The organism is Myxococcus sp. NMCA1 (assembly GCF_026810205.1).
Classification (GTDB): domain Bacteria; phylum Myxococcota; class Myxococcia; order Myxococcales; family Myxococcaceae; genus Myxococcus; species Myxococcus xanthus_A.
In genome coordinates, this window is sequence record NZ_CP113950.1 from 352,501 (window position 1) to 464,041 (window position 111,541).

At 67.9% G+C, this 111,541-nt stretch carries 98 protein-coding genes, 3 tRNA genes, 2 rRNA genes and 2 pseudogenes (2 of these 105 running past the window's edge); 58 read left to right on the plus strand and 47 right to left on the minus strand.

What is annotated here, in order from left to right; genetic code table 11:
- Positions 1-1,713 (plus strand): 23S ribosomal RNA (locus tag OZ403_RS01525); it begins 1,250 nt to the left of the window's first position.
- A 160-nt stretch (positions 1,714-1,873) separates the two neighbouring features.
- Positions 1,874-1,990 (plus strand): 5S ribosomal RNA (gene rrf, locus OZ403_RS01530).
- 76 nt (positions 1,991-2,066) lie between these two features.
- Here the strand turns inward: rrf and OZ403_RS01535 are convergent.
- The 3 genes from OZ403_RS01535 to OZ403_RS01545 all read right to left on the minus strand — a co-directional run bounded on the left by OZ403_RS01535 (position 2,067) and on the right by OZ403_RS01545 (position 4,522).
- Positions 2,067-2,681 carry a DedA family protein gene (locus OZ403_RS01535; RefSeq protein WP_268783300.1) on the minus strand — a complete coding sequence of 205 codons (615 nt, stop codon included), beginning with the start codon at positions 2,679-2,681 and terminating at the stop codon, positions 2,067-2,069.
- Between the two features lie 20 nt (positions 2,682-2,701).
- Complete coding sequence (locus OZ403_RS01540; protein WP_140796991.1) at positions 2,702-3,862, minus strand: AI-2E family transporter; 1,161 nt, start codon at positions 3,860-3,862, stop codon at positions 2,702-2,704.
- A gap of 135 nt (positions 3,863-3,997) precedes the next feature.
- Positions 3,998-4,522: a phage tail protein gene (locus tag OZ403_RS01545; RefSeq protein WP_140786770.1), complete on the minus strand. Its 525-nt coding sequence runs from the start codon at positions 4,520-4,522 to the stop codon at positions 3,998-4,000.
- Positions 4,523-4,928: 406 nt separating this feature from the next.
- Between OZ403_RS01545 and OZ403_RS01550 the strand changes: the two genes are divergently transcribed.
- Positions 4,929-6,776 carry a collagen-like protein gene (locus OZ403_RS01550; RefSeq protein ID WP_261344755.1) on the plus strand — a complete coding sequence of 616 codons (1,848 nt, stop codon included), beginning with the start codon at positions 4,929-4,931 and terminating at the stop codon, positions 6,774-6,776.
- An 86-nt stretch (positions 6,777-6,862) separates the two neighbouring features.
- Here the strand turns inward: OZ403_RS01550 and OZ403_RS01555 are convergent, their stop codons facing one another.
- A complete protein-coding gene (locus OZ403_RS01555; protein ID WP_140873026.1) occupies positions 6,863-7,372 on the minus strand; it encodes a GNAT family N-acetyltransferase in 510 nt (169 codons plus the stop codon).
- A gap of 165 nt (positions 7,373-7,537) precedes the next feature.
- Between OZ403_RS01555 and OZ403_RS01560 the strand changes: the two genes are divergently transcribed.
- Entirely contained in the window at positions 7,538-8,056 is a 519-nt protein-coding gene (locus OZ403_RS01560; RefSeq protein WP_174258602.1) for a hypothetical protein, read from the plus strand.
- Between the two features lie 415 nt (positions 8,057-8,471).
- Entirely contained in the window at positions 8,472-9,227 is a 756-nt protein-coding gene (locus OZ403_RS01565; protein WP_140852866.1) for a DUF1338 domain-containing protein, read from the plus strand.
- 7 nt (positions 9,228-9,234) lie between these two features.
- Here OZ403_RS01565 and OZ403_RS01570 read toward each other — a convergent pair whose 3' ends face one another.
- From OZ403_RS01570 to OZ403_RS01580, 3 genes are read right to left on the minus strand one after another with little or no spacing between them, the layout of a single operon-like run.
- Positions 9,235-9,825, minus strand: a complete 591-nt coding sequence (locus OZ403_RS01570; RefSeq protein ID WP_140786773.1) for a GNAT family N-acetyltransferase — start codon at positions 9,823-9,825, stop codon at positions 9,235-9,237.
- A gap of 23 nt (positions 9,826-9,848) precedes the next feature.
- A complete protein-coding gene (locus tag OZ403_RS01575; protein ID WP_268783301.1) occupies positions 9,849-11,078 on the minus strand; it encodes an OmpA family protein in 1,230 nt (409 codons plus the stop codon).
- A 28-nt stretch (positions 11,079-11,106) separates the two neighbouring features.
- Positions 11,107-11,466: a DUF4398 domain-containing protein gene (locus OZ403_RS01580; protein ID WP_140786775.1), complete on the minus strand. Its 360-nt coding sequence runs from the start codon at positions 11,464-11,466 to the stop codon at positions 11,107-11,109.
- A gap of 219 nt (positions 11,467-11,685) precedes the next feature.
- Here OZ403_RS01580 and OZ403_RS01585 point away from each other — a divergent pair, with 219 nt between their 5' ends.
- Positions 11,686-12,570, plus strand: coding sequence for a 5'-3' exonuclease (locus OZ403_RS01585; protein WP_268783302.1), 885 nt, complete (start codon positions 11,686-11,688; stop codon positions 12,568-12,570).
- 4 nt (positions 12,571-12,574) lie between these two features.
- On the opposite strand, the gene OZ403_RS01590 is transcribed toward OZ403_RS01585, so the two are convergent.
- Positions 12,575-14,641: a hybrid sensor histidine kinase/response regulator gene (locus OZ403_RS01590; protein ID WP_268783303.1), complete on the minus strand. Its 2,067-nt coding sequence runs from the start codon at positions 14,639-14,641 to the stop codon at positions 12,575-12,577.
- Between the two features lie 163 nt (positions 14,642-14,804).
- Here OZ403_RS01590 and OZ403_RS01595 point away from each other — a divergent pair, with 163 nt between their 5' ends.
- The gene (locus tag OZ403_RS01595; RefSeq protein ID WP_140786778.1) at positions 14,805-15,245 is read left to right on the plus strand and encodes a group II truncated hemoglobin; all 441 of its coding nucleotides are present in this window, start codon (positions 14,805-14,807) and stop codon (positions 15,243-15,245) included.
- A 20-nt stretch (positions 15,246-15,265) separates the two neighbouring features.
- On the opposite strand, the gene OZ403_RS01600 is transcribed toward OZ403_RS01595, so the two are convergent.
- Entirely contained in the window at positions 15,266-16,195 is a 930-nt protein-coding gene (locus tag OZ403_RS01600) for an acyl-CoA desaturase (RefSeq protein WP_268783304.1), read from the minus strand.
- A gap of 280 nt (positions 16,196-16,475) precedes the next feature.
- Between OZ403_RS01600 and OZ403_RS01605 the strand changes: the two genes are divergently transcribed.
- Positions 16,476-17,021: a hypothetical protein gene (locus OZ403_RS01605; RefSeq protein WP_140796999.1), complete on the plus strand. Its 546-nt coding sequence runs from the start codon at positions 16,476-16,478 to the stop codon at positions 17,019-17,021.
- Between the two features lie 35 nt (positions 17,022-17,056).
- Here OZ403_RS01605 and OZ403_RS01610 read toward each other — a convergent pair whose 3' ends face one another.
- Positions 17,057-18,550, minus strand: coding sequence for a sensor histidine kinase (locus tag OZ403_RS01610; protein WP_268783305.1), 1,494 nt, complete (start codon positions 18,548-18,550; stop codon positions 17,057-17,059).
- Positions 18,551-18,863: 313 nt separating this feature from the next.
- Here OZ403_RS01610 and OZ403_RS01615 point away from each other — a divergent pair, with 313 nt between their 5' ends.
- Together OZ403_RS01615 and OZ403_RS01620 are read left to right on the plus strand one after the other, a co-directional pair.
- On the plus strand, positions 18,864-20,789 hold the full coding sequence (locus OZ403_RS01615) for a potassium transporter Kup (protein WP_237077940.1): 1,926 nt from the start codon (positions 18,864-18,866) through the stop codon (positions 20,787-20,789).
- Between the two features lie 278 nt (positions 20,790-21,067).
- A complete protein-coding gene (locus tag OZ403_RS01620; RefSeq protein WP_237077941.1) occupies positions 21,068-22,084 on the plus strand; it encodes a hypothetical protein in 1,017 nt (338 codons plus the stop codon).
- Positions 22,085-22,094: 10 nt separating this feature from the next.
- On the opposite strand, the gene OZ403_RS01625 is transcribed toward OZ403_RS01620, so the two are convergent.
- Entirely contained in the window at positions 22,095-22,676 is a 582-nt protein-coding gene (locus OZ403_RS01625; protein WP_174258603.1) for a TIGR02265 family protein, read from the minus strand.
- Between the two features lie 11 nt (positions 22,677-22,687).
- Positions 22,688-23,425, minus strand: a complete 738-nt coding sequence (locus tag OZ403_RS01630) for a metallophosphoesterase (protein WP_140786784.1) — start codon at positions 23,423-23,425, stop codon at positions 22,688-22,690.
- Between the two features lie 411 nt (positions 23,426-23,836).
- Here OZ403_RS01630 and OZ403_RS01635 point away from each other — a divergent pair, with 411 nt between their 5' ends.
- Together OZ403_RS01635 and OZ403_RS01640 are read left to right on the plus strand one after the other, a co-directional pair.
- On the plus strand, positions 23,837-25,468 hold the full coding sequence (locus tag OZ403_RS01635; protein WP_174259168.1) for a golvesin C-terminal-like domain-containing protein: 1,632 nt from the start codon (positions 23,837-23,839) through the stop codon (positions 25,466-25,468).
- 7 nt (positions 25,469-25,475) lie between these two features.
- Positions 25,476-26,576, plus strand: a complete 1,101-nt coding sequence (locus tag OZ403_RS01640; RefSeq protein WP_140786785.1) for a TolB family protein — start codon at positions 25,476-25,478, stop codon at positions 26,574-26,576.
- Here OZ403_RS01640 and OZ403_RS01645 read toward each other — a convergent pair.
- From OZ403_RS01645 to OZ403_RS01655, 3 genes are all read right to left on the minus strand, one after another.
- On the minus strand, positions 26,566-28,941 hold the full coding sequence (locus OZ403_RS01645; protein WP_237077942.1) for a sensor histidine kinase: 2,376 nt from the start codon (positions 28,939-28,941) through the stop codon (positions 26,566-26,568). The genes OZ403_RS01640 and OZ403_RS01645 overlap by 11 nt on opposite strands.
- A 307-nt stretch (positions 28,942-29,248) precedes the next feature.
- Positions 29,249-30,232, minus strand: a complete 984-nt coding sequence (locus OZ403_RS01650; RefSeq protein WP_268783306.1) for a carboxypeptidase regulatory-like domain-containing protein — start codon at positions 30,230-30,232, stop codon at positions 29,249-29,251.
- An 89-nt stretch (positions 30,233-30,321) separates the two neighbouring features.
- Positions 30,322-31,407 (minus strand): hypothetical protein, encoded by a 1,086-nt coding sequence (locus OZ403_RS01655; RefSeq protein WP_161605113.1) that lies wholly within the window; start codon positions 31,405-31,407, stop codon positions 30,322-30,324.
- A gap of 233 nt (positions 31,408-31,640) precedes the next feature.
- Here OZ403_RS01655 and OZ403_RS01660 point away from each other — a divergent pair, with 233 nt between their 5' ends.
- Complete coding sequence (locus OZ403_RS01660) at positions 31,641-32,630, plus strand: hypothetical protein (RefSeq protein WP_140786788.1); 990 nt, start codon at positions 31,641-31,643, stop codon at positions 32,628-32,630.
- A gap of 65 nt (positions 32,631-32,695) precedes the next feature.
- On the opposite strand, the gene OZ403_RS01665 is transcribed toward OZ403_RS01660, so the two are convergent.
- Positions 32,696-33,367, minus strand: coding sequence for a DsbA family oxidoreductase (locus tag OZ403_RS01665; protein ID WP_140786789.1), 672 nt, complete (start codon positions 33,365-33,367; stop codon positions 32,696-32,698).
- 165 nt (positions 33,368-33,532) lie between these two features.
- Positions 33,533-34,522, minus strand: coding sequence for an ATP-grasp domain-containing protein (locus OZ403_RS01670; RefSeq protein ID WP_140786790.1), 990 nt, complete (start codon positions 34,520-34,522; stop codon positions 33,533-33,535).
- 78 nt (positions 34,523-34,600) lie between these two features.
- Between OZ403_RS01670 and OZ403_RS01675 the strand changes: the two genes are divergently transcribed.
- The 7 genes from OZ403_RS01675 to ileS all read left to right on the plus strand — a co-directional run bounded on the left by OZ403_RS01675 (position 34,601) and on the right by ileS (position 43,622).
- Positions 34,601-36,031 (plus strand): sigma 54-interacting transcriptional regulator, encoded by a 1,431-nt coding sequence (locus OZ403_RS01675; RefSeq protein ID WP_174258605.1) that lies wholly within the window; start codon positions 34,601-34,603, stop codon positions 36,029-36,031.
- 156 nt (positions 36,032-36,187) lie between these two features.
- Positions 36,188-36,970 carry a TadE/TadG family type IV pilus assembly protein gene (locus tag OZ403_RS01680; protein ID WP_237077943.1) on the plus strand — a complete coding sequence of 261 codons (783 nt, stop codon included), beginning with the start codon at positions 36,188-36,190 and terminating at the stop codon, positions 36,968-36,970.
- On the plus strand, positions 36,967-38,610 hold the full coding sequence (locus OZ403_RS01685; protein ID WP_174259169.1) for a TadE/TadG family type IV pilus assembly protein: 1,644 nt from the start codon (positions 36,967-36,969) through the stop codon (positions 38,608-38,610). The genes OZ403_RS01680 and OZ403_RS01685 overlap by 4 nt, the downstream gene beginning before the upstream one ends.
- Complete coding sequence (locus OZ403_RS01690) at positions 38,607-39,629, plus strand: pilus assembly protein (RefSeq protein WP_237077944.1); 1,023 nt, start codon at positions 38,607-38,609, stop codon at positions 39,627-39,629. The genes OZ403_RS01685 and OZ403_RS01690 overlap by 4 nt, the downstream gene beginning before the upstream one ends.
- 1 nt (position 39,630) lies before the next feature.
- Positions 39,631-39,954 carry a hypothetical protein gene (locus OZ403_RS01695; RefSeq protein WP_140786791.1) on the plus strand — a complete coding sequence of 108 codons (324 nt, stop codon included), beginning with the start codon at positions 39,631-39,633 and terminating at the stop codon, positions 39,952-39,954.
- A gap of 42 nt (positions 39,955-39,996) precedes the next feature.
- Positions 39,997-40,686: a hypothetical protein gene (locus tag OZ403_RS01700; protein WP_140786792.1), complete on the plus strand. Its 690-nt coding sequence runs from the start codon at positions 39,997-39,999 to the stop codon at positions 40,684-40,686.
- Positions 40,687-40,721: 35 nt separating this feature from the next.
- Positions 40,722-43,622: an isoleucine--tRNA ligase gene (ileS, locus tag OZ403_RS01705; protein ID WP_268783307.1), complete on the plus strand. Its 2,901-nt coding sequence runs from the start codon at positions 40,722-40,724 to the stop codon at positions 43,620-43,622.
- A gap of 71 nt (positions 43,623-43,693) precedes the next feature.
- On the opposite strand, the gene OZ403_RS01710 is transcribed toward ileS, so the two are convergent.
- The 7 genes from OZ403_RS01710 to OZ403_RS01740 all read right to left on the minus strand — a co-directional run bounded on the left by OZ403_RS01710 (position 43,694) and on the right by OZ403_RS01740 (position 52,555).
- Positions 43,694-44,341: a pilus assembly FimT family protein gene (locus tag OZ403_RS01710; RefSeq protein WP_268783308.1), complete on the minus strand. Its 648-nt coding sequence runs from the start codon at positions 44,339-44,341 to the stop codon at positions 43,694-43,696.
- 2 nt (positions 44,342-44,343) lie between these two features.
- A complete protein-coding gene (locus OZ403_RS01715; protein ID WP_268783309.1) occupies positions 44,344-45,585 on the minus strand; it encodes a PilW family protein in 1,242 nt (413 codons plus the stop codon).
- Positions 45,582-46,106: a type IV pilus modification PilV family protein gene (locus OZ403_RS01720; RefSeq protein WP_268784844.1), complete on the minus strand. Its 525-nt coding sequence runs from the start codon at positions 46,104-46,106 to the stop codon at positions 45,582-45,584. The genes OZ403_RS01715 and OZ403_RS01720 overlap by 4 nt, the downstream gene beginning before the upstream one ends.
- A 5-nt stretch (positions 46,107-46,111) precedes the next feature.
- Positions 46,112-50,362, minus strand: coding sequence for a DUF4114 domain-containing protein (locus tag OZ403_RS01725; protein ID WP_268783310.1), 4,251 nt, complete (start codon positions 50,360-50,362; stop codon positions 46,112-46,114).
- On the minus strand, positions 50,362-50,835 hold the full coding sequence (locus OZ403_RS01730; protein WP_140873043.1) for a c-type cytochrome: 474 nt from the start codon (positions 50,833-50,835) through the stop codon (positions 50,362-50,364). Before OZ403_RS01730 ends, OZ403_RS01725 begins: the two co-directional genes overlap by 1 nt.
- Entirely contained in the window at positions 50,832-51,557 is a 726-nt protein-coding gene (locus OZ403_RS01735) for a type II secretion system protein (protein ID WP_174259170.1), read from the minus strand. Before OZ403_RS01735 ends, OZ403_RS01730 begins: the two co-directional genes overlap by 4 nt.
- A gap of 239 nt (positions 51,558-51,796) precedes the next feature.
- A complete protein-coding gene (locus OZ403_RS01740; RefSeq protein ID WP_174258607.1) occupies positions 51,797-52,555 on the minus strand; it encodes a Mut7-C RNAse domain-containing protein in 759 nt (252 codons plus the stop codon).
- 237 nt (positions 52,556-52,792) lie between these two features.
- Here OZ403_RS01740 and OZ403_RS01745 point away from each other — a divergent pair, with 237 nt between their 5' ends.
- Positions 52,793-54,190, plus strand: coding sequence for an endonuclease/exonuclease/phosphatase family protein (locus OZ403_RS01745; protein WP_268783311.1), 1,398 nt, complete (start codon positions 52,793-52,795; stop codon positions 54,188-54,190).
- Positions 54,191-54,248: 58 nt separating this feature from the next.
- On the opposite strand, the gene OZ403_RS01750 is transcribed toward OZ403_RS01745, so the two are convergent.
- On the minus strand, positions 54,249-54,602 hold the full coding sequence (locus tag OZ403_RS01750; protein WP_140786800.1) for a hypothetical protein: 354 nt from the start codon (positions 54,600-54,602) through the stop codon (positions 54,249-54,251).
- A 141-nt stretch (positions 54,603-54,743) separates the two neighbouring features.
- On the opposite strand from OZ403_RS01750, the gene lspA (OZ403_RS01755) reads away from it, so the two are divergent.
- The 5 genes from lspA (OZ403_RS01755) (at position 54,744) to OZ403_RS01775 (ending at position 59,206) form a co-directional block, all read left to right on the plus strand.
- Positions 54,744-55,340 (plus strand): signal peptidase II, encoded by a 597-nt coding sequence (gene lspA, locus OZ403_RS01755; RefSeq protein WP_140786801.1) that lies wholly within the window; start codon positions 54,744-54,746, stop codon positions 55,338-55,340.
- 33 nt (positions 55,341-55,373) lie between these two features.
- The gene (gene lspA, locus OZ403_RS01760) at positions 55,374-55,982 is read left to right on the plus strand and encodes a signal peptidase II (RefSeq protein WP_140786802.1); all 609 of its coding nucleotides are present in this window, start codon (positions 55,374-55,376) and stop codon (positions 55,980-55,982) included.
- 88 nt (positions 55,983-56,070) lie between these two features.
- Positions 56,071-57,375, plus strand: coding sequence for a prolipoprotein diacylglyceryl transferase (locus OZ403_RS01765; RefSeq protein WP_268783312.1), 1,305 nt, complete (start codon positions 56,071-56,073; stop codon positions 57,373-57,375).
- 41 nt (positions 57,376-57,416) lie between these two features.
- The gene (locus OZ403_RS01770) at positions 57,417-58,589 is read left to right on the plus strand and encodes an MXAN_5187 C-terminal domain-containing protein (RefSeq protein WP_140786804.1); all 1,173 of its coding nucleotides are present in this window, start codon (positions 57,417-57,419) and stop codon (positions 58,587-58,589) included.
- A 230-nt stretch (positions 58,590-58,819) separates the two neighbouring features.
- A complete protein-coding gene (locus OZ403_RS01775) occupies positions 58,820-59,206 on the plus strand; it encodes a hypothetical protein (RefSeq protein WP_090486774.1) in 387 nt (128 codons plus the stop codon).
- On the opposite strand, the gene OZ403_RS01780 is transcribed toward OZ403_RS01775, so the two are convergent.
- Positions 59,122-59,484: a LytTR family DNA-binding domain-containing protein gene (locus OZ403_RS01780; RefSeq protein WP_268783313.1), complete on the minus strand. Its 363-nt coding sequence runs from the start codon at positions 59,482-59,484 to the stop codon at positions 59,122-59,124. The genes OZ403_RS01775 and OZ403_RS01780 overlap by 85 nt on opposite strands.
- Before the next feature lie 45 nt (positions 59,485-59,529).
- Here OZ403_RS01780 and OZ403_RS01785 point away from each other — a divergent pair, with 45 nt between their 5' ends.
- Complete coding sequence (locus tag OZ403_RS01785) at positions 59,530-59,883, plus strand: hypothetical protein (protein ID WP_268783314.1); 354 nt, start codon at positions 59,530-59,532, stop codon at positions 59,881-59,883.
- A gap of 6 nt (positions 59,884-59,889) precedes the next feature.
- On the opposite strand, the gene OZ403_RS01790 is transcribed toward OZ403_RS01785, so the two are convergent.
- A complete protein-coding gene (locus OZ403_RS01790; protein ID WP_140786807.1) occupies positions 59,890-60,717 on the minus strand; it encodes an SDR family NAD(P)-dependent oxidoreductase in 828 nt (275 codons plus the stop codon).
- A 195-nt stretch (positions 60,718-60,912) separates the two neighbouring features.
- Here OZ403_RS01790 and OZ403_RS01795 point away from each other — a divergent pair, with 195 nt between their 5' ends.
- Positions 60,913-61,203 (plus strand): hypothetical protein, encoded by a 291-nt coding sequence (locus OZ403_RS01795; protein ID WP_140786808.1) that lies wholly within the window; start codon positions 60,913-60,915, stop codon positions 61,201-61,203.
- Positions 61,203-62,108, plus strand: coding sequence for a tetratricopeptide repeat protein (locus OZ403_RS01800; protein WP_140786809.1), 906 nt, complete (start codon positions 61,203-61,205; stop codon positions 62,106-62,108). The genes OZ403_RS01795 and OZ403_RS01800 overlap by 1 nt, the downstream gene beginning before the upstream one ends.
- A 20-nt stretch (positions 62,109-62,128) precedes the next feature.
- Here OZ403_RS01800 and OZ403_RS01805 read toward each other — a convergent pair whose 3' ends face one another.
- The 3 genes from OZ403_RS01805 to OZ403_RS01815 form a co-directional block, all read right to left on the minus strand.
- The gene (locus OZ403_RS01805) at positions 62,129-63,043 is read right to left on the minus strand and encodes a DUF6929 family protein (RefSeq protein ID WP_140786810.1); all 915 of its coding nucleotides are present in this window, start codon (positions 63,041-63,043) and stop codon (positions 62,129-62,131) included.
- Positions 63,044-63,087: 44 nt separating this feature from the next.
- The gene (gene mgtE, locus OZ403_RS01810) at positions 63,088-64,413 is read right to left on the minus strand and encodes a magnesium transporter (RefSeq protein WP_140786811.1); all 1,326 of its coding nucleotides are present in this window, start codon (positions 64,411-64,413) and stop codon (positions 63,088-63,090) included.
- 142 nt (positions 64,414-64,555) lie between these two features.
- Entirely contained in the window at positions 64,556-65,917 is a 1,362-nt protein-coding gene (locus tag OZ403_RS01815; protein ID WP_140873050.1) for a PPC domain-containing protein, read from the minus strand.
- A 156-nt stretch (positions 65,918-66,073) separates the two neighbouring features.
- On the opposite strand from OZ403_RS01815, the gene OZ403_RS01820 reads away from it, so the two are divergent.
- From OZ403_RS01820 to OZ403_RS01830, 3 genes are all read left to right on the plus strand, one after another.
- The gene (locus OZ403_RS01820; protein ID WP_011550518.1) at positions 66,074-66,220 is read left to right on the plus strand and encodes a hypothetical protein; all 147 of its coding nucleotides are present in this window, start codon (positions 66,074-66,076) and stop codon (positions 66,218-66,220) included.
- A 96-nt stretch (positions 66,221-66,316) separates the two neighbouring features.
- A tRNA-Gly gene (locus OZ403_RS01825) sits at positions 66,317-66,388 on the plus strand.
- 37 nt (positions 66,389-66,425) lie between these two features.
- Positions 66,426-66,499: transfer RNA gene (locus OZ403_RS01830), tRNA-Leu, on the plus strand.
- Positions 66,500-66,515: 16 nt separating this feature from the next.
- On the opposite strand, the gene OZ403_RS01835 is transcribed toward OZ403_RS01830, so the two are convergent.
- The 5 genes from OZ403_RS01835 to OZ403_RS01855 form a co-directional block, all read right to left on the minus strand.
- Complete coding sequence (locus OZ403_RS01835) at positions 66,516-67,742, minus strand: tyrosine-type recombinase/integrase (RefSeq protein ID WP_268783315.1); 1,227 nt, start codon at positions 67,740-67,742, stop codon at positions 66,516-66,518.
- A complete protein-coding gene (locus OZ403_RS01840; protein WP_268783316.1) occupies positions 67,739-67,990 on the minus strand; it encodes a helix-turn-helix domain-containing protein in 252 nt (83 codons plus the stop codon). The genes OZ403_RS01835 and OZ403_RS01840 overlap by 4 nt, the downstream gene beginning before the upstream one ends.
- Positions 67,987-69,522 carry a primase-helicase family protein gene (locus OZ403_RS01845; protein WP_268783317.1) on the minus strand — a complete coding sequence of 512 codons (1,536 nt, stop codon included), beginning with the start codon at positions 69,520-69,522 and terminating at the stop codon, positions 67,987-67,989. The genes OZ403_RS01840 and OZ403_RS01845 overlap by 4 nt, the downstream gene beginning before the upstream one ends.
- Positions 69,519-70,634, minus strand: a complete 1,116-nt coding sequence (locus tag OZ403_RS01850) for a hypothetical protein (RefSeq protein ID WP_268783318.1) — start codon at positions 70,632-70,634, stop codon at positions 69,519-69,521. Before OZ403_RS01850 ends, OZ403_RS01845 begins: the two co-directional genes overlap by 4 nt.
- Before the next feature lie 260 nt (positions 70,635-70,894).
- Positions 70,895-71,131 (minus strand): hypothetical protein, encoded by a 237-nt coding sequence (locus OZ403_RS01855; protein ID WP_268783319.1) that lies wholly within the window; start codon positions 71,129-71,131, stop codon positions 70,895-70,897.
- 524 nt (positions 71,132-71,655) lie between these two features.
- Here OZ403_RS01855 and OZ403_RS01860 point away from each other — a divergent pair.
- From OZ403_RS01860 to OZ403_RS01890, 7 genes and pseudogenes are all read left to right on the plus strand, one after another.
- A complete protein-coding gene (locus tag OZ403_RS01860) occupies positions 71,656-72,582 on the plus strand; it encodes a DUF2381 family protein (RefSeq protein WP_268783320.1) in 927 nt (308 codons plus the stop codon).
- 11 nt (positions 72,583-72,593) lie between these two features.
- Positions 72,594-74,426 carry a serine/threonine protein kinase gene (locus OZ403_RS01865; RefSeq protein WP_268783321.1) on the plus strand — a complete coding sequence of 611 codons (1,833 nt, stop codon included), beginning with the start codon at positions 72,594-72,596 and terminating at the stop codon, positions 74,424-74,426.
- A 178-nt stretch (positions 74,427-74,604) separates the two neighbouring features.
- The gene (locus OZ403_RS01870) at positions 74,605-75,900 is read left to right on the plus strand and encodes a serine/threonine protein kinase (RefSeq protein ID WP_268783322.1); all 1,296 of its coding nucleotides are present in this window, start codon (positions 74,605-74,607) and stop codon (positions 75,898-75,900) included.
- 120 nt (positions 75,901-76,020) lie between these two features.
- Entirely contained in the window at positions 76,021-77,370 is a 1,350-nt protein-coding gene (locus OZ403_RS01875; RefSeq protein WP_268783323.1) for a hypothetical protein, read from the plus strand.
- A 337-nt stretch (positions 77,371-77,707) separates the two neighbouring features.
- On the plus strand, positions 77,708-78,898 hold the full coding sequence (locus OZ403_RS01880) for a DUF2380 domain-containing protein (RefSeq protein ID WP_268783324.1): 1,191 nt from the start codon (positions 77,708-77,710) through the stop codon (positions 78,896-78,898).
- A complete protein-coding gene (locus OZ403_RS01885) occupies positions 78,895-79,365 on the plus strand; it encodes an NUDIX hydrolase (RefSeq protein ID WP_268783325.1) in 471 nt (156 codons plus the stop codon). Before OZ403_RS01880 ends, OZ403_RS01885 begins: the two co-directional genes overlap by 4 nt.
- A 168-nt stretch (positions 79,366-79,533) precedes the next feature.
- Positions 79,534-79,922 (plus strand): annotated as a pseudogene (locus tag OZ403_RS01890) (NUDIX hydrolase).
- Between the two features lie 426 nt (positions 79,923-80,348).
- On the opposite strand, the gene OZ403_RS01895 reads toward OZ403_RS01890, so the two are convergent.
- The gene (locus tag OZ403_RS01895; protein WP_268783326.1) at positions 80,349-85,220 is read right to left on the minus strand and encodes a hypothetical protein; all 4,872 of its coding nucleotides are present in this window, start codon (positions 85,218-85,220) and stop codon (positions 80,349-80,351) included.
- 410 nt (positions 85,221-85,630) lie between these two features.
- Here OZ403_RS01895 and OZ403_RS39580 point away from each other — a divergent pair, with 410 nt between their 5' ends.
- The 4 genes and pseudogenes from OZ403_RS39580 (at position 85,631) to OZ403_RS39595 (ending at position 86,712) form a co-directional block, all read left to right on the plus strand.
- The gene (locus OZ403_RS39580) at positions 85,631-85,918 is read left to right on the plus strand and encodes a hypothetical protein (RefSeq protein WP_442929717.1); all 288 of its coding nucleotides are present in this window, start codon (positions 85,631-85,633) and stop codon (positions 85,916-85,918) included.
- 84 nt (positions 85,919-86,002) lie between these two features.
- Positions 86,003-86,092 (plus strand): annotated as a pseudogene (locus OZ403_RS39585) (hypothetical protein); the annotation flags it as partial.
- 30 nt (positions 86,093-86,122) lie between these two features.
- Positions 86,123-86,248: a hypothetical protein gene (locus tag OZ403_RS39590; RefSeq protein ID WP_442929718.1), complete on the plus strand. Its 126-nt coding sequence runs from the start codon at positions 86,123-86,125 to the stop codon at positions 86,246-86,248.
- Positions 86,249-86,529: 281 nt separating this feature from the next.
- On the plus strand, positions 86,530-86,712 hold the full coding sequence (locus OZ403_RS39595) for an integrase core domain-containing protein (RefSeq protein ID WP_442929720.1): 183 nt from the start codon (positions 86,530-86,532) through the stop codon (positions 86,710-86,712).
- Positions 86,713-87,057: 345 nt separating this feature from the next.
- Here OZ403_RS39595 and OZ403_RS01905 read toward each other — a convergent pair whose 3' ends face one another.
- Positions 87,058-87,447 (minus strand): VOC family protein, encoded by a 390-nt coding sequence (locus OZ403_RS01905; RefSeq protein WP_140786815.1) that lies wholly within the window; start codon positions 87,445-87,447, stop codon positions 87,058-87,060.
- Between the two features lie 88 nt (positions 87,448-87,535).
- Entirely contained in the window at positions 87,536-88,381 is an 846-nt protein-coding gene (locus OZ403_RS01910; protein WP_237081696.1) for an AraC family transcriptional regulator, read from the minus strand.
- A gap of 32 nt (positions 88,382-88,413) precedes the next feature.
- Here OZ403_RS01910 and OZ403_RS01915 point away from each other — a divergent pair, with 32 nt between their 5' ends.
- From OZ403_RS01915 to OZ403_RS01925, 3 genes are all read left to right on the plus strand, one after another.
- On the plus strand, positions 88,414-88,566 hold the full coding sequence (locus OZ403_RS01915; protein WP_268783327.1) for a hypothetical protein: 153 nt from the start codon (positions 88,414-88,416) through the stop codon (positions 88,564-88,566).
- Positions 88,567-88,858: 292 nt separating this feature from the next.
- A tRNA-Arg gene (locus OZ403_RS01920) sits at positions 88,859-88,931 on the plus strand.
- A 91-nt stretch (positions 88,932-89,022) separates the two neighbouring features.
- Positions 89,023-89,985 (plus strand): hypothetical protein, encoded by a 963-nt coding sequence (locus tag OZ403_RS01925; RefSeq protein WP_268783328.1) that lies wholly within the window; start codon positions 89,023-89,025, stop codon positions 89,983-89,985.
- A 30-nt stretch (positions 89,986-90,015) separates the two neighbouring features.
- On the opposite strand, the gene rraA is transcribed toward OZ403_RS01925, so the two are convergent.
- The 4 genes from rraA to OZ403_RS01945 all read right to left on the minus strand — a co-directional run bounded on the left by rraA (position 90,016) and on the right by OZ403_RS01945 (position 93,767).
- Positions 90,016-90,513 carry a ribonuclease E activity regulator RraA gene (gene rraA / locus OZ403_RS01930; protein WP_268783329.1) on the minus strand — a complete coding sequence of 166 codons (498 nt, stop codon included), beginning with the start codon at positions 90,511-90,513 and terminating at the stop codon, positions 90,016-90,018.
- A 15-nt stretch (positions 90,514-90,528) separates the two neighbouring features.
- Positions 90,529-91,506 (minus strand): aldo/keto reductase, encoded by a 978-nt coding sequence (locus tag OZ403_RS01935; RefSeq protein WP_268783330.1) that lies wholly within the window; start codon positions 91,504-91,506, stop codon positions 90,529-90,531.
- A 93-nt stretch (positions 91,507-91,599) separates the two neighbouring features.
- A complete protein-coding gene (locus OZ403_RS01940; protein WP_268783331.1) occupies positions 91,600-92,685 on the minus strand; it encodes a hypothetical protein in 1,086 nt (361 codons plus the stop codon).
- Positions 92,682-93,767, minus strand: a complete 1,086-nt coding sequence (locus OZ403_RS01945) for a hypothetical protein (RefSeq protein ID WP_268783332.1) — start codon at positions 93,765-93,767, stop codon at positions 92,682-92,684. Before OZ403_RS01945 ends, OZ403_RS01940 begins: the two co-directional genes overlap by 4 nt.
- 191 nt (positions 93,768-93,958) lie before the next feature.
- Here OZ403_RS01945 and hemL point away from each other — a divergent pair, with 191 nt between their 5' ends.
- Both hemL and OZ403_RS01955 read left to right on the plus strand, forming a co-directional pair.
- Positions 93,959-95,254, plus strand: coding sequence for a glutamate-1-semialdehyde 2,1-aminomutase (hemL, locus tag OZ403_RS01950; protein WP_140797013.1), 1,296 nt, complete (start codon positions 93,959-93,961; stop codon positions 95,252-95,254).
- On the plus strand, positions 95,238-97,238 hold the full coding sequence (locus tag OZ403_RS01955) for a serine/threonine protein kinase (RefSeq protein ID WP_268783333.1): 2,001 nt from the start codon (positions 95,238-95,240) through the stop codon (positions 97,236-97,238). Before hemL ends, OZ403_RS01955 begins: the two co-directional genes overlap by 17 nt.
- Positions 97,239-97,253: 15 nt before the next feature.
- Here the strand turns inward: OZ403_RS01955 and OZ403_RS01960 are convergent, their stop codons facing one another.
- The 3 genes from OZ403_RS01960 to OZ403_RS01970 form a co-directional block, all read right to left on the minus strand.
- Positions 97,254-97,583: a hypothetical protein gene (locus tag OZ403_RS01960; protein ID WP_237077949.1), complete on the minus strand. Its 330-nt coding sequence runs from the start codon at positions 97,581-97,583 to the stop codon at positions 97,254-97,256.
- 266 nt (positions 97,584-97,849) lie between these two features.
- On the minus strand, positions 97,850-100,477 hold the full coding sequence (locus OZ403_RS01965; protein WP_268783334.1) for an ATP-binding protein: 2,628 nt from the start codon (positions 100,475-100,477) through the stop codon (positions 97,850-97,852).
- 168 nt (positions 100,478-100,645) lie between these two features.
- Positions 100,646-101,164 carry a YbhB/YbcL family Raf kinase inhibitor-like protein gene (locus tag OZ403_RS01970; RefSeq protein ID WP_268783335.1) on the minus strand — a complete coding sequence of 173 codons (519 nt, stop codon included), beginning with the start codon at positions 101,162-101,164 and terminating at the stop codon, positions 100,646-100,648.
- A gap of 413 nt (positions 101,165-101,577) precedes the next feature.
- Between OZ403_RS01970 and OZ403_RS01975 the strand changes: the two genes are divergently transcribed.
- The 6 genes from OZ403_RS01975 to ychF all read left to right on the plus strand — a co-directional run bounded on the left by OZ403_RS01975 (position 101,578) and on the right by ychF (position 105,483).
- A complete protein-coding gene (locus OZ403_RS01975) occupies positions 101,578-101,844 on the plus strand; it encodes an AtpZ/AtpI family protein (protein ID WP_140786824.1) in 267 nt (88 codons plus the stop codon).
- Positions 101,841-102,251, plus strand: a complete 411-nt coding sequence (locus OZ403_RS01980; protein ID WP_011550536.1) for a hypothetical protein — start codon at positions 101,841-101,843, stop codon at positions 102,249-102,251. Before OZ403_RS01975 ends, OZ403_RS01980 begins: the two co-directional genes overlap by 4 nt.
- Positions 102,251-103,261, plus strand: coding sequence for a F0F1 ATP synthase subunit A (gene atpB, locus OZ403_RS01985; protein WP_140786825.1), 1,011 nt, complete (start codon positions 102,251-102,253; stop codon positions 103,259-103,261). The genes OZ403_RS01980 and atpB overlap by 1 nt, the downstream gene beginning before the upstream one ends.
- 144 nt (positions 103,262-103,405) lie before the next feature.
- The gene (locus OZ403_RS01990; RefSeq protein ID WP_046710603.1) at positions 103,406-103,636 is read left to right on the plus strand and encodes an ATP synthase F0 subunit C; all 231 of its coding nucleotides are present in this window, start codon (positions 103,406-103,408) and stop codon (positions 103,634-103,636) included.
- Positions 103,637-103,767: 131 nt separating this feature from the next.
- Positions 103,768-104,322: a F0F1 ATP synthase subunit B gene (gene atpF, locus OZ403_RS01995; protein ID WP_140786826.1), complete on the plus strand. Its 555-nt coding sequence runs from the start codon at positions 103,768-103,770 to the stop codon at positions 104,320-104,322.
- Positions 104,323-104,373: 51 nt separating this feature from the next.
- Positions 104,374-105,483, plus strand: a complete 1,110-nt coding sequence (gene ychF, locus OZ403_RS02000; RefSeq protein ID WP_140786827.1) for a redox-regulated ATPase YchF — start codon at positions 104,374-104,376, stop codon at positions 105,481-105,483.
- Between the two features lie 91 nt (positions 105,484-105,574).
- Here the strand turns inward: ychF and OZ403_RS02005 are convergent, their stop codons facing one another.
- Together OZ403_RS02005 and OZ403_RS02010 are read right to left on the minus strand one after the other, a co-directional pair.
- Complete coding sequence (locus tag OZ403_RS02005) at positions 105,575-105,871, minus strand: hypothetical protein (RefSeq protein WP_090486717.1); 297 nt, start codon at positions 105,869-105,871, stop codon at positions 105,575-105,577.
- 93 nt (positions 105,872-105,964) lie between these two features.
- Positions 105,965-107,260 carry a citrate synthase family protein gene (locus OZ403_RS02010; protein ID WP_268783336.1) on the minus strand — a complete coding sequence of 432 codons (1,296 nt, stop codon included), beginning with the start codon at positions 107,258-107,260 and terminating at the stop codon, positions 105,965-105,967.
- Between the two features lie 106 nt (positions 107,261-107,366).
- On the opposite strand from OZ403_RS02010, the gene OZ403_RS02015 reads away from it, so the two are divergent.
- The 4 genes in view from OZ403_RS02015 to agmC are tightly spaced (at most 58 nt apart) and all read left to right on the plus strand, a layout consistent with a single transcriptional unit that may run on beyond the window.
- A complete protein-coding gene (locus OZ403_RS02015; RefSeq protein WP_268783337.1) occupies positions 107,367-108,146 on the plus strand; it encodes a class I SAM-dependent methyltransferase in 780 nt (259 codons plus the stop codon).
- Positions 108,147-108,162: 16 nt separating this feature from the next.
- Positions 108,163-108,666: a cupin domain-containing protein gene (locus OZ403_RS02020; protein WP_140786829.1), complete on the plus strand. Its 504-nt coding sequence runs from the start codon at positions 108,163-108,165 to the stop codon at positions 108,664-108,666.
- Positions 108,667-108,679: 13 nt separating this feature from the next.
- The gene (locus OZ403_RS02025) at positions 108,680-109,177 is read left to right on the plus strand and encodes a hypothetical protein (RefSeq protein ID WP_140786830.1); all 498 of its coding nucleotides are present in this window, start codon (positions 108,680-108,682) and stop codon (positions 109,175-109,177) included.
- 58 nt (positions 109,178-109,235) lie between these two features.
- On the plus strand, positions 109,236-111,541 hold the 5' portion of the coding sequence (agmC, locus tag OZ403_RS02030) for an adventurous gliding motility protein AgmC (RefSeq protein ID WP_140873062.1). Its footprint extends 55 nt past the window's final position; the window shows 2,306 of its 2,361 coding nt (coding positions 1-2,306); its start codon is at positions 109,236-109,238; the stop codon falls past the right edge of the window.

Here is a 111,541-nt window from a genome sequence, read left to right on the forward strand (position 1 = left end):
GAGCGTCCCAGTTGCAGCGAAGGTCGACTGAAAAGGCGGCTGGAGCGACTGGGAGTGCTGATGCCGAAATGAGTAGCGATAAAGGGGGTGAGAAACCCCCTCGCCGTAAGCCCAAGGTTTCCTGGGTCAAGTTAATCTTCCCAGGGTTAGTCGGAACCTAAGCCGAGGCCGAAAGGCGTAGGTGATGGAAAGCGGGTTAATATTCCTGCACCATCTTGTGAGCGTTGAACTAAGGGAGGACGGAGAAAGCTAGGCGAGCTGACCGGTGGTTGTGTCAGTCTAAAGGTGTAGGGGTGTCGCGTACGAATAAAGGCGCGGCAGTTATCCCCGAGACTCCATGGCGCCCCGTAAGGGGTAAGTCGCTGATGCTCTGCTTCCAAGAAAAGTCCCGTAGGGAGCTTGCAGGGTGTCCGTACCGTAAACCGACACAGGTGGGCGAGGAGAAAATCCTAAGGCGCTTGAGAGAACTCTCCTCCAAGGAACTAGGCAAATTTCCACCGTAACTTCGGAAGAAGGTGGGCCTCTGGTAGGTGAAGGCGTACAGCCGGAGCTGAGAGAGGTTGCAGAGAAATGGCGGTAGCGACTGTTTACCAAAAACACAGGACTCTGCGAAGGCGACAAGCCGACGTATAGGGTCTGACTCCTGCCCGGTGCTGGAAGGTTAAGGGGATTCGTCAGCCGCAAGGTGAAGCGATGATCCGAAGCCCCAGTAAACGGCGGCCGTAACTATAACGGTCCTAAGGTAGCGAAATTCCTTGTCGGGTAAGTTCCGACCTGCACGAATGGAGTAACGACTTCCGCGCTGTCTCGGAGAGGGACTCAGCGAAATTGAAATAGCTGTGCCGATGCAGTTTACCCGCAGCAAGACGGAAAGACCCCGTGAACCTTTACTATAACTTGACAGTGACACTAGGGATTGACTGTGTAGGATAGGTGGGAGCCTTTGAAGCCGGGCCGCTAGGTTCGGTGGAGGCAACGGTGAAATACCACCCTGTTGATTTCTGGTGTCTAACCATGTCCCGTCAGCCGGGATTGGGACACTGTCTGGTGGGTAGTTTGACTGGGGCGGTCGCCTCCCAAAAAGTAACGGAGGCGCGCGATGGTTCCCTCAGCCCGATTGGAAACCGGGCGTCGAGTGCAATGGCATAAGGGAGCTTGACTGCGAGACGGACACGTCGAGCAGGTGCGAAAGCAGGTCATAGTGATCCGGTGGTCCTGAATGGAAGGGCCATCGCTCAACGGATAAAAGGTACTCCGGGGATAACAGGCTTATCTCCCCCAAGAGTTCACATCGACGGGGAGGTTTGGCACCTCGATGTCGGCTCATCGCATCCTGGGGCTGGAGCAGGTCCCAAGGGTTTGGCTGTTCGCCAATTAAAGCGGTACGCGAGCTGGGTTCAAAACGTCGTGAGACAGTTTGGTCCCTATCTGCTGTGGGCGTAGGATACTTGAGAGGCTCTGACCTTAGTACGAGAGGACCGGGTTGGAGGCACCGCTGGTGTACCAGTTGTCTCGCCAGAGGCATCGCTGGGTAGCCATGTGCCGATTGGATAACCGCTGAAAGCATCTAAGCGGGAAACCGACCTCAAGACCAGGTATCCCGGGCGCAAGCCCCTGAAGACCCGTCGAAGACTACGACGTTGATAGGCCGGGTGTGTAAGCGTGGTAACACGTTCAGCTAACCGGTACTAATTGGTCGTGAGGCTTACTTTCCCCATTCTCTTGCATGCCCCCTCAAGGGGAGTAAGGGACTCGGGGCCAAGGCCGAGGCTCGAGTGCTTCACGCACTCGCCTGGAAGACTGAAATACGCACAGCGAGACTTCGCTTAGTAGAAATTCGAAACTTACCCTTTGTATGCACTGTCGCTTGTTTTCCGGTGGCTATGTCGGAGGGGTCCCACCCGTTCCCATCCCGAACACGGAAGTTAAGCCCTCCAGAGCCGATGGTACTTCGCGGGAAACCGCGCGGGAGAGTAGGTCGCTGCCGGATTCTTTTTGAGAAACCCCCGGTGTCCCTCGTGGACACCGGGGGTTTTCTGTTTTGGGCGTCTTGGGTTTTCCGCGCCTCACCGCGAGCGTTGGGCCAGGCGCCGCGTGCGCAGCCGGCGCACGCCCCCCACCGCCAGCAGCGCCGCCGTGGTGGCCAGCACCAACAGGTGCTCGGCCCGCGCGGCTCCTTTCGCCACCGCGTCCACGCTGTGTGAGAAGGCGTAGCCCAACCCCACCACCACCGGGGCGCTGAGGAATAGCGCCAACCCGTCCCACAGCAGGAAGTGGCGCAGTCGCATGCCCTGCACCGCGGCCATGATGAACACCGCTCCGCGCAGCACCGAGAGAAAGCGCCCCACGAAGACGCAGCGCCCGCCGTGGCGCGCGTAGAGCTGGGCCAGTCGCTCGCGGCGCTCAGGCGGCAGGAGCTTCTTCATCCGTGGATGCTCGTACAGCGCGGGCCCCAACCTTCGAGCGGTGAGGAAGAGGGCCGTGTCTCCGCAGAGCACTCCGGCCACCGCGACCGCGGCCGCCAGGGAGATGGGCAGGACGTCCCGGTGCGCGAGGATGCCCAGCGACAGCAGCACCAGGTCCTCTGGAATGGGCACCCCCAAGCCTCCGGCGACGAGGGCGGCGAAGAGCAGGGCCGCTGTGCCATGGGTCAGCAGCCACGGGAGTGGACCTGCGGCCATCGTGTCCCCCTTTCAGGGCGTCATTCAGGTTCCGCGGGGGGGATTGTGCGCGCCGCCCTGCGCTCCTGCCGGAAGAGGAGGACCTCCCGGGAGATGATTTGAAGGGTCGCGGCCACGGGCACCGCCACCACCGCGCCCACGATGCCGGCCAGCTCCGCGCAGAACAGGACTGCCAGGAGGACGAGCAGCGGATTGACGTGGACCGTACGTCGGAAGACGAGTGGGGCCAGCACGTTGCCCTCGAGGGGCCCGTACAACAGGAAGTAGGCGAGCGCGGCCGCCGCCGCCCAGATTCCCTGCGTGGCCCACGTCAGCAAGGTGATGACGCCCCCAGCGATGAGCGGCCCCACATAGGGAACCAGGCTGGAGAAGCCACTGGCGATACCCAAGGGCAGGAAGTACGGCAAGCCCAGGAGCGCCAGCGTCACCGTGGTCAGGGTGGCGTTGATGGTGCAGATGAGCGCCAGCCCGGACAGGTAGCCGCCCGTGGCGCTGTAGACGTTGTGGAAGACCCGGACGTATCGCATCCGGTGCTCGGGGCCGACCAGGGCCAGCCCCCTGCGAATCAGGTCTCCTCCGAATGTCAGCATGAACACGACGAGGAAGAAGACGGTGAGGGCCGAGATGACCACCCCCACCACGCCTCCGATGGCTCGGATGAGCAGCGTAGGCAGGGCGCCGGTGGCGAGCCGGGGAGTTGCTTCCTCCAACCGTCGCGCCCAGCCGAGCGCCTGCAGCCGGTCGCTGAGCACCTGGATGGGCCGAGAGCTCCGCAGTTCCTCCATCAGCTGCGGCCACTGGCGAACCAGGGCGTCCAACTGGTCCGCCGCGGCGGGAATCACGAGCAGCGCGAGGGCGGCGACGATGACCAGCAATGTCGTCATCACCAGGGCGATGGCGGCCAGCCGAGGCAGCCTGCCGCGCTCCAATCGCGCGACGCCATGTTCCAACGCGAGCGCCAGGATGGTGGCGATGCCCGTCAGTGTCAGTGCCACCCGCGTCTTCGCCATGAAGGTGACGAGCACGACCACCGCGAGCACGGAAGCGCAGACGGTGAACACCGTCGTCGGTGTGACTTGCGAGCGTTGTCCCCCGCCGTCTCGCTTCGCCACCACCGCCCACGCTCCCGTGCCGTATCGCTGCCACCGACGTGCCCACCCTGCCAGGAACGGGCTACCCACCCCGCCGTTCAGGGTCGGTGCGGACCTGGACGGGTGTTTCGTGGGGATGGATTCGCGGCGGCCGTCCTCGTGGCCCCGCTGCGCCTCGCACACCTGAATGGAGCGAGGCGCTGAGCCCTTGGGGCTCACGGTGTGTCAGTTGCGCGACGGGAAGATGCCTTCCAGCGCGATGATGAAGTTGATGCACAAGAAGGGCGACATGTTGTTGTGCGGCTGGCTTCCGCCCGCGACGCCGATGGCCGCGGGGTTCATGGTCCCGTCGATGGGGGCAGCCCGGTAGTTGAGCACGGTCGCCGTGGAGTCCGCCGCGAGCACGGTACCAATGGGCGTTTCCGTATCGCCGTGCTGGCTGCTCACATTCAGGGTGTGATTGTGCGCCGGCATCTGAGTCGAAATCAGCGTCACGGTTTCAGCTCCACCCTGTTCGCCCAGCGTGCGGGGGGACAGGCCGGGGCCCTGGCCCGGCTGCATGGGATAGCGGCCACGCAAATCCGGCAGAGCGAACGTCGTCTGCCCATTGCCTCCATAGGTGGTGCCAAGAATGGAGAAGAGCGCCGTGTTCTGGGCGATGGAGAGAAGCTGCCCCTGGCAGAATGCCCAGCCCCGCGGAGCGAAGTTGCCTGCGAACATCATGACCTGACCGATGAAGGGCTCTGACACGTGCGTCTACCTTTCGAGGAGAGGACTGCCTGACTGCGCCTGCTGCGCTTCCTCCCTGAGCAAAGGTCCGGCCAGCGCTGAAATCGCGCGTGTTTCATGTGCGTGTGACGGCGGCATGCAATGAAACGTGAGGCGCGGTGTCTCCATGTCTCGCTGTGTCACGCGCGCTCGTGCGTCCGGTACAGACGCGCATGCGTCCGGCCCAGACGCCGCGGCGGATCCGCGTGCCGATGAAACGCGGGTGCGTCTGACCCGGACGCCGGGGCAATGTCTCGTGGGTTCTCTCCCACGAGAGAATCTGCCCGGTTACCGCCGAACCTCCTGAGGCCGCCCCGGTCTTCTTGGCGTGGCGTGCGGCTTGCTCAGAGGCCCGCGGCATGACGTTTCACGACGAGGAGGCCGGCAGATGACGCAAGAGAACTGGCGACGCCCGCTGTATCAGAAGTGGTTTCAGGCGCTTCCGTTGACGGCACTGCTGGTGCTGTCGGCGTGTGAGGAAGGCACGCCGGGACCTCAGGGGCCGCAAGGTCCTGCCGGTCCCGCGGGCGCAGAAGGCCCTCCGGGAGCGCCGGGCGCCGAGGGGCCCGTTGGTCCTCAGGGCGAGCCAGGTGCGCCTGGTGCTACGGGCCCACAGGGGCCGCAAGGTCCTCCGGGCCCGGCAGGCGGGCCGGAGGGACCTCCGGGGCTGACGGCGCTGGTCCGGACCGACGCCGAACCCTCCGGTGAGAACTGCGCCCAGGCGGGTGTGGTGGTGGAGACGGGCATCGACCTCAACCGGAACGGTCAGTTGGAGGATGAGGAGGTCGACGCCTCGCTGACCCGTTACGTGTGCAACGGGGCACAGGGGCTCACGGGGCCCGAGGGGCCGCAGGGCGCCATGGGCCCGCAGGGCCTCCGTGGTGAGCAGGGCGTGCAGGGGCCAACCGGTCTTCAGGGTGAGACGGGCATGCAGGGTGACCGGGGACCGGAGGGGCCCGCTGGCGCGGTGGGACCTGCTGGGCCGGCGGGACCGCAGGGCTCCGTAGGACCTGAGGGCCCGGTGGGCCCAGCGGGTGCCACGGGTCCCCAGGGTGATGTCGGTCTGGGCACGGTGACGCGGACCACCGTGGAGCCGGCGGCCGGCAATTGCGCCACCGGTGGCGTGCGGCTGGAGATGGGTGTCGACGCCAACCGCAATGGGACGCTGGATGCAGGCGAGGAGAATGTCGCGCTCACCCGCTTCGTGTGCAACGGGCCGGCGGGACCGCAGGGCGGGCAAGGTCCTGCGGGCGCGACGGGTCCTGACGGGGCCCAGGGCCCTTCGGGACCGGTTGGTCCGCAGGGCCCTCAAGGTCCGCAGGGGCCCACGGGCTCGCTGGGCGCCTACGGTGACGGGTCGGCTGGAGCGTACAACGTCCCCAGCGGCAACACCGTCGATCTGACCACGGCCGCTGGCTACAATACGTTGGCCGGCCGGCAGCACCTCCAGTTCGCGAACGTCACCATCTCCGGCACGTTGATTGTCCCGAGTGGAACGGTCATCCGGGCCACTGGTGACGTCACCGTCAACGGTACGATCATCGTGGACCCCAGTGCCGAGGACAACGGAACCGGGCCCGCGGAGGCGGGTGTGGCGCGTGCGGCCGCAGGCGAGCCCCAAGGAGGGCGTGGGCTGTTGCCGCTCCAGGCCGCGCAACTCCTGCGACCCGGCGGCCTGGGCGGCGGCGCGGGGGCCAAGCAGGCCGGGGTGACCGGTGGCCGGGGTGGCGGCTCCCTGGTCATTCTCGCGCAGGGAGCGATCCGCATTCCCCCGGGGGGCGCCATCAATGCCAATGGTGAGGCTGGTGGGACCGCCGCCAACCTGCCCGGCTCGGGCGGTGGCGCGGGGGGCGCCATCGTCCTCGTGGGCAAGGGCTCCATCACCGTGGGGGGATTCGTTCGAGCGGTGGGGGCCAATGGTGGCGCTGGCAACAACGCGGGGGGCGCGGGCAAGGGCGGTGGCGGCGGCGGCGGCGGTGGCATCGTCCAGCTCCTCTCCACCACGACGCCCAGCGTGACAGGCGGCATCGTCGTGACCGCGGGCGCCGCGGGCGCCACCGCGAATCCCACGGGCGCAAGCCAGGCCATCACCGCGGGCGGTGGGGGCGGCGCGTGCGGTGGAAATGGTGGCTCGGGCGGTGGCGGGACGCTGGTCGCGCCTCAGCCGTCCGAGGCGGGGGCCGCCGGATATGACCTCCGGACCATCACGCCCACGCCGGAGAACGTGTTCCTGTAGGTCCTGGCGGTTTGGGGGGATGCGGCGGCTCGCGGGCAATCAGCTCGCGGGCCGTTCGTGTTTCCGGAGCATGGTTCCGCTGTGCATCAGTCCTGACGTGGCGCGGGGTTCCACGTCATGGCGACGTAAGGGGCGGCGGCCTCCTCGGGAGGCTCGGCGTCCACCTCGAAGCCCAGGCGCTCGTACAGCCTGCGCGCGGGGTTGGTTCGTAGCACTCGCAGCCGGAGGGGGACGCCTGCATTGCCGGCCTCGTCCCGCACCTGGGTCAGCAGCCGGGTCCCCACGCCGCTGCCTTGGTGCGCGGGCAACAAGGCGATGTCCACCACCCGCCACGCCGCCGCGTCTTTCGCGACCAGCAGGCGCCCCACGGGTTGGCCTTGGAGACACACCACCTGGTGGTCGGCGCGAGGATGGCGGGCCGCCCAATCGTGGGACTGCGCCATCCACTGCATGCGGAGGAATGCGTCGCGCTGCGCGGGCGCCCAGCCCCATGCGGCGAGCTCGGACTCCCGGGTGCTGGCGTACAGCGCGAAGAGGAAGGGTTCGTCCGAGGCCGTCGCGGCGCGCAGGTCAATGGACACAGTGGCGAGCAGCATGGCTCGACGGGCGACGACACGTCCATCAGCGGACGGCCACCGCGGTGCGCCGTCATCCGCCCAACGGCGGATGCAAGCAGCGGTAAATCCGGACGTCCTGGCAATCGTGGTTGGACGTCAGACCCGGATGAGATTTTCGGGAGCAGTTCCCGAAGGAGCCACACGATGAAGAAGACGCGAGACGAGGCACTGAACCTCCAGGAAGCGGGGGACATGGAGGCGCGGTGGCGGGGCCTCGCCACCCAGTTGCTGGAGCTGGGGGACGACGCGATGGATGCGCAGCTGCTGGTGGCCTTCCGCGCCGCGCGTGAAGAAGGGGTGGTGCCTCCCGATGCGGGCTTCTTCCTGGTGGCCCACATCCTCACCTCCATGGCGGACGAGGCGATTGGTGACGAACCCCGCGTGTGCCGTCTGGCGCTGGAGCTGGAGTTGATGGAGCGTGAGTACGGCGTGGAGCAGGGCGTCTGGCTCAGCGGCGAGGAGACTCCACCCGAGGACTGGGAGGCCCTGCGCGCGGCGTATGAGGCCGCTTGCGACGAGGCCCGCGCCACCTTCTTCACGGCCTATGGCGAGGAGGAGATGGCCCGTCTCTACCTGGATGACCGCTTCTGCTTCCACCGCCGCTTCGAGAGCGGGCGCCGCTTCTTCCACGGACTGCCCATGCTTCCCGAGCATCTGCACTGACTCTCAGTTCTCAATTTCTCTCATTCAAATGATGTGAGCCGTCTTTCACGCATCTCAGGCGGAATGTTGCGGCTACAAAGTTTGGATTAGCAGGACTTCAAGCTAGCTCAACGCCGTGTTGGTGAGGCGGCTTGCGGCGTCCTGGCCTTTTCCTTCGCCACACCCTATTCCGGCGCTCGCTTCCGGGTGGCGGGTGGGGTGGCGGGGAAGAAGTCAATGCATACCATACCCTCGGTGTGAAGACTCGAAACTCCAAGGCGAGTCTTCAGCAGCTTCGCTGCTCGGCGGCGCGCGTCTCTGGCTGAAGTCCCCTCCAAGGACCCGGGGCCGCGCGCCGCCGCTCTTTTTTCCGCAGGACGGTGGCCCGGGCCGCCACGGCGGCCCTCGGCGAGTGGTGGCGTTAGATTCGCGCGCCATGACCACCGACTCCGCCCACCGTCTCCTGGACCTGCTGTGGGAGCGCTACGCTGCGGAGGTGCCCTATGCGCGCACCTTCGTGCAGCTCTCCGGGGGCCGCTTCCGCAATGACCACGTCGCGCTTCGCTCGCTGGCCCGGCCCGGTGGTGGCATCGCGCTCTTCTCGCAGCCCTTCATCCGGCTCGGCTGGAAGGCCGCGGGTGCGTACACCTTTCCGGATGCGCACCTGTCCGCCATCTATTTGTCACATCCGGCGGGGCTGCCCCGCATCTTCATCTCCGAGCTGAAGCAGGAGGAGCTGTCCCCACGCGCTCGCGAGCTGCTCGCCCGGCTGCCCGAGGACCCCGCGCCTCCCGAGGACGTGGATGCACTGGCCGCGTGGTTTGGCCCGCCGACACCGCCGGACGAGGCCGCGCTGCTGGAGCTGGAGAAGGAGTCCCAGTACGGCGCCTGGCTGCTCGCCTTCGGCCGCAAGGTGAACCACTTCACCGGCGCGGTGGACGACGTGGAGGCGTGGCAGAAGCGCATGCGTGAGGCCGGGGTGCCGATGAAGGCCGACATCGAGGGCGCGCCCGGGACGTCGCTGCGGCAGACGGCCACGCAGGCCGCGCCGCTGCCCGTGTTGCTCAAGGGCGGTGGCTCACGCTCGTGGCCCTACGCCTACTTCGAGATTGCCCAGCGCACGCCGGACTTCGACGGCTTCCTGGGCCCCCAGGCCCGGGCGCTCTTCGACATGACGAAGCGCGGCGAGTAGCCCCGGGTCATCTCCGCCGGCCAGGGGCAATCAGCGCGTTGAGGACGTGGTCGCGCCACTGGCCGTCGATGAGCAGGAGCTCCCGCGCGATGCCCTCTACCTGGAAGCCCAGGCGCTTCAGCACCGCGGCGCTACGCAGGTTCTCTGGCAGGTGGTTGGCCTGGAGGCGGTGCAGGCCCATGACGTTGAAGGCGTAGTCACACACTGCGCGCAGGGCCTCCGTCATCAGGCCCAGGCCTTCATGGTGGTGGTCCAGGCCGTAGCCCAGGTCCGCGGACTGAAACGGGCCGCGGCGGATGTTCGTGAGTGAGACGTTGCCGATGATGGGCGTCAACTGGACGGGCTGGTTTCGCGGCAGCAGGAACACGCGCAGAGACAGGTCGAGCCGGAAGTCCTCGCGGTCCTGCGCCAGCCGCGTGCGCCAGTACGTCACCGAGAAGAAGTTGGCCGGCCGTGCCGGCGACACGGTGGAGACGTGCTCCCGGTTCGCCTCGTGGTACGCGAGCACGCGCCACGCCGCATCCGGTGGGAGCTGCACCAGATGCAGGCGTTCGGTGCTCAGCAGGCTGGAAACTGCGTCTGGGCCCATGGCGGGCATTCAACCCCGGCGTCCGTTGGATTTCAGCGCCGGGGCGTCGTCGGGGACTGCGTGCCGCTGCCGCCGGTGGCCTCCTCTCCTTCGCGTGGGAGGATGATTTCCACGCGCCGGTTGTTGGCCCGGCCCTCGGGGGTGGAGTTGTTGGCGACGGGCCGGTACTCGCCCAGGCCGCGCACCTGGATGCGGTCGCGACTCACGCCCTGGCTGATGAGGAACTCCCGCACGTGCTCCGCCCGCCGGTAGGACAGGGCTTCGTTCATCGCGTCCGAGCCCATCGAGTCCGTGTGGCCTTCGATGACCATGGGACTGTCGGACACCTTGAGCGCGTTGGCCACCTCCGTCAGCTGCTCACGCGCAGCCGGGAGCAGGTCCACCGCGTTCGACGCGAACAGCACCTGTCCTGACATCGTCAGCACCAGGCCTCGCGCCTCCTCGCGGACCTTCACGTCGCGCGCCGTCGACTCCAGCTGCGTCAGGGCCTCCGTGGCGCGCTGTTCCGCGTCGAGCCTCGCCTGTCGCTCGCGTTCCAACTCCCGCTCCACCTGGCGCCGTGCCTCCTGCTCCGCTTCCAACTCCGCCGAGCGCTGGAGCAGTTCGTGGTTCTCCTGGGCCAGGCGCTGGGATTCAGTCTCGGCCCGCACCCGGCGCTGCTCTTCTTCCTGAAGCCGCGTGGTCTCCTCCGCCAGCCGCCGCGACTCCGCCTCCTGCTGCTGGGCCAACCGCCGCAGCTGTTCCGCCTCTTGCTGGCGCCGCTGGGCATCCATCCGCATGCGCTCGGCTTCCTGCTGCTGCGTCACGGCGTGCTGCCGGGCCTGTTGCTGTTGCTGGAGGGCCTGCAGCCGCTCACGCTCGGCCTGGGCGAGCTGCTGCCGGGCCGCACCCAGCTCCACCTGGGAGCGTTGCCATTGCCGCGCCTGGGCTTCCTGGAGCGTGGCCTGGGCCTCGGCCTGACGCCGCGCCGCCAGGTCCGCGGTGCCGCGTGTCCCCGCCGTCTCTGACTTGCGCAACGCCACGTAGGACAGCGAGCGGGTGCGAGGAGAGTCCTGGCTGCGGTCGTACTCCCGCTCGGCTTCCAGCAGCGCATCCCGCGCCGCCGCGACGTCGCGAGGGCGCTCACGGCCCTGGGGGCTGGTGGAGGCCTCCTGGTACGCCGCGCGCGCGTTGAGGAGTTCCTGTGGCGGTGGTGCGTGTGCACACCCCACGGCGGCCAGCGCCGTGACGCCAGCGAGGGCCTTCCATCCACGCTTCAGCATGTCGCTCTCTCCTGTCGAGGTTGTCTGCTCACGGCTGGCCGCGGCGCAGGGACTCCGCCTGGGCGGCCGTGCGTCGCGACTCGCGCTCCAGCGGGACGGCCCGGGCCAGCGCTTGCGCCAGCTCCGCGTCCGCCTCGGCCTGCATGAAGCGCAGCTCCGCGGCTTCCTGTTCGCCTTCCACCCACAGCCGCTCCGCGTCGGCAATCTGCTGCCGGGCGAACTCCAGGTGCAGGGCCGCTTCGGGGACTCGGGCGGCGCCAGCGCCTTCCGCCGCGCGCAGCGAGGCTTCCGCCTGCACGCGGTGCTCATTCGGCGCGGGTAACACCCGCCGCCCGGCGCATCCCACCATCGTCAGACCCAGCAGCACCGCCGCCAGCTTCAGGCGCATGGTTTCACCTCCTGCCGCTCGAGGACGTGGACACGCGTCAGGGCGCGCCCAGACGTAGAGGTGGGCCCTCGGAGACAGGCCGGCAATCCAACCGTGGCAGGGTTGGCCGAAGAGCGGGCGGGCAGCCTTGCCAGCGCATTACGTCTAGAGTGGGGGCTTCCCCTCACGGGCGCACCTGGGCACTGGCCGGCGTGCGTCACCGGGGGTAGAGAGGGCGACATGCGCCTGCACCTGGTCGACGGCACCTACGAGCTCTACCGCGCCCACTTCTCGCCCCGTCCGGGCCATGCCGCGCCGGATGGACAGGACGTGAAGGCCACGGTGGGGCTGCTGTCCTCGCTGCTCGCGTTGCTGCACGACGCGGACGAAGCGGTGACGCACGTGGCGGTGGCGTTCGACAACCCCATCCGCTCGTTCCGCAACGCGCTGTTCGACGGCTACAAGAGCGACGAGGGCGTGCCCCCGGAGCTGCACGCGCAGTTCGACCTGGCGGAGGATGCCGTGCGCGCGCTGGGCGTCACCGCGTGGTCCATGAAGGAGCAGGAGGCGGATGACGCGTTGGCCACCGCCGCGGCGCGCTGGGCGGACGCGGTGGAGCAGGTGCGGCTGCTCACGCCCGACAAGGATTTGGGCCAGTGCGTGCGTGGCAGCCGCGTGGTGCAGGTGGACCGGCGGCAGGAGAAGGTGCTCGACGAGGACGCGGTGCGCGCGAAGCTGGGTGTGCCGCCCGCGAGCGTGCCGGACCTGCTGGCGCTGATGGGTGACGCGGCGGATGGCATCCCCGGACTGCCGGGCTTTGGGGAGAAGGGCGCGTCGGCGCTGCTGAGCGCGCATGGCCACCTGGAGGACATCCCCGCGGAGGCGTCCGAGTGGAAGGTGCGTCCGCGGGGCGCGGAGAAGTTGGCCGCGACGCTGCGCGAGCACCGCGACGCCGCGCTGCTCTACCGCCGGCTGGCCACGCTGGTGACGGACGCGCCGCTGCCGGGTACGTCGTCGCTGGAGGACCTGGCGTGGAAGGGCGTGCCGGCCGCCGCGTACGAAGCGTTCTGTGACCGGCTGGGCCTGACGACGCTCAGGCGCCGTCCCAAGCGCTGGGCGCCCTGAGCGACTACCCCGCGGCCTCGTTGCCGTCCGGGCGCACGGGCAGCGCCGTGGGCGCATGACGCGGCAGCCGCACGGTGAAGGTGGTGCCCGTCTCCTCCTGGGAGTGCGCCTCCACCGTGCCACCGTGGGCCAGGACGATGCTGCGCACGATGTAGAGCCCCAGGCCGATGCTGCGCCGGCCCTGGTCCTCCGGGCGCACCGTGGCGCGCTCCAGCGGCTCGAAGATGCGCGGCTGCCGCTCCAGGGGAATCGCCGGGCCCAGGTTGTGGACCTCCAGCACGACGCCGTCGTCATCGCCCCGGGACGCCACTCGCACGGGCGTGCCGGGCGGGCTGTACTGCAAGGCATTGCCCACCAGGTTGCCAATGAGCTGCGCCAGCCGGTCCGGGTCCCACGTGCCCGCGCCGCTCCCGGTGCACTCCGTCTCCAGCCGGCGGTCGGGCCAACCGGCGTGCACCTCGTCCAGCACCGTGCGAACGACTTCATGCAGGTCCATGGGCTGGGGGTACACCGGAAGCCCCGTGCCCTGGCGCGCGCGGGTGAAGTCGAGCAGGTCGCGAATCATCCGCGTCGCGCGGTCGGCCGAGCTCCGGATTCGCTGGGCCTGACGCTCCTGCCGTTCATCCAGCGGTCCGCGCTGGAGCATCATGGCCACCGCCAGGGTGATGGCCCCCAGCGGGTTGCGCAGGTCATGGCTGACGATGCCGATGAGCTGCCGCTCGAAGTCCGCGCGGGCCTTCATCTGCTGCGCCAGCTCCGACTCCTTGCGCCGCGCCAGGACGGAGTCCGTGACTTCCACCGCGAACAGGATGACGGCCGCCAGCCGTCCGCTGGCATCCAGCATCGGCTGGTACATGAAGTCGAAGTAGCCCTCCGGCGGGGGGCCGCCGGGCACCTGGGCGATGCGCACGGGCAGCTCCCGCGCGCTGAAGGACTCGCCGGTGGCGAAGACGGTGTCCAGCAACTCGAGGACGTTCTGTCCCCCCAGCTCCGGCAGGGCCTCGCGGAGCGTGCGGCCCACCAGCGGCCGCTGGCCGAAGCGCTGCCTCAGCCGCGCGTTGGCCACCACGCAGCGCTGGTCCGGCACGCTCAGCACGCCGAGCAGCGCGGGCACCTGTTCGAAGAGGGTGGCCAGCATGGCGCGCTGCCGGTCCGATTCCTCCCGGGCACCGCGCTCCAGCTCCAGCAGCCGGGCCCGGGCGGCCTCGGCCTCCTGGCGCTCGGTGACATCCTGCATGGCGCCCACCACCTGCGTGGCCTTGTCCTGCGCGTCCCGGATGATGTGGCAGCGGTCCGCCACGTAGGCCCAGGAGCCGTCTCCGCGCTGGAAGCGGTAGGTGTCCTGCCACTCGTGCTCGGGGCCTTCCAAGGTGGCCTGGAGGCTGGCGACGACGCGCGCGCGGTCGTCCGGGTGCAGCCGTTCCTCCCACCAGCGATGCTCGTCCTGGATGGTGCCGGGGGCGTAGCCGAAGACTTCATGCAGGCTGCTCGTCCAGTCCGTGAGGCCCGTGCGCGGGTCCCACTCCCACACCGCGTCCCGCGTGGCGCGCGCCGCCAGCCGGAAGCGCAGCTCGCTGCGCCAGGCGCGCTCCTCTGCGGCCTGGACCTCCGTCAGGGTGCCTTCCAGCCGCCGGCGTCGCGCCCGTTCGTCCTCCAGCGTCTTGCGCCGGCTGCGCTCCCACTGCGCCAGGGCCTGGACGCGCGCGGCGAACTCCACCGGGCGGAAGGGCTTGAAGACGTAGTCGTTGGCCCCCGCGGCCAGGCCCTCCACCACGTCCTCCGCGCGCGTGTTCCCGGTGATCAGCAGGACGGGGACGTGCTCGGTGGCGGGATTACCGCGGACGAAACGGCAGACCTCCAGGCCCGACATGTCGGGCAGGTGCCAGTCCAGCACGAGCACCTCGGGCACGGGCCCCTGCGTCAGGCACTCCAGCAGCGAGGCCCCGTCCATGAACCCGGTGACCTTGCAGCAGGGCTCCAGCGCGCGGCAGATGGCCTGGGTCTCTATTGGACTGTCGTCGAGCACCCAGACCACAGGGGGGGAGTGTGCGGCGCGGGGGGAGAGGGGCACGGGTGGCCGGGGCTCTAGCAACCGCCTCTTGCCCAGGTCAAATCTTCCAGGGCGAGCAGACCCAGGACCGCTTGCCTCTCTGTCCGCCGGAGGTCAGCTGGGCGTTTGGAGGGGAATGACGAGTCTCCATGAACCCGGACGCTTCCGGCGGTAGAAAGAAACCATGTCCGTACAACTGAAGATGCCCACCGAAGACGACTGGGTGCCGAGCCCGGACGACCTGCCGTACCACCGGCTGGGCGGCACCGACGCGGCCATGGCCCTGGCCGAGGCTTTCTACGACGCCATGGACGCCCACGAACCGGAGTTGGCGCGCCTGCACGAACTGGACGCCGAGGGCCGGGTGAACCGCGGCACGCGCGAGCGGTTCGGCTTGTTCCTCGCGGGATGGCTGGGCGGGCCGCAGGACTACACGGAGCGTCATGGCCACCCCCGACTGCGCATGCGGCATGGCCACCTGCCCGTCGGCGTCGCCATGCGTGATGCGTGGATTCGCTCCATGCAGCGGGCCATGGACGCGCGGGGCATCACCGGGGGCCTGCGCCGCTTCCTCGATGAGCGCTTCGCCCACGTGGCGGACTTCCTGCGCAACGTCGAGGAGTGAAGCACTCCCACCTCGGAGCGTCAGGCCCGGCGTAGGGCGAGCACGCAGAGGCGCCGGGTCCGACGAGGCTCCGGGCGGCGCAGGCGTGCGCCCGGGCGCGGCGGCAGGTGGGCCAGCGACTTCACGTCATGCACCAGCCGCAGCGCGGCCAGTCCGCGCACGGCCCACCAGCCCGGGTCCGGCTGCCGCCACCCGAGCCCCATCTGCGCCGAGGCCGGGTAGACGTGGTGGGTGTTGTGCCACGACTCGCCCATGCTCAGCAGCGCCAGCCAGCCGGCGTTGCGCCCCTGTTCGGCGCAGCCCGGCAGTTCGTAGGGCTGCTCGCCCTCCACGTGGCTCACGTAATGGACGCACCAGAAGCCGTCCTGGGTGAGCGCCAGCCGCACCAGGATGCCCCAGGCCACCCAGGGCGCCCCGCCCAGCGCGTACAAGGCCAGGGCGAGCGGCACCTGGAGCCACACGCCCGCGCGCTCCAGCCCGCGGAAGAACACGTCCTGCGTCACATGGGGCGCCGCTGGCACGTCGGCGGCGCCGCTTCGCGGGTGCCAGGTGTGGAAGAGGGCGTAGGCCATGGCGCGCGTGAAGCCCTCGCGGTAGCCGAAGTAGGGGGGACAGTCCGCTTCCGGCTGGTTCTGGTGGAAGTCGCGCAGGTCATGCATGCGGCTCATCGCGATGGGGCCGCCCAGGCCGGCCAGGGTGCCGAGCAGCGCCAACGCGCGTTCCACAGGCGCCGAGGCACGAAAGGCCCGGTGGATGAGTCCCCGGTGCAGGCCCACCGACACGCCCAGGCACATCGTCACCGCGGTCAGCCCGGCGAACACCGCCGCCGCGCTCCACGAGAAGAAACAGGTGCCCCCCACCAGCGCTCCCGCGTGCAGGAGGCTCCAGCGCAGCACCTTGCCTCCGTCCAGCCTCGCCGTTCCCCACCGAGCGCTTCCTGTCTCCGCCATGGCCCGCTCCTTTTGGAAGGGCGCCATCGCAAGGGGCCTGCCACCGGAGGACGGGCCTGTTTCCGCGGGGTTGCGTGCGCGGGGCGGGCCTGGGTGTCAACGCCGTTCACGGCGCGCGCCCACGGCGTGGACGGTGGACACCCGCCGGCCACCTTGACGGGATGCCCACCGTGCCAGAAGCAATTCCCGGGGGTTACCCCAGGGTGAATGACGGGCCGGTATCCGGTGTCCACCCTGTCGTTAGTCAGCCGGGGATGAAACCGTACGAGGAGGTCTCCACATGAAGCGCATGCTGATGCCGCTCCGCCGGAGCGTGCTGGTGTTGGGGGTGGTGCTGGGGGCGGGCGTGGCGATGGCCGAACGGAAGCAGGACGCCATCAACATGAAGATTGCCTTCCAGTCGTTCAACCTGGAGATGACGCCAGAGGCGGTGACGGGGGCGGACTTCCAGGTGGCTCGCTCGCCCGGGATGCTGAAGGGCCGCGGGCTGAAGGGCAACTTCGCCCTGACGCTGAAGGACGGGTCGGTGGAGGGCGCCGTCGGCGGCGCGCCGGTGAACCTGACGGTGACGAAGGAGGGGGACGCCATCGTGGCCAAGGGCGGATTTGGCGGACGCCCCGTCAACCTGAAGCTGAGCCCCAGCGAGCTCACCATCTACGTCCGCGACTGCACCTACCGGCTGAAGGCGGAGAACACGAACCGCTTCTACACGGGCCGGCGCAGCTGCGACCGGGCCATGACGCCTGACTCGGAAATCTGGTTGCCGGACGAGTTCCTCGCGGCGAGCCCCGAGGAGAAGGCCGCCATCCTGTTCCTCGCGCTGTGAGGGGCGCGCCCGCGCGGGGTGGGCCCCGGGCGTCCTCACCCGTGCGCACGCGGCAGCACCACGGTGAAGGTGGAGCCCACGCCCAGCTCGCTGCTCACGGTGACGTGGCCGCCCATGGCCTCCACCACCTCGCGGACAATCCACAGCCCCAGGCCGACGCCGCTGTAGTCCCGGCTGGACACGGCGCGCTCGAAGCGGTGGAAGAGGCGGGGCAGGTGCTCCGGCGCGATGCCGATGCCCGCGTCGCGCACGTCCAGGCGCACGTGGGCCTCGGTGTTGGACAGCGCCACCTGGACGGGGTTGCCCCGCCCGTACTTCATCGCGTTGGACATCAGGTTGGTGAGCACCTGGTCCAGTCGCAGCCGGTCCCAGTGGCCGTGGGCCTCCAACGGCAGCGTCAACGTCAGGTGCGTGCCCGCGCCCGCCATCTCCGGCTCGAAGCGCTCCGCCACTTCGCGGACCAGGGCGCCCAGGTCCACCGGCTCCGGGTTCAGCTCCAGCCGGCCGGCGTGGATGCGCGACACGTCCAGCAGCGCGTCGATGAGCTTCGCCTGACGCTTCGCCTGCCGGCCCACCAGGTCCAGTCCACGGTGCAGCCGCTCCCGGGGAACGGTGTCCGGTGTGCGCTCCAGCGCGGTGCGCAGGTTCTGCACCTGGAGCTGGAGCGCGCTGATGGGGGACTTCAGCTCATGGCTGGCGATGGCGAGGAACTCCTCGCGCAGGCGGATGGCCTGGCGCGCCTCGTGGTACTGGCGCGCGTGGTCCAGGGCGAGTGACGCCCGGCGCGCCAGCTCCCGCGCCAGTGCCATGTCCCGCGCGTCGAAGGTCCGTCCGGTGCGCGAGAAGACAAGCGCGGCGCCCTTCCGCCCCGGCCACGCCAGCGGCACGCCCAGCCAGGACGGCGGCTCCGCGTCGTGCAGCGCCGGCTCTCCGGACGCGATGATTCGCGACACCGCCGCTTCGTCCGGGACGAGCGGCGTACCCGCATCAAGGGGCTCCCGTGCGTCCAGGCCCGCCGATACCACGCAGCGCACCTCGCCCGGGGCATCCTCGAGGAACACGCGGCAGGAATCCGCGCAGCCAGGCACGGCGAGCCGCACCAGGTGCTCCAGCGTCGCGTCCTGCTCCAGGCTGGAGCCGAGGACTTCACTGGCCTCTGACAGGAGCCGTCGGTGAGCCTCGCCCCGGCGCCGCTCGGTGACGTCCACCAGCATGCCCAGGCACTGGGCGGGACCGGTGGTGGACGGTGGCATGGGCGCCGTCCACAGCTCCACATGGAGGGGCGTGCCATCGCGCCGGTGGAGCTCCAGCTCCAGACAGGGCGGCTCCATGCCCTGCGTGGCCTGCTCCAGATGGCGGCGGAACTTCTCCCAGCGGGCGTCGGTGGCCCAGGGGGCGCGGTGGTCAAGCACGTCCTCCCGGCTCCAGCCGAAGAGCCGCTCGGCGGCGGGGTTCCACAGCCGCACCGTGCCATCCAGGTCCATCAGGTGGATGGCCAGGGGGGAGACCTGGAGGATGGCTTCCAGCATCGCTGGACCGTGTGCTCCGGACCGCCGGGCTTCTGCCTGACCAAGTGCCGCCACCATCGTCATCGAGTCCCCCCCACCCATCGTGTTGCATGGGAGCATGGCTGTAACGGGGCGAGGAGCGTCCCTCCGGGCAGGGCGGTCGTGCCGTCGCGAATGTCGAACATCCCTGGCCTGGGAGTGTTCGTTCCGGACGCACTCCCCGCCCTAGGGCCCTGTGACGCCGAGGCGGGGGGCGTCAGGCGCACAAGGGAATACTCCGGGCGCGACACGGTGGCGGTTGCTCTAGGCCCGGGTTCAGCTAAAGCGCGGCTTCGTGAAAGCGACCACCACCGGAGTGCCGGGCGGCGAAGACGTCAAAAAGGGCCCGGACACCTTCAAGCGCTCGGCGCTGCTGGCCCTCGGGGCCCTGGGCATCGTCTACGGCGATATCGGCACGAGCCCGCTGTACGCGTTACGGGAGTGCTTCACGGGGGCGCACGGGATTCCGCCGACGCCCGCGAACGTGCTGGGGGTGCTGTCGCTCATCTTCTGGTCGCTCATCATCATCGTGTCGGTGAAGTACCTGCTGCTGGTGATGAAGGCGGACAACCGGGGCGAAGGCGGCATCCTGGCGATGATGGCGCTGGTGATGCAGCGTCAGCGCGCGCAGCCGTCCCACCGGTCGCGTCCGGTGTTGATTACGCTGGGCATCTTCGGCGCGGCGCTCCTCTATGGAGACGGCATCATCACTCCGGCCATCACCGTGCTCAGCGCGGTGGAAGGCCTGCATGTGGCCACGTCCGTCTTCGACCCCTACGTCATCCCCATTACCCTGGTCATCCTGGTGGGGCTCTTCCTGGTGCAGCGGCACGGCACCTCGGAGATTGGCGCCGTGTTCGGGCCCGTCATGTGCATCTGGTTCCTCACGCTGGGCGTGCTCGGCGCGAAGGAGCTGGCCCACAACCCGGCGGTGCTGGGCGCGCTGTCGCCCTGGCACGCGGTGGAGTTGTTCCGTCACAACCACCTGCATGGCTTCCTGGTGCTGGGCGGCGTGTTCCTGGTGGTGACGGGCTGTGAGGCCCTCTACGCGGACATGGGCCACTTCGGCCGCAAGCCCATCCAGCTGGCGTGGTTCTCCATGGTGCTTCCGGCGCTGATGCTCAACTACCTGGGGCAGGGCGCGCTGCTGCTGCGCGACGCGAGCGCCGCGCGCAATCCCTTCTTCCTGCTGGCGCCGTCCTGGATGTTGTACCCGCTGGTGGCGCTGTCCGCGGTGGCGGGCGTCATCGCCTCGCAGGCGCTCATCGCGGGGGTGTTCTCCCTGACGCGCCAGGCGATGCAGCTGGGCTACAGCCCGCGCATGGAGGTGGTGCACACCTCGGCGGAGGAGATGGGGCAAATCTACCTGCCCGGTCTGAACTGGGCGCTGCTGGTGGGCGTGGTGGCGCTGGTGCTGGGCTTCCGCTCCTCCAGCGCGCTGGCGTCGGCGTACGGCATCGCGGTGTCCACGGCCATGGTCATCACCACCCTGATGGCCTACGTGGTGGCCCGGGAGCTGTGGGGCGTGCGGCGGTGGGTGGCCATTCCCGTGGTGGGCCTGTTCCTGGTCGTGGAGCTGGCCTTCTTTGGTGCCAACGCGGTGAAGGTGGCGGACGGCGGCTGGTTCCCGCTGCTGATGGCCATCGTCGTCTTCACGCTGATGACGACGTGGAAGCGGGGGCGCGACATCCTGGCGGCCAAGCTGCGCGCGTCCAGCATCCCCCTGAAGGAGCTGCTGGGCAGCTTCGGCGACCACCCTCCGGTGCGGGTGCCGGGCACGGCCATCTTCATGACGGGCAACGCGGAAGGCACCCCGCCCGCGCTGCTGCACAACCTCAAGCACAACAAGGTGCTGCACGAGCAGGTGGTGCTGCTGACCATCCTCTCCGAGGAGCTGCCGCACGTGCCGCCCAGCGAGCGCGTGGAGGTGGAGCCGCTGGAGCAGGGCTTCGTGCGCGTGGTGGCGCGCTACGGCTTCATGGAGAACCCAGGCATCCCCGACGTGCTGAAGCGCTGCCGCGAGAAGGGGCTCCAGTTCCAGCTGATGGGCACCAGCTTCTTCCTGGGCCGGGAGACGCTGATTCCCACCAAGCGCCCGGGCATGGCCGTGTGGCGCGAGGCGCTGTTCGCCTGGATGAGCCGCAACGCGCGCAGCGCCACCTCGTACTTCCGCATCCCGCCCAACCGGGTGGTGGAGCTGGGCGCGCAGGTGGAGTTGTAGCCCCGTGAACGCCGGAGCGGGGGCGGGTGTGCTTCACCCCACATCTGCCTTGACTCTTTGCGTTGAATGACGCTTCTGTGTCCTGGGCTGCGCCTCCCTGCCACATTTGCGTCCAGATTTACTGCTTAGTCGTAAAATTACGACGGGACGCAACAAATCGGACCGTATGCCGAGAATCATTTTCGTCCGCCGGAATTAATCTTCTGTCGGCGGAACGAAGCTCGGTATCTCGAAAACTGGTGTCCCCCGGCACCCCTCGTCCGAAATCAGGTCAGTCCATGCTCCTCGACATTGCGCCCTCGTCCGCGAATTCCGCTGTTGCCCCTGTTTCTGCCTGGGCTTCGTCGGAGCAGACGCTGGAGACGCTGTCGGGGCTGGCACCGCACACGCTGTTGACGCATGCGGACCTCTACCCGCGCATCTGCGTGCGGGACCCCTACTACGCCCTCAAGGACGTGACGGTGATGGGGGAGGGCGAGGTGGTGGCGCGCATCCCGGTGCAGCAGGACCCGGACGCGGAGGCGGGCCCCATTGGCCTGGGTGAGGCGGGGCGGCACCTGGCGATTCTGGGCTCGTGCGCGTCCGCGCTGATGTCGCCCAAGGACGGCCAGCACTTCTACCTGGCGTGCGGCGCGCGCGGGCAGTGGCTGCGCCCGGAGCCCATGGCCCGCGCCACGGACCTGCTGTGGGGGCTGGCGAAGGCGGAGTTCACCGGCCGCCGCACGGCCACCGCGCACACGCTGCTGTCGCTGCCGGACGGCACGCCGTTCTTCCGCCTGGAGGTGGACTACAGCGTGCTGTCCGCCGCCGCCTTCACGCGCCTGTTCGGCGAGGCCCGGGTGGACATGCGCCGCGAGCCGCGCCGCGACGATGGCGTGCAGCGCACCCCCGAGGAGTGGGCCCGGCTGCGGCAGAACCCCTACAGCAAGCCGCTGGCGCTGCGCGATTGGCGGCCGGATGGTGAGAGCCTGTCGGCCACGCTGGGGCCGGTGACGGCGGAGATGTGCAAGGGGCACTTCGCGCTGCACCCGGTGATGCCGGTGGCCGTGGTGGCCAGTGGGATGACGCGCGTGGCCACCACGCTGCTGCGCCGGCTGGAAGGCGCGCCGTGGGCCCGCTGCATGGCGAAGGACGTGCGCCTGAAGGCGGACACCCTGGCCTACGCGGGCCAGACGGTGACGTTCGGCGCCGTTCGCAGCGCGCACGACGGTGACGCGCACACCTTCACCTGCCAGGCGTCGGTGGGCGAGCGCGTCGTCGCCGAACTGGACGTCACCTACATCCGCGTGGACTGAGCGCCGCGCCTCAAGCCCACTGGATGTCGTAGTCCGCGCTGTCGATGCCTCGCGGCGTCGCGCGCGCGGTGCCTTGCAGGCCCAGCACCTTCAGCGCGCCGGTGAGGATGCCCTCATGGTAGGCGGGCGGCAGCATGTCCCGGCGCATGTGCAGTGTGCCGGAGGTGGGGCCGGTGGGCACGTAGTCGCGGCTGCCGTAGCTGACGGCCGCGCCGTAGCCCATCTGCGCGCCCGCGAAGAGCTTCTGCGGGTCCCCGCGGGAGATGATTCCGAAGATGAGCATGCCCGGCCCGGTGGAGAAGCGCGTCACGTCCTTCTCGCCGCAGGCATGGAAGACGGCGTCCTCGGGGCCCAGCAGCGGCTCCAGCGCGTCCGCCGCGCGGTAGAGGAGCGTCAGGAAGTCCCGCGCCGGGTACGTGAGCAAGTCCGTGTACGCCGCGCTCAGCGCCCCCGCGCGCACCGTTTCCAGCGCCGTCAGGCCCGCCTGCTGCTGGACCAGGCTGAGCACCGACTTGAAGAACAGCCCGCGCACCGAATCACCGGGGTGCACGGCCGCGAGCCGGGCCTCGAGCTCCGCCTTGTTGGACGGCATGGCGCGCCTCCTCACACCTCGTCGAGCAGCACCGGGGCGAAGCCCGCCGCGTCACACGAGGCCAGCACGTAGCGTACGCCGCCGCGCTCGCCCGTGAAGCCCGCGGCGATGCCGGCCGCGTGCAGGTGGCCATAGACGCACACCTTCGGTCCGAAGGCTTCGATGGGCTCGCTGAAGGCGGTGGCCTTCTCGTTCGCGTACACCGGCGGGAAGTGCACGGCCACCACGCGCACCAGCGGCGTGGCGCTGGCCGCCTCCTTCTTCTTCGCGTCCTCCATGGAGGCCGTCAGCCGGCGCGTCTCCCGCTCCACGTAGCCGGTGTCCGCCGCCTCGTCCCCCATCTCCCCGCCGGGCATGGGCGGCGCCTCCGGCGCGGTCCACAGGCGGCTGCCCGCAATCACCCATGGGCCCATGACGACGGCGTTGTTGTGGAGGAAGCCCTCCAAGGTGCGGAAGGGCTCCAACAGCTTGCGCAGCTTGGAGGCGGAGTCGCCCCACCAGTAGTCGTGGTTGCCGCGCACCAGCACCTTGCGGCCCGGGCGCGCGTCCAGCCACGCCAGGTCATCCATCACCTCGTGGGCCCGCGTGGCCCAGGAGATGTCCCCCGCCACGATGACCACGTCCTCCGGAGCCACCCGCTCATCCCACGCGCGCTGCAGCGGCAGGGGATGCTCGGACCACCCGAAGCGGTGCATGTCCTTCTGTCGCGTGGAGGGCAGGTGGGTGTCGCCGATTCCGAAGAGCCGCATGGCCCCCTCATAGCGGAAGCCCTCGCCCCTGTCGGCACCCTCGTCCTATCCCCTGCATCCGGTGTCACGCCAAAAGGTGGGGAGGACTGGAAAGGCAGTAAAGTGGTTTTACATGTGGCTGTCTCGAAACACGTCAGTGCGACATCGGCTGGCCAACCCGACGCCGCGATTGTCAGGGCTTACATGTGCGTCACTCCTGATTCCAAGTGGTTGCACTGTCGGGTGCCCGGTTTCGAGGGATGATTTCTTGACGGGAAGGTGGAGCATCGATGCTCCACCTCGGGTCGGGAAAAAGAGGTGCTCCCTGGGACCGCGTGGCTGGCATGCATGGTGCTCAGGCGTGGCCCCCTGCGCCGCTCCCGTGGGACGGGGGCGACCGTGGAGCTGCTGACCCCCCTTCAAGGAGTTTCCATGCACGTGTTGCGCAAGACGTTCGCGGTGACGGCCGCGGCCATGGCCCTGGCGGCCTGTGGCCCTCAGCCCGAAACGTCTCCGGAAGAAACGGCACCTGAGTCGCAGGTTCCCGCAGGCGCGGTGGACGACGCCGCCCGCGCGGTGGCCGACGCGGCTCGCCGCACGCCCAACGAACTGGACGCGCAGTTCGCGAAGGCCGCTGGTGAGTTCAACGTTCCGGTGAGCCTGCTCAAGGCCATCTCCTACGCGGAGACGCGCTGGGAGCACGTCCGCGGCGAGGAGGAGTTCGAGGGCCGCCCGGCGGCCTTTGGTCTGCTGGCCCTGCGCGGTCAGCTCATCACCGACGGCGCCGCCCTGGCGGGTGTGTCCGCGGACGCGGTGCGTGACGAGCCGCTGGCCAACCTGCGCGCCGGCGCCGCGCTGCTGTCGAAGTACGCCGACGAGGCGGGCATCGACCGCGCGGACCTGGGCGCGTGGGCCCCGGTGGCCGTGCGCCTGACGGACATCTCCGACCCGGACATCCAGGCGCACTACATCCACAACGACGTGTACGCCGTGCTGCGCGAGGGCGCGGGCGCGTTCACGCCGGCGGGCAAGGTGGCGGTGTCGCTGGATGCCACCCAGGTCGAGCCGAAGTTCGCCCTGCCGAAGATGCAGGCCCTTGCGGCCGGCCCGGACTACGCGGCCTCCATCTGGCGCCCGTCGCCCAACTACAACGCGCGGCCCGCTGGCATCGGTCAGCAGATGGTCGTCATCCACACCTGTGAGGGTGGCTACTCGGGTTGCTGGAGCTGGCTGACCAACTCCTCCGCGGGCGTGAGCGCGCACTACGTGGTCAACGAGAGCGGCACCGAGGTGTCGCAGCTGGTGCGTGAGTCGAGCCGCGCTTGGCACGTGGCCGCCGCCTACCGCAGCAGCCTCAACGGCGGCGTCAAGTCGAACCTCAACGGCCGGTCGACGAACGACTTCTCCATCGGCATCGAGCACGGTGGTTACGCCAGCTCGGCCTCGTTCTCCACGGGGATGATCAACACCTCCGCCAAGCTGACGTGCAACATCACCCGGGACCAGGGCATCCCGCGCGACAGCTACCACATCGTGGCGCACGGCCGGCTGCAGCCGGAGACCCGCACGGACCCGGGCCCCAACTGGCCGTGGTCCACGTACATCAGCAAGATCCGCAGCGAGTGTGGTGACGGCGGCGGTGGAACGAACCCGGTCATCGTCGTGGACAGCAACAACGCCAACAACGACTCCAGCAAGGGCTACATCGCGGTGCCGTCCTCCTGGGCGCGTGGCACCAGCGCGGGCTACTACGGCAACGACTACTACTACGCCTCCACGCAGCCCATCTCCGAGCCGGCGGTGTTCCACTTCCACATGCCTGCGGCGGGCAGCCGGACCATCCAGGCCTGGTGGGTGGAGGGCACCAACCGCTCTCCCTCGGCGCCCTTCATGATTACGCACGCGGGCGGCAACAGCACGGTGACGGTGAACCAGCAGACCAACGGCAGCAAGTGGGTGACGCTGGGCACCTACAACTTCAACGCCGGCTGGAACAAGGTGCAGCTGAGCCGCTGGGCCACCGAAGGCTACGTCGTCATGGCGGACGCCCTCCGGATTCAGTGAGGTGGTGATGCGGGGCCTTGAACGGCTTCAGCGTTCCTGGCCGTGGCGAGCGCGGTGTCTGACCGCGCTCGCCGTGCTCGGTGTCGGATGTTCCGGCCGGTGTGGCGGGACGTCCGGCCCCGGGCCGCTGTCCAAGGAGGAGGCTGGCGCCATTCCGGGCGCGGTCATCTTCTTGTCGGAGCGGGCAGGGCGGAAGGATGTCTGGAAGGTGAGTCCGGACGGTGTGGAGACGCAGCTGACGCGCGGCGAGGAGGACGTGTACCCCGGTCCCCTGTCGCCGGATGGCAAGTCGCTGCTCGTCATCTCCGCGGCGGAGGAGGGCGGGCTGCACCGCCAGCAGATGCGGGTCCTGCCGCTGGATGGCAAGAGCCCGGCGGTACCGCTGCACCCACCTCGGGCGCGTGCGCGCAACGCGAGCTGGGCGCCGGATGGCACCTGGTTGGTGGCCGAGTCCGACGCGGAGGGCTTCAGCGACGTGGTGCGCCTGGAGCCCCGTGAGGGTGTGCCGGAGGTGCGCCTCACGCAGGTGCCACAAGGCTGCTTCGAGCCGGCGGTGTCTCCGGATGGCAGGGAGGTGGCCTTCGTGTGCAGCCGCGAGGGCGACCCCGAAGTCTACGTGGCGAACGCGGACGGCAGCGGTGAGCGCCGCCTCACCTTCTTCCACCATGAGGACCGCACGCCGAAGTGGAGCCCGGACGGCAAGTGGCTCGTCATCGTCAGCGATCGCGAGCGCAAGGACCGGCTGTACTTCCTCCGTCCTGACGGTTCGGACCTGCGCGCCGTGTCGGGCGAGTCCTTCGTGGGCGACGAGCGCGAAGCCGCCTGGAGTCCGGACGGGCAGCGGCTGGTCTACGTGAGCCGTCTGCCGGATGGGAACGCCCGCATCTGGATGGTGCCGGTGGCGGGCGGCGCGCCGGTGGCCCTGACGGACGGCAAGCACCGGGACGACATGCCCGCGTGGAGTCCGGACGGGAAGTACCTGGCCTTCGTGTCCGAGCGCCAGGGCGACACGGACGTGTACCTCATGCGCGCGGATGGCAGCGGCCAGACGCGTCTGACGAGCGCGAAGGGGCCGGACTGGCTGCCGCGCTGGGCGCCTACGCGCTGACGGCGGAGCCGTCTCCCGCCGCCGGGTCCTGGCCATCCGGGACCTGGGGCGGGAGCGGGTTCGCGCCGGGCGGAGCCACGGGCAGGCTGAACCTGAAGGTGGAGCCTCGGCCGAGCTCGCTCTCCACCCAGATGCGGCCGCCGTGCGCTTCGATGATGAGGCGGCTGATGTACAGCCCCAGCCCCAGGCCCTTCGCGTCCGACGCGCTGCTCTTCTGCGTGCGGTAGTACTTGTCGAAGACGTGGGCGGCGTCTTCCGGGCTCAGCCCGGGGCCCAGGTCCGTCACCGACACCACCACCTGTCCCGGCTGGAGTTGGACGCGCACGGTGATGGGCTGCCCACCGGGGCTGTACTTGGCGGCGTTGCTCAGCAGGTTGGCCACCACCCGCTCCAGCCTCGCCGCGTCCATCCAGACGGGGGGCAACGCGCCTGGGACTTCCATGTGGAAGCGCTCGCGCACGTCGGGGGCCACGTCCCGCTCCATCACCTCTTCCAGGAAGCGCGCCAGGTCCCGGGGCTCGCGGCGCAGCGTGTCCCGCTGGGACTCCAGCCGCGAGCCTTCCAGCAGGTCCTCAATCATGGTGCTCATCCAGGCCACGCTGCGCTGGATGGACTCCGTCATGGATTCCTCCCGCTCCAGGTTCCGCTCGCGCAGGGCGCGCCGTAGCAGGCCCACGCGCAGGCTGATGGTGTGGAGCGGATTGCGCAGGTCGTGGGAGATGAGGCTGACGTATTCCTCGCGGAGCCGGTCCAGCTCGTGGCGCGTCGTCACGTCCTGCGCCGTGGAGACCACGCCGCGCACCTTTCCGGTGGGACCGAAGACGGGAGCCGCGGTCATCAACACCGGCAGCCGGCTCCCGTCGGGGTGGAGGATGAGGAACTCCTCGGGCCCCGCGAGCTGGCCCGTGAGGAGCGCGCGGACGATGGGCACGTCCTCCCTGCGGACCGGCTTGCCGTCGGTGGTGAGCACGAACGGGTTGTTCCCCATCATCTCCAGCCTCACGCCCTTCAGCGGGCGCCCGAGCAGCTGCTCCGCGACGGGATTGGCCACCAGCCCGCCGCCGTCCGCCTCCGCGAAGACGATTCCCACGGGCGTGTGGTCCAGCAGGGCCTGCACCTGGCTGCGCTGCATCTCCGCTTCCTCACGGGCGCGCTGGACCTTGGCGAGGTACCGCTCCCGCTCCGTCACGTCGCGGACGACGGCGAGCACGCTGGGACCCTCCGGGCCTGACACCGGGCTCAGCCGCACCTCCAGCGACAGCGGGCTGCCGTCCTTGCGGCGGCCTTGGATGGCGTGCTCGCCCAAGCCGGTGTCCAGGCTCCGGCCACCGAAGAGTCCTTCGGGGATCAGCACCTCCACCTCGCGTCCCAGCAGCTCCTCGCGCGGGTAGCCGAACACCCGCTCCGCCTCCGTGTTGACGAAGCGCAGCAGGCCGTGCGCGTCCACCGTCAGCAGCGGCGCGGGGGTGGTCTCCAGCAGGCCCCGGTAGCGCGCTTCGGAGGCCTCCAGCGCCGCGGTGGCCTGTTGGCGGTGGGCTTCAATGTGGTCCAGGGCCCGCGCGGACAGGAGCACGAGCGCCGCGCCGCCCGCGCTCACGAAGGTGGCGAAGATGGGGAGCTTCGCCTCCAGGTTGATGGCGCGCACCTCGTGCAGGAGCATCAACACCATGCCCAGCACCGAGGGGCCGAGCAGCGTCACCGGCACCAACCGGCGCGCGAGGAAGCCGCCGAGCGAGTCGCGGGTGATGCGGCTCATCAGTCCCAGCCCTGGCCGTGCGCAGAGCGTGCCCACCGCCAGCAGCATCAGCGTCAGCGCGGTGGGCAGGCCCATGCTGCGCTCGGCGAGGAAGGGCAGGGTGCCCACCGTCAACAAGGGGCCCATCAACAGGCCGTTGAGGCCCAGCGTCGAGCTCACCAGCGACAACACGACCAGCGTGTCGCGCGGCCGGACGGAGTGGCTCCGCTCAGGGAGGGCCAGGGCCATGCCCAGCAGCGTCATGCAGGTGGCGGAGAGGGGAGAGGGCCGAGGGAGCACCGAGGCGTGTCCATCGAGCAGGCGCAGCATGACGCGCTCCATCCCCAGGTCCCAGCCGGTGATGTCGCGCAGGAGACTCACCGCGCCGATAGCCATCGTCACCAGCGCGCAGGCGGTGGCCGTGTGGTCCTGATGGCGGAACGGGCGGGAGCGCAGCCGCAGGCCCAGGGCGGCGCCGCCGAAAACCATGGCGATGCCCGTCACCGGCGTCATGGGGATGCCGGCCACGCCGGGCCTCAGCATCTCCACGTCCCAGGCCCAGCCCAGGAGGTACAGCGCGCCCACGAGCGGGGCGCCCAGCGTCGCGAGCCAGGCGATGCCGCGGGCCATGGCTGCGCTCCGACGCTGCGGCCTCCAGCACTCGTTCATCGTGGCGTCCCCCAGGAACGCACAGGGCTCCTCCCGTGACGCACCGGCCCGAGGCCCCCCGTCGAGACGCTCCAGCGAGAGATGCGTCGCGCTCTTGCCTCCGGCATCGGACGCGAGTGCGGCGCAGCGATGGGTGCGGACGGTGGGGGCGCCGCCAGTCATTGGCTCGGGCCGTGCGCGCCTCCGTCGGAACATGGGGGCGGCCAGCGCGCGGGGCAGCAGGCCCCGAGCAGCCGAGTCGCGAGCGGAAGGCCGGGCGCCGCGCTGCCTAGGGAGGCGGGTGGAGGCCGGGATGGATGGTGAGCACCAGCCCCCAGCCCGGCGCCACGCCCACGTTGCGTGGCACGTAGCCGTCCGTGCCCGTGACGGACAGGAGGAAGGCCTCCGCGTCCACGCCCGAGTGGACGTAGACGAACAATCCGTCCGGGCCGGTGCCCTGCTGGTTCGCTCCCTGGAGGTCGGCGGTGGGGTAGTAGATGCGACCGGCCAGCGCCTCGCCGTCGGGGGCGACCTTCGCGCCAGCGACGGGATGGCCGCTGGCATCCACCACGCGCCCCAGCACGAAGCCGGCGTCGCGCAGGGTGGCCGCCCGGTTGTCGGTGTGGCCCCGGATGGCGCTCTCCCCCACGGCGACGCTGAGCGCGTCATGGAAGGCGTCCGGCAGCGCCCACACGCGCGCGCCGATGATGTCCGTGCGCGGCCGGGCACCGGTGAAGGTGGAGTCGTAGACGACGGTATGGGCGGGCACCAGGCCCGCGGCCTCCGCGCCCACCGCGAGGCTCAGATGCATCTCCCGCACCGCCACGTCGCGCACGGTGAAGGCGCCATCCGCGGCGGCCGGCGCGGTGCCGAAGGTGGCGTTGGCGTCATTCACCGCCAGCCGCAGGGGCTCCGCGGCGGTGAGGGGCGCTCCCTCCAGCGAGGGCAGGGGCAGGCCCCGGGCCTCGAGCAACCGCCGGGCCTCGGGGAGCAGGTCCACCGTGCCGCTGACACCAATGCGGAGGTTGTCCAGGTCCACGGCCTCGGCGTCGTCGGTCTGCACGCCAGGGTCGGGTGTGTAATCGCCAGGGCCGCAGCCCAGTGAGAGTCCCAGCACGGCACATGGAACCATCAGGAGAGGACGCATCATCGCGGGAAAGCTCTCCACGGCCTCACGTGGCGGCAATCCACCCCACGCTCCGTCCGTCCCCTGGTCGACGCCGCGGTGGTGCTGGCCATGGGGCCAGAGGGCGCCGCGCTGTCCGAAAAACATCAGCGCCGCGCCCCGGAGTGGGACGCGGCGCCGTTCATGTGGAAGCCAGGTGTTGTCGAACCGTCACCCGCCCCGCGGTGGGGCCCGACTCAGCGCCAGCGGCTGTTGCCGCCGGAGGAGGACGACGAACCCGAACGGCCGGACGGAGGCGCACTGGACCCCGAGGAAGAACTTCCGCTGCTGCTGCCACCGCGTCCCCAGCCGCCGCCGCTGGAGCCCGAGCTGCTTCCGCTACTTCCGCTACGGTTGCTGCTGCCGCTGTTGCCGGAGCTGCTGCCACCGCGCCCCCAGCCGCTGCCGCTGGAGCCCGAGCTGCTGGAGCCCGAGCTGCTGGAGTTGCTGGAGCTCCCGCTGCTCCCGGAGTTGCCGCTGCCCCAGCGGTTGCCGCTGTTGTTGTCGCGCGAGTCGTCGTCCTTGGGCGCGGCGTTGTTCGTGGTGCGCCCCGGGGGAGGGCTGCTCCGGCCGCTGCCGGAGTTGTTGCTGGGCGCGACGTTGCTCGAGGTGCGTCCCGCGGGAGGGCTGCTCCAGCCGCTACCGGAGTTGTTGCTCGAGGTGCGTCCCGCGGGAGGGCTGCTCCAGCCGCTGCCGGAGTCGTTGCCCTGGCCACGTGACGGCCGGTGGTTGCCACCCGAGTTGGAACCGCGCGGCGTGGTCCAGCGCGTACCTCCCGGGGGCGGCCGGGTGCCGCTGTACGTGTTGCCAGGCACCACGGGGCGGGAGGGGTGGTTGGAGGGGCGCGTCGCCGGGCGCACGTAGCCGTAGCCGGCGGAAGCGCTGTGCGTGCGGCTCCACACGTAGCCGCGGTTGCGCTCGTAGCGGTAGATGCTGCCCGTGCTCGGGTAGTAGTCGTGGGAGTGGCGCCCGTGCATGTTGCAGAGGCCGCCGTGCGCGTGCGGGTGGTCGTTCCAGTACCAGACCACCGACGGGCCACTGTAGTAGTACGCGTCGTCCGAGTAGACGTAGTACGTCGTGGTCGGCTCGTAGTCGTGGACATGCACGTGCGAGTACGGGCACCAGCCGCCGCCGAAGTCATCGGGGATGGGGTGGTCGCTCGAATAGCTGTACTCGATGACCTGAACCGGGGCGTGGTGACGCGCCGGCCCGTGGACGTGGGCGACACAGCCAGTGCCCATCATCAGGGCAAGCGGAACGGCGAGGGCGAGCAGGCGGCGCATGTGGTGACTCTCCTGGGCGGAGTGGACGGCCGGGCCGTCCACCTTGCGGCCACGCGAGGAAGACGGCGGGGCGCGGAGAAAATTCACGCCCGGGTGCAGTCCCGCGTCAGGCATCCGCCAACCTCAGGATAGCGCCCTTCGTCCTCTGGTGGACACCGCCTGGGTGGTGTAGGGGGAAATGTGCGCGCTGCCTGTCCCGGAAGGGTGATCCGCGGCGCGTGGGGAGAAGCACCATGGCGGAGACTGAGTTCACTTCGGGCGCGAGCTGTCCGCTCCACCCGGGATTCGAGGCGGTGGGCACCTGCTCCCGCTGCGGCAACTTCATGTGCCGCACCTGCGGCGAGGGTGGCTCGCAAGCCTGGTGCCCGTCCTGCCGTCAGCGCGAGGGCGTGGGGCAGGCCTTTCCACTGAACCGCGAGAACTGGAGCGTCTCCGGGCTGATGGACCTGTCCTGGGATGCGTTCAAGCGCGAGTGGGTGATGCTCTGTGTCGGCGTGCTCATCTTCCTGGCGGGGTCCTTCGCCGGGCAGGTCGTCTCGCAAATCTTCTCCGTCGTCAGCGGCCTGACGGGGAGCGTTGTCGTCACCGTCCTGGGCTTCATCGTCGGGATAATCGGCTCCTACGCCATCCAGGGAGCGGTAACGATGGGCTTCCTCCGGATGTGCATGGACGTGCTCAGCGGTCGGCGCGCGGACTTGACGCGGATGTTCAGCCAGTTCGGCAAGATTCCCCAGTACCTGGGGACCCTGTTCCTGTCCTTCCTGCTGATGCTCCCGCTTCTGTTGCTCATCGTCGTGGTGGCGCTGGGCGCGGGGCTGGCGACCGGCACCCTGTCCTGGTCGGAGCTGGTGGCGCTGAAGGACCTGCCGCCCTCGGAAATGGACGCGGCCTTGAAGCCCATGGTGCCGGCCTTCGCGGTGATGGGGCTGGTGGCCATCGCGCTCTACATCTTCCCGGGCGGGTGGCTCCTCACGCCGCTCATCCTGATGCAGCCTGAGCTGGCCCGGACCGAATCGCCCGGCGTCGTGGAGACGCTGCGCCGCTGCTTCGCCTACTCGCGCGGTCAGCGCCTGCCCATGATTGGAACGGTGCTGCTGGGGGGCTTGCTCGCCATGCTGAGCGTGTTCCTCTGCTGCGTGCCTGTGATTCCCGCCCTGGGCTTCTTGCAGTTGCTGATGGCCGGGCTCGTCTTGGCGCTCAGTAGCGGCGCCGAAGAGGCCTGAGCCTTCCCTCTACATGGGGCCTTGCGCGCCCGTCGCGCGCAGGGCCTCCGGAAGGGTGGGGTGCCTCAGTGCACCACTCGCTCGGGTGAACCCGAGCGGGGCACGGACACCTTGCCCAGGCACGCGAGGATGTGCTCGCGGTACTCGGCCAGCTCACGCAGGCCGCACAGCATCCACCGGCCGCCGATGACGAGCGTGGGCACGCCCCGCACGCCGCGGTGGGTGGCATCCCGGTGCTCGTCGAGGATGAGGCGGCGCGTCTCCTCCGAGCGGAAGGCCGCGGAGAATTCGTTCATCGCCAGGCCCACGCGCGAGGCCAGCTCGAACACCACGTCCGGGCGGGACACGTTGACGCCCTGCTCCAGCGCGGCGCGCTGCATGGCGCGGGCGAGGAACGCGCGCGCCTGCGGGCCCTGCAGCCGCGCCGCTTCCAGTGCCGCCAGCGCCGGCACGCTGGTGCGCGGTGGATCTCCCCCGAGCCACAGGTCCGTGGACAACATGCGCGCGGCGGCGTCCGGTTCGCGCTGTGCGCGCTCGACCTCCTCCACCAACGCGCGTTGTTCGCGCGTCGTGGGCAGCACGTCATGGACGCGCAGCGGATACGGCCTGACGCTCCAGCGAACGGCTTCGCCCATCTCCTGGCGCAAGACATCCAGGCGCAGGTCGGCGAGGTAGCACCAGGAACAAAGCACGTCCTGGTAGACGGTGATCTGCAGCGGCTTGTGCAGCGTTTTCATTTGAGGGCCGCCAGATTAGAGGGCCACCCGCGTCGCTGCCAACTCCTCAGGACACGCGGGTCACGGAGGCATTCCTGAGTTCCTGAGGAGCATGCAAGGTGCCTTGCCCCGGCTGCGCGTCTGCTCGAAAGCAGGCGAGCAACCTCACGTGACCCGGGTTCGCGCTCACCCGGCGCGCTTCGCCTCGGCGTACTTCAGCGCGTGGTCGATGATGGCCCCCGCGATGTCCATATGCGTGGCGCGCTCCAGGCCCTCGAAGCCCGGGCTGGAGTTGATTTCCATCAGCCGGGGGCCGGCGTGGCCCTCCAGCATGTCCACGCCCGCGACCTCCAACCCGACGACGCGCGCGGCCCGCACGGCTGCTTCCATGTAGGGTTCGGTCAGCTCGATTGCCTGCCCTTCACCGCCGCGGTGGATGTTGGAGCGGAACTCGCCGGACTTGGCCTTGCGCCGCATGGCGCCCACCACGCGGTCACCCACGACGAGGGCCCGCACGTCCCGTCCCTCGCTCTCCGCGACGAACTCCTGGAGCACGATTTCCTGTCCCAGGTCCCAGAAGGTGTCGAGGATGGTCTGCACCTCCGACAGCGTGTGGGCAATCATCACGCCCACGCCCTGGGTGCCCTTGATGAGCTTGATGATGACGGGCAGCCCGTTGACCTCCTCCACCAGCCGGCGCACGTTGCTGCGGTCGTGCGCCATGACGGTGCGGGGGATGTCCAGCCCGGAGCGCGACAGGAACTGCAGCGCGCGCAGCTTGTCGCGGCTGCGCGCGATGGACGTGGGCGGGTTGAGGACGGGCACGCCCATCATCTCGAAGTGGTTCACCACCGCCAGGCCATAGGCGGTGATGGACGCGCCGATGCGCGGCACCACCACGTCCACGCCACGCACCTCCACGCCGCGGTACGTCATGCGCGGTGCGTCTTGCGCGAGCAGCAGGCAGCAACGCAGCGTGTCCAGCACCAACGGGCGGTGGCCCCGCGCGCGGATGGCGGCCACCAGCCGCCGCGTGGAGTACAGCGCGCGCTTGCGGGACAGGATGACGACCGTCTTCTTCGCGTGCCCTCGCCGTGGGGCCCGCTCGGGACGGTCGGGTGCCTGGGACCCGGGCGGGACCGGGACCTTCTTCGGCTTCACTTTGCGCGGGGACATGGGCGGGGCGCGAGAGCCTAGCACGGACGCCCGCGAGGGGCGGGCCTCGTGGGGGGCCTTTGCTATCCTCGTGCGCAGATGAGTGCTCCCCCTCTGCACCCTGACGACATCCACACCAGTCCCGGCGACGTCGGACAAGACCTGAACCACTCTCCGTTGTTGGGCGAAACGCTCGTGGTGGACCCGCGCACCACGGTGAAGCTCCACAAGTGCCGCCTGGCCGTCACCTCCGGACCGGACACCGGCCGCTCGGTGGTGAGCGACAAGGAGCGGCTGCGCTGCGGCGCGCATCCAGGCAATGACCTGGTGCTGGTGGAGGATCGCACCGCCAGCCGTCATCACTTCGAAATCCAGTTCACCGAGCGCGGCTATCTGCTGGTGGACCTGGGCTCCACCAACGGCACCTTCCTGGATGGCCGGCGCATCGAGCGGGCCTACCTGTCACCGGGCTCGCAGATTCGCGCGGGCTCGTCGGTGCTGACCTTCGCGCCGCTGGATGAGGAAGTCACCATCGAGCCCGACCGCGAGGGCGAGCTGTGCGACATGGTGGGGCAGAGCGTGAAGATGCGGCAGATATTCGGCCTCATCAAGAAGATCGCCCCCATGGGTGTGTCCGTCATCATCCAAGGTGAGACGGGCACCGGGAAGGAGCTGGTGGCGCGCGCCATCCATGAGCTGTCCGGCCGCACGAAGGGGCCCATGGAGGTGCTGGACTGCGGCGCCATTCCCCCCAACCTCATCGAAAGCGAGTTGTTCGGCCACGAGAAGGGCGCCTTCACCGGCGCGGTGAGCAGCCGGCCGGGCGCCTTCGAGCGCGCGCACGGGGGCACCATCTTCCTGGATGAGCTGGGCGAGCTGCGGCTGGACCTTCAGCCCAAGCTGCTGCGCGTGCTGGAGAACCATGAAGTGCGGCGCGTGGGCGGCAACGACGTCATCGAGGTGGACTGCCGCGTCATCGCCGCCACCAACCGCGACCTGATGAAGGAGATTCAGGGCGGAGGCTTTCGCGAGGACCTCTACTTCCGCCTGTCCGTCATCACCATCCAGCTGCCGCCGCTGCGACAGCGCCGCGACGACATCCCCCTCATCCTCAAGCGCGCGCTCGCGGACCCGGAAGTGGTGGGCAAGCACGGCAAGAAGCGCTTCTCCGCGGAGTCCCTGGGCCTGCTGATGTCGTATTCATGGCCCGGCAACGTGCGTGAGCTGATGAACGTATTGTCTCACGTCCTCACTTTCAGTGAGGGCGAGGAGATTCAGCCCGCACACCTGCCGCCCCGCGTGCGGGGACAGGTCCGCGAAGGGCCGCTGCCCTTCAACGAGCACCTCTCCTTCAAGGACGCCAAGGAGCAGCTGCTGGAGAACTTCGAGCGCGAATACATCACCAGCGTTTTGACGCGCTGCGAAGGAAACCTGTCTCGCGCCGCGCGTGAGAGTGGGCTCCACCGGAAGTCGATTGAACGACTGGTGAAAAAGTACCAGCTGGATACAAAGGGGATGAAGTCGCGTTAGCCCCATGAGTCAGCGGTGGATGCTGTAACTTGGTTGTTTCACGCCAGAAAAACGCGTTTGTCGCAGAGCCGTGTTCTCCTGTTCGCGATGCAAGGAACGCCCCGTCAAGTTGACGTATGTCCGATCGCGGCTGAATCCCCGGAACATACGTTCGCCATGAATTCTCAGCGTCCGAGCCGTGGAAGGCAGTCCGGCCAGGCGATGGTGGAGGCGGCTTTGTCGCTTCCGCTCGTCGTGTTCCTGGTCTTGGGCACGCTTCAGCTGTTCCTGATGCTGCAGGCGCGCGTGCTCGCGCAGTACGCGGCCTTCCGCGCGACGCGCGCGGGCAGCGTGGCCCATGGCGAGTGCGAGCGGATGAGCCACGCGGCCATCCTCGCCTTGTTGCCTTCGTTCCACTCCTTCATCGGCATGCGCACGCCGGAGGTCGGCGGCGAGCACGGTGGTGGCGTGGGCGCACCCGAGCGGCTGGCCATGGCCTTCGCGCCGCGCCGGGACAACCGGTACCAGGCCGGGCTGGACGGCGTGCACACCGGCAGCATCGTGTGGATCAACCGCGGCCTGGCGGGCGGCGGCGTGGAGAGCCCGCAGGACCGTGGCTTCGACGACCCGGGGCACCTGCGGCGCCTGGAGGTGCGGCTCATCTATTGGTACCCGATGCGCATCCCCTTCGCGAACTGGGTGATGTCCCGGATGTTCCTCGCGCAGCTTGGCATCCAGGACTACACGGCTGCCAATCCGCTGGTGCTGGCCGAGCGCAACGCCAACTGGGGCGCGGGTGAGTTCACCAGCACCTACGCGTTGGCGGCGGACGTGCGCGACGAGCTGGCCAGCCGCGTGGGCCGCCGTGAGTACGTGTTCCCCATCGAAACCAGTTTCACCATGCGGATGATGACGCCCGTCAAGGCGCGTCACTTCGCCTCCATGGACTGTCCCCGATGAATCGTTCTCATTCCCGTGGCCAGACGATGGTGCTGTTCGCTCTCGGCACGTTGCTCATGGTGCTGATGGTGACGCTGACGCTGTCCTTCACCATGAAGGTGCGCGAGCGCATCGAAGCCCAGACGGTGGCGGACGCGGCGGCCTTCTCGAACGCGGTGGCCACCGCGCGCACCTTCAACAACATCGCCGTCATCAACCGCGTGCAGATCGCGCACGCGGTGGCCCAGGCGGGCGCCGCCAGTCTGGTGAGCTGGGCCAGCCTCTACCGCGCGCAGCTCAACGCCGCTCGCGGGGGCTACAGTGACTGGGAGTGGCCGTATCAGCTGAACGTCATCACCGGCTGCCCCTGCGCCTGGAAGAGCGCGTCGTGCGCGCGGCGCTGCCGCTGCGGCAGTAAGGGGCTGCGCGACCTGGGCAATCTGCAGCGGAAGCTGCGCATGGAGGACCAGCGGGTCAACGCCGTCTTCCAGGCGTATGAGCCGCTGTTCGCGCTCCAGATGCGCGGGCACCAGCTGGCGCAGAACGCGCTGTACCTCGCCCAGCAGCAGAACTACCAGGAGCTGAAGGACGCGGTGGACTCGCAGCGGTTCACCAACCAGATTCTCTCCAACATCAACCCAGGCGCGAACGCCACCGATGCCGCGTGGCAGGTGCCGCCCATCGGCGGCGTCAACAAGGACGAACTCACGGGCGGACTGGCCTGCACGCAGGGCGGCGCGGTGTGCGACGTCCCGGCGACGGTGCAGCACGCGGTGAATGCCGCCATGGGCAGCCGCGGCTTCCACTTCGTCACGTGGCGGCAGGACCTGGACTACGTCGCGCACCTGGCCAACCTGGCCTGGGTCATCAACCCGCCGGACATGGTGCTGGTGGAGGTGGCGACGCAGGGCACGACGCACTTCGGCAAGAAGGGGCGGCAGATGCCGATGATCATGCCCTTCGCGCCCGCCATCACCGCCGAGGACGAGGGCAGCATCCTCTATCTCTACAACCACATGGCCAACGGCGGCGGCGCGCCGTGCCCCGCGGCCGTGGGTGGCACGGAGGGCGTCGAGGCGAGCCTCGTGTCCTCCGGTGGCGCGATGCCCACGCCCGAGCACCGCTGGACGGGCGGCAGCGACCCCAGTCCCTACATGCGGCACATGCTGATGCCTTGCATGAACCCGGTGTCGAGCTGCCCGGGCATCTGGCCACTGTTCCTGGACTACAACCTCACCCAGTTGCTGGACGGCGGCGACAACAACTACGGCCAGCCCAAGAACTTCGCGGTCGTGCAGCGCAACCTGCGCACGCGTGAGCTGGACCCGTGGGACTACTCGTTCCGCTACCGCTTCGAGCGCGGCAGCACCGGCACGCAGTTCGACAACCGCAGCTTCCAGATGGCGGATGGGACGGCCAACGACGTCCAGACGGCCATGGCCACGGGCATCGCGTACTTCCACCGGGGCCACAGCGTGGCGTTCCACCACTGGAGCGAGCCGCCCAACCTGCTCAATCCATTCTGGCGGGCCACGCTGGTGGCAGCGGACACGGACGAGTCCGGTCTGGATGACGCCGCGAACACGCTGGACCTCAGCGCGCCCGCCGCGGCCCGCACGCTGCGGGCCCTTCGCTCCGTGGGCTACAGGGGAATCCAATGATGAAGAAGACCCTTCGCTCCAGGCATGCCCGGGGCCAGTCGCTGGTCGAAGCGGCCCTTGGCGTCACGCTCTTCGTCACCATCGTCACCTTCGGCATCCATTTCGCCGAGGTGGGCTTCCTGTCCTTGAAGGTGCAGGAGGCCGCCATCTCCGCGCTCTGGGATGGCACGCATGGGCAGATGCACCACATCCCCGTGAACTACGACCCCGCGGGCAGCTCCATGCGGGACGCCGCGAATGACGCCCAGGCGCGCTACGCGGACTTCAACGGACTGTCCTCCACGACGGGCGCGGGCATCACCCAGGCGCTCACCACCGGCAGCAACATGGCGGTGGATTGTGAGATGGGCGTGGGCGTGGACTGGGGCGGCACGGCCGTCACCCGGGCGACCTATCGCGACAACGGCGGCACCGCGTGCCGCGCCTCCGCCACCCTGGCCGCGTGGCGCTTCCCCCGCTCGTTCCTGGACCAGGGCGAGGCCGGCCTCTACAAGAAGCGAAATATGGAGGATTCGCTCGCCAGCCTGCAGGTCTGCGCGGTGGGGCGTCCGGTGGGCGGCCGCTGCACGGGCAGCTACTCCATGCTCATCGACGACTGGGGCCTGGCCGGCCAGTTGGAGGCCGCCACCTGCAACATCATCATGCAGGACCAGCTCCTGCCCTGCACCAACGCGCCGTACCATGCCGCGGTGTTCAGCATCTACACGCCCACGGTGCTCGCCATCCCCGGGGCGGCCAGCATGCTGGCCGAGCAGACGCTCTTCTGGAACCCGCTGCCGCCCACGGCCCTGGCCATGGTGGGCCTGGGCATGAAGGAGCGGACGATGTGGATCAGCGCCGCAGGCGAGGACGTCATCAACTTCAATCAGTTCCCCACCTTGATGGACCCCATCAACATGGGCGTCTGGGGAACGTCTCCGGGTTCGGCGCTGGGTGGCATCACCACGCTGCCGTACGCGGCGGCCCACCTGCAGCGCTTCAGCAAGGGCGCGTGCTTCCTTGGAAAGGACTGCGACTGACATGATTCGCTTCTCTGGATGGATTCAGCTGGCCCTGGTGTCGGCGGTGTTGTCGTCTCCCGCGGCGCTGGCCGGGCGGACCGAGTGTGAGGCGGACTGTGGTGGCAAGGCCGGGTCGACGCTGGCCGAGTGCACGTCCCGGTGTCCGAACGGGGGCCGGGATGCCGCGTGTGCCTCGCGCTGCACGAAGAAGTTCCAGGAGCAGTTCGCGGCGTGTTCGAAGCGCTGCCCCCCACGGGACAACATCGAGTCGCCTCGCAAGACGGGCTCGCGCCCGCAGCCCCAGGAGTTCGATGTCCCGGCCGAGGACGCGGTCGTCGAGTAGCCAACCGGCCGGTGAGGGGCGGCCATCTTCGTGGAGTGACGGATGAAGCAGGTGCTGCAGGGACTCCTCGCGGGAGTGCTGGTGCTGGTGGCCATGGAGGCTCGCGCCCAGCGCCTGCCGTTCACCTGGGACGTGCCCAAGGTGGTGGCGGTGGTGGACGTGCCGGGCACCGTCATGGCGGAGGGCGTCCCCGTGCGGATGTCCGCCGTGCTCAGCGCGGAGAAGCCAGAGGTCATCGGGCAGCACCTGGTGTCGCGCTTCCAGGCCTGGGAGCTCCATGTCCCCAAGCCGTCGCTCCAGCCGCAGCTGCTGCGCGAGACGATGATTACCGCGCTCGATACCAAGCAGTTCATCTCCTACACGGCCATCCTTCAGGCCAACCCGGACGGCACCACCACGGTGTTCATGGGCGAGGCGAACCTGGCGCAGGGACGGCAGCAGCCGCAGTCCTCCGTGGCGCCGGTGTTTCCAGGGGCCGCGGACTCGATGAAGGCGGAGACGGAGTCGGCGCGCACCCTCACGTATTCCGTCAACGCCAAGCAGGCGGAGGTGGAGGCCTTCTACCGGACCGAGCTGGGCAACGCGGGCTTCCGTGAGGAAGAGCCGCGCCTGTTCCGCTCGCCGAACGAGGAAATCAAACTGTCGTTCTCTCCCACGAAGGAGGGCCGGCTGGCGGTGGTGGTGGTGCGCCGGACCGTTGCCCAGGAGCCCGCGAGTCCCACCGCGGATTGAAGCCCTCTGGGGAGCGTGTTACGGCCGCTGTCGACATGAGCGACACGCCCCCGAAGGACAAGGACTTCAAGGATTCGGTCAACCTGCCGCGCACGGATTTCCCCATGAAGGGGAACCTGGCGCAGCTTGAGCCGCGCATGCTCGGCTGGTGGGCGGAGCGAGGGATTTGGGGGAAGATTCTGGAGCAGAACGCGGACGCGGAGCCCTTCGTCCTGCCCGACGGTCCGCCCTACGCCAACGGCCACCTGCACGCGGGCCACGCGCTCAACAAGGTCCTCAAGGACATCGTGGTGAAGTACCGGAACATGTCCGGCCGCCGGTGTGACTTCATCCCCGGCTGGGACACACACGGGCTTCCGATTGAGCAGGCCGTCGAGAAGCGGCTGAAGGACAAGAAAATCGACAAGCGCACGCTGGCTCGCGACGCCTTCCTGGAGGCATGCCGCGCCTATGCGCTGGAGTTCGTCGACATCCAGAGGGCTGAGTTCCAGCGCTTGGGCGTGTTCGGCTCGTGGGAGCAGCCGTACAAGACGCTCGACTTCACCTACGAGGCGCAGGAGATCCGCGAGCTGGCCGCCTTCGCGAAGCGCGGCATGCTCTACCGCCGCAAGAAGCCCGTGTACTGGTGCCTGTATGACCAGACGGCGTTGGCGGAGGCGGAGGTGGAGTACGAGAACCACACCTCGCCTTCCGTGTACGTGGCCTTCCAGGCCGGCGCGGAGCTGGCCGAGCGCGTGCCTTCGCTGAAGGGCAAGGACGTGGCCTTCGTCATCTGGACGACCACGCCGTGGACGCTGCCGTCCAACCTGGCCGTCGCCGTCAACCCGGAGTTCGAGTACGTCTTCTACCAGCTGGGCGCGCGCGTCATCTGCGTGGCCCGGGAGCTGCTACCCAAGGTGCTGGCGGAGGTGAAGGCGGATGAGCTGGCGGTGAAGCACGTGGAGCTGCCCGGCGGTGAAGTCTCCGCGGCGGCGCTGGTGGACCCGTCGCGCATCCTGGCGTACGCGCGCGGCGAGGAGCTGGAGCACCTGACGTACCAGCACCCGTTCTATCAGCGCCGGGGCCGCGTCATCCTGGGCGAGCACGTGACGCTGGATGCCGGTACGGGCCTGGTGCACACCGCGCCGGGGCACGGCCAGGAGGACTACGAGGTCGGCCTGCAGTACGGGCTGGACATCTACAACCCCGTTCGTCCGGATGGCCGCTACGACGACACGGTGGGGCCGGCGCTGGAAGGCCGGCGCGTGTTCGAGGCGAACCCCGTCGTCATCCAGTTGCTGGTGGAGAAGGGCGCGCTGCTCAACGGCGCCACGGATACGGTGGCGCACACGTATCCGCACTGCTGGCGCTGCCGCAATCCCGTCATCCTGAGCGCGACGTACCAGTGGTTCATCCCCATGGACGCGCCGTTCCACGGGACGCAGACGTTCCGGCAGGTGGTGCTGGAGCAGGTGGACAAGGTGCAGTGGGTGCCCTCGTGGGGGCACAGCCGCATCCGCGGCATGCTGGAGACGCGGCCGGACTGGACCATCAGCCGGCAGCGGACGTGGGGCGTGCCCATCTGCATCGCCTACTGCGAGGGCTGCGAGGAAGCCGTGGTGTCGCCCGAGTTGATGGAGCGGGTGGCCGCGGCGGTGGAGAAGGAAGGCGTGGGCGTGTGGTACCGCACGCCGGTGAAGGACTTCCTGGGCGCGGACTTCCATTGCCCTCGCTGCGGCAAGGGTGAGTTCCGCCGCGAGACGGACATCCTCGACGTGTGGTTCGACTCGGCGTGCATGTTCTCCGCGGTGCTGGAGAAGCGGCAGCGGATTCCGGCGGACCTCTTCCTGGAGGGCAGCGACCAGCACCGCGGTTGGTTCCATTCGTCCATGCTGGTGGCGGTGGGCACGCGCGACATGTCGCCGTACAAGGCCTGCCTCACGCACGGCTTCGTGGTGGACGGCCAGGGCGAGAAGATGTCCAAGAGCCGCGGCAACGTGGTGGCGCCGGACAAGGTCATCCAGCAGTACGGCGCGGAGGTGCTGCGCCTGTGGGTGGCGGCCAGCGACTACCGCAATGACGTGCGCCTGTCGGACCAGATTCTGAAGGGCCTGTCGGAAGGCTACCGGAAGATTCGGAACACCATCCGCTACGCGCTGAGCAACCTCTACGACTTCGACCCGGCGAAGCACGCAGTGCCGGAGGCGGAGCTGCTGCCGCTGGACCGCTGGGCGCTGGGGCGGCTGGCGGAGGTGGTGGCGCGGGTGCGCAAGGCGTACGAGGACTACGAGTTCCACCTCGTCTACGCGACGGTGGTGGACTTCGTCGCCGGTGACTTGTCGGCGGTGTACTTCGACATCCTCAAGGACCGGCTCTACACGTGGCGCGCGGACGGGCAGCCCCGGCGCGGCGCGCAGACGGTGCTGTACGAGGTGGCCTCGGTGCTGCTGCGCCTCCTGGCGCCGGTGATGAGCTTCACGGCGGAGGAAGCGTGGCAGACGCTGCCGGGCAAGCCGGCGGAGAGCGTCTTCCTGGGCGGCTTCCCGGTGGTGTCCGCGAAGTTGGACCCGGCGCTGGCCGAGCGCTACGCGAAGCTCTTCGTGGTGCGCGGCGCGGTGCAGGGCGTGCTGGAAGCGGCGCGGCGGGACAAGCGCATCGGCTCATCGCTGGAGGCGCGGGTGGTGCTGACGGCGGAGGGCGCGGCGCGCGACTTCCTCCAGGCGAACCAGGCCGAGCTGCCGGGCCTCTTCATCACCAGCCAGGTGGAACTTGGGGACGTGAAGGGGGACGCGGCGCAGACGTTGGAAGTGGCACAGGCCTTCGGCGAAGGCGTCCGCGTCACGGCCGAGGTGCTCCCAGCGCACGGCGAGAAGTGCCCGCGCTGCTGGACGTATTCGGAAGCGGTGGGGCAGGGCGGCGACGTCTGCCTCAAGTGCCGCGAGGCCCTGGCGGCGTAGTGGGCCGCCTTCGAGGAGCCCTCCCCGGCGGGTGTGTCCGGGGAAGGGTCCTCTTCAGGTGCCGGCAATGCTCAGTTCACGCACTCGACGACCTGGTTCTGGGTCGATGCGTGAGGGTTGCAGTCCAGCACGTTGGCGAGGCCCGTCCGTGGCTCCACCTGGATGAGGCTGCGCGCGCGGCCCGAGGTGAAGTCGAAGCGGAGGTTGCCCGGGGCAGCGGCGTCCAACGCGGGCAGGTCATCGAGAAAGTCTCGCATGCAGGTCAGGTCGCCGGGGCGCACGGGGCGGCCGGAGCCGGGCATGTAGCAGAGCCCGTGAATCGCGGACGCGTTCATGGAGACGGGAATGACGATGTCCTGACCCACCTCGCTGCAACAGTCCGGATTGGCGCGACAGGTGGTGTTCTCACAGCCGTTCGCGGGGCAGCTCGCGTTGTCCCATTCATTGTCGCACCGGAGCTGTTCCCACCGGGCCACCGTGCGCAAGGTTTCATCGCCGCGAGGCACGTTCTCCTCCACGACGATGCGCACGGGCTGGTTGGTGGAGATGGCGCGCTGCCGGGCGCGGAGCGTGGAGGCCCACAGCTCGCGCGTGGCTTCATTCTCGCGTTGACGGTTGACGGGCGTCTGGATGCCCATCAGCGCCGCGGCGAGCAGGATGGAGGCGATGGCCACCGTGACCATCATCTCCAGCAATGTGATTCCGCGTGTGTGCCTCATGCTCAATTTTCCGTCAGGCGGGGCTGCAGGCTGCCTGCCGCGAAGTTCCGGAGCGTCACCCGGAAGGTGAAGGTGCGTCGCTTGAAGCCGTCAATCGGGAATTCTTCCGCGTCCAGGCGGATGGGCTCATCCGGGTTGAAGGCCTCGCGGTCCGGCCGCGGCGTGCGGACGACCAGGGTGACCTCCACCTCGCGGATGCGTTGCCTCAAGCGGAGGCGCAATTCATCGTTCGTTGTGGGCGCGCCAGGCTCCGATGGATGCACTTCGATGGGACAATTGTCGATGGTGCATGCATCCAAGGGAAAGGGCCGACCGTTCAGTGCATCCGGGAACCAGCGCATGCCGCCGAACGGCTCTGCGATGGCCGCGACACCCAGCCGCACCTTGAGGCGCTCGACATCCCGACTCAAGACCACCCAGTTCGCCGCGCTCGGGCCCAGGTACTCCAGCGTCGGAGTTCCACTGGCCCAGTTCACCCGGTAGGTCGCGCTCTGGGCCTGCATGATGCGCCAGGTATCCTCACGGGGATCATCGACGTTCCATCTCGAGTCAGCCGGCTCCACACAGGGACCGTTGTTTGTATTGTCCGTGCCGAATCCTGGCTCAGCCGTGATGACGTTGCTGCCCGTGTCCACATTGGTGACGCGCACATGGCACGCGATGTCCTTGTTGGGATTGACGACGAAGGCGGGAACCCACGGGGAGGTCGTGGGCTGGAGCCTTGTGGACGGGTTCATGGACGTGCAGAAGCCCTGAACACCGGAACGCGCGGTGCCCGTCGCCGGAGGAGGAGGGCCACCGCACGGCGCCATCGTGACCATGCCGCGTGTGTCCCCCCAGTGAAGCTGCAGCACGTCCGACACGGATTCTTCAAGTGGGCCCGCGGGAGGGAGCGCGAAGCCCGGATCCTCGGGAAAGGGGCGAGTTGCGTCCGCCGCCGCCAGGTCCGGCTCGGTCCACACCTGGATCGCCGTCTGCACACGCATGTCGTGGAACGTGATGCGGCTGTTCCCCATGCCCGCGCCGGCGCGTTGAAGGTCAGCGGCAATCAACTCCTTCACCGTGCGCCCGGTGACCTGGGCCATCATCGTCTGTTCCTCGAAGTGAGCACGGCGCTGCATCTGCATGGCGGCCACCAGGCCCGCTCCAAGCACGATGAGGCCAATGGCGCTCGCAATCATCACCTCGAGCAACGTGAAGCCGCGGCGGGCCCTGCGCTGAATCCGCATGGAATAACGCTTCACGGAGCCACCCTCGTCTGAAGCATCACCACCTGACGGTCGCTGCGCTCCTGTTCCTGCCAGCTCACCACGACGCGCACGTGGGCGACGTTCCCCCGGGAGTCGGGAGTCCCTGGGACCAGGTCTCGGGTGAGGTCCGCTGGAACGACGGAGCCTGGCTCGATGGTGGTGACTTGCGAGGGGAGGTCCACATCCACGACGACCTGGTACGCGCGCGCGATGACCTCCGGGTTCGCGGGCGCCACGCGGCTCAGCTCCCCCGCGCTCGTCTGGAAGACGGTGAAGGTCTCATCCAGGCCCACCAGATTGAGGCACGGCGGGTCCAGTGAGCAGCCCAGCATGGTGATGTTCTCCAGGGCCTGCTCGGCGATGAGCTGCGCCTGCGTCGCGCTGAGGCTGCGGCGGTTGGAGTAGCTGGTCTGGGTCACGACCAGCATCGCCGCGCCGATGCCCAGCAGCAGGATGGCCATGGTGGCCAGCACCTCCAGGAGCGTGATGCCCCGGGAGTGCTGGCGCCGCTTCATGGAATTCACTGCTGAATCCTCCCGTCCGGGCTGGGGGCGTAGATGAGCACCTTCGAGCGTGCCGCCCCGCCAGCGATGGAGCCGGTGTTGTAGGTTCCATCGCCCAACACGTCGACGTCGCCCTGGGCCTTGGGAATGAAGATGTGCCCGTCATGCACCACGGGCGCATTCACCGCATGCCCGCCGAGCGACGCGCTGGTCATGGCGGGCGGGTTGTTGCCATCCGGAAGCAGTCCGGACTCGTAGTAGCGGCCACTCTCGGTCTCGCTCAGGTTGCAGATGTCCGCCGCGGCGCCCACGGCGGTGGTCGCATAGACCTTGTCTGCCGCCAGGGCCACGCCACCCCACACCGCCTGGCCCGGGTCCAGTTTCTGCACCCACAGGGGCTCCAGCAGTTCGCACGCCTCCCGGCCGGTGGGGTCGGAATCCTCGAAGGCCAGCAGATGGTAGCGGTAGCTGTCCTTGTTCGGCGGACCATCGGAGAACTCGTCCGGGTTGTCTCCCGTGCCGAAGTAGAAGCGCACCACGGGGCTGCCCCCGTTGCGGAGGACGTTCACACCCAGGTTGGAGTGAATCTGCTGGTAGATGGGGTCCTGTCCCGTCGCGGCGTCCGGGTGGCTCGCCAGCGTGTACGGCGCACTGGCAATCCTGCAGGTCTTCACCTTGCGACCCAGCGGTCCACCGGTACTCACCTGGTCCAGATTGATGCGGTAGACGCTGCCCGCCGTGGTGGGCACGTACATGACGTCGTAGTTACCATCGCGGTCGATGTCCACCAGTGCGGTCTCCGCGGCAATGCCGGAGCCCCGGTCCAGGGTGATGATGCCGGCCCTGGCTCCGCCGGGCGACGCGCCGAAGTTGAGCGGCTGCCCCGTCTTCAGGTCGATGAGATAGAGCGCACCGGCGTGCGTCGGCGACGCCGGAACGTAATCCGTGCCCACGATGGCGGCCCACTTCCCCTCTGCCTCCGAGCCCCACTTCAGGCGGCCAATCGAGGGCGCATGGCTCGAGCCAGAGTTGTCCGGGATTTCGACGCTGGGGTCGGCCAGCTTCGCCGTGGAGAACGCGTGGTCGATGCTGGTGTCGCGGAGGTTGAACTCCCAGAGCGGCAGGGGGTACCAGGCGTCATTGGGGTTGGTGATGTCGAGCGCGACGACGGCGGGGCTGTTCTTTCCGGACGCGCTGACGAGCACCGTCTTGGCGCCCTCCGTCTTTGACGCGGAGGTCATGGGCTTCCACTCGAACTCCCCATTGATGCCGAAGTCCACGTTGGCGAGGCTGGGTGAGGCATCCATCGCGGGCCTGGCCAGGTTGCCCGAGCCATTGAAGCGCACGTAGAGGTTGCGATAGCGCTCCAGCAGCATGCGCGGCATGTACGTGAAGCGATCAGCGCCTGAGCCATAGTTCCGCTGATTGATGCTGCCTGTGGCCGCACACGTTCCGGTGGTGTCGAAGTAGCCGCGTACCTGGGGCGAATTCGGAAGGCACTCGTCGTGGGTGGAGTTGCGGAACGCGCCCGCATCGAAGGCGTGCAGGTACCCGTTCATGGTGCCGACGTAGGCCACCGTCGGCCGTTCGGCCAGCGGCTCCATGAAGTTGCGGCGGTACAGGTCCATCTCTCCCGCGCGAGCGTTCAGGGCCCAGTTGTTGAGGTACGGCGGCACGCTGATGGCGACGGTGGACATGTTGATGCCACCCAACGCCCAGGGCCGACGGTGGCTGCCGTTGAGGCGGTTCTCCCAGCCATACAGCCACTCCCTGAAGAAGTTGCGATCGTTGGCGGGGCCCGCCACGTGTTTATCGGGAGCGGTGATGGAGGGCGTGCCGCACTTGCCGTCGTTGTTGAGGTCGTACAGGTACCGGCCGTTTCGCTCCAGGTCGCAGAGCGCGTCCGGGAAGAGCGGGCTGGTGCTGCTCGTGTCTGTCATCAGGTCGGAGATCGTGCTGCGGTTGCCCGACTCGTTCATCGTGAAGAGCTTTCGATCGAGCGGGTCGGAGCCGCTTCCGCTTGTGCCAAAGGACAGCGCCATCACCCGGCCCGCGTCCCAGCGTTCCCTCTCGCCAGCGGTGCCGCTGACGGGGTTCTCCGGGTCATAGAGCGTGCGGAAGTGGAGTCGCCCGCGGACCGTGAAGTCCTTGTTGCCGTCATAGGCCCGGACCCCCGGCGCCGGCATGCCGTTGCCTGGCCAGGTGCCGGCCCGGCCCCAGGCGCTGCCCGGTGTCTCGTTCACGCCCCAGACGATGGCGTTACCCACCGTGGACGGGGAGGCGCGCGAGTAGCTGCCGGCACGGACGGCCTGATAGCCCACCTCGACGTCATCGATGATGGGGCGGCACAGCTCGTTGGGGCTGGTGATGTCCACCTTCCAGCAGAGCTGGGAGCCCGTGAAGCCCATGGACATGATGTCCAGCTCCACCTCCTGGGTGGGCGGCGTCGTCTCGGGGAAGACCACCGGGAACCAGGTGGGCTGCTCCGGGTTGGGGACGCACTCCATCGCGCCCGTGTCCGGATTGGGCTCACAGATACGGCAGTCCACCGCCAGCGAATAGGTGATGGTGGGCGCGGGGCCATCCTCCGGCGTGCAGGCGCCCGCGACATCCTCGGAGAAGCAGGGCGCTCCACCGGTGCATGTGCGCGGGTGGGGCGCGAAGTCGTCCTGGCGCTTGAAGCGCACCTTGGTGATGACGAAGTCGTTGGCGATGTCTGGCGAGAGGTCGCCGGACACCGTGGCCGAGCGCGTGCTACCGCCGTTCTGCTTGTTGACGACGAACACCACGTCGTTGAAGTCGCGGTCACCACCGCCGGGGATGTCCTCGAAGCCCAGAATCCAGCGGAAGGGGTCCGTGGTGGGGGCGCCCACGATGACGTGAGGCATGGGGTTGCGCACGCCCGGGGGACGGGGAATCGTCACCTTCTCCATGGGCATCACGAGGTTGCCGTAGAGTTCGTCGTTCGCCAGGCGGTACAGCGTGGTGCCCCACTCGTCGATGGGACCGTCCAGCCAGCCGCAGTAGTACTCGTTGGTGCCCTGGACCCGGCAGGCCTGCGCGGGCGTGCTGGCGGGGTTGTCCCGGTTGCAGCCCTCCAGATACTGGCACCCGATGTTGCGCTCGGCGACAACCGAGCCGCCCTCGGGGTTCTGGTCCATGTTCCAAGCGGACTTGGAGAAGAAGACGTTGATGGACGTGCGCAGGTGCAGCGCGCACCGGCCATCCGGGTCCTGCTTCAGGCAGGGGAAGACATAGCCTTCGCGGGGGCCATGGTTGCTCTGGTAATAGACGGCGATGAAGAAGATGACTTCCTTGCCACCTTCAATCATTCCCATGTCCACGGTTCGGTCATAGGCCGTGATGCCAGTGTCCGGATTGGTGGCGCGCGGCAGGCCTCGCGGGTCATACGCGGAGACGTCGTAGTCCGGGATGCCTTCTGAGAAGTCGCCTTCATCCTTCACGGGCGCCAGGTCCCGGTAGGTGGCGTAGCCGTCGTCATCGTCGGCGAGCAGGAACACCATTCGCCCCAATCCCATGTTGCCGTTGGCCACCGAGGGGGGCTCCAAGAGGTTGGGCAGGTGGGGGAAGAGTCCTCCATCAGAGAAGCTGAGATCGGTGATGGTACCCGAGGCGAAGTCGCCAATCTGGTCTGTCCGATTCCATTCGCCGCCGAGGCCGGGCCGGGCATCCGCCAGGTTGATGTTCTCCTGGAACGTGTTGCCGCAACCCGCGTTCATCGCCAGCTCAGGCTGGTTGTACGTCTCTCCGTCCGAGGTGAAGTTTCGCGTACAGCGGCGGGCACCGCCGATATAGGGGCGGGACTTGGCGCCGCTCCGGGGCGCGAGGTTGAACAGGTCCTCGTGCAGATCCAGGATGCCGTTGTTGTTGGTGTCGAGCAGGTTGCCGTTGGCATCGACGTACCCGCGCTCTCGCAGGTCGTCCATGTAGACATAGCCGAGCGAGTGCGAGGCACCGGCGGACTCGTACACGTAGCTGATGGTGACGTTCTGGTCGAACGGGAAGAAGATGTGCTCGGAGTTCAGCGCCGTGCGGTTCGTGTTGAGCTGGAGCCGGGCTGGATTGTCCTCGGTGATGAGCATGGTCGACGCCTGGATCTCCAGGTTCTCATCACTGAACTCCGGCTGTTTGTTCTGGTCGAGCTGGTCTTCGCACAACTTGGCCGGGGTTTCCGAGGCCGCCTGGGCATAGGCGACCGGCGCGGCCAGCAATGCGAACGCAGCGAGCGTCTGGATAAGGGTGCGCATCACTTCTTCCCCTGGGAACGGCGGGACGAGTCATTGGCCTTGCGTTGCTTCTGCGCACGGCTCGCGGCGAGGTCTTCCTTGAGCTGCTGACGCAGCAGCTCCTCACGCGAAGGCGGAGTCGGATGGATGCTGACCGCCAGGTAGTTGATGAGCAGGTCCCGGTCGGCCGCGGGCAGCAGGCGCGTGTCGCAGGTCGTCTTGGGGTTGAGCTGGGTGGGGCCCGCGATCCACGTGCGAAGTTGCTCGGGGGTGCGCTGAGGAACGAGGGGACCCAAATCAATGTTTCGGCCGCGTTTCTTGATGGGGGCGGGCTTCTTCGCGGCGGTCGCGTTCTTGCCGCTGCTGCCCTGGGCCTGAGGCGTGATGACGTGGCAGCGGGCACAGGCCTTGTCGAAGGCCAGCTTGCCTTCATTCGCGGCGCCAACGGCCAGGCCAGGCACCAGCAAGAGCGATAACAGGGAAAGTCTTTTCATGGGGTGCCGGATTGGAGCGTCGTGACCCTGTCACGGGTGGTGGGCGAACTGCCCCCGCTGTTGTAGGTGTTGTCGGAGCCGCCCCCCGTCATCTCGGTGCCGGGGCTGGTGACGGCAGGCGCGTTCTCGTTGGCGATGAGTGTCTGGATGACCGCCCGCGTGGGACGGCTGCCCTCGGGGCCCACCACCTCGCCCACGGCGATGAGCCAGACCTGCCCGTTGAGGTCCGTCAGCCCGTCGGGGGCGCCGTTGTCGTCTTCGTCATCGCGAACGAACACGCGGTAGCGCACGTTCTGCTGAAGAGGGAAGGCCGCATAGGCCTCGCCGCCAGGACTCTGTCGCTCCCCAGGGGCAAGGTCCGCGGCATTGATGGCCAGCGAGTTCCACGTGCCAGGGCCGCCGGGGCCTGGGAGGACCTCCAGGTATGGCCGGGCTCCGCCGTTCAGGCCTGGCTCGTTGACCTGCACCATGCTGGTGAGGGCGTCGTTGTACATCTGATTCCTCCCCAGCCGGATGCGCATCGCCTCGCGCCCCTCGGCCAGTCCCGCCTCCGCCGCGAAGTACGCCTCCTTGTAGCGGCGGCCGTCACCCTGGACTTCCGCCTCGCGGCTCACCACGCCGTAGCTGAGGAGCACCGCGAGGGTGACCATCGTGACGACGCCCATGGCGAGCAGCAGCGTGAAGCCACCTTGCCGCCGTCGGGCTGTGGGACGTTGCACCATGTCGCGGGACTCCCTTGGACTCTGGCCCTTGAGGGCGATGCCAGTGTTCGTCACTAGGCAAATGCCGTGCCTGAGCGGCGGCACTGTAACTGGCCGGAACTCGTGGGCAACGTTTGGATCGCACTTCAGGGTTGGGTCTCAGGAGACCTCGCAAGAGTTGCGGAGTTGCAATTACTTGCGGAGTTTCCGTTACGACCTGGTGACTTCTCGGGTTCCAATGTTCTGAGCAAACCGGACGCCTACGGGGCGCCTTCGAGCTCGCGCAGCCGGTCCACCAGGGCCTGCATTCGCTGGTGGTGCGTGCCGGCCCAGTAGACGCGCTGGCAGTCCGGACACTGCTGGAAGCGCGAGTGCCGCTCCGCCACGCGCTCGGGGATGCGGCCGGCCACCTCGGACGGCTCGGCGGAGGTCAGCGCGGCGTTGCAGGCGACGCAGCGTGAGAAGGGATGCATGCGGGACGTCAGCCCGTAGCGGCGCACCACCTCAATCAGCTGCTCCGCCGGGTCCGTCGAGCGGGGGAAGTAGCCACGCAGGACTTCGCCGCGCTTGAGCACTCCGATGTCGCGCGAGAGGAGGACTCGGTCCTCGTCATGTGAGAGCCGCGCGAGCGTGTCGTCCGCGAAGTCGTTGCGCCACAGGGCGTCGAAGCCCAGCATCCGCAAGAACCCCACGAGCCGTCCCAGCCCCACGTCGAGCACGAAGCGGGGCGTGTCCTGGAGCGGAGGCCCCACCCGGACGCCGGGCGCCTCGTCCATGGACGCGGGGTAGACCTCTACGCTCGAGCCCGGCTGCACCCGGTGCGTGAAGTCCACGGCCTCTCCATCCACGCGCACCACGTCCACTTCGGGGTGGGGCGGACCCAGGGACTCGATGAGGTCCTTCACCGACGGGCGGCCTTGCAGCGCGTGGCGGAACGCCTGATGCCGGTGCTCGGGGGACAGGAAGTCGTTCAGTGCGCCATGGAAGCGCATCGTCACCTGGGCCTTCGGCTGTTCCATGTCCACCCTCCGGCCCGCGGTGTCGCGGCCCTCCGTGCTTCACGGGGATGTTTCTGCGACTGCCGTGCCGGGTCCGCCAGACTTCCCGTGAGGGTTTGGGGGGACTGCGTAGATAAAATCGTGCAGCCGTGCCATAAGTCACAGAGTTGTCACATCGAGGGTTTCTATACTCCCGCCGCCGTCCGCACCTGGGTGTCGCCGGCGATTTCCCCCCTCTCGACTCCAGAGTCCGACAGCATGAAGAAGACGCTCACCTCTCTCCTGTGCGCGGCGGTTTCGCTCACAATTCTTTCCCTGGCGTGTGGTGAGGGCAACCCGCCTCAGGTGCCGCAACCGCTGGAGGACGGAGGGGTTCTCTGGACGGAGTGCAGCCCCGAGGGCGCGAGGGAAGACTGCTCGCAGGACGAATCCTGCATCTTCGTCGCGTCCCATGACCGCCACCTGTGCGTCCGGGCCTGTGATCCGCAGACCGCGTGCGAGCACCCGGATGCGATCTGCTGCCCCTCGTCCGGAGACAGTGCCGAGGGCGGCCACTGCGTGCCGAGCAACGCGTGCGTGCCGACCGACGCGGGCGTGGACGGCGGCTCGAACGAGGAGACGGACGGCGGCGCCCTGGATGATGGCGGCACGACCACCGATGACGGCGGCACCCAGGAAGAAGACGCGGGCGTGGACCCGGAGCCGGATGCTGGCACCGAGCCGGACGCGGGCGTGGACCCGGAGCCGGATGCTGGCACCGAGCCCGACGCGGGCACGGATGCCGGTACGGACGCGGGGACCGACGCGGGCACGGATGCCGGTACGGACGCGGGCACGGATGCCGGCACCGACGCGGGCACGGACGCGGGCCACACCCCCATCCGGGTGATGGCGTCCAACCTCAGCAGTGGCAACTACCAGTCCTACGACCCGGGGCACGGCATCCGTCTCATCAAGGGCGTGGACCCGGACATCGTGCTGATGCAGGAGTTCAACTACGGGAACAACTCGGCGTCGGAACTCCGCTCGCTGGTGGACCAGATCGCGCCGGGTTTCCACTACTCCCGTGAGACGGGCGCGCAGATTCCCAATGGCGTCATCAGCCGCTGGCCCATCATCGAGTCCGGCCAGTGGCCCGACCCGCGCGTGTCCAACCGGGACTTCGCCTGGGCGCGCATCGACATCCCCGGTCCCCGCGACCTCTGGGCGGTGAGTGTGCACCTGCTCACGTCCAGCTCCAGCAACCGCAACGCGGAGGCGCAGGCCATCGTCAATCAGGTCCGCTCGCAGGTTCCCGAGGACGACTACCTCGTCATCGGCGGCGACCTGAACACGGACAGCTTCAGCGAGGCCTGCTTCGCCACCTTCCGGCAGGTCGTGACGACGGCGGGTCCGCACCCGGCGGACCACAACGGCAGCACGGGCACCAACCGCAACCGCAACAAGCCCTACGACCAGGTTCTGGTGGACCAGGACCTGCGCCAGTACCAGCAGGCGACCGTCATCGGCTCCAGCACCTTCCCCAACGGGCTGGTGCTCGACAGCCGCACCTACCGGCCGCTGTCGGAGATTTCCCCGGTGCAGTCCGGCGACAGCAGCGCCTCCAACATGCAGCACATGGGCGTGGTGAAGGACTTCCTCGTCCCCAACTTCTGAGGGGACGCCCTTTCTGGCGGGTTCGCGGCGGCCATCCTGGGCCGCCGCGGGCCTCGGCTCAGAAGCTCCACTTGTGCTTGTTCCGCTCGATGAAGCGCGCCACGGGAGGAATCCGGGCGATGAGCGGCGTGAGCACGAACACCGCGGCCAGTCGCAGCGGCTTCACCACCTGCGACGCCGCGTAGGCCGCCGCCCAGCTACCCGCCTTTTCGCCGGTGCTGCTGGGCTGGAAGCCGAACTCGATGGCGGCGTAGAAGCCCACGACCACCAGGCCGAAGATGACGTAGTTCACCACCAGCGCCAGCGGCCCGTATTCGAGCATCAGGTTCTTGAAGCGGGCCATCAGCGAGGGCTTCGCTGGCTTGGCCGCGGCCTCGGTGGGTGGGGGCGTGTCGGAGACTGAAGGATTCACGTCGGGCTCAACAGGCGGCATGGTGACACCATGCCCCAAACCCGTGCTGGCCGGGAAATGGAGCGAGCGGACAAGGAAGGGGCGGGTGGGCACTCTTCGTTGTCAGGACTCCGGGGAGCGGGATAGAGGAGGGCGCGCGACATGAAAGTCTCCCATCGATTCGTCCTCCTCGTGATTGTCGCGGTGCTCGCCGCAGACCAGGTGACCAAGTACCTGGCTGTCTCTCGGCTGACGGATGCCCTGGATGGGCGGGAAGGCCTGGCGCGGGTGACGGGCTTCGTCACCGAGCAGAACCTGGACAACCGCCCGCCGCCCGAGGATGGGTCGTACCGGGTGTTGCGGCCCTATCGCTTCATCGAGGACTACTGGCACTTCCGCTACGTGGAGAACCCGGGCGCGGCCTGGGGCATCTTCGGCGACATGCCCGAGGGCGTGCGGCGCCTCTTCTTCCTCGTGGTGAGCCTGGTGGCCATGGGCTTCATCTTCGTGATGTACCGGCGCACGCCCATGGAGCAGCGGCTGGCCCGGGTGTCCCTGGCGCTGGTGACGGGCGGAGCGCTGGGCAACTTCGTGGACCGGTTGCTGCGGGGCTACGTCATCGACTTCATCGACTGGCACTGGCGCAACCAGCCGGGGATGCGCTGGCCGACCTTCAACGTGGCGGACGTGGCCATCAGCGTGGGCGTGGCCCTCTTGCTGCTGGACTCGCTGCGGACGGCGAAAACCCCCAATCCGTGACGGGCGGGCGGCGGCTGGTGTAAGTCCCGGCCCGTGCCGCGCAAATACATCATCCTCCTCGCCGTCACCCTTGGCGTCATCGTGCTCGACCAGTGGACGAAGTACCTCGTCGTCCGCGAGCTGACCACCCAGATGGAAGGCAAGGAGAGCCTGGGCGAGCGCCTGGCCGCGATGTACTCCGAGCCGCCCCCCAAGGGCTTCACGGGGATGCACTATCAGCCCCGGCGGCACATCGAGATTTCGGAGTCGTTCTTCCGCATCCGCTACCTGGAGAACCCGGGTGCCGCGTGGGGCATGTTCCGGAGCATGCCGCCGGAGGCGCGGGGGCCGCTCTTCCACGTGGCCATCATTGGCGCGCTCATCCTCATCACCTTCAACTTCCGCAAGCTGACCGGCACGGACCCGGAAGAGAAGTGGGCGCTGTGGGGGCTGCCGCTGGTGCTGGGCGGCGCGCTGGGCAACTACATCGACCGCGTCGCCCGGGCCTTCGTCATCGACTTCCTTGAGGCCCACTGGTTCGACAAGGCGACCTTCCCGTCCTTCAACGTCGCCGACGCGGCCATCTGCATTGGCGTGGGCATGCTCATCGTCGACTCCTTCGTCCGCAAGGAGAAGCCGGCCCAGGCCCCCACCCAGGCGTAGTCCGCCGAATCGGGCCGAGCAGCCGGGCGGGCCCGGATGCGCGCATGCATGTCGTCCCGCCTGAGCAACGAGGGTAGCCTTCGTTGCCATGCTCCCCGTCCTCGTCCACCTCACCTTCACTTCGCTCTGGTCGCAGCTCCTGCTGTACGCGATGGCCGCGGGCACGGTGGGCTACGTCGTCTTCAACGGCTGGCGCAGCGCCGAGGGTGAGTTGGATGCCCGGACGGGCACGCGAGCGCCAGTGTCCTCGCAAGACAGGCTGCTGCGGGCCGCGGGGTATGGCGTCGTGGGCGCGGTGCTGGCCTGGTTCGCCCTGCAGTACGCGCTGCCGCCCGGGGCCTTTCCGGGCGCCAAGGGCGAGGGCATCCCCGTGCACACCTATGGCCTGCTGCTGGCCCTGGGCTTCACCACCGCGGTGACGGTGGCGGGCCGGCTGGCGCAGGACGAATGGCGCACGCTGGAGCTGAAGGATGGGGCGTGGGTGGACGTGGAGGGGCCGAAGAAGCGCGAGCAGATCATGGACATGACGGTCTGGATTCTGCTCGGCGGTATCGGCGGGAGCCGGCTGCTCTTCGTGCTCGTGAACTGGCAGGACTACGCCCGTGACTGGACGCAGGTGCTCTCCCTGGGCGGAGGGCTCGTCTTCTACGGCGGCTTGATTGGCGCGTCCGTGGCCGCATTCGTGTTCGCGCGGATGTATGGCCTGGACTTCTGGCGCCTCGCCGACGTGTGCATCCCCACCGTGTCGCTGGGCCAGTGCCTGGGCCGCCTGGGGTGCTTCAGCGCGGGGTGTTGCTGGGGGGACGTGGCGCCCGCGCATGCCGCCACCGCGGTGCACTTCCCCGGCAACGGGGTGGCGCAGGACCTCCTGGGCGGGCTCGGCAACACGTCCAGCCTGGCGTATTCGTCCCAGCTCCAGGACACGCGGTACGTCGTGGAGGCTACGGGTGAAATCTTCCACCACGCCGCGCCTGGCGCGGTGCGCATCTCAGACTGGGTGGCGCAGCAGGGCCACACCCTGGGGGTGTACCCCACCCAGCTCTTCGAGTCCGTCGGGCAGTTGGTGCTGTTCGTGGGGCTGCTGTACGCCCGGCGCTACCGCCGCTTCCATGGCCACGTCCTGGCGTTCTGGCTGATGGCCTACGCGGTGCTGCGGAGCACGGTGGAGCTGTTCCGAGGGGACGTGGAGCGCGGCACCCTGCACGGCCTGCTCCAGTCGCTGGGGGCGGGGGAGTTGGCGGCGGCGGTGCCCCTGGAGGCGTGGTACAATGTCTCCACCAGCCAGTTCATCTCCCTGTGCATGTTCACCTTTGGCGCGGTGCTGCTCGCCCAGAAGGGCCGCCGCCGGGAGAGCGAGGCGGCAAGCCTGGGGCCTACCCCCTCGGCTGCGTGAGGTTGAATCGCGCGGGCCTCTTGGGGACACTCTGAGGAGTCATGCCGCCCCCCGACGCCCGACAGTCCGCTTCCAAGAGCTTCGCTGGCAGGTCCACCTCGGCCGACCCCGGCTCCAGCGAGGCCGTCCTCCAGGAGTGCGAAGTCCTGGAGGCGGAGGTCGCCGTCCTCCGCAACCTCTATGAACAGTACTTCCTGGGCTACGAGCGTCAGGCGCCGTCGCGTGCTCACGAAGACCTCAAGAAGCGGATGAACAAGCTGAAGGGCGCGTTCATCCGCAGCACCTCCGCCAAGTTCCGCGTCGCCAGCCTGTACAACAAGTTCCTCACGTACGAACGGCTGTGGGTGCGCACGCTCCAGGAAATCGAAGCGGGCACCTATCGCCGGGATGTCTTCAAGGCGCGCCGCCGCGCGGAGGGCCGGAAGGCCAGCGCGACGGGCGCGGTGGGCCAGAAGGGCGTGGTCGAGCTGCCGGAGGACATCTCCGACATGGACTTCGAGGAGGTGGAGGAGTTGAGCCGCCCCCGTCCCGTCAATGAGCCGCAGGTGGCCACCAGCTATCTCCAGGCCACGGGTGGAACGCCGTCGAAGGGCACGCCCGCGGTCGCGCCGCTGATGCCCGCCATCGCGCCCCTCACGCCCGCGGTGGGAAGCACGCCGCTGCGAGGCACCCCCGCCGTGGCGCCGCTGACGGGCATTCCTTCCGTGGCGCCCGTGGCGGGGACACCGCCGCGCGGCCTGCCCACCGTGACGTCCGCGGTGGCTGGCACGCCCGCCCACGGCACGTCGGTGGCGCCGCCGGGCATGGCGGCGAAGGCACCGGGCGTCGTGGCCAGCACGCCGCCTCCGTCGCGGCCCGTGGCCACCGGCACCGGGAGCATGCCTCCCCCGTCGAAGGCCCCCGGAACGGGCGCGGCCGGCAGCATCCCTCCGTCGTCGCGGCCCGCTTCGATGCCACCTCCCGCCACGGCGGCACGGCCTCCCTCGGCGAGCGGCGGCGGGATGTCGGACGACAAGCTGCGTGCCGTCTACGACGCGTACGTCACCGCGAAGCGCCGCTGCCAGGAGGACACGTCGAAGCTGTCCTACGAGTCGGTGGCGGCCACGTTGCGCAAGCAGGTGCCGGAGCTGCTCAAGCAGCACAACGCGAAGGCGGTGGAGTTCAAGGTCGTCATCAAGGACGGCAAGGCGTCGCTCAAGGCCGTGCCGAAGTAGACGTCACCGGACAGTGCGCGGGCGTCCGCACGTCGTTGGCTGGACGCCGGTGTGCGAGCACCCCCTTCCGCCGCCGACCTGCCCCCCGCGCCGCCAGTGTCGGGAACCGTCGCCTGCTGAAAAAACGACTGCCTCTGCTGCTTGAGCGGGTTGTCGCCCCGGGGGTGCCTCCCTAGCTTGCGTTTCGCGTAAGCGGCCGGTGGGCGGCGCGAGACACTGCGGGAGGCGACGTGGGGATTCGGCGGAGGTGGCTCGGGCTTTCCATGGTGATGGGACTCTCCCTGGGCACGGGGTGCATGTCGCCCTCTCAGGAGGCTCAGGAGCGTCTCGCGGCGCTGGAGGCCGAAGGCGAGGCGATGGACGCGGTGCTCGACTCCGTCGAGGAGCGGCTCCTGGGCAACCAGGCCATGCTCCAGACGTGGCAGGAGCTTGGCCGCCGCCACCAGCAGGTGACGCAGCTGCACTGCGAGACGTCCGACCCGCACATGGTCGCGATGATGAAGCACTACAAGAAGCAGGAGGACCGCGCGCGTCAGCTCAAGCGGCGCGGCAGTGGTGTCGCCTCGGTGGACAAGGCGGTGCTCACCTCCGGCAAGGCGCCGCGCGGCAACAACTGACGGCGGGACATCTCCACCTCGCGGCCACTGCGCAGGCGCGCCACCAGCGTGCCGCTGGGCCCAGCAGGCTCCAGGGACTCGATGAAGTCCAGGTTGATGCGGTGCTGGCGGCTGGAGCGGAAGCAACGCGCCGGGTCCAGCCGCTCCTCCAGAGAGGTCAGCGAGCGCAGTCGCAGCGGCTCGTGCCCATCCAACGTCAGCCGCGCGTAGTTTCCCTCGGAGGTGATGAGCGGAACCTGCGCGAGCTGCACCCGCCAGAAGCGCTCACCATCCTTCACGAACACCCGCTCCAGCGGCGCACCCGGTGTCTGTCCGTGCCGCCGATGCCCGAACCCCCGCGGCCTCAAGAGGGCCCGTCCAATGCCACGGACGCACAGGCGAGCGAGCCCTTCGCGGTGTACCTGGTGCGCAAGCTGCTGGCCGAGCAGGGCTTCGCGCCGGAGATGTTCGCGGAGTCGGAGCTGCGCGTGGCGGTCGCGCAGAAGCACATCCTGGTGCACTTCTTCGCGGGGACGGCGCTGCCGCTCATCCTCCACGAGGAACTGGCCATGGTGCTGATGCGCCAGGGACGTGAGGGCGAGGCGCGCACCTTGATGCAGCCCATCTGCAAACCGGGCGAGGACGGGATGCTGCCGCCGAGCCTCATCGAGCGCGGCCGCTGTCGGCCAGCGCCGTGAAGGGGCTCAGCGTCGTCGCAGAAGCCACGCGCGAGCGGAGCGGTCCATCGCGGCGACGGCGCGGAGGAAGAGGCTGGGGGACATGCGGCGCAGGCGCCAGCCCCAGCGCGCATCCGCCATGGGGACGGTGTAGAGGCTTCGCGCATCCACGGCCTTCAGGAGCCTGTGCGCGACGACCTCCGGGCCCACGCGGGCTTCATCCAGCATCATGCCGGCGAGGGTTCGAAGCGTGTCGTTGGTGTAGTGGCCCGCGCTGGCGATTCGGGTGCGAAAGAAGCTGGGGCACGCCACGGTGACGCCGATGCCGGTGGCCTTCAGTTCGGCGTGGAGTGTTTCGGAGAGCGCGACCACGCCCGCCTTGGACACGTTGTAGGCCGCCAGGTCAGGCACGTACACGAGCCCCGCCGCGGAGGCGATGTTGAGGATGTGGCCGGACCCCTGCCTGCGCATCCGGGGGACGAAGACATGGCAGCCGTGGATGACGCCCCACAGGTTGATGTCCAGCACGCGCTTCCATTCGGAGAGCGACAGCTCGCCCACCGGGCCCGCGCTGACGACGCCCGCGTTGTTGACCAGCAGGTCCACGCCGCCCAGGACCCGCTGCGCGGCGTCGGCCATGGCTTCGACCTGGGCCGGCTCGGTGACGTCACAGACATGGACGTGGGCTTCGCCTCCCGCGCGGGTGACGTGCAGCGCCGTCTCCTCGGCGGAGGTTGCGTTGATGTCGGTGACGAGCACGCGGGCCCGCCTGCGTGCGAGCTCCTCGCAGAGCGCGCGGCCCAGGCCGCTGCCTGCTCCGGTGATGACGGCTCTTGGATGGGATGGAAGGGTCATGGGTGTCGTTGCTGCAATGGCCCAGCATGTCTCCACCGCTGCCTTCGCCGCCATCTCCCCGGCGGCGCCTTGACGCGAGCGCCCAGAACGGCCCTGACACCGGGTGCTCCATGACACACCTGACATCCCTGTCCCAGAATCGAGAACGAGGCTCCTCCGCGGTGCCAATGAGCCAGGCAAGCAAGCGGGGCGTCAGTGACGACGCGGGCGAATCCGGGTAGAACCGCCGCCGTGAGACGCGCCTTGTGCGGAGCGTTCGCCGCCATCGCGGTGGGCCTCTTCGGATGCAACGACTTGGAAGTCTGTGGCTCGACGGCCAGCGACATCACGCGTGATGGCGGGGAGCCCTACCGCTGCGTCACGTCCGAGGACTGCCCGCGCACCTCGCGCGTCAACGTCTGCGTCACCGACGTCTCGCCGGTGGAAGTCTGCGTCCGCTGTCAGGACACGAAGTGCGTCACCGTGACGCCGGAGGCCTGCGACTGATGAAGTCCTTGCGGCTCGCGCTCGCCGTGCTGTCCCTGGCCGCCACGGCGTGCCGGGACAAGCCCGTGGACCATCTCCAGCGGGCCCGTGACGCCACCTACGAGAAGCGGCCCGACGAGGCGCTCGTCGAGTACCGCAAGGCCTTCGACGCGCTTCGCCACGACTCCTCGCCGGAGGCGCTGGTGCTCCGCGCGCGCGCCCTCAAGGGGGCCGCGGATGTCTACTGGCTGGAGCAGCGCAAGGTGAAGGAGGCGGTGGGCGTCTACCGCGAGCTCATCCAGCAGTGCCCCGAGTCGCCGGAGGCGCTCGAGTCCCGCATCATCCTGGCGGACCTGCTGCGCGTGCATTACCGCGACCTGCGCGGCGCTATCGACCAGCTCACCGCGGCCCTCAAGCTCAATCCACCGCAGGGCGCGGAGCTGCACTACCTGGTCACCAAGCTCTACTTCGAGCTGGGCGACTATCAGCAGTGCGAGCTGGAGACCCGCCGTGTCATGGAGCGCTTCCCCACGAGCGCCTACGTGGATGACGCCCTGTACCTCCAGGCCCAGGCCATCGCGATGATGGAGGGCCGCCGCCAGGAGGCCTCCCGCACCTTCGCGGACCTGCGCACGCGCTTCCCGGACTCCGAGCTGGCGCCGCACGCCCTCTTCGAGATGGGCAAGCTGCGCGCCGACGCCGGAGAGAATGAGAAGGCCATCGAGACGTGGGTGGATGCGCTGAAGACGCACCCCGACCCCGCGCTGGTGCAGGACTACATCGCGAGGGCGCGTCGGCGCATCGCCAACACCACGGCCGCGGGCGTGGGGCAGCGCGAGGTGGCCTTCGACCGCGTCCGCCCGGCGCGTACGTCGCTGGAAGCCGTCGGGGGCCGCCCCGAGGAAGCCGCGCACGAGCACGACTGACGCGGGGCGGACACGCCGCCCTACGCCGGGACGTCCAGCGTCGCTTCCAGCAGGTTCGCGGGGCCCGCCCCATCTTCGGAGAGGGCCGCCAGGAGCAGCCGCACGCGCCCCTGTTCCACCCGGGCATCCACGCCCGTCACCGTCATGTGGCCCTCCAGCGCGTCGAGGAACTGCGGCGAGCCATCCGGCGCCAGCACGCCCACGACGGAGCCGCCCACGGTTGCCGTCGGGCCGGTGCTCTCCGCGGTCGCGGTGAAGACCATCCGCCCGCCGGGAAGCGGCGATGCCGCCGTGAAGGACAGCCGCATGCCTCCGGCCTGTCCCAGCTCCCAGCGGCGCGTCATGCGCACCACGTCCGGGCCCAGCGCGCCGGCTTCCAGTCCGCGCAGCACCCGCTCCGCGTCCAGGTCCACCAGTGCGTCGGTGCCGGGCTCGCCGCTGCCGCGCTGGAGCAGCCGCAGCAGTCCGCCCGACATCGCCGCCCCGGCGATACGGAGCGGTCCGAACTCCCGGCTGATTTGGGTGTACAGCGCCGTGACGTCCACCGCCCGGGCGTCTCCCGCCAGGGTGCCGTCCGCGCCCAGGGCGACCAGCGCGCCGCGCTGCCTGCCTGCGGAGAGGCCCGACGGCAGCACCAGCAGCGAACCGTGGGGCGAGCTGCCCTGGGGCGCGAGCAGACATGGCACTTCCAAGTCGGGATGCGACGACTTGAGGGAGACGGGCTCGTCGGGCTGGTGGTTCGCGAAGAGCGCCACGCCATGCCCGGGACTTGCCCCCGACAGGGGGAACGCGGCCAGGTTCAGCGGCTCGTCCGCGACGGTGTAGAGCCAGTCGCCCGCGCGGACCAGTCCGCTCAAGACAGTGACGTGCGCAGGACGTCCTGGAGCGACGGGCGCCTCCAGGTCGAGGGTGCGCCGTGGGGTCAGGTGAAGCATGGCCGTGTCTCCCGCGAAGCCGCGGCCTCACGGGCCCCGGTGCTTCAGAGCAGCGTACCGCGCAGCAGGAGGCTGGCGACGGTGAAGTAGATGAGGACGCCGCTAACGTCCACCAGTGTGGCCACGAAGGGAGCGGAGGCGCTCGCGGGGTCGAAGCCGAACTTTCGCAGCACTAAGGGCAGCATGGAGCCGGCCAGGGTGCCGAACGTCACGACGCCCAGCACGGACAGGGCGACGGTGATGCCCAGCACCAAGGCGTGTTCCCCGTAGACGCCGGAGATGGAGTTCCAGATGAGGATGCGCGCCAGGCCCACCACACCCAGCACCACGCCCAGCACCAGGCCGGAGAGCAGCTCTCGGCGAGCCACGCGCCACCAGTCCCTCAGTCGCATCTCGCCCAGCGCGAGCGAGCGGATGATGAGCGTGGAGGCCTGACTGCCGGAGTTGCCGCCCGAGGAGATGATGAGCGGCACGAAGAGGCTCAGCACCACGGCGGTGGCGATTTCGTCCTCGAAGCTGCTCATCGCGGTGGCGGTGAGCATCTGCCCCAGGAAGAGCACCAGCAGCCAGCCGATGCGCTTCTTCAACATGCCGAAGAAGCCGGTCTCGAAGTAGGGCGCCTCCAGGGCCTCCATACCGCCGGCCTTCTGGATGTCCTCGGTGGCCTCTTCCTGGACGACGTCGACGATGTCGTCCACCGTGACGATGCCCTTCATCCGTTGCTGGACGTCGAGCACGGGCAGGGCCATGAAGCCGTGCTCGGTGAACAGTCGGCTCACGGCCTCCTGGTCGGTGTCTTCCGACACGGTGATGACGTCGCGCTGCATGACGTCCGCCACGCGCTTGTCGCTGGCCGTCTGGAAGAGCTGACGCAGGGACAGCACGCCCAGCAGGTGCTGTTCGGCGTCGAGCACATAGGCGTAGTAGACGGTCTCCACCCGCTCCCGCGCCTGCTTGCGCAGGTAGCTGATGGCCTCGTCGATGGACATGTCCGGCCGCACGCGTGCGAAGCGCGGATTCATCAGACCGCCAGCGTCGTCCTCCGCGTAGGCCAGGAGCACGTTGACTTCGCGGCGGCTGGCGTCGTCGAGCTGCGAGAGGATGGACTCCGCCTGCTCGGGCTCCACCGCTTGTACCAGGTCGGCCAGGTCGTCCGGGGGCAGCAGCCGGACCCAGGTCCGTCGCTCGGCCGGCTGAAGGTGGAGGATGAGCTCCGCCTGCTCACGCGCCGACAACGCCAGGAAGAAGTCGTCCGCCACCGAAGCGGGAAGCAGCCGGAAGCCCTCCAGCCGCTCATCGATGGAGAGCACGGGCCACGCCTCGTGCAGTTCCTCCATGGAGAGCGCGGCGCTCTGGGGGCTTTCCATCATGGGGGCTCACCTCCGGGCGTGTCGGGTGGAGCGCGTGGTGCCGCGGCGCGCCGGCCTCTCTACACCCGGAAGGCCAGGTATCGCGAGAGGCAGGCAGGCGACATTTCGCGCTTTTCCTTCCGTGTGTGCCCCAACCGTCTCGTTATTTCAACGGAGACGCACGCCGTTCGTATACCCGCGTGCCACCGAGACCCTGCCCGCCGCCGGCCTCCCAGTAGAAGCGCGGAGAGAGGGTCCGCAGTCCGGGAGACAGGTCAGCGTTGCCCGGCAGCAGCTCCAGTCCCAGCGGGCCCTGTGACTCGGGTGGCACGGGCACGGCGGAGCCGACGCGTGATTGCCGCCACTGGATGAAGGGGATTGCGAAGCCAGGGCGGAGGGGCGCGCTCACCAGCTCGAGTGGCGCGTCCACCACCAGGGTGCCTCGTTCGGTCAGCGCGCCATCCACCGCGGCCCATCGGTACAACGTCTGTCCTGGCTGCGGCAGGAGCAGTGAGTCCACGCGGGTCCACACCGCGCCGTCCTCGATGCCCGCTGGCACGCCCGGCAGGCGCTGGCACGGCGCCTCCGAGGCGACGAAGGCCCCGTCCGGGCCCAGCCGGAACGTGCACGCGCGGCTGTCGGGGTCCTGCGTCGCCTGGATGACGCTGACCGTGTCGGGGCCCAGACGCACGAGCAGGCCCAGCACCATGTCGACGCCGAAGGGCAGCTGGTTGACCCGTCCCCACGGCGTGGGGGCGGCACCGGTGACGACGCCTTCTGGGGTGAAGGCGAAGCGGTGCAGGCGCTCCGAGTCGAGCACCCACAGCTCATCCGCGGTGGCGAGCCGGCTCTGGATGACCTTCACCGTGTCGCGCTGGTTGAGCAGGAGCGAGCCGGTGAGCTCGAGTTCCGAGCCGGTGTCGACGAAGCGGCGCACCCTGTCCTCGCCCACGACCCAGACGACATTTCCCGCGACGGCCACGTCGGGCATGCCGGAGACGCCGCCGAGTGGCGTCTGGGTTCCGTTCGCCGCGTGCACCGCCACGCCGTCACACAGCCAGGTGCCATGCGTGGTGCGGTCCAGTTGCGTGCAGCGGGGCAGCGGGAGCACCGTCGGACCTCCTCCGGTCCATGCGCGTGACACGTAGGCTCCGAACTGCTGGAGGCTGCCCACCGGTGCGAAGGCGACGCGGACATGGTGGCGTCCGGTGGTCGTCGGGGTGAAGCGGACGGTGGCCGCCTGTCCATTGCCGGTGAGGGACGCCTCTGAGGCCACGGTGTGGTTGTTCGGGTCGAACACCTCCGCCGTGATGCTGTCGGGGACCTGGGAGGTGTCGGGGCCCTCACAGGTGAAGTTCATGCTCGGTTGGACGTGGAGCTCCGCGGGGACCTCCAGCGATAGCAGGGGCGGGCTCTGCCCCATGCCACCTGGAAGAGGGACGAGGCCGCAGTCATCGCCGGTGTCCGCACACCCGGACAGGGACAGCATCGCGGACCATGCGAGCAGGCAGGGAACGGTCTTCATCGAGGGGTGCGCCGCCCGGGTGACCTCGGCCAGGGGGAGGCGGCGCAGGCTCCGGGGCCTTCTTACCCCATCCGTGGGCCGGGCCGGTGACAGGCGTGGCGCCATGTCAGGCCCCGCGCTTCCAGCGCGTCATTTTTCACAGAAAGGAGCGGTGACATGCAGACGACGAACCTGACGAGCCCGATGAATCCCGACACCTTGAACGACACTGTCATCGGCATCGGCGTGCTCGCGCCCGTCGCCCTGCTGCCCGCTCCCGTGCTGCCCGGTCTACCCATTGGCGGTAGATGGCCCGGACTCTGACGCCTTTCGCCCGTCCATCGACGTGGCATGGCAGGCCAGAGGCCGGGCTCCCCAAGGGAACCCGGCCTCTTTCTTTTCCGGGTCGTCGCAGCACATGCGGTCGTGGCCGAGTGGTCAGGCCCCTGGTCGCCATCCAGGTGGACACGGGTTCGAATCCCGTCGACCGCTTTCCGGCAGCCCACCCGGGTTGCCGTCATCGAATAACGCCGCGGTAGCCCAACTGGTAGAGGCGCTGCACTCAGAATGCAGAGGGTGCGGGTTCGAATCCCGCCCGCGGCAAGTTTTCCGAGCCTAATTATGCATGGTTGGCAACGGCCTCCGTCCGTGTTGCACCTGTGTCGCATGCGGGCGCAAGAGGCAGGTCCAGGACGCGGACGGCGTTCCTCCGCGTATCCGGGCTGAGATGGGCGTACCGCTCCGTCATGTCGATGGTGGCGTGGCCCATCAGCTCCTGAATGACCTTCAGCGGGATGCCCCTCATCGCAAGGTGGCTCCCGTAGGTGTGGCGCAGGTCGTGCCAGCCGATGATTCCCACCTCGCGCGTGATGCCTGCTCGTCGAAGTGAGCGCTGGAGCGGCCTCTCCATCCTGTGGGCAGTCAGCGGCTTGCCGTCATCCAGGCAGAACACGTAGGGCCCGCGCAGGTGCCGATGCGCCTTGAGTGCGTCCACCACGGATGCGGGCAATTCAACCGTTCTCTCACGGCCTCCCTTGGGCACGTCCGTCACGCCACGCCAGATGGCCCGGCGCACGTGGAGGAGCCCCCGCTTCAGGTCCACGTCAGGCCACTGGAGCCCGACAATCTCCCCCTGACGAAGCCCCGTCTTGATGGCTACGAGGAGCACGGGCTTCCACTCCAGTTCGGCCATATCGACAAGCCGCTCGGCTTCCTCGAATGAGAGGAAGTCGAAGGTCGGCTTGGGCACGTTCCCGAAGAGCTTCACGCGCGGCGCTTGGGCGATGACGTGTTGTTCAACGGCCACGCCCAAGAGCTTGCTCAGAACCGTGAGGACGTTGTTGATGGTCTTCAAGCTCAACGCCTTCGGGCCCGCAGCCTTGCGCTTGCGGATGGCTGACTGGGTCGCGTTCTCTTTCCGGGCGTGCGCCGCAGACTTCTTCTTCCGCATCAGCGCTTTGAAGTCCTCGATTTGCGCCGGGCCGATGGCGTCCAGCGCCATCTCTCCGAAGAACGGGACGATGTGGTCATCAAGAATCTGCCGCTTGCTGACGACGCTGGAGTGCTTGTTGTTGTTCTCGCTGTAGGTGAGGAAGCGCGGTGCGAACTTCTCCAATGTGAGCGCGCAGCCTTCCTCCTTCTGCTTCTCCTTTCCGAAAGTCCCGTTGAGGAGCGCGTTACGCAATTCGCGCTCATACTGCTCGGCGCCCCGGCGCGTCTGGACGGGCGAGAACTTCACGACTCGCTGTCGCCGTCCGTCCGGGTGGTGGAACACGAAGTCCACTTGCCAAGCCTCCTCGACCTTCCCAGTCCTGCTGTTCTGCCACTTCCGCAACCTGACGCTCATCGTTGACTCCCGAGCGCAGAATCACGGCCCTTACCTGTGGGGCATTCTACCAAGGCCGCGCGGTGGATGCGGACTGCTTTCCCGATGCGGACGACCCCGGGCATTTGTCCAAGCCGGATGGACTCGTAGAGCGTCTTCCGGTTCACGCGCAGGAGTGCTGCGGCCTCTTCCACGGTGAGGAAGTCGGGAACCCCGGGGTGGGCCACCGATGCGAGCACAGGGGCCTTGCGACAGGTGCTGTGGCTCATGAAGGTTTCCCCAGCAGTCGGTCCCGCAGGGAGCGCGGGCGCGCAACGTGGGGATGGGCATTCGAGGTTGATTGCGGGATGGAGTTCGGCGAGGGGAACGGAACGACCTTCGCGTCGTGGCTCGAAGGGGCATTGCTCCCGTTCACGTGCCATGGCGGAAGCCAGCCCCGCGCCTTGTTGTCGCGGTGCTCAACCCAACCCGCTGCCTTCAACGCGGCCAGGAAGGTCCGTTTCTGTGGTGCGTGCTTCTGTCCGGTGGACTTGCAGAACCCCACCATGGCCACGAAGAGGGCGTCATTTGTGAGCGCTTGGGTCTTTCCGACTCGGGGCCCGGTGCTCGTGGTCCAAATCGAGGCGAAGTGGGGGACGTGTGTCGCCCAATTGTAGAGCTGTCGGTCTGGCTCGGGGCTCTCGCTGAGTTCGCGGAGGAATTGCTCCGTTACGGGCTCGCTGAGTTGCTGGAGTTCATCGCGGGATGCGTTCGTGTGCGGTCTGCGGACTCGCTTCATGTCCACCGCTCGGGTGCTCATCTCGTAGGCGAAGGCGGCCACCTGCCGCATGAACTCTCGTGTGAAGGCGTCATCCGTGCCCGGAGCATGGAGCGACTCCAAGAAATCGCGGTGGGACAGCCCCAGGTCCGGGTGTTGGTACTCGGCGGGCTTCGTCCTGTTGTGGAAGACCGTCCATCGCCGGTCGCTCTCCTCCAGTTCGATGGGCTTGGAGCGGTTGGTCGCCGCGATGAGCGCGACGCGGTTGACCGCTGGAGTCCGGGCAACGCCCTTACTCTCCAGGAACACCTCGCCATCGGTGATGGTCGCTTTGAGACCGTCGCCCAGCGCCCCACCGCGCTTGTGGTTGTCGAGCAACTCGTTGGCGAAGACCAACAGCTTCGTGGCGTAGTGGTGGTTATAGGGCTTGGCGAGGTCGTCCTCTCCAATCTGGACGCAGTTCGCGGGGCCGAGTACGTGCGCCAGGATGCGATAGAGCACGTTCTTTCCGGTTCCCGGGGGCCCCTGGAGCAGGACCGCGGTTCCTGGCTTGGAACCTGGGTTCTGCACCTTGAACGCAATCCAGTTCAGGAGCCAGTTGAGCCCGCCTTCATCCTCCGCGAGCCAGCGAAGGACGCGTCGCACGTCGGCCCAGTCCCCCGGCGCTGGGGTGAGCGTTGGTGCCTCCCACGTGTTGACCGCATACGTATCGTCCTCGCGAGGCAACAACTCGGGGGCGTTGGGGCGGCATTCGAGCCCCATGACTCCGGCGCAGATCTGCGACACGTTGGGTCCTACGGCCAAGGGGCTGGCACCTCTCGGCCACGTGTCGCGTGGGGAGAGAAGCTGGCGCAGTATCAAGTAGTCCTCGGCGGCCTTCTGGGTGAGGAAGTCCGAGCTGAAGGAGCGGCCACCCGGTCGGCGCGACAGATAGCGCTCCAGGGGGACGACCTTCACCAGGGGAAGGCTCGCAATCTCCGCGCGTGCCGCTTCTCGGTCGGCGTCCGTGGCGGCCTCATTTTCGGGAGGGGAGTTCGGAGTCATGAGGCGCTCCCAATTCGGTGGTTGGAGGTCGCCACGAGCAGGACGGTTCTTCGCCACTTGGCGTCTTCCGCCTCGCGATTGGCCTTCTGCTGAAGGTCCCACTGCTGGAGCTTGGCGCGTGCGCCGTCCAGCCCTCGAAGTGCCTCCCCCCAGACGTCGCGGGAGGGCTCCAGCTTGCCGAGCGCATCGAGTGAGCGCTGGGCGATGGCGAGCAGGCTCTCTGAGCTTTCTTCCGGTGCGGCAACTCTGGCGAGCATCTCCGTCAGCCGGTTGATGCCAAGATGGCGCTGGCCGTCGAGCATGAGCACCTCGCCCGCGTCCATCTGCGCGATGACCTGGCAGTAGTCCTTCCGTTTGAAGCGGCTCAGTCGCTTCCGAACGGCCTGGCGGTCCACGGAGGCCGCTCCGGCGACCTGCCGCACGCTGGGGCGCTCGATGTAGCGGGCGAAGGGTTGGCGCAGCATGGGGCCAAACAGCGCTTCCACGTCGAGCGGTTGGCCTCGGTGATGCTCGGGAGCCGGGCGCGGGGTGGGGTTCGCGGGGTTCCAGCTTGGAAGGTAGTAGAGGCGCGCCACGTCCTTGCAGGACGCATCCGCCTTCAACGCGGCCGTCGCCTGCGCCGCGAGTCCCAAGTAGCCCATGAGGCGCGGCCAGAGGCTGTCGGCCCACCGGCTGGGCGAGCCAACCGCGACGGGCTCACTGAACGGGAGGACGACGCGGTAGCGGATGGGCTTGATGGGATGCCCGTAGGAATGGGTCGGGTATGCGAGGAACCAGAGTCCACGCTGGCGAAGGCTCGCGAGCCACGCATCCAACGCGGCCTGTTCCTCGCAGTCGAAGTCCACGACGGCCAGGGTGACGTGCGAGAAGTTCGCATTGCGCCTGTACGGCGTGGGCGTGGGGGTGCCGCCTTTGCCCTCGTACAAGCCATCCGTACGCGGTGGGAGAGGCTTGGCGGGGATGACGGCGTGACCGTCCTTCTCCGTGCGAAGCGTCGGGTCCAGGGCGTCCTCGAAGAACTCCGACATGAGGCCATCGATGGACGAGAACTCCCGGACGGAGAGTTGGTCTGGCTGGAATCGCGAAGGGGTGATGCAGAGAGTCCAAGTCATGGGGCCCGACGCTGGGGAGTTCGATGGATGCACGACGACGGCGCGGTGTTGAACAGGGAGTGGCGACACTTCGCGGGGGGGTGACGGACGCACCGGCGCTGGGTGTTCCGTCACAGCTCCGTCATGGCCTTTTTCACTCTGTAGGTGACGGAGTGACGGAGACCTCTCATTCCTAAGAGAAGAAAGAAGAAGAGGGAGTGGAGACCATCGTCCGTCAGTCACAGCGTCATGGCCTCGGTGGGGTTGGGGACAGCGCGCGCTCATTCGCCCTTCCCGACAAGGCTGTAGGCCCGAGGCACCGCGCCGCGAACGCCGGGCTGGTACTTGGAGAACTCGCGCACCACGCCAGCAGCGACGAGCACCGCGAGACTGCGCCGGATGGCCTGCTCTCCCGCTCCGAGCGCGCCGCACATTTCCTTCACGGTGCGCCCGTGGGGGCCTGCGTCGGTGAGCGCTGCGACGATGCGAGGGCGGTACTGCTCGACCTGTTCAATCATGTGCTGGGCTCCTCAAACGGTGTTGATGGGGACGCCCGCCGCGCGTGGTCCACTGGACTGTCATGGCCACGTCTAGCGGTGTCCTTCCCCCGGTAAATGCGTGCGGCTTTTGCGGGTGGCCCACGCGCCCATTTCCGGGCCATTTTTCGGCCACGGCTGACTGGATGTGGCCTCAGCTAAATGGGTGCGGATTCCGTGGGTGGCGCGGGCGACCTGCAAAGGCCCCCCGGCTCGGATTTCCGATGGGTGGCCACTCAGGACTGTGCTTGGCGGTGGTACACGCTGAGAAAATCCCGCAGAAAATCGCGAGGCCCCCGACGCTGAACTGTTCGTGCCGGAAGGATTGAGCTGAACGAATCCCCCGTCGTCTCCGTGTCTTGCCGTGGGCGCCGTTGTGAGGGGCGCAGGGGCACTTTTGAGGCAGAAAGTTGCCGAATCCCTCAGCGCCAGGACAAACGGAGAAGGGCTGGACGCCGCGCGCATCCTGGTACGGTCCCGCCATGCCCCTTGGAGGTCGCCCGCGCGTGTTCTCGTCACTGGCCCGGCTAGCCCTGCCCCTCGTTCTCCTCGTGGGCCTGACGGCTGCGGCACAGCCCCAGGAAGCTTTGCGCGGGCGGGAGCTGAAGCGGCGGCGGGTGGCGCTCTCGGCAGTCACGTCTGGCAAGCCTGTGGTTCTTCACGTCGCGCCGGGCTACTTCACGGCCCTGGAGTTCGACTCCTCAGTGGACCGTGACGCGGTGGTGCTTGGGGACGGTGGAAGCCGGTTTGCGCTGTTCGAGGTCACGACTCGGGCCATCTTCCTCAATCCCGCGATGGACCTGGGGCCCGGACGCGTCATGGAACTGATCGTCCCGTTCGCGGATGGCGCGGCTCCCTCCCGCGTCGTGTTCTCGCTCGTCACGCACCCCGCAGAGGTGGACGCACAGGTGATGGTGTCGCGCCTGCCGCGTACTGCAGATGCGATTCAGGCCGAGCTGGACGAGGTGCGCGCGGCCTGCGCGACCAAGGATGCCGAGTTGGATGCGCTCCGTGCTCGTTCTGTGGCGAGCGGCCCGGCTGGGATGATTTTCGCGGGCTTGCTGGACCGAGGTGGTTTGCAGAGTGAAAGAGTCGAGTCAGGAGTCGGCCAGAAGGGGGGAAGCGGGCTTGAGTTCGTGGAAGGGTGGACGCATCGCACGAGCACGTGGGCGACGGTGGCGCTTCGGGTCCACAATGGCGGTAGGGAGTCCTGGAGCCCAGTGGAGGCTCGACTCTCCCTAGTTGCGAGCGGCGAGCGCATCAATGTGCTTGCGGTGCACATGAGGGAGCCCCGGATTGAGCCGGGGAAGGCTGCCCTCGTGGTGGTGGAAACAGGGGCACCCAGTTGGCCAGAAGGGGCGGTACTCCGGTTGGAGCTGCGCGATAGTAGTGAGGGCGCTCGGCGCCTTCTCATTCCTCGACTCCCGTTCTAGAACCGCCTTCCATGTTGATCGGGTTGAGTCCGGCACACCTGCAACCTGGGCAGACGGTGGACGGTTGGCGCGTTGTGAAGCCGCTGGGCGCGGGGAGCTTCGGCGCCGTCTATCTCGTGGAGAAGGAGGGCCACCACTTCGCGATGAAGCTGGCCATGCACCGGGCCAGCAGCGGGGACTCCGAGCAGGCCGACGCGCGACTGCTGCGGGAGATGGTCTGTCTGTCCCAGGTGAGCGGCCACTCCAACGTTGTGCGGGTCCACTCCCATGGCCGTTGGCAGCACCCGACCCAGGGGTGGCTCTACGTCGTGCTGGACTACGTGGAGGGCTACACGCTGGGAGAGTGGGTGGAGAAGACGCACCCCACGGCGCATGAAGTGGCCCGGGTGTTCGGCAAGCTCTCTGGCGCTCTCGCCCACCTGCATTCGCGTGGCGTCTTCCACCGCGACTTGAAGCTGGGAAACATCCTCGTGCGCGCCACGGATGGCGAGCCCTTCGTTCTGGATTTCAGCGCGGGGGACTACACGCTGGCCCCGGAGTTGACGGACACGCCCTTGCCACCTGGCACCCGGCGCTATCGCTCCCCCGAGGCGACACGATTCCTTCGCGAACACGGAGACGAGCAGGATGCGCGTTACGAGTTCAAGGCGACCGACGACGTGTACGCGCTGGGCGTCTGCCTCTATGACGTGCTGACGAATCCCCAGCCCGTGAGCGAAACGCCCCGCGTCCTGGTGGGTGCCCAGTGGCCTCCCCCCGCGCCGCACGCACTGAATCCGCGCGTGCCCGTGTCCTTGAGCGCGGCGGCCATGCACTTCATCGAGCGCCACCCCGAGAAGCGCGCCCCTTCCGCCGAAGTCATGCGGCGTGAGTTGGACGCGCTGCTACACGAAGAAGGCGATGCGTGGACGGCAACGTTGCATGTCCCCACGCCGCACCTTCCGCTTGCCCTGGACGTGGCGCATAACGACGTGCCCCAGGATGAAGCGCAGCCCTCCTTGCCGAAGCGAGCCTCTGGGCGGCGCGTGGCGGGCGCTGTGGCCATCCTGGCGCTCCTGGCGGCCTCGCTTGTTGGCTACGTGGCCCTGCGCCCTGCCTTGAAGGCGGAGAGGCCCAGCATGCCCATTACGGCCCTTCCGGTGCGGGACGCTGGTCTTACCTCCTCCCCGCCTCCTACCGTGCCCCCTGCCCCCCTGGTGTCGTCCCCTGGGGTAGCTTTGCCCCCTCCCGTACCTGTCGAGAAAGATAGCCCTCCCGTGAAGCGCGCTCCCGTTCCGATGCTCCCTCCCGCCGAGTCCACCTCCAGGAAGCCGAAGGCCCTGGCCTCCCGTTCGAGCTGGCCTCCGTCTCCGTGGGGCGGGTTCCTCAAGACGTGCGCGGGTGCAACCGCTGTTGCCGCGCTCTCCATGGGCTGCCCCAGTGCCCAGGTGCGGCCCGAGCCCGGTGACTGCCCCTCCGAAGCGCGCGAGGTCATGTTCAGTCGACAGATGAAGGGGGGACTGCGTCTAAGACCGGGCGATTCAGTGATTCTCACTCTCGACCGACGGCAACCCGGCTTTCAGTCGGAGCCGGGCTTCTATGAGGACGGCCCTGTAACTGGGGTAGTGAGTGTTAGCGACGTTCGCGGGCTCCCAGAGGGAACGCTCCTCTCGGGATACCTGTGGACAAGTGGAGAGGTTGCAGTGGGACGCTACACGGAGGCACAGCTCCCGGACGGCCGGACTGTTCCGGTGTGCATCGTCTTGGGGCGCAAGGGCTACATGGAGAAGGGGCCTGACTCCAAACCAGGGGTGGCTCACCTCAATCGGTCGTTCCCGGCCTACTTCGTCGAGCGCTGGCCCTAGTTTCCCTCGGGGAGCGTAAAGAGACTTTGCAGATTTGGCCTTTCTCTGTTCACCTGGAGTGAATGAGATTTCCATCTTTTTAGACCTGACACGTCGTTCAACTCGGCATGGGCTGGCGGTACCTTGAGTCTGCCTTTGCGCGAATACCTCTCGCGCGGGCACTCGGAGTTTCCTGTCCATGTCCAATCCGTCTGACTCTCGGCCTGCCGGGAGCGTTGTCCTATTCACCAACGGCGACACCTCGTACGAATTCTTCCGGGACTTGGGAGAGGGGCGCGTGGGTGAGCGAATCCTCCTCGCGCGGACCCGCACACCCAAGGGCCTCGGTGACTGCGTGGTGCTCAAGTGCTTGCCGGTTCCGAAGTCCACGGACGTGACGGAGAAGTACCTTCGCGCCCGCGCTCGACTGGAAGAAGAGGTGCGGCTGGCTCAGTACTTTCGTCACCCGCGCATCGCCCGCGTCCATGGCCTCCATGAAATTCCGCAGGGCCTGTGCGTGGCGATGGAGCATGTGGAGGGGTTGTCCCTCAACACGTTGCTGGCCGTCGCCCAGGCTCGCGGGCGCTACTTCTCCGAGGCGTTCATTCTCTACGTGGGAGCGGAGGTCGCGGCGGCGCTGGCCTATGCGCACGAGCGCACGGACGACGCGGGCTTTCCTCTTGGCATCGTCAACCGTGACGTGAATCCCGCTCGAATCCGCGTGGGGCCCCATGGTGAGGTCCGGCTGACGGATTTCGGTGTGGCCCTCTCTCGCCTGTCGGGGCGGTTGGCCACGTCCCTGCCGCGCCCCCAAGGTGAGGTCCTCTACTCGGCACCGGAGATGTTGCTGGGCGAGGTGGTGGACGCGCGAGCCGACGTGTTCTCCCTGGGGCTGACGCTGTTGGAGTTCGCCACGGGCCGTCACCTCTACGACCCGGGCCATGTTCGCATTGAGGAGGTGGAGTCGCGAATGTCGCAGGTGGAGAGGGAACAGGCGTTCTCGGCCTCCGTGGCGTCCGTGGTGACGGAGTTGCCCGAGTTCGCGGAAGACGCCATCTGGTGTGCAATGGCCTTCCGCTCCGACGACGTAGAGCAGGCCGCGCGAGGGCTCTCCATTCCCCTTCGGGACATCCTCCACACGATGCTGCGCAGAAGCCCCGCCGAACGCTTCGGGACGGCTGCTGAGCTGGAAATCATCCTGCGTGCCCAGTTGGCTCGGCTGGGGCCCTACACGCGCGAGGATGCCTTGGGAGAGATTCAGCGGGCGCTCGCGGATGCCAGTGAGGGACTCTGGGACTTCGAGGTGCCCAGCGACGAGGGCGGCATCACGCCCCCTGTCACCACGGAGCGGGGCGGCTACGAGCCCACGACGGAAGCGCCGTCACCCCGTGGGGGCGTGCGTCGCGCGTCGGCGGGCGCTCTCCATCCGGACGAAGTGCCAACGGAGCCCGGCGCAGGCCCCCGTCGCGCGTTGACGAAGCAGCCGACCGTTTAACGGCTGCCCTCAAGCCCTCTCACCACTGCTGATTCACCACCGGAACGGCGCCAGCCGTCAGGCCGACCGGGAGACGTGTGTTTCTCGTGCCTCATGTCGGGGCACGCACAGGAGGCGTGTATGCACAGGAAGCGAAGGTATCTGTCCGCGCTGCTGTTGATTCTGTTGCCGATGACGGGATGGGCCGCGGAGCCTGTCTCGCCCGAGGAAGAGGCGCCGTCTACTCCACTGGCCTTGCCGTCGCACAGGTGGCACTACCTGATGCGCGTGGAGGCGACGACGTTTGCGTTCCTTCCTCGCGCGGGCGCTGGGAGTGATGACGGCTTCGTCCAGGTGGAGCCCACCTTCATCATCGACGGTGGCCCCGAGTTCGGCGTCAACGTGGGGGCTCCCGTGCGCTTCCGTATGTGGGGCGGTGGTGAGGGCGCGGGGTTTGTGCGGCGAGAGGACTGGGACTCTCTCTCGGACTGGGGGCAACTCGTCCGTGGCCTCAAGTTCGGCTCGGACAACGCGCCGCTGGGGGTGTGGTTCGGTGGATTGGAGAGCTACAGCCTGCTCTCCGGGCATCTGGTCCGCCGCTACTCCAACCGTGCGAATCCGGACTACCACCCGGCGGGAGGCTTCCTCACGGGCACGCTGGGGCCTCTCTACACGGAAGCGTTCGTCTCGGATGTGCTGGGCGCGCGGCTGATGGGCGCGGAGTTCTCCCTGGACATGGAGCACGTTTTCTTCGGCAAGGCCAAGGAGCACAGTCGGTACACCCTGGCGCTGTCCGCCGTGCATGACTGGGGGCGAGCGGGTGGACGCGCGCCATCGGTGACGCTAGCCCATGCGGATGCAATGGCGGTGGTGGTGGTGCGACCTGACTACGAGGTCCACTTGGTGGCGGGCTGGGGTGGACGTCCTGGTGAGGGCGGCGCATGGGGGGCTGTTGCGGGCGCGGGGTTGGACGCGGGGACGGAGACACTCAATCTGCGGCTGCGGCTGGAGGCGCGGCGCCAGCGTGGCGGCTTCCGGCAAGGCTTCTTCGGGGCGGACTACGAGTTGGCGCGCTTTCAGGCGGCGGGCACGGATGGCGTGCCGCTCGCGGATGCTGGCTTCCCGGACGGCTACTCCGCATTCGGTGAGGCCGAAGTGGGCTGGGACGCGGTCAGCTACGGGGGGCTCTATAGGCACTTGAAGCTGTCGCTGGGCGCGGAGGCGTTCTCTTGGGGGCGCTTCGACGTCGACGGGCGCGTGGCGGTGCAGCTCTTCGAGCGCAGTTTGGAAGTAGCGTTGAAGGGCCTGGGCGTGGGCATGGGGCAACCCGGAGCGCGCTACCTGGGGGCGGCAGAAGTGCGCTGGCGATTCCTGGGCGGGAAGCTCTACGCGATGGGGACGGGAGGCACGCTGCTCTTCCCCACGGCGGAAGGGACGCTGCGGCCGGGAGCCTTCGCCTCGGTGGGCCTGGGGGTGGACAATGCGCGCTAACGCCTTGCTGTGGGTGGTGGCGGTGTTGGCCACGGGGGCCGCTTCGATGGCTCATGCCTCCGGGCTTGGCGAAGCGCTGCACCATGCGCCGCGCGTGGCCACGTCCTCCGATTGGGAACACTCGCCAAACGAAGAGCCTCCGCGTTCCGTGGATGCTTCTCCATTTTCAATCTCCGGGTCCGAGGCGGACCAACGGCGAGCGCGCCAGCGGGGGCCACGGCACGACGCAACAGGGGTTGTGCCTGGCACTGCGTCCGTCGCTGTCGGGGGGGGAGTGCAGAGCGCCGCAGCGGTACGTCAGGCAACCCTCGACGCCATTGATGAGGTGAAGCGCTCCATGGAGGACATCGAAGGCGCGCGCTCGCGACTTGCGTCGCGCCCTTCCTCTCTCGGTGGCCGGAGACTCGACGGCGTGTTTACGCGCTATCTCGACCATGGCTCCAAGCAACTGACGTGGCTCCGAGGATCGCTGGGGAGTGCCACTGCGCTGGCGGGAGTGGCGTCGGAGGTGGGGGATTCAGGAATGGCGCTGGGCATCCTCCAGATGACGGGGTCCCGGCTCCAGGCGGCGATGTTCGGAACCCTGCTGCTGGCCACGTGGGTGGACTTTCTTCAACTTGCTGACGCCCTGCTGCGAGACTGCCCCATGTGCGGCACTGAGAAGCTGTTCGTGGACCTGAGTCGCGTCCAGGGCTTGATGGAGCCCGCGTTGAAGGAGTTGGCGTCCATGGACTCCGAGCGCATCGAAGTGGCGGCGACCGAGATGCCGGAGCTGATGGGGAAGCTGACCCATGAGTTTGACGTGATTCAGCGAGACGCGCGCTCGGCCATGGAGCAGGGCGGCAAGGTCATGGTCGCGGTGCAGGTGGTGGAGATGCTGGCCCTGATTTCCACGCTGAAGATGTCACTGCCCCGGCCCCCGCCATCCGCGCCCGCGATGCTCGGCGTGGGGCTTGTGATGACTTCGGGGGGCGTCATGGCGGGCTCGCGGCTGGTCGTCTCCGCTGAGTGGGTGGAGATGATGCGAAGGCTGGTGCAGGCGGGCGTCATCTCGCTTCCCGTCGTGAGCGCAGCGGTCCGCATTCACGGTGGGCAGGTGATGATGGCCCAGGCGAACGAGGCCTTGCCCAGGGGCGTGCGAGAATCGCTGGGGGACAGCCCCGAGGTACGCGGCATGCGAGTGACGGGCAGGGCGGGCGCGGGCATGTCCGAGGCCCCTAAGCATCACGTCATGCCGAAGGAACACCGCGAGTGGTTCGAGCAGCGCGGCTTCAAGGGCGACATGGACATCGACCAGTTCTGCGTCCGTCTGGAGCAGGCCCACCACGAGGCGATTCACGGTGGTGGTAACTGGAAGCTGGGGCGCATGTGGCCCGGCGAGTGGAACCGGACGATCATGAAGGCACTGAGCGATGCCGAGTCGAGGGCAAGCCGGGTGTTGACGCGGAATCAGGTCCTGGACATCGTTGCAGACCGTATGAAGTTCTACGGAGTCCCGCTCAAGTTCACGAAGGGGAAGAGTCGATGACCGACGGACGTTCGTGGCGGGGGAACTGGAAGGCCCGCTTGTATGAGCGCGTCCGTGAGCGTGGCTATGACTCTCTCACGGCCTTTGCCGAGTCTCGTCCCACCGCATCGTTGGTGGCTCTGGCCGAGGTGCTTGGGCCGGACGACGTTGCCGGAGTCCAGGTATACGATGGTCTGGTGGCCGAAGCGGTGCGAAGCAAGCAAGTGACTCGCTTGGTGCGTGGACAACTCGTGCGCGAGCTGTGGGGTAGCCTCCCTGATGGTTGGCCGGCCGTGTTGGATGACGACAACCGATTCAGGATCGCGAAGGCACTCGGACTTTGGTCCAGCATCGTCCCAGAAACGCACGAGAGTCGTGTGCAACTAGCTGGTGATGCGCTGCTCGCAGATCCTCCGCCCGCTGGCTGGCGCCCGCTCGGGCCTGACGACGAGCTTCTTCGGACCCTCCTGCCCGACGAAGACGCGTGAACGGAGTTGGTGGCCCCGCTAGTCGGCGAGGCGGGGTACCACGTCTCTATGCATTACTTCATCGCAGAACGCCTCGCAGGAGAGCATCCGATGACCGACGGACATCCCTTGTAGGGCAACATCAAGGCTCGCCTGTACGAACGGGTCCACGAGTGAGGCTACGACTCACTGACGGCCTTTGCCAACGCGCGGCCTGCCGTGCCGTTTTTCGTCCTGGCCGACGAATTGGACAACGATGTTGCTGCTGCGCAGGTGTTGCGCGGCCTGCTCTACGCGGCGGAGCAGCACTATCTGGTCACACGATTCATTCGCAACGTTCTCGCGCGCCTCTTGTTTCAAAGTCTGCCCAACGGTTGTCCGGTCGTGATGGATGAGGCAAATCTATTCAAGGTGGCAGAGACACTCGGCTCCTGGCCCGCATACACCGCAGAAAATCATAGGGAGCGGGGCAGGTTGGCTAGGGCAGCACGTCGTGCCAATCCTCTCCTGCTGGCTGGCGCCCGCTCGGGCCTGATGACGAGTTTCTTCGAACGTTCTTGCCTGATGACGAAGCCTAATCGGAACAGTGGGTCGCCAATCTTGGCGCTCGTTACTATTCTTGAGGATTGGCGACCAGTTCTTGGTCTCAAGCCTTTAGCGAATAAATACACGTGGCTACTGCGGCACCGGAGGTTATTTGTGAGCTATGTGGCGGGGCTCTTGGAAACTGCGGGACAAGGTGCATCAGGGGCCCGGGCCTAGTTCCGAACCTTCGTGTGCCGAGTGTATCATGTCGTGAATTTATCGCAGACAAGGCTCTATTTATGTGGATGCGCGTGAGAGTCGTGCGCCAATCTCTGGCGGGAAACTGGTTTGACGACTCGCCCTCTCTGTCATGAATGATGCACCGAGTCCTGCCTGAGCAGTGAACCTCTACTGGCGACGCTTGTGCAGATGCAATAGATCGCCTGTATTGGTCTCTGGGTTGGTCTTTGTTCCTCATGTCATTCACGAAGAAGCCGTGCCATCTCAGGGGCTTTAGGGACTTTTAGATTAGACCATGCCTGCAACACTTCATGAAGCCAGCTTCTGACTTGAGAGGTAGCGCCCTGCGATGTTGACACGGCCATGATTAATTCAGTGCCAGTGTCAAATACCTCAAGCCAGCCAGTCCCATACGGTAGGAACTCTGTCAGATTCTTCGTTCCCAGGTTTAACGCGCGGGCATGTAACGCTCTCACAATGCCTAAAAGGTCTGCCGCGCGAAGTATTGCCGGTAGGTTTGAATGCAAGATACCTGAGACGAGTTGAAAAACGTCTCCTGCCCTCCCATCTGATGCAATCTTGAGTGCAATGGGCTCTAGACTTGGCCACAGTAGGCGCACTGATGTGTGGTGCTGTTGTTCATGTTTATCTAAGGGCAAATCAGATGAAGCTGGTTCCGGTGTTAATGCGTGTAGGAAGTATGTGGCAAAAGTCGTGCTAGGTGCAGCACCTATGGGGAGCCTAACCCGCTGCCAGATCAAGTCTAGCAGCGACGCGAAATCCGGATAGACACTGGGCTGATGGTCTGGTTCCGTTCGGCGCACTTCATTTTTGGCGCCAAAAGTCAGCCCTAGGCACCACTCTCTGTACATATGAGTTTCCGCCAGAAGTCCTTGCGTCGGTGGGTGCGATAGGAGTTCGTCAGTGAGCTGCCTGAGCCGACTGCGCTCACCGTTCCTTGAGGGGAAAGCGCAATGCCCCAGGCAAATGCCGGCCAATCGCGCGAAGCCTTCGAGGTCTCCGTTCTGTTCAAGGGCGTCCTGCTCGCAGAGCCAGTGGTGAAATGCTCGGCAGGCGTCGGTCGCCCCTAAAGCTAATGTGTGACGGAAAGCCATGACGAGCGCACCAGGATCTCGAATCTTCTCAAATATGAAGCTCTTAAGAAGTTCGCGCCCTGCACTTCCTTCCCGCACCCAATGAAATGGTTCTATGGCGCGAAATATGTGCCAAGCAAGAGCAGGGGAGTTACTTGTTGTTCTGCGAGCGATCTCCTCGAATAGTTGTTGGTTGAATATTAAGTTGTCGCGAAGTTCTGGGCTGGCGATGATTGCCCCTGCCAGTTCCAGTGTTGTGACCCAGGGATGTAGCGAATTTATGCTTGGCGTCCCATGGGCCTTGATAGGAGTATTGTCGGCGCTGAGCGTATCCAGGTGACAGCGCTGCAATATGTCGAAGCTCCAGTTGAGCAACTGAATGAGCTCACTGGATGTCAATGTTAATTCGCTGGGGATGCTCACATTGTGCACGCGTCTCCATGCGGTGCTTTCGAGTAGAGTATGGAGTGCATATGGAAGTGTTGGCCGCTCTATTACTTCCGCAGGCTCAGGAAGCTTGGTTGTTAGTGCAGTTTTTAGATCGTGGAGTCGATCTAGAAAATCGTCACCTAGAATGGATATTTGTCCTGAGCGTTGACGTTCGACCTTCTGCCATGGGGATAGGTTTTCGATGTCGTCGGGTTGTGGCTGTGAACTGTGGAATCTTACGTCATGGTATGGTGGAGAGGGCTCGGTCGGCACTGGATCGAAGTTTTGGAGCCTGAAGAGCTCAAAGTATGGGTGTAGCCAGGTTGGCCGTTCGTGGAGTGGAATAGCAGATGCTAGTGGGGGGACAGCGTAGGCTCCATTCATCCAATTTGCCCGAGCAACACTCTCGATGTTCGCCAGGATGATTTGGCGCGTCTCTACGCTGAGATAAGGCCACCGGAACGAGAGTGCTTGATAGATGTGATAGTGGGCTTGCGAGATGAAGTAGAGGGCGCGAACAGTCAATAGCTCGTCGGTCAGTTCTGGGTACGCTCGTCCGCCACCTGTGAGCGCCTCAAGGAGAATCAATCGTGAGGTGGTTGAATGGGACTTCTGGACAAGTGGCCAATAAGTGTTCACAGCAAAGGCCCCGCCGGCATCCAAATCTTCGGTTATCATGTTTTCGAGATCATTGATGATGAAGGCAATCTCGGTGACGTGGCCGGTGTATTCAGTATCGTCAATGATGTCTTGGAAGATGTCCTCCTCTCGGACTGTAGGAGGGTGGGCTTCTTTGATTCGACGTTCGATATCGGCTAACTCGGCTGAGGAGGTCTCTGGCTCGTAGACGACTGTTGCGGTGTTGTCAGGTTGGGTCGAGCGAGACTGGTGTTTCTGTCGGCGGGACGCTGCGAAGCCAGAGAGCATGTCGAAGGCTACTGGCAAGAAGACTTCGGGAGCCTCACGCAGGAGTCCTCGATGCCCTCTCCTTTCCGAGTTGTGGCCGAGAAGAGCTAGTTGAGTTCGGAGGAAGCTATCTTGGATCGGAGCGGTGTCGGGCGGGCCTTCGCAAAGTCCAGACGGGGTCCTTGTGAGGTTTCCTGTCCTGCAAAAAACCTCAACCAAAGTCCCTGGGGTAAGCTCCTCTCGCTGCCGCTCTGCGGCTACTACGAGTGCTGGCAGCGCTTGGAGAATGGCACTCTGTGCCGACATGGTTCTTCGGGCGTTTGTTAGCATCCAGTCCAGTGTTTCCTGTGTCGGCAGGAATCTTGAGACCAGAGGGATGAGCTTCATCCAGTTGAAACTGTTTTTGTTTGAACCTGCTGCGCCAAACTTCGGAGCTGCCGACCAGTTACGAAGTCGCAGTGCGCACGCTTTAGCTGGCGTAGCGGCTTGTGCGTCGGAGGAGCCTGACCAATTTTTAGATAGCTCATCGACCCACTCAATGACATGGTGGAGGAATTGATGTCCTATCCAGGGTGTGGCTTCAATCCACTCCGCACTAGGGGGAAGTGAGAGAATCCATGGAATCCATGCTGCGTTCCTATCCAGGCGAGCTAGATCAAGCAATCTGTTGATGAACTCAGCCGCGGACTCCGCAGGGGAGATCTCGCGCAAGATGCTTCCCAGGTTCACCGAGGACGGCGCTTCCAGTTGCCCTAGTACTTCTGCGGCGCTCATAAGAGTCGAGAGACTCTCTGCGCTCACTTCACGAATAAGGTCTTCCAGAGGCGGCATGTGTCCACCAAGGGAAGATGACTCGACTGCTGCTTCGATTGCTGCGCGGAAAGCACCCCAGCGAGAGAGGCTGTCGGTAATGCCTGCCAGTTTCTTGATAATGTTCTTTGGGGAGGTGCTGTCGATGGCGGCCCATTGCGCCATCGCAAAGTCACGAATCAGCGGATGTCGAAAGCTCCAAGTGCCATGCTGCTGAGTGAACACGCCTTCGGAAGCAAGTTTGTGCACTGCGGGCTCTACGAATGTGTGTCGGGAATGACCGCCTGCTTCTCTCTCGCAGAACTGTGCTAGGAGTTCGCGGGATTTGGCTGAATCGGGATTGTTTGACGGAAGAACGCGTCGCTCCCAATATGCATCCAATACCGCATGGCGAGTCTGGAGCCCAGTCGGGATTGCTTCGTCGCCGCTAAAAGTACGTAAGAATAGGTCGAGCAAGAGTGGCGTGCGCAAGAGTCGGAGAAGTCCCCCCCCGATACTTGGACGCCGCGAGCCGCTGATCAGTTCACGGACTCGATCTTCATTCCAATCGCTCAACTCAGCCGCCAACCAGCGTGGGAGTTTCTCTTGAGAACCGGCGAGCCCTCCCCACGTGACTGCCCGAACTGACATAGTAATGTACACATTTGGAAGGCTGCCAACATCGCTGAGGCTCGCGAGCAACGCTGGGAGTGCCGAATTATCGGCGGCCGAATTCTCAAGGGCGTCGATAAATATGTGAAGTGGCTTGTTAGCGAATGAAGAGGCAAATGCCCCTAGCTCAAGAATACTGCCTACTTGCTGGGGAGTCTTGCCTCGGAGGTCGAATCCGGTAAGCCAAATGGCGATGTTGCCAGACTCCTTCGAATGCTGGTGTAGCTTTCCAAGGAGGACACTCTTGCCGAGTCCTCCACGGCCAATGAGTGCGAGCAAACGTGGCGTGGTGGTTGTCAGTAGCCTCGATATCTCCGGTTGGACTATGTGCCAGTCCTGGTAGGGCAGTCCTGGCTTGGGCTCGGTGTCTATGTCATTATTTGGGCTACTCTCGGTGAGATTGGACCACGAGTGCCAGATCCTGGCGTCGGCTTGGTTGACTGTGCCCAGCCGCTCCAATGTGCTCAGCGAGGAGTGTATGTCGTCTGCGGTGAACTGCCGGGCCGAGGGATCTTTGGCAGATGCTCGTTGGTATAGTGTTCCAATGAGGCTTTGGAGGAGTTCTTTGGTAGGGAGCTTGAAGGTTAGCGACCCGATAAGGAGTTCAATGTCGTCCTCGAGCGTGTTTGCGCCAAGGCTGTTGTTGAACTCGAATGCCTCCAGGATGCATTTGGCCTGTTCTAAGCTCAGCGGTTTGTCGCTGGTTTTGCTACTTGAGTCCTCTGTGCTCGTGTGCGTCAGATGATAGATGGCCTCTGTTGCGAGCGCTTCGGTTGATGTGAAGTGCGGGCTTTTCTCTGGTGTTGTGGTGATCTGAGTAACTGCCGTGCGAAGATTGATCCAGCGGTCCTCGTGATCTGTTGGATTGTCTCGGTTGGTAGTCAGGCGAGGAATTATCTGACATCTTTCATGTGCATCCAACCGGGATGCTGTTTGACGGATTCTCTTCCAGAAGGTCTCTCTGTCGGGTGCTTTGAGTGGGCCGCTTTTGACCTCCTCAAGCACTATTCGTCTCTCAAGCGTTGCTTGTTTCTCGACGATATCCCACTCTGGTGCTTGCTCTGGGATGATTGCGGATTCGACTTGAAAGAGTGGCGAAGGTGACTGAGGGCGCCCTTCGATCACTGATGCTCGATTTGATATGAGGTGTTCAATGATGCGGCGAATGACGACTAGGTCTGAAAAGAAGAATCCAAATCGCGCAGAACGTCCTCCGCTCATGTGTTGCCACCTCTGGTTGGGCTGAATTAATGGAAGAACTAGCTTTTCTTCTGGGGAATATTTGAGGGAAGTGTGGTGTGAGGTGGATATTCTCACAAGTCCGACGCGTATGCGGGGGGACATGGACCCTCTGCTCTAATCGACCAGACCGCTAACGCATTGATCCAGCCTTGGCGTGAGAATGTGTCCTGCTAGCTGGTGTAGCCCCATTTCGATCGGACGGGTCACTAACGCATAGACCAGCCCAGGAGATGGATACGAAGACGCTTGAAATGGAGGTCATCCCGCCAGTCCGTCCCGAACGTCGGCGGCGGTTCAACGCCGAGGAGAAGCGCTGCTTCCTGGCGGAAACGGAGGTGATGGGGTAGAGCGTCTCCTCAGTGGCCCGCCATTATGGACTGTCGCCGAGCATGCTGCTCCACTGGAGGCGACTGGTGGAGGAAAGGTCGGTGTCCAACCTGGGGGCAGACGAGGCAGTGGGGCCGGAGTCCGAGGTGAAGCGGTCGCAGGCTCAGGTCCAGGAGCTGGAGCGACTCTTGGGCAAGAAGACGCTGGGGAACGAGATTCTGAAGGAGGCGTTGGAGCTGGCACGCCCCAAAAAAACGAACGTCGCTGCCCGGCTTGCCGCTCAAGGGTGGTTCCCGGTGAAGGCGGTGGCCGCAGCCCTGGGCGTCGCCAGGAGCAACCTCGTCCCCTGAGTGTAGTCCTCGGACTCGGATGCCCCCAAAGGGAAGCCGCGAGGCTCCTACGTCAAGCGCACCGACGAGGCCCTGCTGGCGAGGATTCGTGTCGTCACCGAGGATCGGGCCAGCTACGGCTACCGGCGCGTCGCTGCACTGCTGAACCGGCAGCTCGTCTCTGTGGGGCAGCCTCGGGTGAACCCTAAGCGGGTGTACCGAGTCATGCGGGCCGCAGGGCTGCTCTTGGCGCGCCACAACGGCAATCCCACGCGCACCCACGAGGGGAAGGTGGCCACCCTCAAGAGCAACCTGCGCTGGTGCTCGGAGGCCTTCAAGATTCGCTGCTAAAATAGAGAGGCGTCCAGGTGACCTTCTCGCTGGACTGCTGCGCCGCGAGGCCATGTAGCTAAATGGCCACCTCCGGAGGCATCGCCAAGTCGCTGGTGCGCGACTTGATGGCTGAGGCGCTGGGGTACTTGCTTCGGCGCTAGGTGCCGGCAAGCCGCGAACTCCGTTGAGTGGCTGACCGACAACGGCCCGGCCTTCACGGCCCATGAGACGCGCGAATTTGGAAGCAACCTGGGCCTGCTCATTCGCGCAAAGCCGGGCTACTCCCCGAGATCAAGGGCATGGCGGAGTCCTTCGTGAAGAGCTTCAATCGCGACTATGGGTGCCGCTCCCGACTGGACAGCGCCAATGCGGTTCTCCAGCAGCTCCCTGCTTGGTTTCTCGACTACAACACCGTACACCCTCATACGGCGCTGAAGATGCGCTCCCTGGGAGAGTTTCGACTCGCAGCTTCACCCCACTGACCATGTCCGACTTGGTGGGGCACCTCCAGATCCTCTGGGCGTTCTGAGTCGCGAGCGCGTCCTGTGTCGCCCATCGCTGATTCGACATCGCTCCTACTTGCCGTCAGACGCCCGCCATGTTGCACGTATGTCGCATGACCCTGCGGAACGCCCTGGAACATGGCGGGACGCTGGGGACCTGGACGGGAGTCGAATCTGGGGCTTCCAGAGCGGATGCGAGGTAAGGGCGCGACTCTGCTGGGTTGGCGCACCGCCCGGCCGCAGGTTCGAATCCCGCCCGCGGCAAGGTTGTTTTCGGGACGTAGCTCAGCTTGGACAAGAGCGCGCGCTTGGGGTGCGCTGTCACTACCCCTCCATCGGCGAGCAGAGCTCCACCAGGACGCCGTTGAGGTCTCTCACGTAGGCCACCGTCTGCCCCCAGGGCTTCTGCTTGGGAGGCTGCGTGGCCTCGGAGCCCGCCTCCACGGCGCGCGTATATGCGGCGGCCACGTCGGTGGTGACGAGCGCCAGTTCGATGGCCGCCGCGTCCTCCTTCGGCCGCAGATGGCGCACGGTGAAGCCGTGCTCCTTCGCCGCGCCTTCCTCGACGAAGGCCAGGGCGGTGGTGCCTGTCTCCATCTCCGCGTAGCCACCGCTCTCGTGGATGAAGCGGCGCGCCAGTCCGAAGGCCTTCTCGTAGAACGCGATGGCGGCGCTCACGTCCGGTACGTAGAGGATGATGTAGCCGAGCTTCATGGCGGACTCCTGTCGGTCAGTGGGACGTCTGTGTGAGTGCGTCGTCACACGGATGGCGCGGGCCTGTCTTGAAGGAATCGGACAGCGCTCAACCCACGAGTGCGGTGGGTGACACGCCGGCCAGTTCCCGCACGTCTCGTGACAAATGCGCCTGGTCCGCGTAGCCGCATTCGAGCGCGACGTCACACAGGTCCGTGCCCTCGCGGGAGCGCAGCAGGGACACCGCCCGCTGGAAGCGCAGGACGCGCGCGAGCAGCTTCGGCGGTACGCCGGCTTCGTCCAGGATGTCCCGGTGCAGGGTGCGCTCACTCACGCCCAGCGCGCGAGCGAGCGCGGCCATGCGCACCTGCCCCGACGAGGCTTGAATGTGTCCCAGGGCCTGGACGGCACGCGGCTTCGCGATGCTCCGGAACGAAGCCCAGCGTCGGGCGATGGTCTGCTGGAGCAGGGCCATGGCCTGGGCGGGCGAGGCACAGTCTTCCATCCGCCGCTGAAGCTGCGTGAGGGCGGGCGAGCAGTCCTGGGCGGAGACGTTGAGTCCGCAGAGTTCACGCGGACTGACACCCAGCAGGGCCTGCGCCCAGCCAGGACGGAGCCTGACGCCCAGGCTCACCCCGCCGGGCTCGAGGTCGACGAGGACGAAGCGCTTCATGGGGCCGACGACGGCCAGCCGGGGTGCGGCCAGCCACACCGGGCCTGGGGCGTGTTGGAAGCCGAAGATGAGGTCGGTGCAGCCATCCGGAAGGACCCGGTGCTGCCGGGGGAGGGGGACGCCGTGTGGCTTTCGGGGCACCCAGAACTGCCAGAACGCGTCCACCGCATCCGCCATTTCGATAGGCGGTGCCCACTGGGTGTAGCCCTGCTGCTGTGCGTCCTCCGCCATCGCGTCCCTGTCTTCAGCCCGTGCACAGCCCGTCAGGCTCTGTGCGGCCATTGCGTCCATTTCCCATGAAAGGAGCGGTGGCCATGAAGACGGCGAACCTGACGAGCCCGATGAATCCCGACACCCTGAACGATACTGTCATCGGCATCGATGCGCTCGCGTTCGCTGGCCAGGCCACCGCTCTTGATTCCGAGCGGGGAGAGACCTCCCGTCGAGATCGCCCGCCTGGATTCTGACCCACCGTGCCCCGTCGAAGGACAGGGCATGGCAGGCCAGAGGCCGGGCTCCCCGAGGGAACCCGGCCTCTTTCTTTTCCGGGTCAACCCCACTGCTCCGGGATGCGATTGGAATCGCAGCACGGCCGTCTACCGTGTGAACAGGGTTCGATTCCCTGTCGGAGCGCTCATCCCCGAGGAGACGCCCATGAATCCCCTCTCCACTGATTCCGAGCCGGAAGACCTGTTCGACGGCATCGCTTCCTTCTGACACCGCGCCCCGTGGCTGGGGCGCTCTCGCAGTCGCAGTTCCGGTCTTGTAGCTCAGAGGATAGAGCACTCGGTTGCGGACCGAGAGGCCGCAGGTTCGACTCCTGCCAGGACCACACCTCCTTCAGTTGTCTGGCGCACCGTGGGTATGGCAAGTGGGGTCCACTCCGTCATGGATGACGCGACTTCCCTCTTGCTGGACACTCCGTGAGCCCGGTCACCCTGCAAATCAACCTCGCGCCCACGGACCATCCGCACGCGCGCCTCATCCTTCCGCATCAGCTTCGCCAGCTCGGGCCCTCCGTGCAGGAGGTGCTGCTCGTGCTGGACCTGCACCGCAGCCAGGGCAGCCGCTTCGCGGGTGCGTGGCTGGAGCGAAAGCCGAAGATGGACGCGCTGCTGTCGGAGCTGTCCTCGGCGGACTCGCGCATCCGGGTGGCGGAGGTGGACTACTCCCCCGCCGTCACGAAGGCGCTCTCCGAGCAGTTCTTCGGAGGCTCCCGGCTGCCCATGAAGGACTCGCGCGGCGGGCCCTTCCATTCCTACTTCTTCGGGCTCGCGGCGGCGAAGCACCCGCACGTGATGCACCTGGACGCGGACATGCTCGTCGGTGGATCGTCACGCACCTGGATGGCGGAGGCGGCCGCGCAGCTCGCGTCACGCGAGGAGTTGGTGAGCTGCAGTCCTTTGTCGGGCCCGCCGCGCGCGGACGGGACGATTGCGGGAGACGGTCGCTGGTACGAGCCCGATGCACAGGGCTCCCACGCGTTCCGTTTCCGGCGCTTCAGCAGCCGCGCCTTCTTCGTGGACCGCGACGCCATGGTGCGCCGGGTGGGGCCACTGCAGGCGAAGCTGGCGCCGCCCATTCACGTGCTGCGTGCCTTGCGCGCGGGCAATCCGCCGTACCGCGAGCCGGAGAACCTGGTCACCCGGAGGCTCAAGCGTCGCTGCTTGTGGCGGCTGGACTTCCTGGGCGCCGCGCCGGGCCTGTGGACGTTGCATCCCCAGTACCGCTCGGCCACGTTCTACGAGCGGCTGCCGGAGCTGATTTCGCGCGTGGAGTCCGGGGACATGCCTGACGCCCAGCGCGGCCAGGAGAACGTGCAGGACTGCCTGGTGGACTGGTCCGACGTGAGGGCCGCGCGGCGGAAGTGGTGGCGACGCGGGTAGTGCCAGCACTTTCTCCCGGGGCCCCTGGCGTCAGCCCAGGGGCGACTCAGAGGTGACGATGCCGTCCAGGTCCGCGTAGACGTAGTGGCCGGGGCGGAAGGTGACTCCGGCGAAGCGGACCTCTTCGTCACGTTGTCCCTCGTTGCGCTTGAGGCTCTTGAGCGGGTGGGTGCCCAGCGCCTTGACGCCGATGCGCATGCGGCCCACGTCCTCGGCGTCGCGGATGCAGCCATTCACCACCACGCCCGCCCAGCCATTCTGCTGGGCGAGCAACGCGAGCTGGTCTCCCACGAGCGCGCAGCGGCGGCTGCCTCCGCCGTCCACCACCAGCACCCGGCCCTGGCCGGGCTCCTCCAAGGCCTTGCGCACGAGGGAGTTGTCCTCGGGCGCCCGCACCGTGCTGATGGGTCCCGCGAAGGTCCGGACGCCGCCGTAGTCCTGGAGCCCGGGCTCGGCAATCTGGAACCGCGGGGTGCCCGCGTGGGCATCGCAGAGGTCGGCCGTCTTGAAGTCGGTGAACGTGCTCATGGGCTTCGAGCCTTCTCAGGCCTCGCGGGACGACGCAACGTCCAGGGCGCGGAGGTCCTCCTCCGTCAGTTGCAACGTGAACGCACCCAGCAACTCCTGCGTCTGACTGGCGGACGTCGCGCTCGCGATGGGCGCCACGATGGTGGGCTGCGCCGCGAGCCACGCGAGCGCGACCTGGGCGAAGTTTGCTCCCGGATGCCGACGCGTCACGGCGTCCAGGGCATCAATCACCGCCCAGCCGCGCGCGTTTCCATACTGCTTCAGCACGCCTTCGGCGCGGGCCGACTTTGGAGGCGGCTGGTCCTTGCGGTACTTGCCCGTGAGGAAGCCCGAGGCCAACGCGAAGTAGGGCGCCACCACGAGCCCTTCCCGTTCGCAGATGCCCCGGAGCGATGACTCGAAGTCCTTGCGCTCGACGAGGTTGTAGTGCGGTTGCAGCACCGCGTACCGGGCGAGGTTGTTGCGGCGGGATACCTCCAGTGACTCGGTGAGCCGCTGCGGGGAGTGGTTGCTGGTGCCCAGCGCGCGGACCTTGCCGGAGCGCACCAGCGCGTCGAAGGCCGCCATCGTCTCCTCCACCGGCGTGCCCAGGTCCTCGTAGTGCGCGTAGTAGAGGTCGATGACGTCCACCTGCAACCGGCGCAGCGAAGCCTCCACGCTGCGCTGGATGTGCTCGCGGCTCAGGCCCTTCCCCAGCTCCGTCTGCGAGCCCACCTTGGTGGCGATGACGATGCGCTCCCGAGCGCCGCGCGACTTCAGCCACTTTCCGATGAGCGTCTCCGACTCGCCGCCGCGGTTGCCGGGAACCCAGCTCGAATAGACGTCCGCCGTGTCGATGAAGTTGCCGCCGTTGTCGACGAAGGCATCGAGCACCGCGAACGAGGTCGCCTCGTCGGCTGTCCAACCGAAGACGTTTCCACCCAGGCACAGGGGGGATACCTGAAGGCCCGTGGTTCCGAGCGCCTTGCGTGCTTCGAGCTTCGTCTGGGGCATTGCCTGTCTCTCCCTCGATGAGTGGTCGGCCAGCGGGCCGTGACCGGCGTAGCTAACGCGTCCCGGAATGGGGTGCAGGTCAAAATGCCCCGTTCAGCGGCGAGAATGTCTCCGTGCGGTATCGAGCATTTCCCACCGCTGGGGATGCTCCGCGAGCAGTGCAATCCAGGGGTTCACTTCGTTTCGAGCCGTGGCGCTCGCATCACGGAGCCGCTCGAGGACGGGCACGGCGCGGCTCAAGCCCAGCCGGGAGATGGATTCCAGCAGCGCCTCGCGCACGCTCGCCTCTGGTTCGGCGCTGTAGCGGGCGGCGAGTGCATCGAGGTTCGCGGAGAGCTCTGCCACGGGCGAGGTCGCCAGGGCCCGTGCAGCCGCGGCACGCACGACGGGGGACTGCGCTGACTGGAGCAATGTACGGGCCTGCGCCACGGACGGTCCTCTCACCGCTTCGATGGAAGACGCGCCCAGGAGTCCCGCTGCCGTGGCAGGGTCTTCCGCGACGGTGGCCAGCGACACCGCTCGCTCCGCCACCACGCGGTAGCGGCCGGCGTTGCGAGCGGCTTCCTCCCGGAAGTTCGCCACCGCGGCCGCGCGGACCTCGGGCGCTGCGTCCGTCACCCAGTCGCGGTAGACGTCTCGGCCCTTGAGGACATGGATGCCCAACAGTTGGGTGGAGGGCTCCCCCGTCTGTTGCAGTGAACGAATCAACACGGCACGCAGGCGCGCGTCGGGTGACTCACTGACGCGGTCCACCAGCCGCTCCAGGATGCGGGCCCGTCCCTCCAGTGCGTAGCGCAGCACCCAGGTGCCGGAGAGCAAGGCGAGCACGTCGGCGTCCTGCTCCTTGCTGAGGTGCTGCCAATGCACGTCCTCGGACAGTGACTCCACGAGCCCGCGGAGTTGTTCTCGCACGTAACGCCGGTACGCCGGTGAGGCGTGGCCCTGGCGATACTCCGCGAGGAGCGCGGTGAACTCACACGGCACCTCCTTCAGCGGCTGCGCATGGGCGGGCAGGGGCGGGAGCGTCGAATGTCCGGCGTCAGCGTCCTGCGGCGTCGAGGCATCGAGGACAGGGTCGGTGTTCCTGTCTGGAGCCCTCCAGAGGCGTGTGCCCACCACGGCTGCGCCCAGCGCCCCGGCGAGGAGGACCCAGCCGAGCCTTCCACGCGGATTCCTCATGGCGTCCGGGCCTCCACGTCCTCAGGGCAGCGGTGATACACGCGCTTGTTCAGCCACAGCCGGTCGAAGTCCACGTGTCCCGCGTCGTAGAGCGCCTGGAAGTCGGCGACGTCTCGTGCGAATCGGCGGTCCTGCTTCGCGTAGTCCCGCACCTGGGGAAGGGCCTCGGCGCCACCGGCCCGGAGCGTGTATCGCAGGAGCGCCCAGCGCACGCACAGGCGCTGCTCTCCAGGAAACGCGGCGCTGAAGTGCTTCAGCACCGCGCGCGTGTCGCGGCCATCGGACAGCGCTAGCGCCGCCAGCTCCCGGACGTTGGCATCTGTGTCACTCTCGAGCACCCAGGCCAATTGCTCCACGGCCCGCGCATCCAGTCGCACGGACAAGGATGCGGCCAGCTCCACCGCCAGGGCGCGGACGTGACGGTCCTCGGACTCCCGCGCCAGTGTCAGGAGCCGTGTGAGGTAAGGCTCCTCCGAGCCTCCTGCCTGGAAGTCGTTCTTCATCACCCAGCCCAGCGTTCTCACCGCGAGCAGGGACATGCCCTGAGGGGCCGTGCTTCTCCTGGTCAACGCCATCAGCCGGTCCTGCGCAGGGGCGCCGAAGCGCGCCTGTGTCTCCAGTGCCTGCAGCGCCTGTGCGCGGTGGTCGGTGGAGGCGTGCTGCTCCGCCATCGTGAGGAGCCGCTCGGCCACCCGCGCATCCTTCACCGCGGAGGCTTCACGCAGGCCCGCCATCAGTACGGAGGCTTCGGGCGCCGGTGCGGTGTCAGCCCAGTCGAGCACCTGAAGCGCGGCCTGGGCGTCTTCACCCAGGACTTCCGGAATCCGTTCGGTGAGGAAGGTGAGGGCGGCGGGGTCGTGCTGCGCCAGAGCCTGCTGGATGGCGGCTCGCACCGTCGGCAGCCCGTGAAGTTGTTCGAAGTCCAAATAGCCCGCGCGGCAGGTGAGGTGTGGAAGACGTTGGATGGGCGGCTTGGCGGCCATGGCGGGGGTGACGCCACACACGAGGAACGGCCAGAGCGCGCGGGCCCAGCCTCGGACTCGTGCGCGAAGGGCCTGGCTGTGGGGAGGGGAGGCGGGCATGGCGCGTGTCGAGCCCCGGACGATGCGTCGCTGAAACCATCCAATTTAGTCAGATTTACAAGAAAGACGGTTTCTTCCGCACTGCCTGAGACTGTCCATAATGTGTCGACGACGGCACGAAGAAGCGGGGGGCATGGGAGCGGGCGTGCGGGGACGCAGACTGCCTCGTGCCGCATGTTATGGAACGCGCCATGAACCACGCTCACAGTCAGGCTCTCTTCGCTCGCGCGCAGGCCCGCATCCCCGGCGGAGTGAATTCCCCGGTGCGCGCCTTCCGAGGCGTTGGCGGCGACCCTGTCTTCTTCCGTGAAGGCACAGGTGCCTGGCTCACGGATGTGGACGGCAACCGCTACGTCGACCTCGTGGGGAGTTGGGGACCGCTCATCCTGGGCCACGCATATCCGCCCATCTTGGACGCCATCATCGACGCCGCCCGCCGGGGCTCGTCCTATGGCGCGCCGCATGCGGGCGAGGTGGAGTTCGCGGAGCTCATCTGCGCCACTATGCCCGCGGTGGAGATGGTGCGCCTGGTCTCCAGTGGCACCGAGGCCACGGTGGCGGCCATCCGCGTCGCGCGGGGTTTCACCGGCCGCGAGCACATCCTCAAGTTCGAAGGCTGCTTCCACGGCGCGGGAGACCCGTTCCTGGTGAAGGCGGGCAGTGGCGTGGAGACGCTGGGCCTGCCGGACTCGCCGGGCGTGCCGTCGGCGCTGGCGAAGCTCACGCTCACCGCGCCCTTCAACGACCTGGCCGCCGTGGAGCGCATCTTCGCGGAGAATGGCCAGGACATCGCGTGCGCCATCATCGAGCCGGTGGTGGGCAACATGGGCGTGCTGGTGCCGAAGCCGGGCTACCTCGAAGGGCTGCAGGCGCTCTGCCAGAAGCACGGCGTGCTGCTGGTGCTGGATGAAGTCATGACGGGCTTCCGGCTGTCGCGAGGCGGCGCGCAGGAGCTGTACGGCCTCAAGCCGGACCTCACCACCATGGCCAAGGTGATTGGCGGGGGCATGCCGATGGGCGCGTATGGTGGCCGCCGCGACATCATGGAGAAGGTGGCTCCCGCGGGCCCGGTGTACCAGTCCGGCACGCTGTCGGGGAACCCGGTGGCGGTGGCGGCGGGCCTGGCGTGCCTCAAGGCCCTGGCGGCCCCCGGCACCTACGCACGGCTGGAGGAGGTCAGCCGCATGTTGGAGGTCGGCCTGCTCGCCGAGGCGAAGGCCGCGGACGTGCCCGTCACCGTCAACCGCGTGGGAAGCATGCTCACGGTGTTCTTCACCGGTGAGCCCGTCTACGACTACACCAGCGCGAAGAAGGCGGACACGGCGCGCTTCGGGAAGTTCTTCCACGCCATGCTGAACGAAGGCGTCTACCTGCCGCCCAGCCAGTTCGAGGCGGCGTTCGTGTCGCTGGCCATTGGCGAGCCGGAAGTCGCGCACGTCCTCGCGGCGGCGAGAAAGGCCTTCCGTTCGCTTGGCAAGACCGGTTGAGCCCGCGCCCCTCGAGGGGCCCGTTCGCTTCGGTCCCTATACCCTCGTGCGCCGCATCGGCGCCGGGGGGATGGGAGAGGTGTTCCTCGCGCGTGAGGAGGCGCCTCGTCGTGCCTGTGTGGTGAAGAAGGTCCTCCCGCAGCTCATGGCGAGCCCGCAGTTCGCCGGACGCTTCCGGGATGAAGCCCGCGTCGTGGTGCGGCTGCACCACCCGAACATCGCGCGCGTGTACGCCATGGGCGAGGTGGAAGGGCAACTCTACCTGTCCATGGAGTACGTGCAGGGCAAGACGCTCAGCCGGCTGACGTACCGGTTGCGGCAGCTCGGGCGGACGCTGCCGCTGGGCATCATGCTCCACCTGGGGCAGCGGCTCTGTGAGGGCCTGGCCTACGCGCACGACGCGACGGATGAGTTCGGCAATCCGCTGCACCTGGTCCACCGGGATTTGTCTCCCGCGAACGTGTGCATCAGCTACGCGGGCGAGGTAAAGATCATCGACTTCGGCGCGGCGCAGTCCACGCTGAAGGAGCAGCAGACGGCGCCCCGGGTGGTGATTGGCAACCTGACGTACATGGCACCGGAGCAGGCGCGGAAGCGCTTCGTGGACCGGCGCGCGGACGTGTACGCGGTGGGCGCGCTGATGTGGGAGCTGTTCGCGTGGAAGCCCCTGGCGCAGCGGGGCGACCCGGTTGAGCGGTGGCGGCGCGCGGCATACCCCCAGTGGGAGCCAGCGGGGAGCGTCCGGCAGGGCGTGCCTACCAGCGTGGATGCGTTCCTGATGCGCGCGCTGGCCTCCGAGCCCGACAATCGCTTCCCGGACGCGGCCGCCATGGGCGCGGAGCTGGCGCGGATGAAGGCGAAGCTGGCGCCCAACGTGGGGGATGCCGACGTCGCGCGCCTCATCGCGGCCGCGTTCCCCCGCGAGAAGAAGGCGGAGGAGCTCGTGCTCCGCGAACTGCTGCGGGAGCCGCGTTCCCGCGCACTCACCGAGCCCGCGTTGGCCACCGTGCTCGCTCCGCCCACCGCGCTCGCGTTCGAGCACGAAGGCATCGACGCGCCCGAGGACTACGTCCCGGCCGAGCGCGGCGACGCGGAGACTTCGAAGGCGCCGCCGTCCGCCCAGTCTGATGCGAATGTCCCAGCCGCGCCGGATGCCTCCACGCGAGGCATGCCAGCGAAGGCCGCGCCCGCCGCGCGTGATGACGCGGATGAACTTGAAGTCACGGTGCGCGGGATTCCTGGAAGGGCGCCGGAGTTGCCCCGCGCTGTGAATGCGCCTCGCGTCACCGCGCTGTACGGGACGGAGGACGAGGCGACGGTGGTGGAGGGCGGAGCCTCGCGAGCGCGACGGGGCCTTCCCGTCGGCGAACGGGCACACCTCGATGAGGACGGGGATGCCACCGTCGTCCATCCATCGCGAGGCCCGGCCGCGAGCGCGCCACTCGATGAGGACGAGGAGACCACGGTCGTTCAGCCCGAGCGTGCCCGGATGGCGGCGGACGCTGGCGTGGCTGCGAAGTCCCCGGTGGACCCTGGGGCCGCGAACTCCGGAGCCCGCCTGGGCGGAGACGCGGCGGCCACCGAAGCCGTCGATGCGGCGAAGCTGATGGTCGCGCTCGAACGGGCAGAGGCCAGCCGAGGCCAGGGCGCCCGTGCCACCGCGCCCGAGGATGTCACCGTTACGGAGGTGAATCCCGCCAGGGCGCTCCAGTCCTTGCCGCCCCAGGCCGCGCAGCTGCGCCGAGCCACCCGCGAAACACAGGTGGGCTTCGGCGTGGACATCTCCCAAGCGGTGGATGCCGCGGCGGTGGAGGCCCGTCGTCTGGAGCTGGTGCGCGCCATCACGGGGGATGACGCGCTGCCCGTGCCAGAGGTCGAGGAGGACTCCGGCACATGGCTTCGCGGCGGGCGCCCCTGGCTCGTCGCGGGGCTCTGCGCGGGCGCGTGTGCCCTGGGGCTCGCGCTGGCGTGGGCGCTGGCCTGAATCCATCCGCGGGCGTCAGCTTCCCCAGGGCAGCCGGTAGCTGAAGCCCAGGCTGATGGTGGCGGTATCAATCCAGTTGCTGGTGAAGCCGTCGCCAAACTCGTCCTCGTTGTCGTCCGACGTGCCGCGCGCGCCGCCGCCCAGGTAGCGCAGGTTGAGGAACGCATCCACGTTGTCGGTGATGCGCACGCCGCCGCGCAGGGACGCGTCCAGCAGCGCGCCCGTGGTGTTGGAGTCACTGTCGCCGTTGATGATGGCGGTGGGCGCGTAGCTGCCGTCCGCCTCGAAGCCCAGCCACCAGCCACCGCCCAGTCCCCACCGTCCGCGCACCTTCAGCAGCGGCACTGGCCCCACGTCCCGCGCGGTCCGCCGCAGCGTTCCGTCCGCGGAGGTGAAGACATAGCTGGCGGATGCTGTGAGCCAGCACGTCCAGGAAGCCCATCTCTCCCACGAACTTCAGCTGCACCCGAGGCTCGTCCGGAGATGTGGGCGCCTGGGCCTGGACGGTGAAGGCGCGCAGACAGAGAAGGACTCCCAGGACGGCGGCATGGCGGTGCATTTCTGCTCCTCGCGAAGGGATTTGCGCCCCGGACGCGTGAGCTTCAAGTGCGTTACCAGTCTTCGTTTACCGCCGCGGCGGAGGTGTCCAGAGGGAGATAGAGCCGGAAGGTGGTGCCCTGGCCCGGCTGGGATTCCAGCGCGACCCGGCCCTGGTGCGACTCGATGATGCGCTTCACCACCGCCAGCCCCAATCCGGTGCCCTTGGCCTTGGTGGTGAAGAAGGGCTCGAAGATGCGCGCCCGCACGTCGGGGGAGATGCCTGGCCCGCTGTCCGTGAACTGCACCTCGACTTCGGGAGTCCCCGTCGCGCGCCGGACACTCGCGCGCAGCATGCCGCCCTGAGGCATGGCCTGCACGGCGTTGATGGCGAGGTTGAGGAAGGCTTGGCGCATCATCCGCTCGTCCACGGTCACCGAGGGGACATCGTCCGCCAGGTCCATCTCCACGCGCACCTGGCCCGGGGCCTCCGCCAGCGCGCCTCGCACCGCGTCCTCCACCAGGGGCGACAGCGGCACGGCATAGGGATGCGGCGCGGGCGGCCGCGCGAAAGTGAGCAGGTCCGCGACGATGCGGTTGAGCCGGTCCGACTCCTCTCCGACGATGTCCAGCAGCGGCACCGCCGCGCTGTCCGGCCCGACGATGCGGCGGATGGATGCCACCGAGTTGAAGATGGCACCCAGTGGATTCCGCACCTCGTGGGCCACCACGGCGGACAGCTCGCCCAGCGCGGCCAGCCGTTCGCGGCGCACCAACTGGGCCTGGGTCCGGGCCAGCTCCACGTAGCTGGCTTGAAGGTCCTCCACCAGCCGCGCGCCCTCGCGGGCCAGCGCGAGTTGGTTGGCGATGGCACTGGCTCGCTCCACCTCCGCGAGCGTGAAGCGCCGCGGCCGCCGGGTCTCCACCGCTATCATCACGCCCATGGGGCGCTCGTGGACCACCAGGGGGAGCACCAGGAATGCTCGAGCACCGGGCAGGCGCCGTACCTCCTCGTTGACGCGCAGGTCGGAGCGGGCGTCCTCCACCATCACCACCTCGCGCGTGTGGAACGCCACCGACGCGAGTGACGCATCGGCCGGAATGAGTGGCAGGGCGGGCCCTTGAAGCTCCGGTGAGCCTCCCGTCATCGCGCGAAGCTGGAGCCGTTCCCCCGAGACATCCGGCAGGAACACGTAGGCATCCGACGTGTCCACGATGCGCGCCAGGCTGGTGGCGCCAATGTGCAGGAGCTTGTCCAGTTCCAGGGTGGCCGCCAGCGCCTTGGCCACCTCGTGCAGCAGGGCCAGGTCCTCGGCGCGGCCACGAAGTTCATGCAGCAGCCGGTGGGATTCGATGGCCGCCGCGAAGTGGCTGCCCATGGCCTGCAACGTCTCCCGTTCGAGCGGCGTCAGGGGCCGCCGTTCCCGGAAGAGGGCGGACAGGGTGCCCACGCCCCGTGAGCGCACCCGCAGGGGGACGACCACCACGGTGCGGAAGCCCTGCCGGAGCAGCTCCTCGCTCAGGTCGTCCGGACAGGACTCCACCTCGCGCTCCAGCGGGATGCCTTCTCGTTGCGCCTGGAGGCACAGGCTTCCGGCTCGCCAGCGCCGCGTGAAGTCCTCCGAGCCTTCGGTGTCCAGGCCGCTTGAGTACGCGAGCTCCACTTCGCCGTCGTCCGCTGGCAGGAGCACCGTCACCGCGTCGCAACCCAGGAGCCCGGCGATTTCGTCGGTCCCCGGCGCGAACAGTGCCTGTGGGTGCGGCGCGGAGGCCGTCACCGAGGCCAGGCGGTTGAGCGCCGCCAGCGCCGTGTTCTGCGCGGACAGGCGGGAGATGGTGAGCGCCGCGTCCAGCGCCGCGGACACCTGCGCGCCGAAGAGCCGCACGGGTGGCAGCTCCTCCTCGCGCAGCCAGTCCGCCACCAGCGCGAGCATGGCCCGGGGCTGGCCCTCCACGTCGATGCGCACCGCGATGGCACGCGTCTGTCCGGCGCGCTGGATGCCCTGGCGAACCAGCGCGCCCCGGGCGCCTCGGAGGAAGCGCTCGGCCTCCTGGGGCAACTCGTCTGTATAGGCCGCGCCGTCGCGCCAGGCGCGCTTCAGCAGGGGAGGCCACTGGCCCACCACATCCCGTACCCAGCGGCCACTCAGTTCTGCGGCTTCCGTGGGCACAATGCCGGGCGGCACGAACGTCTGTCCCAGCCGGACGCCCAGCCGGTCTGGCGAAAGCCACGCGCAGCCAAGTCCCAGCTCCTCCACGCTGGAGAACATCCTCCGCAGCACCTCGCCCTCGGTGCGCAGCGAGGGCAGGCTCGCGCCCAGCTCGGCCAGCCGCTGGAGCACGCTGCGCCGCCGGGCCCTCGCCGACACGTCGCGCACCAGCACCACCCACTCCGTGCCGCTGGGGATGACGGTCAGCTCCACCCGCCGCTCCCCTTCGGTGGTGCGCAGCATCGTCTCGTACGTGGTGGGGACGGGCTCGCCGCGCTTGCGACGGGCATGGCGGGACGCCAGCTCCGCCTCGCTCTCCGCCGAGACGAGGAGCGTGGCGGGCTCACCCAGCACGCCCTCGCGTGGGTAGCCCGACATCGTCACCAGCGCTTCGTTCACATAGACGAAGCGGCCGTCACGGACGACGCAGACACCCACGGACATCGCATCGAAGGGGCCGTAGGCTGCCCCGGTTTCGGCGGCGGTTTTCACGGCGGGCCTGACTCTTCCACCGCTGCCAGTCCGTGCGAAATTGCTGACCCGCCGCTTCGCCCACCATCCCACAACCCGGTGCCAGCCCTGCGGCTTGTACTTAGAACGGGCCCGGCCGCGCAGGGCGGCCGAGCCCGTGTCCTCATGGTTGCTGTCGCCCGAGCCGAATCAGGCGGGAGTGGCCCCGGGGGACTCCGCGCCGCGGTGGTGGACCTTGGTGTACAGGCCGATGAGCTCCGCCTGTCCCACGATGTGGCCTTCCATGGCCTCCCGGAGCTGTGTGCGCGAGGCGCGGCCCAGGTCCGGTAGCACCGTGTCCAGGGCGAACAGGCGGAAGTAGTACCGGTGCATGCCCACGGGCGGCATGGGGCCCCCGTAGTTCTGGCGGCGGAAGTCGTTCTGACCCTGGCGGGCGCCCTCGGGGAGGACGTCCGGCGTGGCGCCTTCCGGCAGGCCCTGGGCCGAAGGTGGGATGTTGTAGACAACCCAGTGGGAGAAGGTCATTTGGGGATTGCGCGGGTCTGGCGCGTCCGGATCCTCCACGATGAGGGCCAGGCTCTTCGTCCCGGCGGGTATGCCCGTCCATTGAAGCGGCGGTGAGATGTCCTCGCCCTCGCCGGTGTAGGCAATGGGGATGAGGTCGCCGTCCTTGAAGCGGGGGGACGTGAGCACGAGCGGCTTCGGCATGGAGTCCTCCAGAGGTGTCACGGTGGGTTGACGCGTATCGGGTGCAAGCTGGCGACGCAGGCGCCCGGGCGCCGAGGAGCGGGCCGGCCGGCGCCCGGAGGCTGGCCACCCGGGCGTTGGGGCAGGCGCCCCCATCCCCATGCGCCTGCTCGGGCCGCCGGACCCCAGCGCCTCACCCAGAGGCGAACCCGGGCCCTGGCGAGCCCCCAGGAAGGGCCCTCGATTCCATGCGGGGCAGATCGGCGATAGCTGAGCTTGCCGAAGCGGCAATCGCCACTGGGGGCCGGGGGCCGCTGCCCATGGTACCGGTTGCGTGTGCCGCGTGTTCGGTGTTAAGCGGCGCCCCGCGTAGAGGGGTTGGATCGGCGGGGTTGGAAAAGCGAGGTTTTCCCAGGGTTTGGGGAGGCGTCCGAATGGAAGTGAAAGAGCCCCGGAAACCGGGCGGTTCGGACGGCAGCGAGTTGGGGGAGACGGCCCGGCAGATGAGGGCGGCGCAACCCTACATCTCGGCGGTGTGGAAGCTGGTGGGCGGATCGGTGGTGGGCGTGCTGGGCGGCTACTGGCTGGATGGGTGGTTGGGGACGGGCCCCTGGTTGATGGTGGTGATGAGCCTGGTGGGTATCTGCGTGGGCTTCTATGGGTTCCTCCATGAGATGGCCCGGCTGGGGAAGCGGAAGTGACGGCGCGTGGCGGCGGTAGCGGGACGGACTCCTTCAAGAGTCATGCGGCGCTGGCGGGTGGCGTGGCGGTAGTGGGCCTGGCGCTGGCGGCGTTGATGCCGCAGGTGGTGGAGGACCGGGTTTCGGCGGTGTGGGGCGTGGGGCTGGCGGCGGTGACGGGCGCGGTGGCGCTGGTGCTGAAACGGCGGGCGGTGCGGCAGGACCTCAATGCCGCGCTGAAGGTGGTCGGAATCATCTTTGGCCTTCGGGCCGTGGGCGTGTTGGCGGGGCTGTTGGGCGTGGTGTCGCGGGGAATGGCGGCGGTGCCGTTCATCGCCGGCTTCTTCGGCGTCTACTTCGCGCTGCAGTGGATTGAAGTGAGCTACGTGATGGCCGCGTCGAAGGAATCGGCGGGCGGAGACGAGTGATGCGCAAGGCAATGGTGCTGTTCGCCAGTCTGTTTGCTGCCACGGCGTGGGCCGCGGGGTCCGAAGACGACGTGCCAGGGTACATCCTCCACCACGTCGTGGACTCGCCCTACCTCGAGATCGAGGTCCCGCTCAGCACCCCCATCAAGGTGCTGGAATTCCCGAAGTGGCACGTCCCGCTGAAGGCCAACGGGTGCGCGCCCCGGATGACGGAGCACGGCGAGGAGGTTCCGGGCTTCATGGAAGGCTGCCTGGACCTGTCCCTCACGAAGCACGCTGTCATGGTGTTTCTGGCCGCGCTGCTGGTGATGGCCACCCTGTTCATCTGGAGCAACCGCGACAAGACGAAGCTGGTGCCGCGCGGCGCGGGCGCCAACCTCCTCGAGATGCTGGTGTTGTTCATTCGTGACGAGGTGGCCATCAAGAACATCGGCAAGGAGGAGGGCCCCCGCTATGTGCCCTTCCTGCTCAGCGTGTTCTTCTTCATCCTGTTCATGAACCTGCTGGGCATGATTCCCTGGATGGCGGCCGCCACCGGCAACGTGTCCGTCACCTTGGCGCTGGCGGTGTGCACCTTCGTCATCACCCAGGCGGCCGGTATCCGCGCGGCGGGTCTGGGCGGCTACCTGAAGCACCTGACGGGTGGCGTGGCCCCCTGGCTGTGGCCCATCATGATTCCGGTGGAGGTGCTGGGTCTGGTCACCAAGCCCTTCGCCCTCACGATGCGTCTGTTCGCCAACATGCTGGCGGGCCACATCGTCCTCTTCTTCCTCCTGGGCCTCATCTTCATCCTCGGCCACCCCGCGGTGGCGACGGTGAGCGTGCCCTTCGCCTTCGCCTTCTACCTGCTTGAGCTGTTCGTGGGCTTCGTGCAGGCGTACGTCTTCACGATGCTGTCGGCGCTGTTCATCGGCATGAGCGTGGCCATGGGTCACCACCATGACGACCACGGCCACGACCACCCGGAAGCGGGCCCCAGCCACGACCACGGCAAGGCGCACCACGTCTAGGTCGTTCTGACGAGTTAGCGGGGCGCTGAAGTCCGGTGCCCCGGTCGAAGACCCGGCGGTTCGAAAGGCCGCCGGAGGTAGTCCTCAAGGGACATCACGACCCCCCCACAAGCGGGTCCACGCTACGAAAGAACAAGTGTCACCATGACCAACCTCGCTCTTGCCTTCCTCGCCGCCGGTCTGGGTGCCGGTCTCTCCATCATCGGTGCCGCGCTCGGCATTGGTAAGCTGGCCGCCGCCGCCATGGACGCCACGGGCCGTCAGCCGGCCGCGGGCGGCGACATCCGCACCACGATGATCATCGCGGCGGCCCTCATCGAAGGCGCCACGCTGTTCGCGCTGGTCGTTTGCGTTCTGCTCGCCACCAAGTCTTAAGGCGAGCGCAGGTCGAGTCATCGCTGGACGGTCGCCGGTGCCCGTAGGGAATTCCACCGCGGGCGCCGGCCGCTCCTGCCGCGGAAACCGAAGTCTTCGCAGCATCCCTCCCTCACGCTGGACATCCCGCCATGTTCCTGCCCTCCGTCCTCGCCGCCAGTAACCTCGTGAAGGTCCAGCCGGGCCTCATCTTCTGGACCCTTGTCACCTTCATCCTCGTCGCCATCGTCCTGAAGATGAAGGCGTGGGGCCCCATCCTTTCGCTGGTCGAGGAGCGCGAGAAGCAGATCGCCAACTCCATCGAGAGCGCCAAGCGTGAGCGCGCCGAGGCGGAGAAGCTGCTGGCCGACCAGAAGACGGCCATCGCCGAGGCCCGTCGCGAGGCCGCGGAGATGATGCGCCGCAACACGCAGGAGATGGAGAAGTTCCGCGAGGAGCTCATGGCCAAGAGCCGCAAGGAGGCCGAGGAGCTCAAGCTGAGCGCGCGTCGCGAGATTGACGAGCAGAAGGCGAAGGCCATCGCCGAGGTCCGCTCCATGGCGGTCGACCTGGCCATGGAAGTCGCCGGCAAGCTCATCAGCGAGCGCATGGACGACAGCAAGCAGCGCGCGCTGGCCGAGCAGTTCGTCCAGGGCCTGCCGCTGAACGGCACCAGCGCCACCGGCGCCGTGCGCCGCACTGCCTAATCCCCTTTTGGGGAAGCGCGCCCCCCGGCGCGCGTGTTCCAGGGAATCACCATGGGTCTATCCATCGGAATCGTCGGGCTGCCCAACGTCGGCAAGTCCACCCTGTTCAACGCGCTGTCGGCCGCGGGCGCGCAGGCGGCCAACTATCCCTTCTGCACCATCGAGCCCAACGTGGGCGTGGTGCCCGTGCCGGATGACCGCCTGGACCAGCTGTCCGCGCTCATCAAGCCGCTGAAGAAGGTGCCCACCTCACTGGAGTTCGTGGACATCGCCGGCCTGGTGCGCGGCGCGTCCAAGGGCGAAGGCCTGGGCAACCAGTTCCTGGGCAACATCCGCCAGGTCAACGCCGTGCTCCACGTGCTGCGCTGCTTCGAGGACGACAACGTCACCCACGTCGAGGGCGGGGTGAATCCGGTGCGGGACCGGGACGTGGTCGACACGGAGCTGTGCCTCAAGGACCTGGAGACGGTGGAGAAGCGCCGCGAGCGCACCTTGAAGAACACGAAGGTGGGCGGCAAGGCCGGCGAGGAGGCCAAGGCCGAGGTGGCGTTGCTGGACCGCATCAAGGCGAGCCTGGACAACGGCATCACCGTGCGCGCCCAGAAGCTCACCGAGGAGGAGAGCGCTGTCATCCATGACCTGTTCCTGCTCACCGACAAGCCCGTGCTGTACGTGGCGAACATCGGCGAGGCGGAGCTGGGCAAGGAGGACGCCAACCCCCACGTGAAGGCCGTTCGGGAGATGGCCGCGAAGGAGGGCTTCGAGGTCGTGGTGCTCGCCGCCGCGCTGGAGTCCGAAATCCAGCAGCTTCCGGAGTCGGAGCGTCCGGGCTTCCTGGAGAGCGCGGGCCTGTCCGAGCCGGGCCTGCACAAGGTGGTGCGCGCCGGCTACAAGCTGCTGGGCCTGTGGACGTACTTCACCGTGGGCGAGCAGGAGTGCCGCGCGTGGACCATCCACCAGGGCTACAAGGCCCCGCAGGCCGCCGGCGTCATCCACTCCGACTTCGAGCGCGGCTTCATCAAGGCCGAGGTGATGCGCTGGGAGGACCTGGTGAAGCTGGGCAGCGAGTCCGCAGTGAAGGAGAAGGGCATGCTGCGCGTGGAAGGCAAGGAGTACGTCGTCCAGGACGGCGACTGCATGCACTTCCGCTTCAACGTGTAGCGGTCAGCACACGGCAGTCATCGCGGGCGCTGTGCTTCCGGACGGTTCAGTCTGGAGGCGGCGCCCGCGAGCCGTTTCAGGGCCTGGCGGCTCAGAAGCCGCGCGGGCCTTGCAGCACGGTGTAGACCCAGATGCCCACGGCGATGAGCGCCAGCACGGTGGTAAGGGTCGCCGTGCGCCGCATGCGTGGGCGTTCCTCCACCGGGTGGCGCGAGGCGAAGAGCCACATGCCGCCGACCCGCAGGACGAGGAACATGAGGAGCAGGAGCGGGCCGACCACCTGCCAGCCCGAGGGACGCATCAGCACCACGCCCCAGGAGGCGAGGAAGGCGACGTTGCCGAGCAGTGAGGCGATGGCGAAACGGGGATATACGCGTCGAGTGTCCACAGCGCGGGAGTTTCCCCTCACGCGTGCGTGCCTCCAACGACGGACTTCGTTGGGTGCGCGGCAGGCGACAGTGGCCGTTGGCTTAGTCCCGCGTCACGCCGTGCCTGGACGCTTCGCTTCCACGTAGCGGGCCCGGGGGCGCAGCAGGTGGCCTTGCTCGCGTTGCTCCAGGACGTGGGCCACCCAGCCCGCCGCGCGCCCCACGGCGAACAGCGTGGCGCCAGCGCCCGGAGGCAGCCCCAGCGCTCCGGCGAGCATCACCAGCCCGAAGTCCACGGACGGGGGCGGATGTCCCGCCGCGCGCATGGCTTCCAGCACGGCGCTGGCGATACGGACACTGGCAGCCTCGGGGCTCACGGCACGAGCAGCTTCCACCAGCGGCGGCGTTCGCGGGTCTCCGTCCGGGTAGAGCTGATGGCCGAAGCCGGTGATGGCCTCACCGCGCCGCAGCCGCTCCCGGATGACCTCCGCGGCACGCTCCGGCCGTCCCACCTCCACGAGCAATGCCTCCACGCGGTCGCAAGCCCCTCCATGCTTGGGGCCGGAGAGCGCGGCCAGTGCGGCGCTCAGGCAGGCGTAGAGGTCCGCGCCGGAGGAGGCCACCACGCGCGTGGCGAACGTGGACACGTTCAGCTCATGGTCCGCGCACAGCACCAGCGCGCGGTTGAGCAGCTCCGGTGCGCGCTTCAGGCGGGTGTTCCAGGCGCGCGCCAGGGATTGCGCCACCGTGGGCTCGTTCAAGGCTTGCGTCACCCGCCCCGGCGCGTTCGCCACGCAGACCCACGCGGACAGGTGGCGCAGCAACCTCCGGGCGCGGGCCCGCTCCTGCTCGGGCGGAGAGGCAAAGCGCACCTGGTCCCGTGTGCCTAGAAGTGGCACGAGCGCAGACAGCGCGGCCACGGGAGGTGTTCCACGGGGCAACAGCTTCGCCAGCTCGGATGGTGGAAACGCCGGCTCGGGTGAGGGCCACCGTGACGCTTCTTCGGGCAGCGTGCCCATCCACAACAGCTCGGCCACGTCCTCGAACGCGCGCCCCTCCACCGCGAGCGTCACCGCCGAGTGGCCGCGGTACGCGAGCCCCTCCGCGCCCACGCGGGACACCGACGAGTCGATGACGGGCTCGCCCCAGCGCAATGCGCCCGAGGCTACCGCTGCGTGTCCTGCTCTCGCGTCGTGCCGCGCTTTCAGGCGCTCCAGGTCGGAGCGCACATAGCGGTTCTCCTTGGTGCCTCGCTCCGGCACGCAGCGCACGAGGCCTCGGCTCACGTAGGTGTAGAGCGTGGCTCGCTTCACGCCCAGGAGCGCGGCGGCCTGTGCCGCGGTCACCAGTTCCTCCTCAGGTCGATGGTCGAATCGAGATTGAGAGCGTCCGCCCTTGGGCCTACTCATGTCTCACGCACCTCCGCGAAGGCCATTGTCGACTCGACTGGATGACGTGTCGATGCGTCCCCAGGTCGGCGGGGCCCGCATGTGCCCGCGAGGAGAGGAGCCTGTCATGCAGGTGGACTTCGGACGCACGTCGTCGGACTACGTGAGGCACCGGGCGGGCTTTCCGGAAGCCTTCTTCGAACGGCTCGACAAGGAGGGCCTCCTTCGTCAGGGCCTCCGCGCCGTCGACCTGGGGACGGGCACGGGCACGGTGGCCCGGGGATTGGCCCAGCGCGGCGCCGTGGTGACGGGGCTGGATGTGTCCGCGGACATGCTGGATGCCGCCCGTGGGCTCGCTGCTGGAATGGGCCTGGGCATCGACTTCCGACAGGCGCCCGCGGAGAACACGGGCCTGCCGTCACAGGCGTTCGACTTGGTGGTCGCGGGACAGTGCTGGCACTGGTTCGACCGGCCCGCCGCGGCGCGTGAGGCCGCGCGGTTGCTCGTTCCCGGGGGCCGTCTGGTCATCGCCCACTTCGACTGGCTGCCGCTGCCCGGCAACGTGGTGGAGGCCACCGAGTGGCTCATCGAGCGCTTCAACCCGGGCGCGCCCGCGCCCTTCGTGCCCTTGAGCCAGTCTTCCGGTGTCTATCCTCCGTGGTTCCGCGACGCCGCCGAGGCGGGCTTCACCCGGCTCACCTCGTTCTCCTTCGACGTGTCCGTGTCGTACAGCCACCGCGCGTGGCGGGGCCGTATCCGCGCCAGCGCGAAGGTGGGCGCGTCCATGCCCGCGAGCACGGTGAGCCGCTTCGACGCCGCGCTCGCGGACCTGCTCGCCGGGAGCTTTCCGGCGGACCCGCTCGGCATTCCCCACCGCGTCTTCGCGCTGCTCGCGACGCGACCCTGAACAGGAGCACCTGCCCATTTCTTCGCATCCTCACGTCGTCCACGAGCCCGAGCTTCCCTGGATCGAAGTCACGCAAGGTCCCCGGGTGGAGTACCGCCGCAAGCAGCTGGGCGCCGCCGCCAAGGGCCGCAAGCTGGGGTGCAGCTTGATGGAGCTGCCACCCGGCAAACACGCGTGGCCGCGGCACTACCACCTGGCCAACGAAGAGGCCTATTTCATCCTCGCGGGCACGGGCCGGCTGCGCCTGGGGGACGACACTGTCGCCATCAAAGCGGGCGACTACGTGGCGCTGCCGGTGGGGCCTGGTGGCGCGCACCAGCTCCTCAACGACGGAACTGAGACGCTGCGCTACCTCGCCTTCTCCACCATGGTGGAGCCGGACGTCATGGTGTACCCGGACTCAGGGAAGGTGGTCATCTCCGCGGGCAGTGCTCCTGGGGGCGACAAGGCGGCTCGGACCCTGTTCACCACGCTGCCCCTCTCCGCGGAGGTGGACTACTGGAGCGGTGAGGAGCGATAGGCTGTGGGTCTCGATGGCCCCATTGCTCGACGTGCTCATCCAGGAGCGACTCCTCAAGGACCGCGATGCCGCCGCGGCGCTGCTGCCGCGTGGCGAGCCTCCCCATGTGTCCATGCTGCGTCTGTGTGACGCGGGCCTGCTCGAAGGCGGCTTGTCCGTGGGGTACGGCGTGCGCGCCGACGAGCTGGTGGGGCCGCTCACCACCGCCATGGGCGGCGCGGCCCGCCGCTTCAAGGTGGTGGACGTGCGCGAGCGCCCCGTACTGGAGCTCCACGTCATGGCCGGTGACGTGACGGAGCGCTGGGAGGTGGAGGACCTGTCCGCGTTGGTGCACAACCTCAACAGCCTCTATCGCGATGCGCCGGACGTGCGCGCGGTGGCCGAGCTGGGCGAGTGGGAGGATGCGCTCCAGCTCTGGTGCGTGGACAAGCGCGCCCTGCCGAGGCTCGCGCGCCAGCCCTTCTTCGCACCGCGCAACGCCCGGGCGCTGATGAACCCTTCGGGGGAGTGAGTCCCCCAGGGGGCCCGCACTCGCGGTAGACCCGGTTTCTGAGGCAGCATGAGGGGGCATGCGCTTCGTCCTCTCCTGCCTGCTCGTGTTGCTCCCGGCGTCCCCCGCGTTGGCGGAGCTGGATTCCTTCGGCCTGGGCTCGGGCCGCGATGGCGCGCTGTCCGTCTCGACGGTGGGGCGCGTCCTCAATGCCGCCACGCCGCTGACGGACCTCGCGGTGGCCGGCGCCCGCGACGTTCCGGTGCAAAGCGTCTCGGGCTTCACCGCCGGCACGTTGGTGCTCCTCCATCAGAGTGGTGGGGCGCAGGAGGCAGTGGTCTCCAGCGATGGCGGCACCCTGGAGCTTCGACGGATGGGCCACTGGGAGCTGGCGCGCGTGGATGCCGTGACGGCCTCGCCGCCCGTGCTGCGCCTCTCCGAGCCCCTGGTGCATGCCTACACCGCGCCCGGCGCGCAGGTGGTCTCCGTGCCCGAGTACACGAACGTCCTCGTGTCCGCGGGCGCCACCGTCATGGCCCGCCCATGGGATGGGCGCAGCGGCGGCATCCTGGCCTTCCTTGCCACGGGCACGGTGACGAACCAGGGCCTCATCAGCGCGGAAGGAATGGGCTTCCGGGGCGGGCTCTTCGTCAATCACGCGGACCTCATTGGCTGCACCGACCTGGACCTCACTCCCGAGGCAGGTGGTGCCTACAAAGGGGAGGGCCTGCGGATGGGCCGCTTCGGCACGGCCTCGGGGCGCGGCTCCGTGGCGGGTGAGGGCGGCGGTGGCAACTGCCACAACGCGGGTGGTGGCGGAGGCGGGAATGGGGGCCGGGGCGGTGTCGGGGGCCGCACATCGGAGGCGGACATGACGCGGGACGAGGGCGGTTTCGGTGGCGCGCCCGCGAAGTACTCGCTCATCGACAAGTTTGTCTTCGGGAGTGGCGGTGGCGCGGGGGAGGGCAACGATGACCTGGGCTCGAGTGGCGGCGCGGGCGGCGGAGTTGTGTTCATCCGGGCCAGGGCGTTTTCGGGCGCCGGGCGCTTCTCTGCGGATGGGCTCGCCGCCAGCCACACGCCGGGCGACGATGGCGCGGGCGGTGGTGGCGCGGGCGGTGTCCTCATCCTTCGCGCGCAGGACTCACTGTCCTGCGGGAGCGCCCGAGCCGCAGGCGGCAACGGTGGCAACGTCAGCTACCCGGGCTGGGTGCTCGGCCCGGGCGGCGGTGGTGGTGGCGGCGGCGTGCTGCTGCAAGGGGCGACGGCGTCGTGTCCCAGGAGCATGTCGGGCGGCGCTGCTGGGACCCTCACCCCGTCGGATGGTGGAACGCATGGCGCGGGTACGGGGAGCGAAGGCTTCGCCGAGGAATACCACGTGGCCTACCGCACGCCCGGGACGCCGTCTGTCAGCTCTCCCGTGTCCGGAGCGGTGGGCGTTCCTCACCGTCCTCGCATCGAAGGCCAGGCGGACCCTGGCGTTCGAGTCCTCGTGTTCGTCGATGGCGTGGAGCGGCTTCAGGTGAGCTCTGGCGCGGATGGTGTGTTCACCGCTGGCATCCCTCCGCAGCAGGCGCCGCTCGATGTCGGCACGCACACGGTCCACGTGGTGACGGAGGGGCTGGGGGCGTACAGCGCGCCCTCCGCGCCTGTGTCGTTCTCTGTCGCGGCCACCCTGGAGGATGGTGGCGTGGTGGTGGAGCCCATCCTGGTGATTCCGCAGGACGGGGAGACGGTGGGAACCACGCCGCTGTTCGCGGGCGTCGCGCCCAACGGGCAGACGGTGGGCATCGAGGTGGACAATGGCCCCGAGGTCATCATCCCCGTGGATGGCGCGGGCCGCTTCCGCTACCAGTGGCCTGCTGAATCGCCGCTGACGCCGGGTCCTCATTTCGTCACCGTTCATTCGCACAACGAGGCGGGAATCAGCGGGCCCTACTCGCAGCCCATCCGATTCGAGTCCCAGGCGGTGAGCGGCGAGGGTGACGGAGGGACGTCCGGGCAGGATGCGGGCACGTCCCAGGGAGATGGCGGCACCCAGGTCCCGGAGGACGGCTGGCCGGTGCTGGTGGTTCCCGCTGATGGCGAGGTGGTGGACTCCACGCCGCTGTTCGCGGGCGCGGCGACGGCTGGCGCCACGGTGGTCATCGAGGTGGATGGCAGTGAAGTCGCCACGGTGACGGCCGATGACACCGGGGCCTTCCGTTACCAGGTGCCCCGCGAGAGCGCGCTGTCCGTGGGCTCGCACAGCGTCGCGGCGCAGGAGCAACTCGTCACCTCCAGCCGCGTGCCGGCGCGCTCGCGGACCACGGGCTTCGAGGTGCGGGGGCCCGCGGCGCTCGACGTGGGGTGTGGCTGCGGCGCATCGCCCGTGGGCGTGGTGGG

What these genes read in the sequence shown, in the direction of transcription:
- OZ403_RS01815 (WP_140873050.1), bottom strand. Translation starts at nt 65,917, where the DNA reads ATGAAGACCGTTCCCTGCCTGCTCGCATGGTCCGCGATGCTGTCCCTG.
- OZ403_RS01555 (WP_140873026.1), bottom strand. Translation starts at nt 7,372, where the DNA reads ATGCTGCTCGCCACTGTGTCCATTGACCTGCGCGCCGCGACGGCCTCG.
- OZ403_RS01735 (WP_174259170.1), bottom strand. Translation starts at nt 51,557, where the DNA reads ATGGTGCAACGTCCCACAGCCCGACGGCGGCAAGGTGGCTTCACGCTG.
- OZ403_RS01770 (WP_140786804.1), top strand. Translation starts at nt 57,417, where the DNA reads ATGCCGCCCCCCGACGCCCGACAGTCCGCTTCCAAGAGCTTCGCTGGC.
- OZ403_RS02015 (WP_268783337.1), top strand. Translation starts at nt 107,367, where the DNA reads ATGCAGGTGGACTTCGGACGCACGTCGTCGGACTACGTGAGGCACCGG.
- OZ403_RS01740 (WP_174258607.1), bottom strand. Translation starts at nt 52,555, where the DNA reads ATGGAACAGCCGAAGGCCCAGGTGACGATGCGCTTCCATGGCGCACTG.
- OZ403_RS01970 (WP_268783335.1), bottom strand. Translation starts at nt 101,164, where the DNA reads ATGCCGAAGCCGCTCGTGCTCACGTCCCCCCGCTTCAAGGACGGCGAC.
- OZ403_RS01945 (WP_268783332.1), bottom strand. Translation starts at nt 93,767, where the DNA reads ATGCCCGCCTCCCCTCCCCACAGCCAGGCCCTTCGCGCACGAGTCCGA.
- OZ403_RS39580 (WP_442929717.1), top strand. Translation starts at nt 85,631, where the DNA reads ATGCTGCTCCACTGGAGGCGACTGGTGGAGGAAAGGTCGGTGTCCAAC.
- OZ403_RS01710 (WP_268783308.1), bottom strand. Translation starts at nt 44,341, where the DNA reads ATGAGGCACACACGCGGAATCACATTGCTGGAGATGATGGTCACGGTG.
- OZ403_RS01840 (WP_268783316.1), bottom strand. Translation starts at nt 67,990, where the DNA reads ATGAGCCACAGCACCTGTCGCAAGGCCCCTGTGCTCGCATCGGTGGCC.
- atpF (WP_140786826.1), top strand. Translation starts at nt 103,768, where the DNA reads ATGTTCCTGCCCTCCGTCCTCGCCGCCAGTAACCTCGTGAAGGTCCAG.
- OZ403_RS01940 (WP_268783331.1), bottom strand. Translation starts at nt 92,685, where the DNA reads ATGAGGAATCCGCGTGGAAGGCTCGGCTGGGTCCTCCTCGCCGGGGCG.
- OZ403_RS01655 (WP_161605113.1), bottom strand. Translation starts at nt 31,407, where the DNA reads ATGCGCCGCCTGCTCGCCCTCGCCGTTCCGCTTGCCCTGATGATGGGC.
- OZ403_RS01845 (WP_268783317.1), bottom strand. Translation starts at nt 69,522, where the DNA reads ATGACTCCGAACTCCCCTCCCGAAAATGAGGCCGCCACGGACGCCGAC.
- OZ403_RS01640 (WP_140786785.1), top strand. Translation starts at nt 25,476, where the DNA reads ATGCGGGGCCTTGAACGGCTTCAGCGTTCCTGGCCGTGGCGAGCGCGG.
- OZ403_RS01785 (WP_268783314.1), top strand. Translation starts at nt 59,530, where the DNA reads ATGCCCGAACCCCCGCGGCCTCAAGAGGGCCCGTCCAATGCCACGGAC.
- lspA (WP_140786801.1), top strand. Translation starts at nt 54,744, where the DNA reads ATGAAAGTCTCCCATCGATTCGTCCTCCTCGTGATTGTCGCGGTGCTC.
- OZ403_RS01565 (WP_140852866.1), top strand. Translation starts at nt 8,472, where the DNA reads ATGACCACCGACTCCGCCCACCGTCTCCTGGACCTGCTGTGGGAGCGC.
- OZ403_RS01990 (WP_046710603.1), top strand. Translation starts at nt 103,406, where the DNA reads ATGACCAACCTCGCTCTTGCCTTCCTCGCCGCCGGTCTGGGTGCCGGT.
- OZ403_RS39590 (WP_442929718.1), top strand. Translation starts at nt 86,123, where the DNA reads ATGCGGGCCGCAGGGCTGCTCTTGGCGCGCCACAACGGCAATCCCACG.
- OZ403_RS01690 (WP_237077944.1), top strand. Translation starts at nt 38,607, where the DNA reads ATGATGAAGAAGACCCTTCGCTCCAGGCATGCCCGGGGCCAGTCGCTG.
- OZ403_RS01870 (WP_268783322.1), top strand. Translation starts at nt 74,605, where the DNA reads ATGTCCAATCCGTCTGACTCTCGGCCTGCCGGGAGCGTTGTCCTATTC.
- OZ403_RS01800 (WP_140786809.1), top strand. Translation starts at nt 61,203, where the DNA reads ATGAAGTCCTTGCGGCTCGCGCTCGCCGTGCTGTCCCTGGCCGCCACG.
- OZ403_RS01885 (WP_268783325.1), top strand. Translation starts at nt 78,895, where the DNA reads ATGACCGACGGACGTTCGTGGCGGGGGAACTGGAAGGCCCGCTTGTAT.
- OZ403_RS01730 (WP_140873043.1), bottom strand. Translation starts at nt 50,835, where the DNA reads ATGAAAAGACTTTCCCTGTTATCGCTCTTGCTGGTGCCTGGCCTGGCC.
- OZ403_RS01725 (WP_268783310.1), bottom strand. Translation starts at nt 50,362, where the DNA reads ATGCGCACCCTTATCCAGACGCTCGCTGCGTTCGCATTGCTGGCCGCG.
- ileS (WP_268783307.1), top strand. Translation starts at nt 40,722, where the DNA reads ATGAGCGACACGCCCCCGAAGGACAAGGACTTCAAGGATTCGGTCAAC.
- OZ403_RS01790 (WP_140786807.1), bottom strand. Translation starts at nt 60,717, where the DNA reads ATGACCCTTCCATCCCATCCAAGAGCCGTCATCACCGGAGCAGGCAGC.
- OZ403_RS01850 (WP_268783318.1), bottom strand. Translation starts at nt 70,634, where the DNA reads ATGACTTGGACTCTCTGCATCACCCCTTCGCGATTCCAGCCAGACCAA.
- hemL (WP_140797013.1), top strand. Translation starts at nt 93,959, where the DNA reads ATGAACCACGCTCACAGTCAGGCTCTCTTCGCTCGCGCGCAGGCCCGC.
- rraA (WP_268783329.1), bottom strand. Translation starts at nt 90,513, where the DNA reads ATGAGCACGTTCACCGACTTCAAGACGGCCGACCTCTGCGATGCCCAC.
- OZ403_RS01695 (WP_140786791.1), top strand. Translation starts at nt 39,631, where the DNA reads ATGATTCGCTTCTCTGGATGGATTCAGCTGGCCCTGGTGTCGGCGGTG.
- OZ403_RS02025 (WP_140786830.1), top strand. Translation starts at nt 108,680, where the DNA reads ATGGCCCCATTGCTCGACGTGCTCATCCAGGAGCGACTCCTCAAGGAC.
- OZ403_RS01635 (WP_174259168.1), top strand. Translation starts at nt 23,837, where the DNA reads ATGCACGTGTTGCGCAAGACGTTCGCGGTGACGGCCGCGGCCATGGCC.
- OZ403_RS01895 (WP_268783326.1), bottom strand. Translation starts at nt 85,220, where the DNA reads ATGAGCGGAGGACGTTCTGCGCGATTTGGATTCTTCTTTTCAGACCTA.
- OZ403_RS01765 (WP_268783312.1), top strand. Translation starts at nt 56,071, where the DNA reads ATGCTCCCCGTCCTCGTCCACCTCACCTTCACTTCGCTCTGGTCGCAG.
- OZ403_RS01620 (WP_237077941.1), top strand. Translation starts at nt 21,068, where the DNA reads ATGCTCCTCGACATTGCGCCCTCGTCCGCGAATTCCGCTGTTGCCCCT.
- OZ403_RS01680 (WP_237077943.1), top strand. Translation starts at nt 36,188, where the DNA reads ATGAATTCTCAGCGTCCGAGCCGTGGAAGGCAGTCCGGCCAGGCGATG.
- OZ403_RS01855 (WP_268783319.1), bottom strand. Translation starts at nt 71,131, where the DNA reads ATGATTGAACAGGTCGAGCAGTACCGCCCTCGCATCGTCGCAGCGCTC.
- OZ403_RS01550 (WP_261344755.1), top strand. Translation starts at nt 4,929, where the DNA reads ATGACGCAAGAGAACTGGCGACGCCCGCTGTATCAGAAGTGGTTTCAG.
- OZ403_RS01605 (WP_140796999.1), top strand. Translation starts at nt 16,476, where the DNA reads ATGAAGCGCATGCTGATGCCGCTCCGCCGGAGCGTGCTGGTGTTGGGG.
- OZ403_RS01570 (WP_140786773.1), bottom strand. Translation starts at nt 9,825, where the DNA reads ATGCCCGCCATGGGCCCAGACGCAGTTTCCAGCCTGCTGAGCACCGAA.
- OZ403_RS01670 (WP_140786790.1), bottom strand. Translation starts at nt 34,522, where the DNA reads ATGTCCCCGCGCAAAGTGAAGCCGAAGAAGGTCCCGGTCCCGCCCGGG.
- OZ403_RS01630 (WP_140786784.1), bottom strand. Translation starts at nt 23,425, where the DNA reads ATGCGGCTCTTCGGAATCGGCGACACCCACCTGCCCTCCACGCGACAG.
- OZ403_RS01585 (WP_268783302.1), top strand. Translation starts at nt 11,686, where the DNA reads ATGCGCCTGCACCTGGTCGACGGCACCTACGAGCTCTACCGCGCCCAC.
- OZ403_RS01935 (WP_268783330.1), bottom strand. Translation starts at nt 91,506, where the DNA reads ATGCCCCAGACGAAGCTCGAAGCACGCAAGGCGCTCGGAACCACGGGC.
- OZ403_RS01880 (WP_268783324.1), top strand. Translation starts at nt 77,708, where the DNA reads ATGGAGGACATCGAAGGCGCGCGCTCGCGACTTGCGTCGCGCCCTTCC.
- OZ403_RS01600 (WP_268783304.1), bottom strand. Translation starts at nt 16,195, where the DNA reads ATGGCGGAGACAGGAAGCGCTCGGTGGGGAACGGCGAGGCTGGACGGA.
- OZ403_RS01905 (WP_140786815.1), bottom strand. Translation starts at nt 87,447, where the DNA reads ATGAAGCTCGGCTACATCATCCTCTACGTACCGGACGTGAGCGCCGCC.
- OZ403_RS01535 (WP_268783300.1), bottom strand. Translation starts at nt 2,681, where the DNA reads ATGGCCGCAGGTCCACTCCCGTGGCTGCTGACCCATGGCACAGCGGCC.
- OZ403_RS01910 (WP_237081696.1), bottom strand. Translation starts at nt 88,381, where the DNA reads ATGGCCGCACAGAGCCTGACGGGCTGTGCACGGGCTGAAGACAGGGAC.
- OZ403_RS01595 (WP_140786778.1), top strand. Translation starts at nt 14,805, where the DNA reads ATGTCCGTACAACTGAAGATGCCCACCGAAGACGACTGGGTGCCGAGC.
- OZ403_RS01835 (WP_268783315.1), bottom strand. Translation starts at nt 67,742, where the DNA reads ATGAGCGTCAGGTTGCGGAAGTGGCAGAACAGCAGGACTGGGAAGGTC.
- mgtE (WP_140786811.1), bottom strand. Translation starts at nt 64,413, where the DNA reads ATGATGGAAAGCCCCCAGAGCGCCGCGCTCTCCATGGAGGAACTGCAC.
- OZ403_RS01745 (WP_268783311.1), top strand. Translation starts at nt 52,793, where the DNA reads ATGAAGAAGACGCTCACCTCTCTCCTGTGCGCGGCGGTTTCGCTCACA.
- OZ403_RS01675 (WP_174258605.1), top strand. Translation starts at nt 34,601, where the DNA reads ATGAGTGCTCCCCCTCTGCACCCTGACGACATCCACACCAGTCCCGGC.
- atpB (WP_140786825.1), top strand. Translation starts at nt 102,251, where the DNA reads ATGCGCAAGGCAATGGTGCTGTTCGCCAGTCTGTTTGCTGCCACGGCG.
- OZ403_RS01580 (WP_140786775.1), bottom strand. Translation starts at nt 11,466, where the DNA reads ATGCGCCTGAAGCTGGCGGCGGTGCTGCTGGGTCTGACGATGGTGGGA.
- OZ403_RS02010 (WP_268783336.1), bottom strand. Translation starts at nt 107,260, where the DNA reads ATGAGTAGGCCCAAGGGCGGACGCTCTCAATCTCGATTCGACCATCGA.
- OZ403_RS01560 (WP_174258602.1), top strand. Translation starts at nt 7,538, where the DNA reads ATGAAGAAGACGCGAGACGAGGCACTGAACCTCCAGGAAGCGGGGGAC.
- OZ403_RS01700 (WP_140786792.1), top strand. Translation starts at nt 39,997, where the DNA reads ATGAAGCAGGTGCTGCAGGGACTCCTCGCGGGAGTGCTGGTGCTGGTG.
- OZ403_RS01805 (WP_140786810.1), bottom strand. Translation starts at nt 63,043, where the DNA reads ATGCTTCACCTGACCCCACGGCGCACCCTCGACCTGGAGGCGCCCGTC.
- OZ403_RS01650 (WP_268783306.1), bottom strand. Translation starts at nt 30,232, where the DNA reads ATGTTTTTCGGACAGCGCGGCGCCCTCTGGCCCCATGGCCAGCACCAC.
- OZ403_RS01875 (WP_268783323.1), top strand. Translation starts at nt 76,021, where the DNA reads ATGCACAGGAAGCGAAGGTATCTGTCCGCGCTGCTGTTGATTCTGTTG.
- OZ403_RS01720 (WP_268784844.1), bottom strand. Translation starts at nt 46,106, where the DNA reads ATGAAGCGGCGCCAGCACTCCCGGGGCATCACGCTCCTGGAGGTGCTG.
- OZ403_RS01820 (WP_011550518.1), top strand. Translation starts at nt 66,074, where the DNA reads ATGCAGACGACGAACCTGACGAGCCCGATGAATCCCGACACCTTGAAC.
- OZ403_RS01660 (WP_140786788.1), top strand. Translation starts at nt 31,641, where the DNA reads ATGGCGGAGACTGAGTTCACTTCGGGCGCGAGCTGTCCGCTCCACCCG.
- OZ403_RS01625 (WP_174258603.1), bottom strand. Translation starts at nt 22,676, where the DNA reads ATGCCGTCCAACAAGGCGGAGCTCGAGGCCCGGCTCGCGGCCGTGCAC.
- OZ403_RS01685 (WP_174259169.1), top strand. Translation starts at nt 36,967, where the DNA reads ATGAATCGTTCTCATTCCCGTGGCCAGACGATGGTGCTGTTCGCTCTC.
- OZ403_RS01610 (WP_268783305.1), bottom strand. Translation starts at nt 18,550, where the DNA reads ATGCTGGAAGCCATCCTCCAGGTCTCCCCCCTGGCCATCCACCTGATG.
- OZ403_RS01865 (WP_268783321.1), top strand. Translation starts at nt 72,594, where the DNA reads ATGTTGATCGGGTTGAGTCCGGCACACCTGCAACCTGGGCAGACGGTG.
- OZ403_RS01645 (WP_237077942.1), bottom strand. Translation starts at nt 28,941, where the DNA reads ATGGCCCGCGGCATCGCCTGGCTCGCGACGCTGGGCGCCCCGCTCGTG.
- OZ403_RS01665 (WP_140786789.1), bottom strand. Translation starts at nt 33,367, where the DNA reads ATGAAAACGCTGCACAAGCCGCTGCAGATCACCGTCTACCAGGACGTG.
- OZ403_RS01915 (WP_268783327.1), top strand. Translation starts at nt 88,414, where the DNA reads ATGAAGACGGCGAACCTGACGAGCCCGATGAATCCCGACACCCTGAAC.
- OZ403_RS39595 (WP_442929720.1), top strand. Translation starts at nt 86,530, where the DNA reads ATGGCGGAGTCCTTCGTGAAGAGCTTCAATCGCGACTATGGGTGCCGC.
- ychF (WP_140786827.1), top strand. Translation starts at nt 104,374, where the DNA reads ATGGGTCTATCCATCGGAATCGTCGGGCTGCCCAACGTCGGCAAGTCC.
- OZ403_RS01575 (WP_268783301.1), bottom strand. Translation starts at nt 11,078, where the DNA reads ATGCTGAAGCGTGGATGGAAGGCCCTCGCTGGCGTCACGGCGCTGGCC.
- OZ403_RS01975 (WP_140786824.1), top strand. Translation starts at nt 101,578, where the DNA reads ATGGAAGTGAAAGAGCCCCGGAAACCGGGCGGTTCGGACGGCAGCGAG.